This is a genomic window from Streptomyces sp. NPDC037100, assembly GCF_055606225.1.
Genome location: NZ_JBVJSX010000001.1, coordinates 282,916 through 367,155 on the forward strand (window position 1 = coordinate 282,916; position 84,240 = coordinate 367,155).

At 70.5% G+C, this 84,240-nt stretch carries 76 protein-coding genes and 1 tRNA gene (1 of these 77 only partly in view); 42 read left to right on the forward strand and 35 right to left on the reverse strand.

Annotated elements, in window-relative coordinates; translation table 11 throughout:
- Nucleotides 1-41 carry the 5' portion of a DUF305 domain-containing protein gene (locus tag ACZ7EG_RS01340; protein ID WP_471070535.1) on the reverse strand. 622 nt of this gene lie to the left of the window's left edge, so the window shows 41 of its 663 coding nt (coding positions 1-41); it begins with the start codon at nucleotides 39-41; the stop codon falls past the left edge of the window.
- 93 nt (nucleotides 42-134) lie between these two features.
- Nucleotides 135-671: a DUF6153 family protein gene (locus tag ACZ7EG_RS01345; RefSeq protein WP_471070537.1), complete on the reverse strand. Its 537-nt coding sequence runs from the start codon at nucleotides 669-671 to the stop codon at nucleotides 135-137.
- 84 nt (nucleotides 672-755) lie between these two features.
- Here ACZ7EG_RS01345 and ACZ7EG_RS01350 point away from each other — a divergent pair, with 84 nt between their 5' ends.
- Nucleotides 756-1,307, forward strand: coding sequence for a hypothetical protein (locus ACZ7EG_RS01350; protein WP_471070539.1), 552 nt, complete (start codon nucleotides 756-758; stop codon nucleotides 1,305-1,307).
- Between the two features lie 80 nt (nucleotides 1,308-1,387).
- Here ACZ7EG_RS01350 and ACZ7EG_RS01355 read toward each other — a convergent pair.
- Nucleotides 1,388-1,459 (reverse strand) — tRNA-Val (locus ACZ7EG_RS01355).
- A 138-nt stretch (nucleotides 1,460-1,597) separates the two neighbouring features.
- Between ACZ7EG_RS01355 and ACZ7EG_RS01360 the strand changes: the two genes are divergently transcribed.
- Nucleotides 1,598-1,837: a hypothetical protein gene (locus ACZ7EG_RS01360; protein WP_471070541.1), complete on the forward strand. Its 240-nt coding sequence runs from the start codon at nucleotides 1,598-1,600 to the stop codon at nucleotides 1,835-1,837.
- A gap of 110 nt (nucleotides 1,838-1,947) precedes the next feature.
- Nucleotides 1,948-3,315: a hypothetical protein gene (locus tag ACZ7EG_RS01365; protein ID WP_471072411.1), complete on the forward strand. Its 1,368-nt coding sequence runs from the start codon at nucleotides 1,948-1,950 to the stop codon at nucleotides 3,313-3,315.
- A gap of 19 nt (nucleotides 3,316-3,334) precedes the next feature.
- Here the strand turns inward: ACZ7EG_RS01365 and ACZ7EG_RS01370 are convergent, their stop codons facing one another.
- The 3 genes from ACZ7EG_RS01370 to ACZ7EG_RS01380 form a co-directional block, all read right to left on the reverse strand.
- The gene (locus ACZ7EG_RS01370) at nucleotides 3,335-4,507 is read right to left on the reverse strand and encodes an amidase domain-containing protein (RefSeq protein ID WP_471070543.1); all 1,173 of its coding nucleotides are present in this window, start codon (nucleotides 4,505-4,507) and stop codon (nucleotides 3,335-3,337) included.
- Nucleotides 4,508-4,611: 104 nt separating this feature from the next.
- Nucleotides 4,612-5,889 (reverse strand): polysaccharide deacetylase family protein, encoded by a 1,278-nt coding sequence (locus ACZ7EG_RS01375; RefSeq protein WP_471070545.1) that lies wholly within the window; start codon nucleotides 5,887-5,889, stop codon nucleotides 4,612-4,614.
- A 56-nt stretch (nucleotides 5,890-5,945) separates the two neighbouring features.
- The gene (locus tag ACZ7EG_RS01380) at nucleotides 5,946-8,144 is read right to left on the reverse strand and encodes a transglycosylase domain-containing protein (protein ID WP_471070547.1); all 2,199 of its coding nucleotides are present in this window, start codon (nucleotides 8,142-8,144) and stop codon (nucleotides 5,946-5,948) included.
- Between the two features lie 254 nt (nucleotides 8,145-8,398).
- Between ACZ7EG_RS01380 and ACZ7EG_RS01385 the strand changes: the two genes are divergently transcribed.
- Both ACZ7EG_RS01385 and ACZ7EG_RS01390 read left to right on the forward strand, forming a co-directional pair.
- Nucleotides 8,399-8,620, forward strand: a complete 222-nt coding sequence (locus ACZ7EG_RS01385; protein ID WP_471070549.1) for an FmdB family zinc ribbon protein — start codon at nucleotides 8,399-8,401, stop codon at nucleotides 8,618-8,620.
- Nucleotides 8,621-8,676: 56 nt separating this feature from the next.
- Entirely contained in the window at nucleotides 8,677-9,483 is an 807-nt protein-coding gene (locus tag ACZ7EG_RS01390) for a DedA family protein (protein WP_471070551.1), read from the forward strand.
- On the opposite strand, the gene ACZ7EG_RS01395 is transcribed toward ACZ7EG_RS01390, so the two are convergent.
- The 3 genes from ACZ7EG_RS01395 to ACZ7EG_RS01405 form a co-directional block, all read right to left on the reverse strand.
- Nucleotides 9,380-10,213, reverse strand: a complete 834-nt coding sequence (locus ACZ7EG_RS01395) for an HAD family hydrolase (protein ID WP_471070553.1) — start codon at nucleotides 10,211-10,213, stop codon at nucleotides 9,380-9,382. The genes ACZ7EG_RS01390 and ACZ7EG_RS01395 overlap by 104 nt on opposite strands.
- Nucleotides 10,213-12,840 (reverse strand): phosphoribosyltransferase, encoded by a 2,628-nt coding sequence (locus tag ACZ7EG_RS01400; protein WP_471070555.1) that lies wholly within the window; start codon nucleotides 12,838-12,840, stop codon nucleotides 10,213-10,215. The genes ACZ7EG_RS01395 and ACZ7EG_RS01400 overlap by 1 nt, the downstream gene beginning before the upstream one ends.
- Nucleotides 12,841-13,013: 173 nt before the next feature.
- Nucleotides 13,014-14,180, reverse strand: a complete 1,167-nt coding sequence (locus tag ACZ7EG_RS01405) for an HpcH/HpaI aldolase/citrate lyase family protein (protein ID WP_471070557.1) — start codon at nucleotides 14,178-14,180, stop codon at nucleotides 13,014-13,016.
- A 226-nt stretch (nucleotides 14,181-14,406) separates the two neighbouring features.
- Here ACZ7EG_RS01405 and ACZ7EG_RS01410 point away from each other — a divergent pair, with 226 nt between their 5' ends.
- Nucleotides 14,407-15,312 carry a TerD family protein gene (locus ACZ7EG_RS01410; protein ID WP_471070559.1) on the forward strand — a complete coding sequence of 302 codons (906 nt, stop codon included), beginning with the start codon at nucleotides 14,407-14,409 and terminating at the stop codon, nucleotides 15,310-15,312.
- Between the two features lie 38 nt (nucleotides 15,313-15,350).
- Here ACZ7EG_RS01410 and ACZ7EG_RS01415 read toward each other — a convergent pair whose 3' ends face one another.
- The 6 genes from ACZ7EG_RS01415 to ACZ7EG_RS01440 all read right to left on the reverse strand — a co-directional run bounded on the left by ACZ7EG_RS01415 (nucleotide 15,351) and on the right by ACZ7EG_RS01440 (nucleotide 19,926).
- The gene (locus ACZ7EG_RS01415; RefSeq protein ID WP_471072414.1) at nucleotides 15,351-16,085 is read right to left on the reverse strand and encodes a TerD family protein; all 735 of its coding nucleotides are present in this window, start codon (nucleotides 16,083-16,085) and stop codon (nucleotides 15,351-15,353) included.
- A 128-nt stretch (nucleotides 16,086-16,213) separates the two neighbouring features.
- The gene (locus tag ACZ7EG_RS01420) at nucleotides 16,214-17,359 is read right to left on the reverse strand and encodes a DUF475 domain-containing protein (RefSeq protein ID WP_471070561.1); all 1,146 of its coding nucleotides are present in this window, start codon (nucleotides 17,357-17,359) and stop codon (nucleotides 16,214-16,216) included.
- Between the two features lie 125 nt (nucleotides 17,360-17,484).
- Nucleotides 17,485-18,060, reverse strand: coding sequence for a TerD family protein (locus ACZ7EG_RS01425; RefSeq protein ID WP_471070563.1), 576 nt, complete (start codon nucleotides 18,058-18,060; stop codon nucleotides 17,485-17,487).
- Between the two features lie 139 nt (nucleotides 18,061-18,199).
- The gene (locus ACZ7EG_RS01430; protein WP_142164199.1) at nucleotides 18,200-18,775 is read right to left on the reverse strand and encodes a TerD family protein; all 576 of its coding nucleotides are present in this window, start codon (nucleotides 18,773-18,775) and stop codon (nucleotides 18,200-18,202) included.
- 147 nt (nucleotides 18,776-18,922) lie between these two features.
- Entirely contained in the window at nucleotides 18,923-19,381 is a 459-nt protein-coding gene (locus ACZ7EG_RS01435; protein WP_376642681.1) for a peroxiredoxin, read from the reverse strand.
- A 107-nt stretch (nucleotides 19,382-19,488) separates the two neighbouring features.
- On the reverse strand, nucleotides 19,489-19,926 hold the full coding sequence (locus tag ACZ7EG_RS01440; protein WP_062926619.1) for a DUF3052 domain-containing protein: 438 nt from the start codon (nucleotides 19,924-19,926) through the stop codon (nucleotides 19,489-19,491).
- Nucleotides 19,927-20,344: 418 nt separating this feature from the next.
- Between ACZ7EG_RS01440 and aceE the strand changes: the two genes are divergently transcribed.
- Together aceE and ACZ7EG_RS01450 are read left to right on the forward strand one after the other, a co-directional pair.
- Nucleotides 20,345-23,092, forward strand: coding sequence for a pyruvate dehydrogenase (acetyl-transferring), homodimeric type (aceE, locus tag ACZ7EG_RS01445; protein ID WP_471070567.1), 2,748 nt, complete (start codon nucleotides 20,345-20,347; stop codon nucleotides 23,090-23,092).
- 83 nt (nucleotides 23,093-23,175) lie between these two features.
- Nucleotides 23,176-23,913 (forward strand): potassium channel family protein, encoded by a 738-nt coding sequence (locus tag ACZ7EG_RS01450; protein ID WP_471070569.1) that lies wholly within the window; start codon nucleotides 23,176-23,178, stop codon nucleotides 23,911-23,913.
- A gap of 51 nt (nucleotides 23,914-23,964) precedes the next feature.
- On the opposite strand, the gene ACZ7EG_RS01455 is transcribed toward ACZ7EG_RS01450, so the two are convergent.
- On the reverse strand, nucleotides 23,965-24,273 hold the full coding sequence (locus tag ACZ7EG_RS01455; RefSeq protein ID WP_248500854.1) for a small hydrophobic protein: 309 nt from the start codon (nucleotides 24,271-24,273) through the stop codon (nucleotides 23,965-23,967).
- A gap of 235 nt (nucleotides 24,274-24,508) precedes the next feature.
- Nucleotides 24,509-26,134 carry an MFS transporter gene (locus ACZ7EG_RS01460; protein ID WP_471070571.1) on the reverse strand — a complete coding sequence of 542 codons (1,626 nt, stop codon included), beginning with the start codon at nucleotides 26,132-26,134 and terminating at the stop codon, nucleotides 24,509-24,511.
- A 115-nt stretch (nucleotides 26,135-26,249) separates the two neighbouring features.
- On the opposite strand from ACZ7EG_RS01460, the gene ACZ7EG_RS01465 reads away from it, so the two are divergent.
- The 3 genes from ACZ7EG_RS01465 to ACZ7EG_RS01475 all read left to right on the forward strand — a co-directional run bounded on the left by ACZ7EG_RS01465 (nucleotide 26,250) and on the right by ACZ7EG_RS01475 (nucleotide 29,088).
- A complete protein-coding gene (locus ACZ7EG_RS01465) occupies nucleotides 26,250-26,882 on the forward strand; it encodes a TetR family transcriptional regulator (protein ID WP_471070573.1) in 633 nt (210 codons plus the stop codon).
- 73 nt (nucleotides 26,883-26,955) lie between these two features.
- Nucleotides 26,956-28,164: an alpha/beta hydrolase gene (locus ACZ7EG_RS01470; protein ID WP_471070576.1), complete on the forward strand. Its 1,209-nt coding sequence runs from the start codon at nucleotides 26,956-26,958 to the stop codon at nucleotides 28,162-28,164.
- Nucleotides 28,165-28,230: 66 nt separating this feature from the next.
- A complete protein-coding gene (locus tag ACZ7EG_RS01475) occupies nucleotides 28,231-29,088 on the forward strand; it encodes a DUF4429 domain-containing protein (protein ID WP_471072417.1) in 858 nt (285 codons plus the stop codon).
- 87 nt (nucleotides 29,089-29,175) lie between these two features.
- Here the strand turns inward: ACZ7EG_RS01475 and ACZ7EG_RS01480 are convergent, their stop codons facing one another.
- Complete coding sequence (locus ACZ7EG_RS01480) at nucleotides 29,176-30,192, reverse strand: aldo/keto reductase (RefSeq protein WP_471070578.1); 1,017 nt, start codon at nucleotides 30,190-30,192, stop codon at nucleotides 29,176-29,178.
- Entirely contained in the window at nucleotides 30,189-30,653 is a 465-nt protein-coding gene (locus tag ACZ7EG_RS01485) for a MerR family transcriptional regulator (RefSeq protein ID WP_402704276.1), read from the reverse strand. The genes ACZ7EG_RS01480 and ACZ7EG_RS01485 overlap by 4 nt, the downstream gene beginning before the upstream one ends.
- A gap of 97 nt (nucleotides 30,654-30,750) precedes the next feature.
- On the opposite strand from ACZ7EG_RS01485, the gene ACZ7EG_RS01490 reads away from it, so the two are divergent.
- Both ACZ7EG_RS01490 and ACZ7EG_RS01495 read left to right on the forward strand, forming a co-directional pair.
- A complete protein-coding gene (locus ACZ7EG_RS01490; RefSeq protein ID WP_471070581.1) occupies nucleotides 30,751-31,221 on the forward strand; it encodes a GNAT family N-acetyltransferase in 471 nt (156 codons plus the stop codon).
- A gap of 18 nt (nucleotides 31,222-31,239) precedes the next feature.
- Nucleotides 31,240-32,055: a serine hydrolase domain-containing protein gene (locus ACZ7EG_RS01495; protein ID WP_471070583.1), complete on the forward strand. Its 816-nt coding sequence runs from the start codon at nucleotides 31,240-31,242 to the stop codon at nucleotides 32,053-32,055.
- Here ACZ7EG_RS01495 and ACZ7EG_RS01500 read toward each other — a convergent pair.
- Nucleotides 32,052-32,714: a pirin family protein gene (locus ACZ7EG_RS01500; RefSeq protein ID WP_471072420.1), complete on the reverse strand. Its 663-nt coding sequence runs from the start codon at nucleotides 32,712-32,714 to the stop codon at nucleotides 32,052-32,054. The genes ACZ7EG_RS01495 and ACZ7EG_RS01500 overlap by 4 nt on opposite strands.
- Before the next feature lie 63 nt (nucleotides 32,715-32,777).
- Here ACZ7EG_RS01500 and fasR point away from each other — a divergent pair, with 63 nt between their 5' ends.
- From fasR to fabF, 5 genes are all read left to right on the forward strand, one after another.
- Complete coding sequence (fasR, locus tag ACZ7EG_RS01505; protein WP_471070585.1) at nucleotides 32,778-33,983, forward strand: fatty acid biosynthesis transcriptional regulator FasR; 1,206 nt, start codon at nucleotides 32,778-32,780, stop codon at nucleotides 33,981-33,983.
- 89 nt (nucleotides 33,984-34,072) lie between these two features.
- Nucleotides 34,073-35,002, forward strand: coding sequence for an ACP S-malonyltransferase (locus ACZ7EG_RS01510; protein WP_471070587.1), 930 nt, complete (start codon nucleotides 34,073-34,075; stop codon nucleotides 35,000-35,002).
- 25 nt (nucleotides 35,003-35,027) lie between these two features.
- Nucleotides 35,028-36,029: a beta-ketoacyl-ACP synthase 3 gene (locus tag ACZ7EG_RS01515; RefSeq protein WP_471070589.1), complete on the forward strand. Its 1,002-nt coding sequence runs from the start codon at nucleotides 35,028-35,030 to the stop codon at nucleotides 36,027-36,029.
- An 80-nt stretch (nucleotides 36,030-36,109) separates the two neighbouring features.
- Complete coding sequence (locus tag ACZ7EG_RS01520) at nucleotides 36,110-36,358, forward strand: acyl carrier protein (protein ID WP_003989952.1); 249 nt, start codon at nucleotides 36,110-36,112, stop codon at nucleotides 36,356-36,358.
- Between the two features lie 87 nt (nucleotides 36,359-36,445).
- Nucleotides 36,446-37,717 (forward strand): beta-ketoacyl-ACP synthase II, encoded by a 1,272-nt coding sequence (fabF, locus tag ACZ7EG_RS01525; protein ID WP_471070591.1) that lies wholly within the window; start codon nucleotides 36,446-36,448, stop codon nucleotides 37,715-37,717.
- A 141-nt stretch (nucleotides 37,718-37,858) separates the two neighbouring features.
- On the opposite strand, the gene ACZ7EG_RS01530 is transcribed toward fabF, so the two are convergent.
- The gene (locus ACZ7EG_RS01530; protein WP_344457749.1) at nucleotides 37,859-38,353 is read right to left on the reverse strand and encodes a DUF3145 domain-containing protein; all 495 of its coding nucleotides are present in this window, start codon (nucleotides 38,351-38,353) and stop codon (nucleotides 37,859-37,861) included.
- A 259-nt stretch (nucleotides 38,354-38,612) separates the two neighbouring features.
- Here ACZ7EG_RS01530 and ACZ7EG_RS01535 point away from each other — a divergent pair, with 259 nt between their 5' ends.
- Complete coding sequence (locus tag ACZ7EG_RS01535) at nucleotides 38,613-39,500, forward strand: SGNH/GDSL hydrolase family protein (protein ID WP_471070594.1); 888 nt, start codon at nucleotides 38,613-38,615, stop codon at nucleotides 39,498-39,500.
- Nucleotides 39,501-39,527: 27 nt separating this feature from the next.
- On the forward strand, nucleotides 39,528-40,499 hold the full coding sequence (locus ACZ7EG_RS01540; protein ID WP_471070596.1) for an aldose epimerase family protein: 972 nt from the start codon (nucleotides 39,528-39,530) through the stop codon (nucleotides 40,497-40,499).
- Between the two features lie 83 nt (nucleotides 40,500-40,582).
- On the opposite strand, the gene ACZ7EG_RS01545 is transcribed toward ACZ7EG_RS01540, so the two are convergent.
- Both ACZ7EG_RS01545 and ACZ7EG_RS01550 read right to left on the reverse strand, forming a co-directional pair.
- Nucleotides 40,583-43,015: a glycoside hydrolase family 3 protein gene (locus ACZ7EG_RS01545; protein ID WP_471072423.1), complete on the reverse strand. Its 2,433-nt coding sequence runs from the start codon at nucleotides 43,013-43,015 to the stop codon at nucleotides 40,583-40,585.
- 370 nt (nucleotides 43,016-43,385) lie between these two features.
- Nucleotides 43,386-43,733, reverse strand: a complete 348-nt coding sequence (locus tag ACZ7EG_RS01550) for a RidA family protein (RefSeq protein ID WP_471070598.1) — start codon at nucleotides 43,731-43,733, stop codon at nucleotides 43,386-43,388.
- A 107-nt stretch (nucleotides 43,734-43,840) separates the two neighbouring features.
- On the opposite strand from ACZ7EG_RS01550, the gene ACZ7EG_RS01555 reads away from it, so the two are divergent.
- Entirely contained in the window at nucleotides 43,841-45,073 is a 1,233-nt protein-coding gene (locus ACZ7EG_RS01555) for a pyroglutamyl-peptidase I (protein ID WP_471070600.1), read from the forward strand.
- On the opposite strand, the gene ACZ7EG_RS01560 is transcribed toward ACZ7EG_RS01555, so the two are convergent.
- Entirely contained in the window at nucleotides 45,024-45,860 is an 837-nt protein-coding gene (locus ACZ7EG_RS01560) for an EI24 domain-containing protein (protein WP_471070603.1), read from the reverse strand. The two genes, ACZ7EG_RS01555 and ACZ7EG_RS01560, sit on opposite strands and share 50 nt — an antisense overlap.
- 198 nt (nucleotides 45,861-46,058) lie before the next feature.
- Between ACZ7EG_RS01560 and ACZ7EG_RS01565 the strand changes: the two genes are divergently transcribed.
- Both ACZ7EG_RS01565 and ACZ7EG_RS01570 read left to right on the forward strand, forming a co-directional pair.
- Entirely contained in the window at nucleotides 46,059-48,626 is a 2,568-nt protein-coding gene (locus ACZ7EG_RS01565) for a M14 family zinc carboxypeptidase (protein ID WP_471070605.1), read from the forward strand.
- Nucleotides 48,623-49,768 carry a serine hydrolase domain-containing protein gene (locus ACZ7EG_RS01570; protein WP_471070607.1) on the forward strand — a complete coding sequence of 382 codons (1,146 nt, stop codon included), beginning with the start codon at nucleotides 48,623-48,625 and terminating at the stop codon, nucleotides 49,766-49,768. The genes ACZ7EG_RS01565 and ACZ7EG_RS01570 overlap by 4 nt, the downstream gene beginning before the upstream one ends.
- A 149-nt stretch (nucleotides 49,769-49,917) precedes the next feature.
- Here the strand turns inward: ACZ7EG_RS01570 and ACZ7EG_RS01575 are convergent, their stop codons facing one another.
- On the reverse strand, nucleotides 49,918-50,940 hold the full coding sequence (locus ACZ7EG_RS01575; RefSeq protein ID WP_471070609.1) for an NADP-dependent oxidoreductase: 1,023 nt from the start codon (nucleotides 50,938-50,940) through the stop codon (nucleotides 49,918-49,920).
- Between the two features lie 96 nt (nucleotides 50,941-51,036).
- Between ACZ7EG_RS01575 and ACZ7EG_RS01580 the strand changes: the two genes are divergently transcribed.
- A complete protein-coding gene (locus ACZ7EG_RS01580) occupies nucleotides 51,037-51,486 on the forward strand; it encodes a MarR family winged helix-turn-helix transcriptional regulator (RefSeq protein WP_471070611.1) in 450 nt (149 codons plus the stop codon).
- A gap of 175 nt (nucleotides 51,487-51,661) precedes the next feature.
- Here ACZ7EG_RS01580 and ACZ7EG_RS01585 read toward each other — a convergent pair whose 3' ends face one another.
- Nucleotides 51,662-52,636: an SCO2400 family protein gene (locus ACZ7EG_RS01585; protein ID WP_471070613.1), complete on the reverse strand. Its 975-nt coding sequence runs from the start codon at nucleotides 52,634-52,636 to the stop codon at nucleotides 51,662-51,664.
- Nucleotides 52,637-52,904: 268 nt separating this feature from the next.
- Between ACZ7EG_RS01585 and ACZ7EG_RS01590 the strand changes: the two genes are divergently transcribed.
- The 8 genes from ACZ7EG_RS01590 to ACZ7EG_RS01625 all read left to right on the forward strand — a co-directional run bounded on the left by ACZ7EG_RS01590 (nucleotide 52,905) and on the right by ACZ7EG_RS01625 (nucleotide 63,470).
- Nucleotides 52,905-54,068, forward strand: a complete 1,164-nt coding sequence (locus ACZ7EG_RS01590) for a mandelate racemase/muconate lactonizing enzyme family protein (protein WP_471070615.1) — start codon at nucleotides 52,905-52,907, stop codon at nucleotides 54,066-54,068.
- Complete coding sequence (locus ACZ7EG_RS01595) at nucleotides 54,065-55,069, forward strand: zinc-dependent alcohol dehydrogenase (RefSeq protein ID WP_471070618.1); 1,005 nt, start codon at nucleotides 54,065-54,067, stop codon at nucleotides 55,067-55,069. Before ACZ7EG_RS01590 ends, ACZ7EG_RS01595 begins: the two co-directional genes overlap by 4 nt.
- A 110-nt stretch (nucleotides 55,070-55,179) precedes the next feature.
- Nucleotides 55,180-56,148, forward strand: coding sequence for a glycosyltransferase family protein (locus ACZ7EG_RS01600; protein WP_471070620.1), 969 nt, complete (start codon nucleotides 55,180-55,182; stop codon nucleotides 56,146-56,148).
- A gap of 139 nt (nucleotides 56,149-56,287) precedes the next feature.
- A complete protein-coding gene (gene chvE / locus ACZ7EG_RS01605; RefSeq protein WP_471070622.1) occupies nucleotides 56,288-57,400 on the forward strand; it encodes a multiple monosaccharide ABC transporter substrate-binding protein in 1,113 nt (370 codons plus the stop codon).
- 46 nt (nucleotides 57,401-57,446) lie between these two features.
- Nucleotides 57,447-58,997 (forward strand): multiple monosaccharide ABC transporter ATP-binding protein, encoded by a 1,551-nt coding sequence (gene mmsA / locus ACZ7EG_RS01610; RefSeq protein WP_471070624.1) that lies wholly within the window; start codon nucleotides 57,447-57,449, stop codon nucleotides 58,995-58,997.
- Entirely contained in the window at nucleotides 58,994-60,238 is a 1,245-nt protein-coding gene (gene mmsB / locus ACZ7EG_RS01615; RefSeq protein WP_471070626.1) for a multiple monosaccharide ABC transporter permease, read from the forward strand. Before mmsA ends, mmsB begins: the two co-directional genes overlap by 4 nt.
- 58 nt (nucleotides 60,239-60,296) lie before the next feature.
- Nucleotides 60,297-61,445 (forward strand): aldose epimerase family protein, encoded by a 1,149-nt coding sequence (locus tag ACZ7EG_RS01620; RefSeq protein WP_471070628.1) that lies wholly within the window; start codon nucleotides 60,297-60,299, stop codon nucleotides 61,443-61,445.
- A gap of 171 nt (nucleotides 61,446-61,616) precedes the next feature.
- Nucleotides 61,617-63,470: a pyridoxal phosphate-dependent aminotransferase gene (locus tag ACZ7EG_RS01625; protein WP_471070630.1), complete on the forward strand. Its 1,854-nt coding sequence runs from the start codon at nucleotides 61,617-61,619 to the stop codon at nucleotides 63,468-63,470.
- Between the two features lie 86 nt (nucleotides 63,471-63,556).
- On the opposite strand, the gene ACZ7EG_RS01630 is transcribed toward ACZ7EG_RS01625, so the two are convergent.
- Nucleotides 63,557-64,993 carry a family 43 glycosylhydrolase gene (locus ACZ7EG_RS01630; RefSeq protein ID WP_471070632.1) on the reverse strand — a complete coding sequence of 479 codons (1,437 nt, stop codon included), beginning with the start codon at nucleotides 64,991-64,993 and terminating at the stop codon, nucleotides 63,557-63,559.
- Nucleotides 64,975-65,970: an arabinan endo-1,5-alpha-L-arabinosidase gene (locus tag ACZ7EG_RS01635; RefSeq protein ID WP_471070634.1), complete on the reverse strand. Its 996-nt coding sequence runs from the start codon at nucleotides 65,968-65,970 to the stop codon at nucleotides 64,975-64,977. Before ACZ7EG_RS01635 ends, ACZ7EG_RS01630 begins: the two co-directional genes overlap by 19 nt.
- A gap of 174 nt (nucleotides 65,971-66,144) precedes the next feature.
- On the opposite strand from ACZ7EG_RS01635, the gene ACZ7EG_RS01640 reads away from it, so the two are divergent.
- The 3 genes from ACZ7EG_RS01640 (at nucleotide 66,145) to ACZ7EG_RS01650 (ending at nucleotide 68,415) form a co-directional block, all read left to right on the forward strand.
- Complete coding sequence (locus tag ACZ7EG_RS01640; protein WP_471072426.1) at nucleotides 66,145-67,002, forward strand: helix-turn-helix domain-containing protein; 858 nt, start codon at nucleotides 66,145-66,147, stop codon at nucleotides 67,000-67,002.
- Entirely contained in the window at nucleotides 66,999-67,181 is a 183-nt protein-coding gene (locus ACZ7EG_RS01645; protein WP_471070636.1) for a DUF397 domain-containing protein, read from the forward strand. The genes ACZ7EG_RS01640 and ACZ7EG_RS01645 overlap by 4 nt, the downstream gene beginning before the upstream one ends.
- A gap of 253 nt (nucleotides 67,182-67,434) precedes the next feature.
- Nucleotides 67,435-68,415 carry an alpha/beta hydrolase gene (locus tag ACZ7EG_RS01650; RefSeq protein WP_471070638.1) on the forward strand — a complete coding sequence of 327 codons (981 nt, stop codon included), beginning with the start codon at nucleotides 67,435-67,437 and terminating at the stop codon, nucleotides 68,413-68,415.
- Nucleotides 68,416-68,510: 95 nt separating this feature from the next.
- On the opposite strand, the gene ACZ7EG_RS01655 is transcribed toward ACZ7EG_RS01650, so the two are convergent.
- A complete protein-coding gene (locus ACZ7EG_RS01655; protein ID WP_471070641.1) occupies nucleotides 68,511-69,059 on the reverse strand; it encodes a YciI family protein in 549 nt (182 codons plus the stop codon).
- A 59-nt stretch (nucleotides 69,060-69,118) separates the two neighbouring features.
- Between ACZ7EG_RS01655 and ACZ7EG_RS01660 the strand changes: the two genes are divergently transcribed.
- Both ACZ7EG_RS01660 and ACZ7EG_RS01665 read left to right on the forward strand, forming a co-directional pair.
- Nucleotides 69,119-69,892, forward strand: coding sequence for an alpha/beta fold hydrolase (locus ACZ7EG_RS01660; protein WP_471070643.1), 774 nt, complete (start codon nucleotides 69,119-69,121; stop codon nucleotides 69,890-69,892).
- Nucleotides 69,893-69,925: 33 nt separating this feature from the next.
- Nucleotides 69,926-70,330, forward strand: coding sequence for a hypothetical protein (locus tag ACZ7EG_RS01665; protein ID WP_471070645.1), 405 nt, complete (start codon nucleotides 69,926-69,928; stop codon nucleotides 70,328-70,330).
- Nucleotides 70,331-70,368: 38 nt separating this feature from the next.
- On the opposite strand, the gene ACZ7EG_RS01670 is transcribed toward ACZ7EG_RS01665, so the two are convergent.
- Both ACZ7EG_RS01670 and ACZ7EG_RS01675 read right to left on the reverse strand, forming a co-directional pair.
- The gene (locus tag ACZ7EG_RS01670; protein WP_471070647.1) at nucleotides 70,369-71,025 is read right to left on the reverse strand and encodes a DUF4360 domain-containing protein; all 657 of its coding nucleotides are present in this window, start codon (nucleotides 71,023-71,025) and stop codon (nucleotides 70,369-70,371) included.
- 339 nt (nucleotides 71,026-71,364) lie between these two features.
- A complete protein-coding gene (locus ACZ7EG_RS01675) occupies nucleotides 71,365-71,823 on the reverse strand; it encodes an RrF2 family transcriptional regulator (RefSeq protein WP_397618099.1) in 459 nt (152 codons plus the stop codon).
- Nucleotides 71,824-71,954: 131 nt separating this feature from the next.
- On the opposite strand from ACZ7EG_RS01675, the gene ACZ7EG_RS01680 reads away from it, so the two are divergent.
- Together ACZ7EG_RS01680 and ACZ7EG_RS01685 are read left to right on the forward strand one after the other, a co-directional pair.
- Nucleotides 71,955-74,963: a glycoside hydrolase family 35 protein gene (locus ACZ7EG_RS01680; RefSeq protein WP_471070651.1), complete on the forward strand. Its 3,009-nt coding sequence runs from the start codon at nucleotides 71,955-71,957 to the stop codon at nucleotides 74,961-74,963.
- A 50-nt stretch (nucleotides 74,964-75,013) separates the two neighbouring features.
- Nucleotides 75,014-75,448, forward strand: coding sequence for a hypothetical protein (locus ACZ7EG_RS01685; protein ID WP_471070654.1), 435 nt, complete (start codon nucleotides 75,014-75,016; stop codon nucleotides 75,446-75,448).
- A 10-nt stretch (nucleotides 75,449-75,458) separates the two neighbouring features.
- Here the strand turns inward: ACZ7EG_RS01685 and arfA are convergent, their stop codons facing one another.
- The 4 genes from arfA to ACZ7EG_RS01705 all read right to left on the reverse strand — a co-directional run bounded on the left by arfA (nucleotide 75,459) and on the right by ACZ7EG_RS01705 (nucleotide 80,204).
- Complete coding sequence (gene arfA / locus ACZ7EG_RS01690) at nucleotides 75,459-76,973, reverse strand: arabinosylfuranosidase ArfA (protein ID WP_471070657.1); 1,515 nt, start codon at nucleotides 76,971-76,973, stop codon at nucleotides 75,459-75,461.
- 92 nt (nucleotides 76,974-77,065) lie between these two features.
- The gene (locus ACZ7EG_RS01695) at nucleotides 77,066-77,923 is read right to left on the reverse strand and encodes a carbohydrate ABC transporter permease (RefSeq protein WP_471070660.1); all 858 of its coding nucleotides are present in this window, start codon (nucleotides 77,921-77,923) and stop codon (nucleotides 77,066-77,068) included.
- Nucleotides 77,920-78,858 (reverse strand): carbohydrate ABC transporter permease, encoded by a 939-nt coding sequence (locus ACZ7EG_RS01700; RefSeq protein WP_471070663.1) that lies wholly within the window; start codon nucleotides 78,856-78,858, stop codon nucleotides 77,920-77,922. Before ACZ7EG_RS01700 ends, ACZ7EG_RS01695 begins: the two co-directional genes overlap by 4 nt.
- Nucleotides 78,855-80,204, reverse strand: coding sequence for an extracellular solute-binding protein (locus ACZ7EG_RS01705; protein ID WP_471070666.1), 1,350 nt, complete (start codon nucleotides 80,202-80,204; stop codon nucleotides 78,855-78,857). The genes ACZ7EG_RS01700 and ACZ7EG_RS01705 overlap by 4 nt, the downstream gene beginning before the upstream one ends.
- Nucleotides 80,205-80,451: 247 nt before the next feature.
- On the opposite strand from ACZ7EG_RS01705, the gene ACZ7EG_RS01710 reads away from it, so the two are divergent.
- The 3 genes from ACZ7EG_RS01710 (at nucleotide 80,452) to ACZ7EG_RS01720 (ending at nucleotide 84,028) form a co-directional block, all read left to right on the forward strand.
- Nucleotides 80,452-81,063 (forward strand): toxin-antitoxin system, toxin component family protein, encoded by a 612-nt coding sequence (locus ACZ7EG_RS01710; RefSeq protein ID WP_471070670.1) that lies wholly within the window; start codon nucleotides 80,452-80,454, stop codon nucleotides 81,061-81,063.
- A complete protein-coding gene (locus ACZ7EG_RS01715; RefSeq protein WP_471070673.1) occupies nucleotides 81,060-82,289 on the forward strand; it encodes an MAB_1171c family putative transporter in 1,230 nt (409 codons plus the stop codon). The genes ACZ7EG_RS01710 and ACZ7EG_RS01715 overlap by 4 nt, the downstream gene beginning before the upstream one ends.
- A 338-nt stretch (nucleotides 82,290-82,627) precedes the next feature.
- Complete coding sequence (locus ACZ7EG_RS01720; RefSeq protein ID WP_471070676.1) at nucleotides 82,628-84,028, forward strand: FAD-dependent monooxygenase; 1,401 nt, start codon at nucleotides 82,628-82,630, stop codon at nucleotides 84,026-84,028.
- Nucleotides 84,029-84,240: the final 212 nt, after the last annotated feature.

An 84,240-nucleotide genomic window follows, 5' to 3' on the forward strand; every position in this document is an offset into this window, starting at 1 on the left:
AGGGCGGCACGGCGCGCCGAAGTACGAATGCTGTTGCTCATGCGTGAACTCCTGCTTCTGCGAGGAACTGAGGATTGCGGACACGAGGCGTCACGCCACCACCGGCCGGTACCGGCCGACGTGACGCGTGGTGTCTAGATCCGCAGAAGCTGGAGCTCGGAGAGGGAAGGCGGGGCCCGAGCACCCTCCGTATCCACGACGGCATACGCCCGAACGGCGCTCTCCCCCTCACCCACGGGGACCGGGTCGGGAACGAGTGGCGGCACCACCGGCCCCCCACCCACCGCACCCGACGCACAGGTCGCATCGGCGTGCTGAACATGCCCGTCACCGCAGTGCCCGCAGGGCATGACGTGAGTCTGGGGCTCGTGGATCTGAGGCTCGTGGGTCTGGAACACATGGCTGGAGGGCACGGCCGCCTGCGAGGCGTGCGCCTGCTCCCCATGCCCCTGCCGGGGCAGACCGCCCCCGGGCGCCAGCCCGTGCATCCCCAGCAACCCCACCAACAGCCCCAGCACGCCCAGCACATGCCACCGCCACGGGGCGGGTCGGGGCATGCGCCGACGGGAGCTGTTCACCCGCTCATCGTAGAGAAGGGCCGCAGCCGCCACCGACCCGGGGTGAACGCGCGTACGGGTCGACTGTGGATGTGCGACCGCCCGTACCCCCATCAGGTGAAGTCGTTCAGCCTTCTACAACCGTGCGGCTCCCCCGGCATGTCGTACGCACGACACGAATGATCCCGAGGGGGACCCATGAGCCAGCAGTACCCGCAGCAGCCGACCCAGCCCTACCCGCCGCAGCCCGGTTACGGAGCCCCGGCGCCCCAGCCGCCCAGAAAGCGCGGCGTAGGCAAGATCGCAGGCCTCGGTTGCGCGGGCATCCTCACCCTCTTCGTCATCGCCGCCGTCGCCACGGGCGGCGGAGGTGACGACGGCGGCGACACCTCGGACAAGGACAAGGCCGTCGCCGCCGACGGCAAGCCCGGGGGCGACAGCCCCGCGAAGGCCGGGGCGGCTGCGGAGAAGCCCCAGGCCGAGCAGTTCAGGGACTGCGTCGCCGAGAACGGCACAGACACGGAGAAGGCCGCGGTCCGACACGTCACGAAGGTGACCGGCGCGGACAAGCGCAACGACATCCTCGACGCCGCGGAGGTCTTCACGGACTTCAGCGGCGGCCTGATGGGCCCCCACCAGGGCGAGGGCAAACTCATCGCCTCGGCGTTCACGTCCTGCTACGAGTCGAAGAACGGCCTCGTCACGGTGTACGACAAGGACGGCGAACTCCTCGCCAACGCGAACTACTGATCCCTGCCGCCGGGGCACGGCAACGGGAAAGGCCCCCCAGGGACATCCCTGGAGGGCCTCCGATCCACACCTTGGCACTGTGGGCGCGGACGGTTTCGAACCGCCGACATCCTGCTTGTAAGGCAGGCGCTCTACCCCTGAGCTACGCACCCGGATCCCGGGCCACACCCGGGGACGAGTCGACAGCCTACATTGCCCGGGGCACGGTCCCGCAAACCCGTTTCGCGGGACCGCGGCGGGGCCCGCGCCTGGGGTTGTCCCCACCCCCAGCGGACGTCTCCTCCCGTGACGTGCGCACCCACACCGGTGACGGCTCGGTCCGCCTCGAACTCGGCGTCGTACCGGACCGCGTGGAGTCCCGCAGCGGCGACGGCTCCGTGACCATCGCGGTACCCCGGGCCACCTGCCGCGTGACCACCGAGACCGGCGACGGCGGCGTGGACGTGTCCGTGCCCCGCGACGAGAGCAGCGCCCATGTGGTGTCCGCCCGGACCGGCGACGGCAAAGTGACGGTCCGAACAGCGAACTGACCGGCCCGTGTGTTCGTCCTTAACCGGTGGGAGAATGACACCGGGCAGGGCGGACCACAGCACGGGAGAGGGATGTGACGGCGACACCAGGAGAGCCGGACTCGCCGTCGATGCCGCGCGCACCCCGCCCGCGTCGCCCCGCTCCCCGTACGCCGGGCCGCCCGCTCCGGGATGCCCTCACCCTGATGACGTTGCCGCTGGTGGCCGCGCTGGCGCTGCCCGCCGCCTTCGCGGGCGGGGGCACCCGGCGCTGGTTCGGCGGCCGGGCCGAGAACCAGCGGGCCGAGGCCCAGGCGGCGAAGGACGCGGCCGCCGCCGCGTTCTACGAGCTCGACACCGCCCAGCGGGACCTGCGCATCTCGATCGAGACGATCACCGCCGTCGACGACTCTCCCGCAGCCCGCCGCGCCGTGGCCGACTTCGACGCCCTCGGCCACCGCATCGACGAGGTCAGCCACCGCTACATCAACGCGGTCGACGCCCACGACCTCGACCGCGACGACCTGGAGGCGTCCGCCGCCTCCCGCGCCCGGGCCGAGCTGACCGCCGCCAAGGAGGAACTCGACCGGGTCAAACAGGAGCTGGACCGCTTCACCGAAGGCCTCGGGCCCCTCCTCGGCAAGGCAGAGACCCAGCTGGCCCGTCTCGCCCCCGCGGTCGAACGCGCCCGCCAGGCCCTGCTCGCCGCCTCCGACGCCCTCGACTCCGTACGCGCCTCCGGGCTCAAGGCGGACGATCTCGCCGCCCGGCTCGCCGCCCTCTCGCCCGAGCTGACCAAGCTGAACCAGGGCGCCGGACAGCACGGCGTCCCGCAGACCCTGGAGCGTGCCGCGCGGGTCACGCGCGAGGCCGAGGCGGTCCGCGTGGAGGCCGAGCGGCTGCCGGACCGGGCGGCCGAGATCGACCACCGCCTCGTCTCCCTGCGCACCCGCGCCCAGGCCCTCACCACTCGCTCCGAGCAGGTCGAACCGACCCTGAGCGAACTGCGCCGCCGCTTCACCGCGGCCTGCTGGCAGGACCTGCAGCACGTCCCCGACGCCGCCGCCGAGAACGTCCGCCGGGCCGAGACCAAACTGGCCGAGGCACGCACCGCGCGGGGCGAACAGCGCTGGGCCGACGCGACGGCCCTGCTGTCGACCGTACGCGCCCTGCTGAACAGCACCGACGAGGCCGTCTCGGCCGCCGGCGACCGGCTGCACCGCCTGAACGCCGTGCAGAAGGACCCCCAGCAGGAGATCGACCGCACCCGTTTCGCCATCCGCGACGCCCAGCGCCTCGCCATGGCAGGCCGCAACACCCCCGACCCGCGCCACGCCCGCCCCCTGGACGACGCCGTGTCCCGCCTGGACCGTGCCGTCGCCGGTCTCGAGGGCCGCCACCCCGACTACTGGCACTTCCTGACGGAGACGGAGGCGGTCCGGCGGGCCGTGGCCCACGTGGTCTCCGAGATCCGCGAGGAACGAGGGGCCGGACACTGAGCCCGGCCCCCGCCCGTTCTCAGGTGCGGTAGGCGTAGTAGTACGCGTTCGGATACGACGCGACGAGGCTCGCCACCGACCTGCGGAGGGTGTTGTTGGAGTGGTAGGTCACGTACGGCACGCCGCCGCTCTTGTACGTGACGATCATCGTGTGCTCCTTGGACCCGTCCCGGTCGAAGTCCATCTGGAGGACGTCGCCGACCTCGAGCTGGAAGACGTTGGCGAGCGGCGTGGTCCGCTTGGAGTTCTGGGCGAACCAGGACCACTCGTTGACCCCGATGAACGAGTGCGACTGGATGTCGGCGTTGCCGAACCACTTGGTGTAGTCGTAGACGTAGCCGGGGGCGTGCTTCCAGCCGCCCGCCTTCAGGGACTGGCTGACGAAGTTGGTGCAGTCGCCGCCGGCGCCGTGCCCGTTGAAGTCCGGGTAGTCCTTGTTGTAGACGTTCCAGTACTTCTCCGCGTAGGCCGCCATGGCCTTGTAGTCGTACGTCGTGGCGGTCTTCGGGACGGCGGCCGGGTTGCGGGTGATCGCCGCGCGCGGGGCGTTCGGCGTCGTGTTGTCGGCGGCGGTGGTCGCCTTGACGGGGGCCGGCTTGGAGAGCGTGTTCACCGCAAGACCGCCCTGGTCGGTGTCGCGGATGCCGGTCAGCCGCCAGTCGCCCTGCCGGTCGGCCTTGAAGGTCAGCTCGTGCCGGGCCTGGAATCCGGTGGTCTTCGGCTGGTCGCCACGGGTCCCGGCGTAGGTCAGGGTCGTGGTCTCGGTGACGTCCGCCTTGGCCGTACGGCCCGTCACCCGCGTGGCGTTCAGGGTGACGGTGGTGCTGGCCTTGCCGTACGTCTCGCCGGCCTTCGCCAGCCTCTGCTTGCGCTGCCCCAGCGCGGACAGGGTGGCGTCCTCGGTGCGTGCCGTGCGCGAGGACAGCGCGACGTCGCCGGAGAAGCCGTCGGTCAGCGGCTTGTCGGCGCCGGCCCGCCCGCCGTCGACCAGGGCGTTGGTGCGGTCGGTGAAGACCGCGTCGGCCAGCCGCTGGAAGGTGGCCTTGGTCCGCGCGTCCACCGTCGGATCGTCGCTGACCGCCGCGCCCGCGCTCCAGTTGGGCAGTAGGGCGACGCCCGCGACGACCGAGGTCGCCGCGGCCCCGAGTATGGTGACGCGGCGTCGGGTCCCGGTCAGTCTTCTTGATTTCACTGGTGTTTCCCCTCTTGCCCCCGGCCAACGGCGGCCGGGGAAGCAGATCTTCGCATGGGGTGTGGGGCTGTTGTGAAGGGCGTTGTCTGTTACTTGTCAACCTGTTACTTCACGACCACCGACCAGTCGGGGGACTGCGCGGGGTCGAGGGTGCGCAGCGCCTGCAGCGTCTCGGGCTTCTGCGCGTCGAGCCAGTCGGCCAGTTCCCTGAAGGACACGCATTTGACGTCCTTCTTGGTGCACATGTCCTTGATGACCCGGTCGACGGCCCGCATGTAGATGCCGCCGTTCCAGTCCTCGAAGTGGTTGCCGATGAACAGCGGGGCCCGGCTGCCGTAGTACACGCGGTTGAAGCCGGACATGTAGGAGGCGACGGTCTCCTCTTCCCATTCCGGGTAGTTCGCCGGGTCGCCCTCGGTCTCGCCCTCGGACTGGTTGTAGAGGAAGTTGAAGTCCATCGACAGGCCCTGGTACTTGCCGCCCTCGTAAGGCAGCATCTGCAGCGGGAAATCCCATATGCCGTTCTTCTTGCGGGGCCATATCTGGAAGTCGCCCGCGGAGCTGGCGTCGTAGCGCCACTTGTAGTCCTGGGCGGCCTTCAGCAGGTTCTTCTGGCCCTCCAGGCAGGGCGCGCGGCCGCCGGTGACCTCCTTCCTGATGTCGAACGGCAGCGGGTCGACGTCCTGGAAGCCGGTGTTGGTCTTCCATTTCTCGGTGAACGCGTAGAACTGGTCGATCTCGCTCTTCCACTCCGCGACGCTCCAGTCGCCGCCGCCCTTCTTGCCGCAGAAGTGGCCGTTGAAGTGGGTGCCGATCTCGTTGCCGCCCTGCCACGCCTTGCCGAGTTGCTCCAGTGTGGTGCGGATGTGCTCATCGGTGGCGAAGCTGATCGCCGCCGAGCCCTCGGCGTGCTGGGGCGGGGAGTAGAGGTCCTTCTTGCTCTTGGGCAGGAGGTAGATGCCCGTGAGGAAGAAGGTCATGTGGGCGTCGTACTCCTCGGCCAGCTCCCGGTAGTGCGCGAAGAGCCCGTCGTCGCCCTGCAGCGCGCCGTCCCAGGAGAAGACCACGAACTGGGGCGGCTTCTCGCCGGGTTTGAGCGGCACCGGCTTCAACTGCCCCTTCTGCGGGCCGGTGTAGGAGGTGGAGCCATCCCCGAGGACCTTCGTTCTGCCGTCCCACCGGGGCTCCTGGTCCGGCTTCGCGGAGGCCCCCTTGCGGGCACCGGAGGAGGCGGTCGGGGCGGTGGTGTCCGAGCGGGTCATCACCATGTAGCCGGCCACCAGGGACGCGACGACGAGGAGGGCCGCCAGGGCCAGCACCCCGGAGGGCGTGGCGCGGCGGGGTGCGCGGGGTCGGCGGCGGCGGCCGGACGGTGATTTCATGCGCGGCTCATTCTGCGAGGAGGCGGTGGGGGGACGGAGCGGGGCCGGGCCCGGAGTCAGCCGATACCGCGGGCACCGGACCAGATGCGGTACGGGACGCTGTCGCCGGGAGAGCCCGCGATTCCGTCCAGCGGCAGGGGTTCGAGGCTCTTGGTGAGGTCGATGCGGTAGGCCACCACGGCCGTCGACACGGAGTTGGCCGTGCCGACGTACCAGGCGGCGGTGTCGTTCTGCGTGGTGCCTGCCTTCCCGGCCACCGTGGCGGTCGTGGCGGCCCCCGGGCGGGCGGTGCGGAAGGCGTCCGTGAGGGCGGACTGGACGGCCTCGGCCACGCTCGCCTTCACCGCACGGCGGACCGCGGGCTTTGTCATCGCGACATCGGAGCCGTTGCGGGTGATCCGGGCCACCGAGTACGGCTCGACGTGCTTGCCGGCGGCGGCGAACGTGGCGTATCCCTTCGCCATGCGGATCGCGCTGGGCGTGGCACTGCCCAGGGACATCGCGGGGACCTGCGGTCCGAAGCTGGAGGAGAGCAGGCCCGCCCGCTGGGCGGTGTCCCGCACCGTGTCCAGGCCGGTGTCCATGCCGAGCTGCATGAACGGCGTGTTCACCGACAGGGCCAGCGCCCGGCCCAGGCTGATCCGCCCGTAGGACTTCCCGCCGTCGTTGCGGGAGGTGACCTGTTTGCCGCCGCGGTCCCAGTAGGGGCCCTCGGGTGTCCTCACGGCGATGCCGTCGTCCCCGTCGTACAGCGTCTGCGGAGTCACCTCGGTCGCGGCGCCGTCCCGGGTCTTGTGCACGCCGTTCTCCAGGGCGGCGGCGTAGACGAACGGCAGGAAGGCCGAACCGGCGGGCACGGTGGTCGCGTTCGACTCGTTGTAGCCCTGCTCGCGGTGGTCGGGGCCGCCGTGGACGGCGAGGATGCGCCCGTCGGCGGCCACCGAGGAGGCGCCGAAGTGCAGGGCCTTCGCCTTGGCCGGGTCGTCCTTCCGCGCCCGCTTGCGGGCCTTGTCCACGGCGTCGGTGAGCGCGGTCTCCTGCTTGCGGTCGAAGGTCGTGTAGATCTGGTAGCCGCCCAGGTCGAACTCCCTGGCCGAGAGGTGAGCCGCCTTCTTGGCGTACTGCGCGGCCAGTTCCACCAGGTAGTCGCTCTGCTTGCCGGTGTCGTAACCGGGCGTCCGCTTCAGCGGCTCGGGGAACTCCTTGTACCGGGCGCGCTCGGACTTCGACAGCGCGCCGGTGTCGACCATGCGGTCGAGGATCCAGGACCAGCGTTCCACCGCCCGGGCGTGGTTGGCCTTGCTCAGGGCCGGGTCGTAGAGCGCGGCGCCCTTGAGGAGGGAGGCGAGGAAGGCGGCCTCGCCGGCGTCGAGTTCGCCCACGTCCTTGCCGTAGTAGGCCTGGGCGGCGCGCTGGATGCCGTAGGTGCCGCGGCCGAACCAGCTCGTGTTGAGGTATCCCTCGAGGATGTCGTCCTTGCTCATCTCGTTGTCGAGCTTGAGGGCGAGCATCGCCTCGGTGAACTTGCGGCCGACGGACCGGTCCTGGTTGAGGTAGACGTTCTTGACGTACTGCTGGGTGATGGTGGAGCCGCCCTGGGTGTCCCCCTCGCCGACGGTGCGCCACAGGGCGCGGCCGATGCCGCTGAAGGATATGCCGGGGTCGCTGTAGAAGCTCGCGTTCTCCGCCGCCAGCACCGCGCCGCGGACGTCCTCGGGTATGTCCTTCAGGGGCATCGCCTGCCGCCGCACCCAGCCGGTGCGGGCCATGGGCGTCCCGTCGGACCAGAAGTAGACGTTGTCCTGCTGGGTGGCGTACGAGTTGAGGTTGTCCGGGATGTCGGTGGCGGCGTAGGCGGAGCCCAGGAGAACGAACGTCAGGCCGGTGAACGTCAGCGCGGCACCGAGCCATTGCCGCCAGGAGGGCGCCCAGCGACGCCAGCCGGTGCGGTCGGCGTGCGGGTAACGGGGCCGCAGGCGGCGGGCTTCGGACGCGACGCGGGCGGCGAGTCGCGCCGGTCCCGGGGCCGCGGCGGAGAGACGGGACAGGGGGGAGGGCCGAGGGGCCCTGCGCCGGCGGCGCGACCGGCCGGGACCGCTCCCGTCCGCGGCCGTACCGGAGAGTGTGTCCGCCTTGTCGGTCGCGGCCACCTCGACGATGCGCAACAGCACGGTCTCGTCCGCGTTCATGGAAGCGGGGACCTTCAACTGCACGGTCTCGTCCGCGTTCATGGAAGCGGGGACCTTCAACTGCATGGTCTCATCCGATTCACGCCCAGCCTTGGACACGGCTGCGTCTCCCTCCCGCTCACGGTGGTGCTCGCGCGGAAGGACATGGCTGCCGTGGTCGACGGCAGCGAGCCCTTGCGTTCCCCCGCCTTTGCGGCTCCTCGCGCGATCGAAAGTTATCAGCGGCCTTTACAGGTCCTCCACACCGGTACGGGCACAGCGATCAGAAGGATTCCCGAAGGACGTCACTTCCGTCGGCGCGGATTAATTACTCTGTCCCCATGCCTCGCTACGAGTACCGCTGCCGGACCTGCGGCGACACGTTCGAACTCAGCCGTCCCATGGCCGAGTCGTCCGACCCCGCGACCTGCCCTTCCGGTCATGACGACACCGTGAAGCTCCTCTCCACGGTCGCGGTCGGCGGCTCAGCCTCCGCCCCCGCACCGGCGCCCCGCGCGGGCGGCGGTGGGGGCGGCTGCTGCGGAGGCGGCTGCTGCGGCTGACGCGGCTGCCGGGTTTCCTCAGGAGTCCTTCAGCTTCGGTTTCCTAGCGTGGTGGCATGACAGCCATCGCAGCGGACGCCGGGCCGCAGTGGGTCAACGACCTGATGGACGCGCTGGGCGCGCCGGGTGCCGGTCTCGCCATCGCCTTGGAGAACCTGTTTCCGCCGCTGCCCAGCGAGGTGATCCTGCCGCTGGCCGGGTTCGCCGCGAGCAGCGGCCGGATGAGCCTGCTCGCCGTCCTGCTGTGGACGACGGCCGGCTCGGTGATCGGCGCGCTCGCGCTGTACGGAGTCGGCGCACTGCTCGGCCGTGACCGGACGGTGGCGATCGCGGCCCGGCTGCCGCTGGTGAAGGTCGCGGACATCGAGAAGACCGAGGCGTGGTTCCTCAAGCACGGCACCAAGGCCGTGTTCTTCGGCCGGATGATCCCGATCTTCCGCAGCCTGATCTCGGTGCCGGCGGGTGTCGAGCGCATGCGTCTGCCGGTGTTCCTGGGTCTGACCACCCTGGGCAGCGCCATCTGGAACACGGCGTTCGTGCTCGCGGGCTACTTCCTCGGTGCGAACTGGCACCAGGTGTCGGACATCGTCTCCGCCTATTCCAAGGTGGTCCTCGCCGTGGCGGCCGTGGCGGTGGTGGCGTTCATCGGCATACGGCTCCTGCGACGCCCCAAAGGAACACGTCCTCAAGGGGCGCGGGATACCGCGCGAACGGGCACGACGGCGCCACACCCGCACGACGACCAGGACACCCGAGTTCTCAGGCGCCCGGCACAGCCCCAGTGGCAGCGCCCCTCACTGCCCCCAGAAACTCCCGCAGGATCCGCTCCCCGGCGAGAACGCCCCGCTCGGGAAGCACCCTGATCGAGGGAGCCGTGAAGCCGGTGTCGGCCAGCTCCCCGTGGCCGGGCCGCCAGCCCTGGTCCGCCGCGAGGAGCAGGTCGGTGTCGAGCAGGGAGTCACCCGCGGCGAGCGTGAGATCGGCCCCGGTCCGCCGGGCGACCTCGCGCATCGCCGCGCTCTTGGTGAGCGGCTTGGGAACGGCGTAGATCTTGCGGCCCTGGAGTGACACGGTCCAGCCGCGGTTCTCCGCCCACACCGCGAGTTCCTTCACCCAGTCCTCGTCGAGCAGCTCGCGCTCGACGACGAGGTAGGCGAAGAGGTCGTCGGCGACGCGGTGCTTGCGCACCCAGACCGGGTCGGCGGCCCTCAGCAGGTGCTCCTGCACCTCGGCGAGGGGCGCGCACCGGTCGGCCAGCCGGGCGGTGACCTGCGCGTGCCAGTCGGGGTCGGACACGCCGTCCACCAGCAGGTGGCCGCCGTTCGCGCAGATCGCGTAGGTGGGCGCGGGACCCGGCAGGTTGATGCGCAGGTACTGCTTGCGCGTCCGGGTGGTCGTCGGCACGAACACGGCCGCGTCGCCCAGGTCGGTGAGCAGCCGGGCGGCCGTCTCCGTCATGTACGACAGCGGCTTGCTCTCGTGCACCTCCACACACAGCAGCCGGGGCGCCCTCGCGTCCGGCATGGTCAGGGCCAGGGCCGCGGCGGAGTAGATCAGGGTGCGGTCGAGGTCGCTGGCGACGAGTGCGGGCATCAGAGGGTCACCGCCTTGCCGTCGGCGCCGGTCGCGCCCCGGGTGTACTTGGGGTGGATCAGGCCGACGCAGGTGTAGGGCAGTCCCTCGACCTCCTCGACGGGCACGCCGCGTTGCTCGGCCAGCAGGCGCACGTGGTCGAGGTCGCTGCCCGCCCCGGCGCGTGCCAGGACCTTCCAGGGCACGCGGCGCAGCATGACCCGGGTGGTCTCGCCGACGCCCGGCTTGACGAGGTTCACGTCGTGGATGCCGTACTCCTCGCTGATGCGCTCGACGGCGGCCCAGCCCTCCCAGGTGGGCGAGCGGTCGGCCGCGAGCAGTTCCTTGGCCTGGGCGCCGGCCGCGTCGGCGACCTCGGGGAAGCGGGCGGACACGGCGTCGAGGAAGGTCACCGAGACGTCGGTGGCGGCGAGTTCGCGGTAGAACTTCGCGCCGTGGAAGTCGTGCGGGCCGACCAGGTCCGCGCGCAGCACGGTCCGCGAGATCAGGCCGGAGACGGTGGAGTTGAGGCAGGCCGAGGGGATGAGGAAGTCCTCGCGGGTGCCGTAGGTGCTCACGCAGGAGCCCGGGTCGGCCAGGACCGCGATCTCGGAGTTGAAGCCGGTGACGCCATCGGACTTCTCGAACTCCTCCAGGGCTCGCGCGAGTTCGCGGGTGATGGCGCCCTTGCCGGTCCAGCCGTCGACGAAGACGACGTCCCGGGGGTCGTGGTGCCGGGCGAGCCAGCGCAGGGCGTTGGCGTCGATGCCCCGGCCGCGGACGATCGACACCGCGTAGTGCGGCAGGTCGAGGCCGTGCCGGTGCTGGGCCCAGCGGCGCATGAGGATGCCGACGGGGGTGCCGGCGCGGGCCAGGGAGACCAGCACGGGGCGCGGGGACCGCTCCGCGAGGACCGTCTCGGTGACGACACCGACGGCCTGGGCGATACGGGCCGCCGAGTCCTTCAGCGCGGCGTGGAACAGCTCCTGGTACCGCTCGCTGGGCTGGTACTCCACGGGCAGCGACTCCGCGTAGTGCGCGCCGCCGCTCTGGATCGCCTCCTCGCGCTCCTCGGTCGGCGCCTCCAGCGTCACGTCCGAGAGGTCCTGGAGCAGCCAGCCGACCTCCTCGGGCGCGTACGAGGAGAAGTCGGGGCCGCGGAGGGGCTCGGGCAGCATGCGGGGCCTTTCAGGGGCGTACGACGGTACGACGGCGAGGAGGACCTCGGGGGTGTGCGCGGCGAGCCGGGCCAGCAGGCCGTCGGGCGCGTGCAGGGCTGGGGTGTCCGCGGCCGAGTCGACCACCACCACGACGGCGTCGAATCCGGCACCGGCCACGTTGTAGGCGTACCGCTCGCCGGGGCCGTCGGCGGGGTCGTCGTGGGCGGGGAAGGCGATGCGGGTGCGTATCGCGTAGCCGGGGTCGTCGACGGCGAGGACGGGTGAGCGGGTGGTGGTCGAGTAACGGACCTCGATGTCCGTCACCCGTTCCAGCTCTCGGGCCAGCCTCAGCGGCGCGTACATCAGCTCCTCGAAGCCGAGGATGTGCACGCGGCGGGCGTTGTGAGGCAGAGCCTCGGCGATCCTGGCCGCCATCGCGGGCAGGGCGGCCTCCAGCCGGGCGCGGTGAGCGGGCGTGAACCCGTGCCGGGCGCCGTCCGGCAGGTCGGCGGGCCAGTGCAGGTCGATGCGGGTGGTGTGAGGGGCGGTGCCGTTGTCGTCCGGGTGCGGGTCGGTGGGGGCTGTTCGCGCGGTTCCCCGCGCCCCCAGGGGGTCGGCCTCCTGGTCGGCTGCGACGGCAACGCCGCTGTGCGGGGGCGCGGGGAACCGCGCGACCGGCCACGACGGCGCCGCACCCGCCGGTGAACGCTCCGCCGCGCTCTCGGACGCGTACCGCGCCACCAGCTCCTGCCCCTTCTCCAGCACCCCCTCGGGGAGCCGCACCGTGCCCGAAGCCGCTGCCACGAGATCTACCCGCGCACCGATCTCACGGGCGAACTCCTCCAGCCGGCCGGCGTCCGCCGCAGACCGCATGTCCACCAGCGCCACCACGACGTACCGCCGCCGCGGGAACCGCCCATGAAGATCACGGACGGTGTTGAGCACCGTGTTCCCCGTGGAGAACTCGTCGTCGACCAGGACCAGCGGCCCGTCGCCGGCGAGCAGCGCGGGATCCTCCGGCAGCAGCAGGTGCGAGGTCGCGTGGGAGTGGGACTCCTCGAAACCGCCGGCCGGGTCGAGGCCTGCGATCGGGCGGCGCGTGGAGTGCAGGTAGGGGGCGAGGCCCAGCCCGTCGGCCACGGAGTGGCCGAGGCCGGTCGCGGTCTCCGCGTAGCCGAGGACGACGGCCCTGCGGGCCTCGTCGTCGCCCAGCAGCTCACGCACCCGGCGGCCGAGCTCCCAGCCGTAGGCGTACACGACGGACGGCGACTGCGGTACGTGCTTGCCCAGCACGTTCGACACGAGCAGGTGGGCCCGCTTGGGGTTGCGGCGCAGCGCCAGCCCCAGCAGGCCGGTCAGCCCGTCGTCGCCGACGAGCTCGACGCCGAGCCGCTCGGCGACCCAGCTGCCGGACCAGACGCCGACGGCCCCGTCGGCCGGCCCGGCCGCCGCATCGGCGCGCACCTCGTGGTGCTCCCCCTCGTTCACTGCCTTCTCCGCCTTCTCCGTCTTCTCGGCCTTCTCGGCATTCTCGGCCGCCCTCTCGGCCCTCTCGGCCCTCTGGGCCTTTCTCAGCCTTCTCGGCCTTCTCGGCCTTCTCGGCCTTCTCGGCCGCCCTCTCGGCCTTCTCGGCCCTCTTCATGATCCCTTGCGTCGTGCCGTCAGCCCGGCAATCCCGCCGCAAGCAGTTCCACGAAGCCGATGTCCTGGTGCGCCACGCCGAAGACCTCCGCACGCAGCAGGGTCCGCTCGGCCCAGGCCCGGTGCGGCTTCACCTCGTTCATCTTGTTCGTGTACGCCGATCTCAGCACACCCCCGCCGCCGCGCTCGGGGCGCAGGATGTCCTGGGCGTCCGAGAACTCCTCGTGGCTGACGACCGACAGGGCGTGCACCGGCAGCACGTGCGAGGGGTGGATGCAGGTCTTGCCCAGCAGGCCGTTGGCGTGGTCCAGGGAGATCTCCCTCAGCAGGCCGTCCATGGCGTGCTCGATCAGCTTCTCGCGCAGTTCCGCTGCCTGCACCTCCAGGAAGGGGCTCTGCCGCAGCAGCGGCTTGAACATGCGCTCCTGGACCCGGAAGTACTCCCACACCGGCCCCGTGACGGTGAAGCCGGTGCCGTCGGCGCGGCCCAGCATGTTCACCACGTCGGCGATCACGGAGGCGACGATCTGCACGTCGTAGGCCGTCATGTCGGGGCCTCTGCGCAGCCCGTAGGAGGAGCAGAAGTCCGTCACCCCGAGGCGCAGGGCGAGGACGCGGTCGCGGTACTTGTCGACCGCGCGGGAGATGCCCTCCAGGGTCTCCACGCGCGATTCCCGGTAGAGCAGCTCAGGGGACTCCAGCACGGGCATGGCGAAAAGCCGACGGCCGCTCTCGCCCTCGGCGGTGGCCAGGGCCTCGAGAAAGGGGATGCCGCGTTCCTCGGTGAACTTGGGCAGCACGAATCCGGACAGCTGCCGGACGGCGGGGCCGAGGCGTCGTACCAGGTCGGGTATCTGCTCGGGGGCTCGGACCCGGATGAACAGCAGCGGCAGGTCGGCGTCCGGGAGGTCGTCGAGGGCCGTGAACTGGCGGACCAGGTTCTCCTCGCCGGGGCCGACGTCCGCGTCGTCGATCGAGTCCTCCAGGCACAGCACCATCGAGACCACACCGCGCCCGGCCTGCTTGAGGACGTCGTCGGCGAGGCGCGGTCTCGTGGCCGGGCTGTACAGCGTGGCGCCCAGTGCGGCCGCGAGCAGTCGGGCCGGGGAGTCATGGGTGAACACGCACGGCTCCCGGAAGAAGAGACGCTTCCGCACCTCAGGGGCGATGTGCCCGAAATGACGCATGGAACTCCCCCGTGGTGGTGGTGCGACCTGCGAATCGACGAAAGGTGGCCGGTAATAGTACGTAGAAGTCCATGTCAGAGGTTCCCATCAGGCATGAATTTCAGGTAACGCGGGCAAGCACAGCGAGGCCCGGCCATGTCGACGGTAGTCCGCCACGGCCGTCGGCGCCGCTCGTGACCGCGGCCCCGCGTTGTCGTGAGCAGGACCGAGAAGGCAGGATGACCGCATGACGCACGCGATGCTGAAGGGGTCGAACGTCCCTCTGGAAGCCACCACGGTACGGGCCGTGCTGCGCTGGACACCCGGGCAGGGGGTTCCGGACGTCGACGCCTCCGCGCTGCTCCTCGGCCCCGACGGTCGTGTGCGCTCCGACGAGGATTTCGTCTTCTACAACCAGCCCCGGCATCCGGCCGGAAAGGTGTGGCGGCTCGGCAAGAAGCGGGTCGCCGAGGGCCTGACCGACACGATCCAGACAGAGCTCACCGGTGTCGAGTCGGAGGTCAGCCGGATTCTGCTGGTCGCATCGGCGGACGGCGTGACGTTCGACCGCGTACAGGCGCTGCGCATTCTGCTGTACGACGCGGCGGGCAGCGGCGCCGAGGCGCTGGCGTACTTCGACGTCAAGCCGGAGACCGGCCAGGAGACCGCGCTGATCTGCGGCGAGCTGTACCGCCGCGGGGAGGGCTGGAAGTTCCGGGCGCTGGGCGAGGGCTACTCGAACGGGCTGAAGGGACTCGCGACCGACTTCGGCATCTCGGTGGACGAGTCGGAGGCCCTGGAGGAGCAGACCACGACGGTCCCGGCGCCTCCCACCACGAACACGCCCGCGCAGCCGACGACCGGCGGCCCCGCGCAGCAGACCCCCGAGGTCTCGCTGCCGCTGCCCCCGGAGCAGCCGAACGCGGTGCCCACACAGCCCGGCTACGGGTATCCGCAGCAGCCGCCGGCCACGCAGCCGGCCTACGGCTACCCGCAGCCCACGAGCCGCCCCGCGTACGGCTACCCCCAGGCGCAGGCCACGGCCGGCGCAGCGGGAGGACAGACGGGCTACGGCTACCCGCCGGCGGCCACCACGGCCCCCGACCCGGACTTCCGTCTGCCCCCGCAGGGCCCGCAGTTCATCGGCCGCTGAGCCGGACCCCTGCCCCGGCGCCCGCCGGGGCTCCCCGGTCAGCGGTCGACCTTCGTCTTGTAGCCCCGCCCCCACTGGAGTCCCCACCCGTACAGCCGGTCCAGCTCGGCCTGGAAGCCGTAGACGAACTTCGCCTCGCGGCGGACCACGATCTCGTCCTTCACCTTCTCGATCATGACGACGGCGCAGGAGCGGGCCTGCGGCTGGCGTTCGTCGAGGTGGATCTCGATCCGCGGGCCGCTGCTCGGATAGAGCGTGACGCTGGCGTGCGTGCGGTCGAAGGCGGGGGTCTGGTCGTAGATGTAGACGAAGACCAGCAGCCGCTTGATGTTGTCGCGGTGGTCCAGGTTGATGTACATCGTCTCGCCGGACCCTGAGCCGAACCGGTCGTCGCCGCTGAGCTTGACGTACGGCGGGGCGTTGACGTCGCCGTAGTAGCCGCCGAGGGGCTGGACGACGCCCTTGCTGCCGTCCTGGAGTTCGTAGAGGCAGCCGAGGTCGAGGTCGACGTTGACCATGCTCTGGCTGTGGCCGACGACCTCGGGGGGCTTGAGGGCCCGCAAGGGATGGCGCAGCAGGCTCTCGCGCTGGGAGCCGCCGATGTCGGACGTGCGCATCCGCCAGCTCAGGTTGACGCGCAGGTGGCCGGTGGCCGCGCCCTGCTTGGTGAGTGATATCTGCGCGCGCCGCTTGGTCAGCTCGATCGCGTTCGTCGCCGCGTGGCCCGAGTCGAACTGCACATCGCCACGCCGGAGTCCGTCGAACAGGCCCATTCCGCCCCCACGTTCATTCGGGGACCGCAGGTCACCGCCGTACCCACGGCCCATGAAGACCGACGGGGCGGCCGCCGAGGAGTCCTCGGTGGCCGCCCCGCACAGAGCGTTCCTCGCTCGGAGGGGTGTCACACCCCGGACGAGACCTCAGTCTTCTCGTCCGAGCCGGCTTCTCCCCCGGCCGCCGCGATCGCCTTGTTGCGGCGGACGGAGGACCAGAAGGAGGCGGCGATGAGGACGACACCGATGAGGCCGGTGACGATCTCGTTGATCTGGTACTGGATGGTGACCAGCAGGATCATGGCGAGCGCGCCGATGGCGTAGTGCGCGCCGTGCTCCAGGTAGACGTAGTCGTCGAGGGTGCCCTGGCGGACCAGGTAGACCGTCAGCGACCGGACGTACATGGCGCCGATGCCCAGACCGAGGGCCATCAGGACGATGTCGTTGGTGATGGCGAAGGCGCCGATCACACCGTCGAAGGAGAAGGACGCGTCCAGGACCTCGAGGTAGAGGAACATGAAGAACGCGGCCTTGCCGGCCAGCTGGACCGCCGAACGGGGCTTGCCGGTGCGCTCGGCCTCTTCCTCCGCCTCGTGCTCGCGCTCCTCCTCCTCTTCGAGCTTGTCCTCGAAGTAGCCGGAGAGCCCGCCGACGATCATGTAGGTGATCAGACCGGCGATGCCGGAGAGCAGGACCGTCTCCGCCTTGTCGACGTGGGTGCCGCCGTGCTGATGGGCGTGGGTCGCGAAGGTCAGCGCCGAGATGAGCAGGACGATCAGCGCGATGCAGACCGACAGCATGTCGACCTTGCCGAGCTTGGCCAGCGGCCGCTCCAGCCAGCCGAGCCACTTGATGTCCCGGTCCTCGAAGATGAAGTCCAGGAAGATCATCAGCAGGAACATGCCACCGAAGGCGGCGATCGACGGGTGGGCGTCCGTCACCAGCTGCTGGTACTGGTCCTTGTCGTTCAGGGCGAGGTTGACGGCCTCGATCGGGCCCAGCTGGGCGCTGATCGCGACGATCACGACGGGGAAGACCAGTCGCATGCCGAAGACGGCGATCAGAATGCCGATGGTGAGGAAGATCTTCTGCCAGAAGGCATTCATCTTCTTCAGGATCCCGGCGTTGACCACCGCGTTGTCGAAGGACAGCGAGATCTCGAGGACGGAGAGGATCGCGACGATGCCGAGCGCGGTCCACCCGCCGAACAGGACCGCCGCGACCAGGCCGAGCGCGGTGACCGCGAACGACCACCCGAAGGTTTTCAGAACCACTGGCTACCCAATCGTGTGTGTACGGGGCTCCCCCGCGCCGTACCCGGCTTTACGAACTTTTGAAGCCGAAGTCTAGTCGGACCCCCTCCGCACCCCTATGGGGCCCGGATTTTGCTCATAACGCGTTATGAGACGTTGACCCCGAAGTCCAGCGCGATGCCGCGCAGGCCCGACGCGTACCCCTGCCCGACGGCCCTGAACTTCCATTCGCCCTGATAGCGATAGAGCTCCCCGAAGATCATCGCGGTCTCCGTGGAGGCGTCCTCGCTCAGGTCGTAGCGGGCGAGCTCCTGGCCGTCGGCCTGGTTGGCCACCCGGATGAAGGCGTTGCTGACCTGGCCGAAGGTCTGGCCGCGCTCGTCGGCCATGTGGATGGAGACGGGGAACACGATCTTGTCGCACTGCGGCGGCACCTTGGAGAGGTCGATCAGGAGCGACTCGTCGTCGCCGTCGCCCTCGCCGGTGAGGTTGTCACCGGTGTGCTCGACCGAGCCGTCCGGGCTCTTGAGCTGGTTGTAGAAGACGAACCACTCGTCCCCGAGCACGCGTCCGCCGCCGCACACCAGGGCGCTGGCGTCCAGGTCGAAGGGCGCTCCGGTGGTGGAGCGCGCGTCCCAGCCGAGTCCGACCATCACCTGGGTGAGGTTCGGTGCGGCCTTGGACAGGGAGACGTTGCCCCCCTTGGCAAGCGTGACGCCCATGATGCTGTCCCTCCCCTTGGGGCCACCGGCCCGATGGCGTTACTGAGGTGGTCCTGCGCGTCCGGCGCCGCACGTAAACCGTGCGGCGCCGGACGAGAAGACCTTCGGGCCCGGTGTCAGGACCCTTCAGGTGGTCGGTTCAGACGTTCACGCCGAAGTCCTGCGCGATACCGCGCAGGCCCGAGGCGTAGCCCTGGCCGATGGCGCGGAACTTCCACTCCGCACCGTGCCGGTAGAGCTCACCGAAGACCATGGCGGTCTCGGTGGAGGCGTCCTCGCTCAGGTCGTAACGGGCGATCTCCGCCTCGCCCGCCTGGTTCACGACGCGGATGAACGCGTTGCGCACCTGGCCGAAGGACTGCTGGCGGGTCTCGGCGTCGTAGATGGAGACCGGGAAGACGATCTTCTCGACGTCGGCCGGGACGGCGGCGAGGTTGACCTTGATCTGCTCGTCGTCGCCCTCGCCCTCACCGGTGATGTTGTCACCGGTGTGCTCGACGGAGCCGTCCGGGCTCTTGAGGTTGTTGAAGAAGATGAAGTGCTGGTCGTTGCCGACCTTGCCGGAGTTGTTCAGCAGCAGCGCGCTGGCGTCCAGGTCGAAGTCCGTGCCGGTCGTGGTGCGGACGTCCCACCCCAGGCCGATGATGACCGCGGTCAGGCCCGGCGCCTCCTTGCTCAGCGATACGTTGCCGCCCTTGCTGAGGCTGACTCCCACGAGTCCTCCATTGGTGTCCAGGGGCGGGATGCCCCGTTGTGCTCGGATGTCGGATCAACGAGTCGATCCTAGTGACGGGTTCCCGCCGCTCGCAGGCCCTGAAGCCGAGAAAACAGCGGGTGTCGAGCGCATGCCGCCCGACCGGCGTCACAGGGAGTCGAGCGCCTTCACGTAGTCGTTCAGGTCGCGCGCGTCCGGCAGGCCGTTGACGACGGTCCACCGCACGACGCCCTCCTTGTCGATGACGAAGGTGCCGCGCACCGCGCAGCCCTTGTCCTCGTCGAAGACGCCGTAGGCGCGCGAGACGTTGCCGTGCGGCCAGAAGTCCGACAGCAGCGGGTACTCCAGGTTCTCCTGCTCGGCGAAGACGCGCAGGGTGTGGATGGAGTCGTTGGAGACGGCGAGCAGCTGCGTGTCGCGGTCGGAGAACTGCGGCAGGTTGTCGCGCAGGTCGCACAGCTCGCCGGTGCACACGCCGGTGAAGGCGAAGGGGTAGAAGAGCAGCACCACGTTCTTCCGGCCCCGGAAGTCGGACAGTCGCACGGCCGCGCCGTGGTTGTCCTTGAGTTCGAAGTCGGGGGCCTTCTCGCCGGCCTGGATCGCCATCGCTGTGGGTGTCCCTTCGTGGGGCTTTTCGGGTGAGACCACCCTACGCAGCCACCGGCGCAGGCCGATGGGCGGGCCGACAGACGCCGACCCGCCCAGTCGTACGACTAACGCTTGGACTTGGCGGCCTTGGGCGTCGCCAGCCGGCTGCCGCTCCAGTCCTTGCCGACGCTGACGCTCTTGGACGCCGTCAGACCCGCCGTGGTGGCGGCTTCCGAGATGTCGCTCGGCTCCACGTACCCCGAACGGCCGGTCTTCGGCGTCAGGAGCAGGATCGCGCCGCCCTCTTCGATGTACGTGGTGGCATCCACCAGCGCATCCGTCAGGTCGCCGTCGTCGTCACGGAACCACAGCACAACGGCATCGGCCACGTCGTCGTAGTCCTCGTCCACCAGGTCGGCCTCGATGATGCCCTCGATGGCCTTGCGGAGCTCCTGGTCCACGTCGTCGTCGTAGCCGATCTCCTGGACCACCTGCCCGGGCTGGAACCCCAGCCTGGCGGCAGGGTTCGTCCGCTCCTCCGCGTGGTCCGCGGTCGCGCTCACGGGTTGCCTCCTGATCATGTCTTGGGAATAACTCAGCCACGCGCGTGCGCGAAGCATTGGCCGTAGTCCACACGGGCGGGGCGGATCGCGCAAGTACCCGGCCGTTCAGACCGCCGAAACGGTGACGATCCTGGCCGTGTCACCGCATCTGCAAGCACACCGTCATGGTCCGGGGTGACACACACCACACCTTTCTGCCCTGTTTGGGCGTTTGGGAATCGTCTGTGGGTACGAGACTCGAAGATATTCGCCCCATACGTCACGGAGTCGATCTCACGTCTGGGTTACCGCTCGGTAGAGATGACGTTTCCCGGGCCTGAGGTGGACCATGGACAGCGGCGCGCCCCCCAGCGACGACGCCCCGGCGACGACAGCGAAACAGCGGCCCTCGCAGGCCCTCTGACAGGTAAGGAACAGCGTGGCTTCCGCATCCGATCGCAACCCGATCATCATTGGCGGCCTTCCGAGTCAGGTTCCTGACTTCGATCCCGAAGAGACGCAGGAGTGGCTCGACTCCCTCGACGCCGCCGTCGACGAGCGCGGCCGCGAGCGGGCGCGCTACCTGATGCTGCGGCTGATCGAGCGGGCCCGCGAGAAGCGCGTGGCCGTGCCGGAGATGCGCAGCACGGACTACGTCAACACCATCCCGACCAAGAGCGAGCCGTTCTTCCCGGGCAACGAGGAGATCGAGCGCAAGGTCCTCAACGCCACCCGCTGGAACGCGGCGGTGATGGTCTCCCGGGCCCAGCGCCCCGGCATCGGCGTCGGCGGCCACATCGCCACGTTCGCCTCCTCCGCCTCGCTCTACGACGTCGGCTTCAACCACTTCTTCCGCGGCAAGGACGACGGCCTCGCCGGCGACCAGGTCTTCTTCCAGGGGCACGCCTCACCGGGCATCTACGCCCGCGCGTTCCTGCTGGACCGGCTCAGCGAGCAGCACCTGGACGGCTTCCGCCAGGAGAAGTCCAAGGCCCCGTACGCGCTGTCGTCGTACCCGCACCCGCGGTCGATGCCGGACTTCTGGGAGTTCCCGACGGTGTCGATGGGCCTCGGCCCGATCGGCGCGATCTACCAGGCGCGCATGAACCGCTACATGGAGGCGCGCGGGATCGCCGACACCTCGAAGTCGCAGGTGTGGGCGTTCCTCGGCGACGGTGAGATGGACGAGCCGGAGTCGCTGGGCCAGCTGTCCATCGCCGCCCGCGAGGGCCTGGACAACCTCACGTTCGTCGTCAACTGCAACCTGCAGCGTCTCGACGGCCCGGTGCGCGGCAACGGCAAGATCATCCAGGAGCTGGAGTCGATCTTCCGCGGTGCAGGCTGGAACGTGATCAAGCTGGTCTGGGACCGCAGCTGGGACCCGCTGCTCGCCCAGGACCGCGACGGCGTGCTCGTCAACAAGATGAACACCACGCCGGACGGGCAGTTCCAGACGTACGCCACGGAGACCGGTGCGTACATCCGCGACCACTTCTTCGGTGACGACCACCGGCTGCGGGCGATGGTCGAGGGCATGTCCGACGACCAGATCCTGCACCTGGGGCGCGGCGGTCACGACCACAAGAAGATCTTCGCGGCGTACAAGGCGGCCGCGGAGCACAAGGGCCAGCCGACGGTGATCCTCGCCAAGACGATCAAGGGCTGGACCCTGGGCCCGAACTTCGAGGGCCGCAACGCCACGCACCAGATGAAGAAGCTGACGGTCGACGACCTCAAGCGCTTCCGCGACCGTCTGCACCTGCCGATCCCGGACAAGGAGCTGGAGTCCGGCGTGCCGCCGTACTACCACCCGGGCCGGGACTCGGAGGAGATCCAGTACATGCACGACCGCCGCAAGTCCCTCGGCGGTTACGTCCCCACGCGCGTGGTCCGCTCCAAGCCACTGGCGCTTCCCGAGGACAAGACGTACGCGACCGTGAAGAAGGGCTCGGGTCAGCAGTCCATCGCGACGACGATGGCGTTCGTCCGGCTCCTCAAGGACCTCATGCGGGACAAGGAGATCGGCAAGCGGTTCGTGCTGATCGCGCCCGACGAGTACCGCACGTTCGGTATGGACTCGTTCTTCCCGAGCGCGAAGATCTACAACCCGCTCGGCCAGCAGTACGAGTCGGTCGACCGCGACCTGCTCCTCGCCTACAAGGAGTCGCCGAACGGCCAGATGCTGCACGACGGCATCTCGGAGGCGGGCTGCACGGCGTCCCTGATCGCCGCCGGCTCGGCGTACGCGACCCACGGCGAGCCGCTCATCCCGGTCTACGTCTTCTACTCGATGTTCGGTTTCCAGCGCACCGGCGACCAGTTCTGGCAGATGGCCGACCAGCTGGCGCGCGGTTTCGTCCTGGGCGCGACCGCCGGCCGTACGACCCTGACCGGTGAGGGCCTGCAGCACGCGGACGGCCACTCCCAGCTGCTGGCCTCCACGAACCCGGGCTGCGTCGCCTACGACCCGGCCTTCGGCTTCGAGATCGCCCACATCGTGAAGGACGGCCTGCGCCGGATGTACGGCTCCTCCGAGGAGCACCCGCACGGCGAGGACGTCTTCTACTACCTGACCGTCTACAACGAGCCCATCCAGCACCCCGCCGAGCCTGCGAACGTGGACGTCGACGGCATCCTCAAGGGCCTCTACCGGTTCAGCGAGGGCACGGCCGGCTCGATCCCGGCGCAGATCCTGGCGTCCGGTGTCGCGCTCCCCTGGGCGATCGAGGCACAGAAGATCCTGGCCGAGGACTGGAACGTCAAGGCGGACGTCTGGTCGGCGACCTCCTGGAACGAGCTGCGGCGCGAGGCCGTGAGCTGCGAGGAGCACAACCTGCTGCACCCCGAGGAGGAGCAGCGGGTGCCGTACGTGACGCGCAAGCTCGCGGACGCCCAGGGGCCGGTCGTGGCCGTGTCCGACTGGATGCGGGCGGTTCCGGACCAGATCGCGCGCTGGGTGCCGCAGACGTACCAGTCGCTCGGCGCGGACGGCTTCGGCTTCGCCGACACGCGGGGCGCCGCCCGGCGGTTCTTCCACATCGACGCGCAGTCGATCGTGGTGGGCGTGCTGACCGAGCTGGCCCGTGAGGGCAAGGTCGACCGCTCGGTGCTCAAGCAGGCCATCGACCGGTACCAGCTGCTCGACGTGTCGGCCGCCGACCCGGGAGCCGCGGGCGGCGACGCGTAACACGTCAAGCCCTGTCAAGGGGTGGTGCGCATCACGGACACACCGTGGGCACACCACCCCTTCACTTTTCCTACGATGCGGCCATGCAACGACATTCGGCCCAGCTCCGTTGGGAGCAGCACACACAGCGGCCCCTCTTCGGCCTGGCCCTGGCCTTCGCCGTCGCCTACGCCGTGCCGATCGTCCGGCCGGACGCCGGCCCGGAGGTGGTCGAGCTGTGCACGGTGGTCGAGTGGGTGGTGTGGGCCGCGTTCGCCCTCGACTACGGCGTACGACTGGTGCTCGCGCCGCACCGGCGGGCGTTCATACGGACGCACTGGCTCGATCTGGGAGCGGTGCTGCTGCCGTTGCTCCAGCCGATGCGCTTGCTGCGGCTGGTGTCGACGCTGCTGCTGATCGGGCAGCGGGCACGGATGGCTTCCCAGATCCGGCTGACGACGTATGTCGTGGGTGCCGTGGTCGGGTTGCTGATGTTCGGGTCGCTGGCCGTGCTGTCGGTGGAGCGGGACTCGCCGGACGGGAACATCAAGACGCTGGGTGACGCGGTGTGGTGGTCGTTCACGACGATGACGACCGTGGGGTACGGCGACCATGCGCCGACCACCGGCCTGGGGCGGATGCTGGCGGTCGGGCTGATGCTGTCCGGGATCGCGCTGCTGGGTGTGGTGACGGCGAACATCGCCGCCTGGTTCATCGCCCGGTTCGAGAAGGACGACGCCGAGGAGCGGCGGCAGACCGAGGCGATTCGGGAGCTGACGGAGGAGGTGCGGGCGCTGCGGGGGGAGTTGGCGGAGCTCAAGGGGACCGCGGTGGAGCGATGAGAGAGCCCCCGGCCGAGCGGCCGGGGGTTCTTCCCACACTCTTCACCCGGGTCAGAACATGCCCATGCCCGGTGTGGCCGCTCCGGACAGCCAGATGATGGCCAAGAGCGTGTCGATGGCGCCCAGGACGAGGGCGATCACGGCCGCGGTGGGGCGGGAGCCCGACCACGCGCGGCCCATGGCGAGCCAGCCGCAGACCATCGCGGCGGGACCGAGAACGATCCCCAGCACGAAGAAGCCTGCAACGGCGCAGATGACTCCGATGAGTCCGAGCGTCGCGCGATCCGTCCCGGTCCGTGACCACGTCCGGCCACGTGAGCGGGGGTGCCTGCGCGTACCGTGTCCAAAGCTCGCCATCATCAACTCCCGTAAACCCTCGATCGGTTGGGGTTCTCTTCGGGTATGACATGACGGGTACCCCGTCGGTGCGCGTTAATCCCGCTGCCTGCGCGCCACCCCCCTCCGGCAGCGCGCCGCAGCGTCCGTCCTCCATGCCCTCCGGAAGACTTGACCCACTGTGACCTGCGGCGCGTGCCGGAGGGGAGGGTTCGGCGGCTGCGTTCACCCTGATGAGGGAACGAACCGCCGGGGACCGTCAGATGTGCGCCGCGCCCGCGCCGGCTTCGGCGTTCTCACCGCGCTTGGTGAGGAACGCGACCAGCACCGCCACCACGGCGACCCCGGCCGCGACGAGCGAGGCCGCGCTCATGCCCGAGATGAACGTGTCGTGCGCGACGCCCGTGATCTTCGCGGCGATCGCGTCCGGCGTGCCCGGCGCCACCGGCGGGACACCCACCTGGACCGCCTCGGAGGCCTGGTGCTCCTGCTCCGAAGTGAGCGGCGGGAGGCCCGCCTTCTCCCAGTTGCCCGCCAGGTCGCTGTTGACCTTGGACGCCATGACGGCACCGAGTACCGCCGTACCGAGGCTGCCGCCGATCTGCATGGCGGCCTGCTGGAGGCCGCCCGCGACACCCGACAGTTCCATCGGGGCGTTGCCGACGATGACTTCGGTCGCACCGACCATGACCGGCGCGAGGCCGAGACCCAGCAGGGCGAACCAGAGCGACATGATGCCGCTGCCGGTGTCCGTCTCCAGCGTCGACATCCCGTACATGGCGATCGCGGTGAGCGCCATGCCGCCCGCGAGCGGGACCCGGGGGCCCAGCTTGGTGATCATCGCGCCGGCCAGCGGCGAGCCGACGATCATCATGCCGGTGAGCGGCAGCAGGTGCAGGCCGGCGTCGATCGGGCTCATGCCGTGGACGTTCTGGAGGTAGAAGGTCACGAAGAACAGGCCGCCCATGAACGCGATGGCCATCAGCACCATCAGCACGACACCGGCGGACAGCGCCACGGAGCGGAACAACGCGAGCGGGATCAGCGGCTCCTTCACCTTCGTCTCCCAGAAGGCGAAGACCGCGAAGCACAGCACCGAAGCACCGAGGAACGACAGCGTCTTGACGTCGCCCCAGCCCCACTCGGACGGCGGGGCCTTGATGAGCGCCCACACCAGGCAGAACACGGCGGTCGACAGCAGGGCGATGCCCAGGAGGTCGAAGGAGCGCGGGGCGTTCTCGGCACGGTGGTCGAGCAGGATCAGCACGCCGAGGACGACGGCGAGGACACCGACCGGCACGTTGATGAAGAACACCGACTGCCAGTTGACGTGCTCGACGAGCACACCGCCGAGGATCGGGCCGCCCGCGGTGGACGCGCCGATGACCATGCCCCAGATGCCGATGGCCATGTTCAGCTTCTCGGCCGGGAACGTGGCCCGCAGCAGGCCGAGCGCGGCCGGCATCAGCAGCGCGCCGAACAGGCCCTGAAGGACGCGGAAGACGACGACGAACGCGATGCTGTCGGACAGGCCGATCGCGCCCGAGGCGGCGGCGAAGCCGACGACGCCGATGAGGAAGGTCTGCCGGTGACCGAAGCGGTCGCCGAGCTTGCCCGCGGTGATCAGGGAGACCGCGAGGGCGAGGAAGTACCCGTTGGTGATCCACTGGACCTCGGCGAACGTGGCGCCGAGGTCCTTCTGTATCGCCGGGTTGGCTATGGCCACGATGGTGCCGTCGAGGGCCACCATCATGACCCCCACAGCGACGGTGATGAGGGTGAGCCAGGGGTGCCCTCGCAGCCCCTTGCCCGGCGTCGCGTCCGACGGATCCGCCGGCGCCTTGCCCCCCGACCCCGTCGTGTCGATGGTGGTCTGACTAGTCATACCGGGAGGCTAGTGACAGCCACTGACAGTTGACAAACCAATTCACCGATCGGTAACTGACACGACATCCCCGTATAGCCTGAACTGGGCAAACACCAAGAACGAAAGGCATGTCTTGAACCTGCGCGAACGCAAGAAACGGCGCACCCGGGACGCACTGCTGCGGGCCGCGCTGGAACTGTTCGCCACGCGCGGGTACGAGGAGACGACCGTCGACGACATCGCCGCCGCCGTGGACGTCTCGCAGCGCACCTTCTTCCGCTATTTCGCCGGCAAGGAGGAGACGGCGTTCTTCGTGCCGCGCCTCGCGGAGACGCTCGTCGTCGACGCCCTGCGCACCCGCCCGCCGGACGAGGTGCCGCTGGAGGCGTTGCGCCGGTCCGTGCTGGAGAGCTGGGACGCGATCAACGAGGCCGTCGTGGAGCTCGTGCCGATCGAGCTCCACATGCGCGTCTACCGGGTGATCGAGTCGACGCCCGCACTGCTCGCCGCGCATCTGCGGCGGTCGGCGGAGCTGGAGGAGCAGCTCGCGTGCATCATCGCCGAGCGCGAGGGGCTCGACGTGGACCTGGACCCCCGGCCGAGGATCGTCGTCGCGATCTTCGGCGGGGTGATTCGTGTCACCGAACGCTTGTGGTCCGCGGGGGACGACATCACCCTCGACGGAATGCGCCAACTCACCACGACATACCTGGATCAGGTGGGCCCCGCACTGGCCGGGAACTGGCGCGCGGAGCAGTCCCCTTAACACATCCACCGAAACGTGATCCCGGTCACTTGGCTAACGCGAGACCCTCTCGTTCTCCTAGTGTGTCCTTTCAGTGACTTCCTTCGACACCTCCCCGCAACTGAACGTCTGGCGCGCACTGCTCGCCCTGGCCGTCGTGTTCGTGATGCTGGCGACCACCGGCTGGACGGCCCTGCGCAACCAGCGGGGCGCCACGCCGCTCCAAGCCTCGCTCTCCGCCTGGGAGCACGGCCGGATCGGCGGGCACCGGCTGCCGGACCCGCAGTCCGAGCCGGCGAAGCTGGCCCGCTTCTTCTCCTCGCTCACCGAGCAGGACCGTTCGGCCCTGGTCCGCAAGTACTCGCTCGCGGTGGGCAACATGAACGGCGCGCCGGTCGAGCTGCGCTACCGCGCCAATCACCTCGCGCTCGCCAAGGCGCGCAAGGTCGAGCGGGAACGCATGCACGACAAGCGCCTCACCGCGGCCGGGCAGCACGAGGCGGCCCGCAGGATGCACCGCTTCGAGGACCTCATGGAGCAGGGCCGGCGCATCCTGGCCTTCGACCCGGAGGGTTCGGGCCGGGTGGCGGAGGTCTTCGGCAACCTGCGCAGGGCGGAGCGGGTCTCGGTGGTCGTCCCCGGCGTCGACACCGACCTGCTCACCTTCCAGCGCACAAAGCGCAAGTACTCCGCGCCCGTCGGCATGGCCAAGTCCCTGTACGCGGCCGAGCGGCAGGTGAGCCCGTCGACCCGGACGGCCGTGATCGCCTGGGCCGACTACACGGCGCCGAGCGGACTCGGCATCGACTCGGCCACGGCGATGCGCGCCGAGGAGGGTGCCGTACGGCTCAACGCGCTGGTGCGGGCACTGCCGGGCGGTTCGCCGGTCTCGCTGTTCTGCCACAGCTACGGCTCCGTGGTGTGCGGCGTCGCCGCGCACTCGCTGCCGGGCCGGGTCTCCGACATCGCGGTGGCCGGCAGCCCCGGCATGCGCGTCGAGAAGGCCGCCCAGCTGCACACCACCGCCCGGGTGTGGGCGATGCGGGACTCCGACGACTGGATCCAGGACGTGCCCTACCTGAAGGTCGGCGGACTGGGCCACGGAGCCGATCCGGTGTCCACCGGGTTCGGCGCGCGGGTGCTGTCGGCGGCGGGCGCGAAGGGTCACGCGGGCTACTTCGAGCCCGGCACGGCAAGTCTGTTCAATTTCGCAGAGATCGGCGTCGGCGCATACCGCTCGGTGCACTGCGCGCACGAAGACGGCGTCTGCCGTACCGGTATGTCCGGCACGGCGACGGCCTGACGCGCGTAGAGGCGCAGGAATTGCGGTCTGCTCGGGAGGGGGACGGAGGAGCGCGTGCCGCATACGATGAGCCGCATGGGTGACGTACTGGCCGGATTGCATGCCGCCTGGGAGTTCGAGTCCGACTCCGTGCTCATCCGCTACGAACGGGGGATTCGCACACCCAAACTCTTCCAGGCCCTCGGGGAACGTCGCGTACCCCTGGAGGCGATCGCCGGGGTGACCCTGACCCGCGGGAAGCGCGGCACGGTCGTGCTGCGCGTCGAGCCGCGTCCCGGGGCGGACCCGTTGCTGGAGGCGGCCGCCGGGCAGCTGAAGGAGAACGTCGACCCCTACCGGCTGGTGCTGCCCGCCGAGCGCGAGGTCCTCGCGGAGTACTACGCCGACGAACTGCGGGGCCTGCTCACGGAGTCCGGGCCGGCCGATCGGTTCCTCGTGAAGGCACCCGAGGGGCCGCTGTCGTTCAAGGCGTACGACGGGAAGGCGACCTTCGACGGACGGACCGTGAACTTCCGGTGGTTCTGGACGGGGGCGTCGTCGGCGAAGTGGAAGGCCGGCGACCAGAGCTTCTCGGTCGGAGAGCTGAACGGGGTCGAGTGGCGGTCACCGGAGGTCTTCGAGGGGCATTTGCGGCTTTTGCGCCGGGATGCGGGGGCGCCTGAGGCCCAGGCCGATCAGGATCCCGCGGCGGTGGTGTTCGGGCTGGGGTACGGCCCTGTGCACGAGTCGCTGCCGTTCGCGGCGGCGGTGTTGGCGGCGGTGCGGACGTCCAGTCCGGTGCCGGCCGTGCCGGCCGGCGGGCCGCGTCGTGACCCTGCGGACATCGCCGAGCGCATTCGTCACCTGGGCGAGTTGCATCAGGCCGGTTTGGTGACGGACGAGGAGTTTTCGGTCAAAAAGGCCGAGTTGCTGGCAGAGCTCTAGCGTCTGCGGGGTACTGCGCGCCGACGGGTGCGGGTCGTGTGTGGCCGGTCGCGCAGTTCCCCGCGCCCCCTGAGGGGACGCGCTTCCCTACTCCCTGCCCGCCGACGTGAACGCCATGTCCGCATAGCGCGTGCCCGCCACCTGGGCCGCTATGCCCTCCAGGAGGTCCAGTTCCTCGTCCGTGAGGACGATCCCGGTCGCCGCCGTGTTCTCCTCCACCCTGCCGGGCTTGCGGGTGCCCGGGATCGGGATGACCGGGAGGTCGTGGACCGTCGCCTGCTGCTGGACCCAGGCCAGGGCGATCTGACCGAGGGTCGCGTCATGGGCCTTGGCCACCGAGCGGATCAGCTCCAGCAGCGTCGCGTTCGCCATGGCGTTGTCGCCCGTGAAGCGGGGCTGCTGGCGGCGGAAGTCACCGGCGGTCAGATCCTGGTCGGCATCGGTGAAGGAGCCGGTGAGGAAACCCCGGCCGAGAGGTGAGTACGCGACGAGGGCCACGCCCAGCTCGCGGGCCGCGGGGACGACGTGCGTCTCGATGTCCCGGCTGAACAGCGACCACTCCGACTGCACGGCGGCGATGGGGTGGACGGCGTGGGCGGCCCGCAGTTCACCGGCCGTGACCTCACTCAGGCCCAGATGCTTGACCTTGCCCTCGCGGACCAGGTCGGCCATGGTGCCGACGCTCTCCTCGATCGGCACGTTCACATCGCGCCGGTGCATGTAGTAGAGGTCGATGGCGTCGACGTCCAGGCGCTTCAGGCTCGCCTCGACGGCCTGGCGGATGTAGGGCGGGTCGTTGCGGATGACACGGCGCGTCGGGTCGTCCGGGGGGATCGACAGGGCGAACTTGGTGGCGATCACGACCTCGTCACGGTGGGCCTTGAAGAACGGCGCGAGGAACCGCTCGTTCTCGCCGGCGCCGTACGCGTCGGCCGTGTCGTAAAGGGTGACGCCCAGTTCGAGCGCCCGCTCCAGCGTGGCCCAGGACGCGTCCGCGTCCGCGGGGCCGTAGCCGAAGCTCATGCCCATGCAGCCCAGGCCCTGGACGCTCACCTCGGGACCGTGGTCGCCGAGCTTCGCCGTCGTGATCCTGCCGTCCGTCATCGGGACCTCTCCGACGCCAGGGCACGCCCGGCGTCCGCGTAGAAACTGATCTTCCGGTCGAGCACGGCGAGTGTGCCGCGGAGTTCGTCGATCCTGGCCAGGACGTCCTCGCGGGTCGTCTTCAGCAGCTCGAAGCGCTCGACATAGGTGTGGTCGCCCTCGCGCACCAGTTCCGCGTACCGGACCATGTCCGCGACCGGCATGCCCGTCAGGCGGAGCTTGCCGACCAGGTCGAGCCAGTCGAGGTCGCGGTTGGTGTACCGGCGCTGGCCGGTGTGGGACCGGTCGATGTGCGGCATCAGGCCGATGCGCTCGTACCAGCGCAGGGTGTGGGCCGTCAGGCCGGTGAAGGCGACGACCTCGCTGATCGTGTAGTGGTCGTCGCCGTCCGGGCGCCGGTTCTGCTGCGGCGGGCCGGCGCAGGTGTCGGTCCTGGTCCCCGTGGTCTCCATCACCGTCATGGCCCCACGCTAAAACCCTGGAGTGCACTCCAAGCAAGCGGCGACGGTAAGAAATCGGCAGGACGTTCCCGGATCCGGCTGGTTAGCGTACGGACTCATGAGTGTTGTACGTCGCGCCCTGCCCGCCGACGCCGAGGAAGTCCTGCGACTGCGCCAGGTCATGATCGACGCGGTGTTCGCCTCCGCCCCCTCCATCGCCTGGCACGGCGAGTCGCTCCCCACCCTGAGGGCCAGACTCGCTGAACCGGCAGGGGACTTCGTGGCGTTCGTCGTCGACCACCCGGAGCGGGAGGGGGCACTGGCGTCGCTGGTGGCCGGGACGATCGACTACCGCATCGGCAAGCCGGGCGACCCGCACGGCATGGTGGGCTTCGTGTTCAGCGTCGCCACCGACCCGGGCGCGCGGCGCCAGGGATACGCGCGCGCCTGCATGACCACCCTCCTGGCGTGGTTCCGCGAGCGCGGCGCCCGGCGCGTGCAGCTCACCGCATCTCCGGAGGCCGAGCCGCTGTACATCTCCCTCGGTTTCCGCCCCAAGCCCGACCCTTTGCTGGAACTCGCACTCTGAGCGCATAGGCTCGAACGCATGTCGCTGAAGAGCCTCGCGTTGATCGAGAACTGGCCGGTTCCCACCGCCGCGGCGGGTGCCGTACGAGCGGACGGCACCGTCCTCGGCACCCACGGACCGGCCGGGCAGCGGTTCCGGCTCGCGTCGGTGACCAAGCCGCTGGCCGCCTACGCGGTGCTCGTCGCGTACGAGGAGGGCGCCGTCGAGTTCGACGAGCCCGCGGGTCCCGCCGGGTCGACGGTCCGGCACCTGCTCGCGCACACCTCGGGCCTCGCCTTCGACGAGCACAAGGTCACGGCCCCGCCCGGGGAGCGGCGGCTGTACTCCAACGCCGGCTTCGAGCAGTTGGGCGACCACGTGGCGAAGGTCACCGACATCCCGTTCGGGGAGTACCTCCGGCAGGCCGTGCTGGAGCCGCTGGGCATGACCTCGACGACCCTGGAGGGCTCCCCGGCCAAGGACGGGGTGTCGACGGTGGAGGACCTGCTGCGGTTCGCGGCCGAGGTGCAGGCACCGCGGCTGCTGGATCCGCGCACGGTCGCCGAGGCGATGACCGTGCACTACCCGGGCACCAAGGGCGTCCTGCCGGGGTACGGCCACCAGAACCCCAACGACTGGGGGCTCGGGTTCGAGATCCGCGACTCCAAGTCGCCGCACTGGACGGGCTCCTCGTCCTCGCCGCGCACCTTCGGACATTTCGGACAGTCAGGTACGTTCCTGTGGATCGACCCGGACGCGGGAGCGGCCTGCGTGGCGCTGACGGACCGGGCATTCGGGCCGTGGGCGACCGAGGCGTGGCCCGCGTTCACCGACGCGGTCCTCGCGGAGCTCTAGAACGGGCCCGGGCCCATCTCCCAGATCAGCAGCTCCGCGTCGGTCACGCCCTCGGCCTCCAGGCCCTTGGCGTCCGTGATCCGTGCCGCGTCACCCGCCGCCAGTTGGGTGCCGTCCAGGCGTACGGCACCGCGTACGACGTGGACGTACGCGTACGCCCCGTCCGGCACCGCCGTCCGCTCCCCGGGCCCGAGGTGCCGCACGTGCAGCATCGCGCCGGCCTCCGGGACGGCGTAGGGCGTCGAGTCGGCGATGCCGTGGACGACCTCGTAGGACGGGTCGCCGCCGGGGCTGAGGGGGGCCAGCCACATCTGGATGAAGGTCAGGGGCTCCGGGCCGTCGTTGCGCTCCACATGCCGCACACCGCCGGCCGAGCTGAGCCGCTGCACGTCCCCGTGGCGGACGACCGACTCGTGCCCGGTGGAGTCCCGGTGGGTCAGCTCACCCTCCACCACCCAGGTCACGATCTCGGTGTGGCTGTGCGGATGCTCGTCGAAGCCCGCCCCGGGCGCCAGCCGCTCCTCGTTGCACGCGAGCACCGCGCCGAATCGGAGGTTGTCCGGGTCGTAGTGGGGCCCGAAGGAGAAGGCGTGCCACGTCTCGATCCCTGCGGTCGCGTCCCCTCCGGGGTAGCGCTCGCCCGCGCGCCGTACGTCCATCACGTGGTCCACCGTAGACCCCGGCGGCCCACCTTCCCGTCCGGATAAGGCAGTCTTGTCCCCGTGCCCGAACCCGAAACCAGCAAGAACGAAGCCGCAGCCCACGACGTCCATCCGCATGCCGCGACGCTGAAGCGGCTGGAGAAGTCGTCCGGATCGCTCGCCGCGCAGGCCATCGCGCGGATGGACGAGACGCTGCCGTGGTACCGGGCCATGCCCCCGGAGAACCGTTCCTGGATCGGTCTGGTGGCGCAGGCGGGTATCGCCGCGTTCACCGAGTGGTTCCGGCATCCGGACGCCCCACAGGCCATCTCCACCGACGTGTTCGGCACCGCGCCGCGCGAGCTGACCCGGGCGATCACCCTGCGCCAGACCGTGGAGATGGTGCGCACCACCATCGAGGTCATGGAGAGCGCGATCGACGAGGTCGCGGCCCCCGGCGACGAGCGGGTGCTGCGCGAGGCGCTGCTCGTCTACGCCCGGGAGATCGCCTTCGCCACCGCCCAGGTGTACGCCCAGGCCGCCGAGGCACGCGGCGCCTGGGACGCCCGGCTGGAGTCCCTGGTCGTGAACGCCGTGCTCAGCGGCGAGGCCGACGAGGGCGCGGTGTCCCGGGCGGCCGCGCTCGGATGGAACTCGCCCGACCACGTGTGCGTGGTGCTCGGCACGGCGCCCGACGGCGACTCCGAACTGACCGTGGAGGCGATCCGGCGGGCCGCCCGGCACGCCAAGCTCCAGGTGCTCACCGGGGTGCTCGGCGACCGGCTGGTCGTCATCGCCGGCGGCAGCGACAATCCGCTGGCCGTCGCCAAGTCGCTCATCGGCCCGTTCGCGGCCGGGCCGGTCGTGGCGGGCCCGGTCGTGCCGGACCTGCTGGCCGCGACCCGGTCCGCGCAGGCCGCCGCGGCCGGGCTGAAGGCGTGTTCCGCCTGGCAGGACGCTCCGCGCCCGGTCCTGGCGGACGATCTGCTCCCGGAGCGGGCGATGGCCGGGGACCCCTCGGCCCGGGAGCAACTGGTGGAGGAGATCTACAGACCGCTGGAGGAGGCCGGGGCCGCGCTCCTGGAGACCCTCAGCGTCTATCTCGAACAGGCGAGCAGTCTCGAGGGCGCCGCCCGGATGCTGTTCGTTCATCCCAACACCGTCCGCTACCGGCTTCGACGTGTGACTGACGTCACCGGCTGGTCACCCTCCGATGTACGCTCTGCGTTCACCCTGCGGATCGCGCTGATCCTGGGGCGTCTGGTCGATGGAGATCCTCAGGCCTAAGGTTTTGTCGAGGCTCGACAAAACGCCTCCGTGTTCTTCGTCCCTGTCCCCACGGGCGGTTGTGCCCGTCCTCAAGAGAGAGTGTGAGAGTGCTCGTACTCGTCGCTCCCGGCCAGGGCGCTCAGACGCCCGGCTTCCTGACCGAATGGCTCGACCTCCCCGGTGTTCGCGGTGCCCTCGAGGCATGGTCCGACGCCGCGGGACTCGACCTGATCCGTTACGGCACCGAGGCCGACGCGGAGGAGATCCGCGACACCGCGGTGGCGCAGCCGCTGCTGGTCGCGGCCGGACTGGCGTCCGCGAACCTGCTGTTCGACGACCCGGCCGAGCTGCCGCAGAAGGTCGGCGCGATCGCCGGTCACAGCGTCGGTGAGATCACCGCCGCCTCGCTCGCCGGAGTGCTCCCGCACGAGGAGGCGCTCCGCCTGGTCCGCACCCGCGGGCTCGGCATGGCCGAGGCCGCCGCCGTCACGGAGACCGGCATGGCGGCGCTGCTGGGCGGTGACCCCGCCGTGACGGTTCCGCACCTGGAGAAGCTGGGCCTGACCCCGGCGAACATCAACGGCGCGGGCCAGATCGTCGCGGCCGGTACCAATGAGCAGCTCGCCGCCCTGGAGGCCGACAAGCCCGAGGGCGTGCGCAAGGTCGTCGCGCTGAAGGTCGCCGGCGCGTTCCACACGCACCACATGGCCCCCGCGGTCGACACGCTGGCCAAGGCCGCCGAGGCCCTGACGCCCGGCGACCCGAAGGTCACCTACGTCTCCAACAAGGACGGCCGGACCGTCGCGGCCGGCAGCGAGGTGCTGGAACGCCTGGTCGGCCAGGTCGCCAACCCGGTCCGCTGGGACCTGTGCATGGAGACCTTCAAGGAGCTCGGTGTCACGGCCCTGATCGAGCTGTGCCCCGGTGGCACCCTCACCGGCCTCGCCAAGCGGGCACTGCCCGGGGTGAAGACGCTGGCCCTGAAGTCCCCCGCCGACCTCGACGCGGCTCGCGAGCTCATCGCCGAGCACGCCTGACCGCCGCCCCCAAGGAGCCGACCGCATGGCGAAGATCAAGCCCAGCAAGGGCGCCCCGTACGCGCGCATCCTCGGCGTCGGCGGCTACCGCCCGACCCGGGTCGTGCCGAACGAGGTGATCCTCGAGACGATCGACTCGTCCGACGAGTGGATCCGCTCGCGCTCCGGCATCGAGACGCGGCACTGGGCGAACGACGAGGAGACGGTCGCCGCGATGTCGATCGAGGCGTCCGGCAAGGCGATCGCCGACGCCGGGATCTCCGCCGAGCAGATCGGCGGCGTGATCGTCTCGACCGTCTCGCACTTCAAGCAGACCCCGGCCGTCGCCACCGAGATCGCCGACAAGCTGGGCACCGCCAAGGCCGCCGCCTTCGACATCTCGGCGGGCTGCGCGGGCTTCGGCTACGGTCTCACCCTCGCCAAGGGCATGATCGTCGAGGGCTCGGCCGAGTACGTCCTGGTGATCGGCGTGGAGCGGCTGAGCGATCTGACCGACCTGGAGGACCGGGCGACGGCCTTCCTGTTCGGCGACGGCGCGGGCGCGGTCGTCGTGGGCCCGGCCAAGGAGCCCGCCATCGGCCCCACCGTCTGGGGCTCCGAGGGCGACAAGTCCGAGACGATCAAGCAGACCGTGCCGTGGACGGACTACCGTTCCGGCGAGGTCGCCAAGTTCCCCGCCATCACGCAGGAGGGCCAGGCGGTGTTCCGCTGGGCCGTGTTCGAGATGGCGAAGGTCGCCAAGGAGGCGCTGGACGCCGCCGGCATCTCCGCGGAGGACCTGGACGTCTTCATTCCGCACCAGGCCAACGAGCGGATCATCGACTCGATGGTGAAGACACTCAAGCTGCCGGAGTCGGTCACGGTCGCACGTGACGTACGCACCACCGGCAACACCTCGGCCGCCTCGATTCCGCTCGCGATGGAGCGGCTCCTGGCGACCGGCGAGGCGAAGAGCGGCGACACCGCGCTCGTCATCGGCTTCGGGGCGGGTCTCGTCTACGCCGCGACTGTCGTTACCCTCCCCTAGGCACTCCGTGCCGGATCATGCGATCCGGCACGGGAGGAAATACCTGCCACACCCTCTGGAATCTACGAAGGAGCGCCAACATGGCCGCCACTCAGGAAGAGATCGTCGCCGGTCTCGCCGAGATCGTGAACGAGATCGCCGGCATCCCGGTTGAGGACGTCCAGCTGGACAAGTCCTTCACCGACGACCTGGACGTCGACTCGCTGTCCATGGTCGAGGTCGTCGTCGCCGCCGAAGAGCGCTTCGACGTCAAGATCCCCGACGAGGACGTCAAGAACCTCAAGACCGTCGGTGACGCGACCGACTACATCCTCAAGCACCAGGGCTGATCAGCCGATCTGGCCCTGTGGGCTGACTGCCCCGCCACCCGGCGGTGGCGCCGCTTAATCCTCGGATCCGTTGGAGAAAGAATTCCCGTGAGCTCGACCAATCGCACCGTGGTCGTCACCGGTATCGGCGCAACCACACCGCTGGGTGGCGACGCAGCCTCTACCTGGGAGGGCCTGATCGCCGGCAAGTCCGGCGTGAAGCCCCTGGAGCAGGACTGGGCGGCCGACCAGGCCGTCAAGATCGCGGCCCCGGTCGCCGTGGAGCCGACCGAGGTCATCCCGCGGCCGCAGGCCCGCCGACTGGACCGCTCGGCGCAGTTCGCGCTGGTCGCGGCCAAGGAGGCCTGGGCCGACGCCGGTTTCGAGGCGAAGGCCGGCGAGGACCCGAACATCGACCCCGACCGGCTCGGCGCGGTCATCGCCTCCGGTATCGGCGGCGTCACGACGCTGCTCGACCAGTACGACGTGCTGAAGGAGAAGGGCGTCCGCCGCGTCTCCCCGCACACCGTGCCCATGCTGATGCCCAACAGCCCGTCGGCCAACGTGGGTCTGGCCGTGGGCGCCCGGGCGGGCGTGCACACCCCGGTCTCCGCCTGCGCCTCGGGCGCCGAGGCCATCGGCTACGCCATCGAGATGATCCGCACCGGCCGCGCCGACGTCGTCGTCGCGGGTGGCACGGAGGCGGCGATCCACCCGCTGCCCATCGCCGCGTTCGGCAACATGATGGCGATGTCCAAGAACAACGACGACCCGCAGGGCGCGTCGCGCCCCTACGACACCGCCCGCGACGGCTTCGTGCTCGGTGAGGGCGCCGGTGTCGTGGTCCTGGAGTCCGCCGAGCACGCCGCGAAGCGCGGCGCCCGGGTGTACGCCGAGGCGGTCGGGCAGGGCATCTCCGCCGACGCGCACGACATCGTGCAGCCGGAGCCGGAGGGGCGGGGCATCTCGCACGCCCTGCAGAACCTGCTGGACCGCAACGACCTGGACCCGGCGGAGATCGTGCACGTCAACGCGCACGCGACGTCCACGCCGGCCGGGGACATCGCCGAGCTGAAGGCGCTGCGCAAGGTGTTCGGTGACGACGCCGACCACTTCGCGGTGTCCGCGACGAAGTCGATGACCGGACATCTGCTGGGTGGTGCGGGCGGTGTGGAGACGGTTGCGACCGTGCTCGCGCTGTATCACCGGGTGGCGCCGCCGACGATCAACGTGGACAACCTGGACCCCGAGGCCGAGGCGAACGCCGACGTCGTGCGGGGTGAGGCCCGGAAGCTGCCCGTGGAAGGCCGCATCGCCGCGCTGAACGACTCGTTCGGGTTCGGTGGGCACAACGTGGTGCTGGCGTTCCGGACGGTTTGATCTCTGAGCGTTTCAATGGCCCGGACCCTGAGTGGGGTTCGGGCCATTCGCCGTTTCTGTGACGTTGTGTGCCGGGTGCGGGTACGTGGGGGTTGTTCGCGCAGTCCCCCGCGCCCCCTGGGGCGCGTCCCTTGGGGGCGTTCACACCACCTGGTGGAGCCAGCGGACCGGGGCGCCTTCACCCGCGTAGCGGAAGGGCTCCAGTTCGTCGTCCCAGGGCTTGCCCAGGAGTTTGCCGATCTCGGCTTCCAGGTCGGTCTCGCCGCGTCGGCTGCGGTGCAGCGCCGCGCGCAGGCGGTCCTCGGGGATGAGGATGTCGCCGTGGATGCCGGTGACGGCGTGGTAGATGCCCAGGTCGGGGGTGCAGCTGTAGCGCTCGCCCTCGGCGGTGGGGCAGGGCTCCGCGGTGACCTCGAAGCGCAGGAGGTGCCAGCCGCGCAGCGCCGAGGCCAGCTTGGACGCCGTGCCCGCCTGGCCCTGCCAGGAGAACTCCGAGCGCCAGGTGCCGGGGGCGGCCGGCTGTCGGATCCAGTCCAGGCTGACGCGTGTGCCGAGCACCCCGGCGACGGCCCACTCGACGTGCGGGCACAGCGCGCGCGGCGCGGAGTGCACGTACAGAACTCCACGTGTCGTCACCGGAACCTCCGGGCAGAGCGGGACATGGTGCAAACGGGCGGAACGGCTGTGACCGGGCGGGTCACGTTGATGGCGAGGCTACCGTGCGGGGGCGCAAGGAGTGTGACGTACGGTCGGTCCAGGTGCCGGGAAACGCCCGCCATTCACCCAGGGGGACGCTTGTACGGGTGTGAGCCGTTGCACCTGATCGGTCGGGAACCCTCGTGCGTTGTTATGGGTTGGGGGGACAGGCACGGCGTGGCGAGGGGATGGACCAGGGATGCGGAAGCGAAGCCGTCGCACACGGGGCGTTCCGGCCGTGGTCGCGGCGGCCGTGCTGGTGCTCGCCGGGTGTGACGCCGTGGGGGGTGATTCCGCCGCCCCGTCCGAATCCGCGAGGCCGTCGCCGAAACCCACGCCCCTGTGGGACCGCAGCCCGGGTTCCGTCGCCGCCGTCGGGGACTCCATCACGCGCGGATTCGACGCGTGTGACGTGCTGTCGGACTGTCCGGAGGCGTCCTGGGCGACCGGTGCCAGCCCCGAGGTCGACTCGCTCGCGGTGCGGCTGCTGGGCAGGTCCGGGGCCGCCCGGCGGAGCTGGAACTACGCCGTGACCGGGGCGCGGATGGCCGATCTGCCCGGGCAGATGGCGCAGGCGGTGCGGCGCGAGCCGCAGCTGGTGACGGTGATGGTGGGCGCCAACGACGCCTGCCGGTCCACGCCCTCGGCGATGACTCCGGTCTCCGCCTTCCGTGCCGACTTCGAGGACTCGCTGCGCTCCCTGCGCAAGGCCCTGCCCAAGGCGCAGGTGTTCGTGGCGAGCGTGCCGAACCTGAAGCGGCTGTGGTCGCAGGGGCGTACCAGTCCGATGGGCAAGCAGGTGTGGAAGCTGGGCATCTGCCCGTCGATGCTGGGCGACGCGGACGCCCTGGACCCGGCGGCGACCCTGCGGCGGGACACGGTGCACAAGCGGGTGGAGGACTACAACAAGGTCCTGAGGGAGGTCTGCGCCGAGGACGAACGGTGCCGCTACGACGGGGGCGCGGTGCACGACTACCGCTTCGGCACGGCCCAGTTGAGCCGCTGGGACTACTTCCACCCCAGTGTGAACGGACAGGCCCGGTTGGCGGAGATCGCGTACCGCACCGTCACCGCGAAGAAGCCCTGACCCGGACTCTGACTTAGAGTTCCGCACATGAACGAACTCTTCGGAACACTTTCCGACGGGACCCCGGTGCACCGCTGGACCCTGGAGCGGGCGGGTGTACGGGTGCGGGTCCTGTCGTACGGCGGGATCGTGCAGTCCGTGGAGGTGCCGGACCGGGAAGGCAGGGCCGGGGACGTGGTGCTGGGGTTCCCGGATCTCGACGGGTATCTCGCCCATCCGGAGCCGTACCTCGGCGCCCTGGTCGGCCGGTACGCCAACCGGATCGCCGACGGCCGGTTCACCCTGGACGGTCGGACATACGCGCTGGAACCGAACAACGGGCCGAACTCGCTGCACGGTGGCGCGCACGGCTTCGACAAGCGGGTGTGGGAGGCGGAGCCGGTCGAGCACGGGGTGCGGCTGACCCGGATCAGCCCGCACGGCGAGGAGGGGTTCCCGGGGCGGCTGGAGGTCTCGGCGACGTACACGCTCGGCGGGAACGGCGCGCTGCGGATCGCGTACGAGGCGGTGACGGACGCGCCGACCGTCGTGAACCTGACGAACCACAGCTACTTCAACCTGGCCGGTTCCGGTGACGCGGGCGGCCACGAGCTGCGGCTGGCCGCCTCCCGGTACACGCCGGTCGACGCGGATCTGATCCCCGCCGGCAGCCCCGAGGAGGTGACCGGGACGCGGTTCGACTTCCGCGAGGCGCGCAAGACCGGCTCCGGCTACGACCACAACTTCGTACTCGACAAGGGCGTGACGGACACGGCGGTGGAGGTCGCCGAGCTGCACGACCCGGCGTCCGGGCGGGTGCTGACGGTGGGGACCACCGAGCCCGGCCTCCAGCTGTACACGGCCGACCACCTGGGCGGGCCCTTCGCGCCCGGCGACGGCATCGCGCTGGAGACCCAGCACTTCCCCGACTCGCCGAACCGGCCGGAGTTCCCGACGACCGTGCTGCGGCCGGGCGAGGTGTTCCGCTCGGAGACGGTGTACGGGTTCGGCGTCCGCTGAACGGCGGCCCGTGACCGTCCATGAGCCCCGGTCCGGAGGTCAGGGACCGGACCGGGGCTGCTCGGTGGGGAACTTGTCCCGGATCAGACGTTAATCGTCGCGGTGAGCCTGCGGTCCGCGATCGAGCGTCCGACCTCGATCTCGTACGAACCCTTCACAAGCGACCACGAGCCGGTCGCCTCGTCCCAGATCTCGAAGGCGCGGCGCGGCAGTTCCACGGTGGCCTCGGCGCTGTCACCGGGTGCGGCCTCGACGCTCGTGAAGCCGGCCAGCCAGCGTGCCGGGCGGGTGGGGCCGGGGTCGGCCGGGGCGAGGTAGAGCTGGACGACCTCGCGGCCGGGGCGGTCGCCGGTGTTGCGGAGGCGGACCTTCGCGGTGGTCGTCTCGGCGGTCTCCTCCACCTCGACGCAGTCGTAGGTCCAGTCGGTGTAGCCAAGGCCGTGGCCGAAGGGGTAGGCGGGGCTGCGGCCGTGCTTCTCCCAGGCGCGGTAGCCGATGAAGACGCCCTCCGCATAAGCCAGTTCGCCGTTCTCCGGGACGACCCGGGTGACCGGGGCGTCGGTGAGGGAGCCCCAGGTGGTGGGGAGGCGGCCGCCGGGTTCGTGGGCGCCGGTGAGAACGTCCGCGAGGGCCGCGCCGCCCTCCTGGCCGGGGAACCAGGACAGGAGCACGGCGGCGACGTCGTCGCGCCACGGCAGTTCCACCGGGGAGCCGGAGTTGACGACCACGACGGTGTCGGGGTTGGCGGCGGCGACGGCGCGGACCAGGTCGTCCTGGCGGCCGGGCAGGCGCAGGTCGGTGCGGTCGAAGCCCTCGGACTCGACGCGCTCGGTGGTGGCGACCACGACGACGGCCGTGTCGGCGGCCCGGGCGGCCTCGGCGGCCTCGGCGATCAGGTCGTCGGGGTCGCGCTGCGGGTCCTGGTGGGCGAGGGTGAAGCCGATGACCCGCATGGGGTGGTCGCCGAGCGGCGGAACGGTGTGGGTGAGGGAGACCTCGACCGGTTCACCCGCGGTGAGTGCGGGCCGGGCGCGGGGCACCGGGGCGCCGAAGAAGGCCGCGAAGGGGTCGCCGTCCTCGGCGGGGCGCTGGACGTCGTCGAAGTACGTCGTGCCTGCGACAGCGAGCTTGAAAGGGCCGAGGCCCTTGATGCCGAAGGTGTGCGTCCCGCTCTCGCGCGGGGTGAAGGTACCGGTCAGTTCGACGCTGTGCAGGTTTTCGTGAGTGACGCCCTCGGGGAGGTCCGCGCCCATCCACTGGATGTGGCCGCTGGGGGCCGAGCGCGTGCCGATGACCTGGCCGGCCGCGTCCCGGCAGACGGCGCGCAGCTCGAAATCCCGCTCTGCGACGGGGAGTTCGGTGTTCGGGTCGGCGCCGAGGGCGTAGCCGAGGCTGCCGTCGGGGAGGGCGGCGGTGAGGCCGTCGAGCGGCGAGACGACCCGGGCGGGGAAGACGGTGGCGGAGCCGCCGCCGAGGGCGCGGGCGTCGCGGGCGGCGCCGCCGATCAGGGCGATGCGGCCGGGCTTCAGCGGCAGCGCGCCGGTCTCGTTGCGGACGAGGACGAAGGAGCGGCGGGCGATCTCGCGGGCGAGCGCCTCGCCGTCGACGCTGTCGGGCAGATCGGTGACGGCCGGTTCGGCGCCCTCCAGGAGGCCGACCCGGGCGGCCAGACGCAGCACGCGGCGGACGGCCTCGTCGACCTGCGCCTCGTCGGCCTCGCCGTCCCGGACGGCCCGGGCGAGGGCCTCGCCGTAGACGGTGCCGGGGCCGGGCATGGCGATGTCGAGGCCGCCGGCGAGGGCGCCGGTGGTGGAGCGGGCGGCGGTCCAGTCGGAGACGTTGACGCCGTCGAAGCCCCACTCGCCGCGCAGGACCTCGTTGACCAAGTGGTGGTGCTCGGTCATGGTCGGGCCGTTGACCGAGTTGTAGGCGGTCATGATGCCCCAGGGGTGGGCGTTCTCGACGATCGCCTCGAAGGGGGCCAGGTACAGCTCGCGCAGGGCGCGTTCGCCGACCAGGTTGTTCACGGTGAGGCGGTCGGTCTCGGCGTCGTTGGCGACGAAGTGCTTGACGGTGGTGCCGACGCCGCCGGACTGGACGCCGCGGACGTACGCGGCGCCGATGCGTCCGGTGAGGTGCGGGTCCTCGCTGTAGGCCTCGAAGTGGCGGCCGCCGAGCGGGGAGCGGTGCAGGTTGACCGTGGGGGCGAGCAGGACGTGGACGCCCTTGCGGCGGGCCTCCTGGGCCAGCAGCACGCCGGCCCGGAGGGCGAGGCCGGGGTCCCAGGTCGCGGCCAGGGCGGTCGGGGAGGGCAGGGCGACGGACGGGTCGTCGGCGCTCCAGTGCACGCCGCGGACCCCGATCGGTCCGTCGGACATGACCAGCGAGGCCAGACCGGCCTCCGGTAGCGCGGGCAGACTCCATATGTCCTGGCCTGCCAGCAGCCGCGCCTTGGTGTCCAGGTCGAGTGCGCCGAGGGCGTCCTCGACGGCGACCTCGCGGGCCGCATCCCGCATCGCCTGTGCCGTCTCCGCCACGTCGGCCTCCTCGTCGAAGTCGATGTCGATGTCGATGTCGTCATCCTTCCTCGGCAGCATGCGAAGAACTCGCGACCGCAGCCAGTAGTTGGGCGACCCACGCGTCGAGCAACCACCTGCGCGGGAGCGGCGGCGGTTCAGCCGCAAAGGAGGGCACGGCGCGCGGACACCGTGCGGGCCGCTCCGGAGGTGATCGCCGAGCGCGACTACCGGGGGGCGAGCCCGGCCGCCGTCGCCGGACGCGTCGGGCTCACCCAGCAGCTGCTGGACCCGGAGTCGGTGGACATGGCGTCGGCGTTCCGGGACTTGCTGACCCTGCTCGGCGAGAGCGACGAGAACGACGGCTGGCCTAGCGAGCGGGCATGGCGGCGACGACCTCCACCTCGACGAGGGCCTCGGGGCGGAAGAGCCGGGCGGCCTCGAAGGTCATGCTGGTCGGCGGGGTGCCGGTGAGGAACTGCCGTCGTACGGCGCCGTATTCGTCCAGCCGGGAGATGTCGGTCAGGTAGGTGTCGCAGCCGGGCTGGGCGTGACCCTCGTACCGGCCCTCGCAGCCGCGTCCGTACGCCCCGGGCATCGCGCTGCTGCGGATCCTCGACGAGGGCGCCCCGGCCCGGGCGGTGTACGCGGCGGCCCCGCGCGGCCGGTCCCTGACGGCCGCGGCCTCGGCCTTCCTGGACGCGGTGCGGGAAGCCACGGCGAAGATCCCCGTCTGAGCCCACCCATGGCGTGGCCACACGCGCCACGCGATACTGCGGCCGTCCGGCACCGACCCCCCCACCGCGACGGAAGGCCTGAACACCCTTGAAGCTCATACGCGTTCGCCTCGGCGTCCTCGGCCTAGCCCTGCTGACCGGCTTCAGCGCCCCCACGGCGGCGGGCGCCGCCCCGGCCGCCCCCTCCCCCACCGTCGAGGAGCGGCGGCTCGACCGGGCCGCCCCTCAGGAGATCCTGCGCCGCTCCGGATTCGACACCCTGGCCCCGCGGTTGGCCCGGGCCCTCGACTCGGCCCGCTCCTACGGGCAGGCCCGCAGGGCGGTGACGCGCGAGGGTGCGGGGCTGTGGCAGCACGCGGTCGACCGGGCCCAGGGGCGCGGCCCGTCCGGCGGCGACCTCAGCCGCGACGACGACCGGCCCCTGTACTGGGCGCGGCTCGGCATGACGCGTGAAGTACGCACCTGGGAGCCCGCGTTCGGCCTCACGGACCGGCAGCGGGCCGCGCTGCTGGACGAACTGGAGCGCACCTCGCGCGGCCAGAACACCATCCGGTATCCGCACGGCAAGAGCCTGAAGCGGATCCTGCTCACCGGCTTCGACCCGTTCACCCTGGACCGGGACATCCGTATCTCCAACCCGTCCGGCGCCACCGCGCTGGCCCTCGACGGCACGGTGATCGAGACGGCGGACGGCCCGGCCCGGATCGAGACGGCCGTGTTCCCGGTGCGCTGGCAGGACTTCACCGAGGGCACGGTGGAGCGGACCCTGCGGCCGTACCTGCCGAAGGTCGACCTGTTCACGACGGTGAGCCAGGGCCGGGTCGGGCGGTTCGACATCGAGCGGACCAACGGGGCCTGGCGGGGCGGCTTCGCGGACAACGACACCGTCGGCCGCACCGAGACCGTGCCGGTCTCCGACCCGGCCTCGCAGCCGCAGTGGACGGCGACCACGCTGCCCCACGCGGCGATCGTCGCCGCGCAGACCGGCCGTTTCCCGGTGTACGACAACACGAGCGTCACCGAGATCCCGGCCGGCGGCTCCCAGCCCGTCGTACGCCCCGACGGGCCGACGCCCGGCTCCACCGCTCGCGCGGGCGGGGGCGGGGACTACCTCTCCAACGAGATCGCCTACCGGGCGACCCTGCTGCGCGACCGGCTCGGGCTGCACGACACGCTGCCGGGCGGGCATGTGCACACGCCGGTACTGCAGTTCGGCACCGGGAACACCACCGAGATCACCGACGCGGAGTTCGTGCGCAACCGGCTGGACATCATCGCCCAGGTGAGGACCATCCTGACGGTGGCTGCGGAAGCGTCGTAGCGGCCCCGTCGCCCTCCTCGCCGTCTTCGCCACCCTCACGGATGTCCTCGCCCAGCACATCGCGGGCCATGAGGGTGGCGCCCGCCACGGCGCCCGGCATCAGGAACACCGCGACGAACGGCACCAGGAACGCCACGGCGAGCGGCGTGCCGAAGCCCCAGACCAGGGTCTTGCGGGAGCGCAGCAGGGTGAGGCGGGTGCGCAGTTCCACACTGCGGCGCTGGAGGGCGACGGCCGTCAGTTCCTCGGTGAGGAAGAACCCGGTGACGAAGAACCCGATCACCGGGACGACCGTCTGCCCGACCACGGGAATGAAGCCGCACGCGAACAGCAGCACCCCCCACAGGGCGGCCCGCACCACGATCCGGAGGCTGTCCCGGGCGGAGATCCACAGTTCGCGCCAGAGCGGCAGCCCCGACTCGGGGGCGTGCCCGTCCGGGGACACGTCCCGGTCGACCTTCTCTGAGAGGTTCTCGTAGAAGGGCTGCCCGATCAGCAGGGTCACCGCCGTGAAGGTCACGACGGAGAGGAGCAGGCCGAGGGCGAACAGCACGGCGGTCAGGAAGCCGCGGAAGAGTCCGAGCCACGGGCTGGACCAGTCGTCGGCGAACGGCGTGGCCCAGCCCACGAGGTCCTCGCCCCACAGGGCCAGCGCGACGAGCGCCGCCGCGTAGAGAACGAGGGTGATCAGCCCCGGGAGCAGCCCGAAGCCGTACTGCCTGCCGTGCCGGGCCACCCATCGCTGGCCCTTCAGGAGATACCGGAAACCCGCCCCTAGATCGCGCATGGGGAAACCCTATCCGGGCCCGTGTCGCGCTCTTGACGCGCTCCGGTCACACCGCTGTCACGGGTCGCCCAGGTCAGGCCGGACGCGCCGGTGGGAGCCATCCGGGTCACGGGTGACACCAACGCGCTCTTGTTGCCGTTGAGTCGAACCGGTACACCTCGCCGTACCGATCTCAGGAAGCCCCAGGAGGAGGTACGCGTGCGCACCAAGAGAAGCGTTCCTGCGAGACCTGCACTGATCGCCGCCCTGGCCCTCGCCGCGGCGGGTTCGCTCCTGCTCGCCCCCGGTGCGGCCGGCGCCGACCCGTTACCCGTCACCCGTGAGGGCTCCGCCGTGGACGACCGGGCGGCACAGGCTCCCGCGAGCGCGGCGCGACGCGCGTTGACCGCGGACGCCTCCACCGCCGCCCCCACCCGCTCCTACCCCCGCCGCCTGGCCCTCTCCCCCGAACCGGAGAACCCCGGCGACAAGTCCCTGAAGCTGGGACTCACGCCGTACCACGCGATCGCGCCGAAGCTGAACGCCCTGCAGCGCCTCGGCGACCGGGTGAGCGTGGAGGTGACGGGCCGCTCGGCCGGCGGCCACCGCCTCTACCTCGTCACCGTCACCGCCCCGGAGACCGCCCGGCAGGCCCGCGCCCAGGAACGCATGCGCGAGCTGATCGAGAACGCGCCCGCCACAGCGGCCGAGTCCCGTGAGATCACCCGCGATTACAAAGCGCCGGTCTTCGTCAACAGCAACATCCACGGCAACGAGTGGGAGGGCACGGACGCCTCCCTGAAGGTCATCGAGCAGCTCGCCACGGCGAAGGACGCCAGGACCAGGGACCTCCTCGCGCACAGCCGCCTGTACTTCAACATCACGGCGAACCCGGACGGCCGTATCGCCGGTACCCGCGCCAACGCGAACGGCTTCGACCTCAACCGCGACTTCGTCACCGCCTCCCAGCCCGAGACCCGGGCGATGCGGCAGATCGAGCTCGGCACGCAGCCGGCCGTCCTGCTCGACCTGCACGGCTACGTCAACGGCACCCTCATCGAGCCCACCACTCCCCCGCACGGCGAGAACTACGAGTACGACCTCTTCCTGAAGAACACCTACGCGAACGCCGTCGGCATGGAGTCCGCGGTCAACGCCCTCGGCTACACACCCGCCGAGGACGGCGTGGAGGCGGCTCAGATCCCCTTCCGCGACCAGGAGGAGGGCTGGGACGACTGGCCGCCGATCTTCACCCCGCAGTACGCGGCCTTCCACGGCACGGTGGCCGCCCACACGGTGGAGATCCCGCTGGCGGTGAACAACGAGGAGTACGACGAGCTGCCCGTCCCCGAGCTGCGCCGCCGCTCGGCGATCAACACGGCCGTGGCGGGCGCGGCGATCCGCGCGACGCTGAACCACGTCCGCGAGCACCGTGGCACCCTGATCACCGACCAGATCGAGGTGTTCCGGCGCGGCGCGGCGGGCGCCGCGCAGGTGCCGGTGTCCCCGGAGACGGTCCCCGGCGTTCCCGGCATCGGCCCTGAGGACGTCTACACGACCACCTTCCCGCGCGCCTACGTCATCCCGCCGGGCGACGCCCGCGACCGGCGTCCGGGACCCGCCGCCGCCCGCCTGGTCGATCACCTCCTGGCCAACGACGTCCGCGTCAGCCGCGCGACCCGCGCCTTCCGGCTGGCCGGCCGGACGCACCCCCGGGGCTCGTACGTCGTCGACCTGCACCAGCCCAAGCGCGGCATGGCGAACGCGTTGCTGGCCGACGGCCGGGACATCAGTGGCAAGGTCTCGGTGATGTACGACATCTCCGGCTGGAGCCTGGGCAGTCTGTGGGGCGCCACGGTCGAGCGGGTGCCGTCGGGAAGCCTGCGGGGCGCGCCCCTGCGCCCGGTCGGCGAGGCGGCACCGGTCGCGCACGTGCCCGCGCACGGCGACCTGCGGCTGCGCCTGACCGATCCGCGCGAGATCGCCGCCCTCAACTCCCTGCTCCGGCAGGGCGTTCCGGTCCGGTGGGCGACGGACGGCAGCGCCGTGGTCCCGGCGTCGGCCCGCCGCGAGGCGCGCACGGCCGCCCGCACCCACGACGTCTCCTTCACGGCCACACGGCGGTCCGGCACGGCAGCGCTCCACCGCCTGCGCGTCGCCGCCGCCGTCACGCCGGGTGAGCTGTTCGCCCTGCGGGAGATGGGCTTCGACGTCACGCCGGTCTCGACGGCCGTGCTGAACGCGGGCTTCGACTGGTCGGGCGCGGACGTGCTGTTCGTGTCCGCCGGCCTGGACCGCGCGGACCTCACCGAACCCGCCCGGCGGGCCCTGGACGCCTTCCTGGACGGGCACGGCCTGGTCGGCCGGGGCGCCGCGGGAGCGGCCCTGAACGCGGCGGCGGGGCGGCTGGCGGTCAAGCCGGTGGAGGGCAACGCGGACGCGAACGGCGTGGTGCGATTGCGCAATTCCGGCGGCATCACACGTGACGCACCGGCCCGCGGCTTCGTCTACGCCCCGCTCTGGTTCACCGACCCGGGCCCCGGTGTCCGCGTGGAGCAGTCCTACGCGACCGGGAACCCGCTGGTCTCCGGGCACTGGCGGCCGCTGCGGGACGGCTCCGGCGGTCCCGCAGCCGCCGCCGGGCAGGCCTCGATCGTGAGCGGGGGCCACACGGTCCTGTTCGGCACCGAGCCACTCTTCCGGGACCACCCCAAGGGGGAGTTCCCGCAGGTGGCAAGGGCATTGTTCACAGTGGCACACAGCGCTTCAGTCAAGGAGAGCGGATGACGCAGGAGATCCACGGCAGCGTGGCGGACGGCTTCGAGGCGGTGCGCGAGGAGTTCACCGCGTTCGTCGCCGGGGAGCGGGCCGACTACGAGGGGCAGCTGTGCGCCTACGTCCGCGGCCGGAAGGTCGTCGACCTGTGGGCGGGGACCGACGCCGACGCCCTTTACGGTGTGTTCTCGTCCACCAAGGGCGCCGCCTACCTGGTCGTGGCCCTGCTCGTCCAGGACGGCACGCTCGAACTGGACCGCAAGGTGACGTACTACTGGCCGGAGTTCGCGGCCGAGGGCAAGGGCACCCTGACGTTGCGGGATCTGCTGGCGCACCGGGCGGGCGTGGTCGGTACGGACACCGGCTTCACGCTCGCGGAGCTGGCCGACGACCGCCAGCTCGCGGAACGCCTCGCCGACCAGCGGCCGTTCTGGCGCCCCGGCACTGCGTTCGGTTATCACGCCCTGGTCGCCGGCGCCCTGGCCGGCGAGGTCGTACGCCGCGCGACCGGCCGCACCCTCCAGGAGGTCTACCAGGAACGGATCAGGATCCCGTACGGGCTGGATCTCCACCTGGGACTGCCCGCGCCCGAGGAACCGCGCTTTCGCACCACCCAGCCGATGGACCCGACCCCCGAGCAGCAGGCCGTGCTGGACGCCACGCCCACGGGCCCGCACACGCTGGCCTCGATCGCGTTCAACGGCAACGCGGCGGAGCCGACCGACCTCGTCTCGCTTCCCAACATGCCGCTGATCCGGGCGAAGGGCCCGGCGTCGGTGGGCGGGGTGGCCTCCGCGCGGGGCCTCGCGGGGCTGTACGCGGCGGCGATCAGCGGGGTGGGCGAACAGCCGGCGCTGCTGAAGCCGGACACCGTGGCGGAGTTCGGGCAGTCCCACTCGGCCGGCTACGACCTGGTGGCCCGGGCCCACAAGTCGTACGGGCTCGGCTTCCAGATGACGGCTGACACGTGGCACCCGTTCCTCGGTGCCGGGACGATCGGGCACAGCGGCGCGGGCGGCTCCCAGGCCTTCGCGGACCCGTGGAGCGGCCTCGCCTACGGCTACACGCGCCGCCGGTTCGCCTTCCCCGGCGGGGCGGCCCCGGAGAACGGCCGGCTGGCACGGGCGGTCCACACGGCGGCCCTCGCCCTCTGAGCCCGGGCACGGGCGGAGGCCGCACCCCACGTCCAAGGGTGCGGCCTCCGCGTGTGCAACGACTGTCGTCCGACCGGCGTCACGGTGATGGTGTCGCGGGTCGCCTTCGAGTGCGGGCAGACCTCGTGGGCCTTCCCGATCAGTGGGCGTCAGAGCTTGACGATCATCTTCCCGGTGTTGTCGCCGCGCAGAACACCCAGGAAGGCCTCCAGGTTGTTCTCGATGCCCTCGACGACGGTCTCGCGGTACTTCAGTTCGCCGGAGGCGACCCAGGGCGCGACCTCCTGCACGAACTGCGGCTGCAGGTCGTAGTGGTCCCCGACCAGGAAGCCCTCGATACGGCCGCGGGTGGCGATCAGGCGGGCGAGGTTCTTCGGGCCCGGGGCGGGCTCGGTGTTGTTGTAGACGGAGATCATGCCGCAGACGGCGATCCGGCCGCCCTGGTTGAGGGAGCCGATGGCCGCCTCCAGGTGGTCACCGCCGACGTTGTCGAAGTAGACGTCGATCCCGTCGGGGGCGGCGGCGCGCAGCTGCTCCGCGACGGGCCCGTCCTTGTAGTTGAAGGCGGCGTCGAAGCCGTACTCCTCCGTGAGGAGCTTGACCTTCTCGTCCGACCCGGCGGAGCCGATGACCCGCGAGGCACCCTTCAGCTTGGCGATCTGTCCGACCTGGCCGCCCACTGCGCCGGCGGCGCCGGACACGAACACGGTGTCGCCCTCCTTGAAGGCGGCGGTGCGCAGCAGGCCCGCGTAGGCGGTGAGGCCGGTCATGCCCAGCACACCGAGGTACGTCGACAGCGGCGCGGCGTCCGGATCCACCTTGACGGCGTTCTTCGCGCCGACGACCGCGTACTCGCGCCACCCGAAGAAGTGCAGCACGTGATCGCCCACGGACAGCCCCTCGGCGTTCGACGCCACGACCTCGCCGACGGCACCGCCCTGCATGACCTTGCCCAGCTCGAAGGGGGCGACGTAGGACTTCGCGTCGCTCATACGGCCACGCATGTACGGGTCCACGGAGAGGTACTTGTTCCGGACGAGGACCTGCCCCTCACCCGGCTGCGGTACGTCCACCTCGACGAAGGCGAAGTCCTCGGGCTTCGGCCAGCCGACGGGACGGCTCGCCAGGTGCCACTCGCGGCTGACGGCGGGGAGGGCGGGGGTGTCGGTCATGGTGCGCCTTACCTCACTGGCTCGATGCTTCAGTACGTGAAACAACCATGCTCCTGAAAATTTCAGGTTGTCAAATAACGGGGTACCCTCGATGGCATGGCTTCCACCACACCGACGCCCGAAATGACGGGCACCCGCCCGGATCAGCTGACTCTCGACGTCGTCGAGCTGATCGGGGAGGTCGTGGCGCGTTTCCACGAGGACTACGAGTCGGCGGCGGCGGAGCACGCCCTCACCGGCGCGCAGGCGCGGCTGCTCAGCCTGCTGTGTCTCGAGCCGCTGCCGATGCGGAGGCTGGCGCAGCAGCTGAAGTGCGAGCCGTCGAACGTCACGGGGATCGTGGACCGGCTGGAGGCGCGGGGGCTGGTCGAGCGGCAGCCGAACCCCGCCGACCGCCGGGTGAAGGTGGCGGCGGCGACGGCGGAGGGGCGCCGGGTGGCCCGGAGCCTGCGGGAGTCACTGCGGTTCGCCCGGGAGCCCCTGGCCGGGCTCTCCGAGCAGGAGCGGGTGGCGTTGCGGGACACGCTGCGGCGAATGCTGGGCTGAGGGGTCCTTTCACCCTGAGCGCCCGGACCTGAGCGGGCAAGTGACAGACCCCCTGAGGCCGGGGCGCCGCCGTCATGGGAGGGTGCGGCTCAGGGTCGCGTACGGCGGCGTGTTCGAGGAACATGGCCGACGCGCTCACGCCGGTGACCCCTCGGCGTAACCGGCCCGGCGGACGCTACGTGCACCACCAGAGGAACCGTTTGCACGGCTCGGAGGCGGACGGCTCCGGTTCCGGGGGCCGGGTGGTCGGATCCGAAGTCGGGGCGGGGCCCGGGCCCGAGGTCGGCGGGGCGGCCGTAGGAGCGGACGCCGGGCCGCTGGGGGCACCTCCGGCCGCCGACTCGGGGTCCTTCGACGGTTCGCCGCCCTTCGGGGACTTTGAGCTCTCGTCCTTCGGGGATGCCGAAGCGGACGGCGTGTCAGACGGCTTCGGTGAGGCGGAGCCTGTCGAGTCGTCGGTCCGGGCTCTCTTGCCGCCCGGAACGCTGCCCGGCTCCCCCGCCTCGGGTGAGGCGTCCCCGTCGGCCGACTCGCCACCGGCCGCGGCCGGTTTCGGTTTCGAGCCGGGGGCGTCCATGCCGAGTTCGGCGAGACTCAGGCCGCCGGCCGCCAGCACGAACCCGGCGGCCACGAACAGGGTGCGGCGGCGTCGGCGGCGGTGTGCCGCGGCCTTGCGGTCCCGTCGGCTCGACCCTCCCGGACCGTCGGGGGCCGGGCCGCGCCCGCGTCCGCGCCGTCGCGCCGCGCGCCCCGCACGCTCGCCGTCGTCATCGCCGTACGTGTCGCTGTCGTCATCGCCGTACGTGTCGCCGTCGTCATCGCTGTACGTGTCGCCGTACGTGTCGCTGTCGTCATCGCCGTACGCGCCGCCGTACGCGCCGCCGTCGTCATCGCCGTACGCGCCGCCGTACGCGCCGCCGTCGTCATCGCCGTACGCGCCGCCGTACGTGTCGTCGTGTCCGTCGTCGGGGGCGTGCGACTCGTGCGATCCCCGCGATCCCTCCGGCAGGTCGCCGACGTGCCCCGACGCGGTGGCGTCGTATCCGCCGTACACGGGGTCGCGCCGACGCAGTGTGTCGGCCGAGGTGCCGCACCCGGGGCAGGCGAGGGCGCCGTTGAGGTGCCGTCGGCACGGGTCGCAGTAGTCCATGACGCGGGAAGATTAAGTTCCGCGCCGGTCAGGTTCCTAGAGCCGGCTGTGAAGGTTCTGTAGGGACACGCTCGCTCCCGGGTTTCGAAACTGTCGAAACCGTTATGCGCGCGACCCATTGACACCCCCACCGCTCGATCCTTACTGTCACGCCAGCATTTCGAACGTGTGACGAAATCTCGAACAAGCCGAGCTGCCGGAACGCGAACGGGACGCTGACGGAACAAACTGACAGAACGAGCCGACGAAGCTGCGAGGGACAACCGCCGTGCGCATCACCGGAATCAGCACACACGTGGTCGGGACGCCGTGGCGCAACCTGACCTACGTCCAGGTGCACACCGACGAGGGGATCACCGGAGTCGGCGAGACCCGGATGCTGGGACACACCGACGCCCTTCTCGGCTACCTGAGGGAGGCCGAGGCCAATCACATCCTCGGCTCCGACCCCTTCGCCGTCGAGGACCTCGTCAAGCGCATGAAGTACGGCGACTACGGCCGTGCGGGCGAGATCGTCATGTCCGGCATCGCCGTGATCGAGATGGCCTGCTGGGACATCAAGGGCAAGGCCCTCGGCGTCCCCGTCTGGCAGCTGCTGGGCGGCAAGGTCACCGACAAGGTCAAGGCGTACGCCAACGGCTGGTACACCACCGAGCGCACCCCGGAGGCCTACCACAAGGCCGCCCAGGGCGTGATGGAGCGCGGCTACCGGGCGCTGAAGATCGACCCCTTCGGCACCGGCCACTTCGAGCTGGACCACCAGCAGACCCTGTACGCGGTCTCCCTGATCGAGGCCGTCCGCGACGCCATCGGCCCCGAGGCCGAGCTGATGCTGGAGATGCACGGCCGCTTCTCCCCCGCCACCGCCGTGCGCCTGGCCAAGGAGCTGGCGCCGTTCAAGCCGGCGTGGCTGGAGGAGCCGGTCCCGCCGGAGAACCTCAAGGCGCTGGAGAAGGTCGCCGCCAAGGTCGACATGCCGGTCGCCACCGGTGAGCGCATCCACGACCGGATCGAGTTCCGGGAGCTGTTCGAGAGCCAGGCCGTCGACGTCATCCAGCCGGACGTCGGCCACATCGGCGGAATCTGGGAGACCCGGAAGCTCGCGGCGACCGCCGAGACGCACTACATGCTGGTCGCTCCGCACAACGTGGGCGGTTCGGTGCTGACCGCCGCGTCCCTCCAGGTCGGCTTCACCTCCCCGAACTTCAAGATCCTTGAGCACTTCAACGACTTCGCCGACGCGGAGATCAAGAAGGTGGTCAAGGGCGCTCCGCAGGTGAACCCGGAGGACGGCTGCTTCCACCTCTCCGACGCCCCGGGCCTGGGTGTGGAGCTGGACGTCGACGCCGCTGCCGAGTTCCCGCAGCAGCAGGCCCGGTTCGACCTCTGGGCGGAGGGCTGGGAACAGCGCAAGCCGAAGGGCTCCCAGTGAGCACCGCGGTCGTCGTCGACGCCCCGGGCGAGCACCGCCTCGTCCCGCACGAGCCCCGGCGGCCGGAGGCCGGCGAGGCCCTGGTCCGGGTGCACGCCGCCGGAATCTGCGGCAGCGACCGCGAGGTCTACCAGGGCAATCGTCCCGAGGGCTATGTGCGCTACCCGCTGACCCCGGGCCACGAGTGGTCCGGGACGGTGGAGGCCGTGGGCGCCGGTGTCCCGGCCTCGCTCGTGGGCCGCAAGGTCGTCGGCGAGGGCTTTCGAAACTGTCAGGTCTGCGACCGCTGCCACGCGGGCGACACGACCCTGTGCAGTGCCGGGTACGAGGAGACCGGGTTCACCCAGCCCGGCGCGATGGCGGCCACGCTGACCCTCCCGGCCCGCCTCCTGCACGCCCTCCCGGACGACTGCGACCTCACGGCCGCGGCCCTCCTGGAACCCGCCGCCTGTATCGCGGCCGCCGCGCTGAAGGGCAACGCGCAGCCCGGTGAGCGCGTCGCCGTGGTCGGCACCGGCACCCTCGGCATGTTCGCCGTGCAGTTCCTGAAGGCCAACTCGCCGGCCGAGCTGCTGGTGGTCGGCACCCGCCGGGACCGTGAGACGCTGTCGCGTCAGTACGGCGCGACGGACTTCCGGACCAAGGACCAGGAACTCCCGGACGACATCGACGTGGTGATCGAGACGGCCGGGTCCGCCGACGCCGCCCGGATCTCCGCCGGTCTGCTCAGGCGCGGCGGGCGGCTGGTCCTGACCGGCATCCCGGCGCCGGGCGCCGAGGGCCTCGACCCGACCGACCTCGTCGTGAAGCAGCTGGAGGTGCACACCGTCTTCGGTGCGCCGCCGGACGCCTGGGCGCACACGGTGCGGGTGTTCGCCGCCGGTCTGCTCGATCCGCTGCCGCTGGTGACGCACGAGCTGCCGCTCACCGAGTTCTCGCAGGCCATCGAGCTGGTCGGGGCCGGCGATCCGAAGGTGGGCAAGGTCCTGCTCCGCCCCTAGACGTACGCCGGTACGGGAGCAACCTGACGGCTCCCGTACCGGCGTACCCCAGCCTTGCCCTACCCAGAGCCGCGAACTTCGTCCGAAATATCGAACCGAAGGACATTCCTGTGACCGACGCTTCCGCCCCGGCCGCCCGCAGGCCCGGTGAGCCGGCGCTCACCGCGCTGGGTCTGAGCGCACCCGCCCCCGACCCCGCCGACACCTCCGCGCACTCCTTCCCCGGCGGCGGCCGCTGGCGCACCGAGATCCCCTCCTGCGAGGGCCCCGAGGCACTGGCGGTGGTCCTGAAGGAGGCCTCGCGACTGGACGTGCCGATCCACCGCATCAGCCAGGGCAGCGGCGTGTGGATGCTGACCGACTCGGAGATCACCGAGATGGTCGAGTCGACCGGTGAACGCGACATCGAGCTCTGCCTGTTCACCGGCCCGCGCGGCACCTGGGACATCGGCGGGTCCACGCGCACCGACTCGCGGGGGGCCGGACTGCGCGCCCGCGGCCACGACGCCGTCGCCGGTTGTGTCGAAGACGCCGTCCGGGCAACCGAGTTGGGCGTCAAGTGCCTGCTCGTCGCCGACGAGGGCGTGCTGTGGACGCTGCACCGGGCACGGGCCGCGGGGATCATCCCGGCCGACACGACGCTCAAGGTCTCCGCGCTCATCGGACCGGTCAACCCGGCCGCGTACGCGGTCTACGAGCGCCTCGGCGCGGACTCGGTCAACGTACCCAGCGACCTGACGCTCGATCATCTCACGGAGATCCGGCGGGTGTCGGGCGCTCCGATGGACATGTACATCGAGGCCCCCGACGACCTCGGCGGCTACGTGCGGATGTACGAGGTCGCCGAACTCATCCGTCGCGGCGCTCCGTTGTACCTGAAGTTCGGCCTGTCCAAGGCGCCCGGGATCTACCCCTACGGGCACCACATGCGGGAGCTGACCCTGGCCACCGCCAAGGAGCGCGTGCGGCGCGGCCGGCTCGTCCTGGACCTCCTGGCCCGCCATGGAGCGGACGGGGACATGGCACCGCTCGGCTCGCGACTGCCGGGCGATCTCCAGCGTTTCGAAATCTCGTCATAACGTTCCGGAAACTCGCCTTACAAAAGACGACACAGCCGCGCACAATCCCACACATCTCCTCGGTCTTTCCGGCACGACCACCCGGAGCGACTTCGCGCCCTCCAGACCGAGCCCTGCACACAGATCAAGGATGATCATCATGCGTAACCGCAGAGCCGCTCTCGCCGCCATAGCCGGAGCCGCGTCCCTCGCCCTGACCCTGTCCGCCTGCGGCCAGAACAGCGAGGGTGGCGCCAAGGAGACCGAAGGGGACTCCAAGGGCGCCACCATCGGCATCGCGATGCCGACCAAGTCCTCCGAGCGCTGGATCGCCGACGGCAAGAACGTCGTCACGGAACTGGAGTCCAAGGGCTACAAGACCAAGCTGGTCTACGGCGAGGACGACCCGGACCAGCAGGTCTCACAGGTCGAGAACCTGATCACGCAGGGCGTCAAGGCGCTGATCATCGCCGCCATCGACAACAAGTCGATGAACAACGTGCTCCAGCAGGCCAAGGACGCGAACATCCCGGTCATCTCCTACGACCGCCTGATCCTCGGCACGCAGAACGTCGACTACTACGCGTCGTTCGACAACGAGAAGGTCGGCGAGCTCCAGGGCACCTACATCGTCGAGAAGCTCGGCCTGAAGGACGGCTCCAAGAAGGGCCCCTTCAACATCGAGCTGTTCGCCGGCTCCAACGACGACAACAACACCCGCTACTTCTTCGGCGGCGCGATGAAGGTCCTGCAGCCTTACATCGACAAGAAGCAGCTCGTCGTCCGCTCCAAGCAGACCAAGCTCAACCAGGTCACCACCCTGCGCTGGGACGGCGGCACCGCCCAGAAGCGCATGGACGACATCCTGACCTCGGCCTACAAGAGCGAGCGCGTCGACGCGGTCCTCTCCCCGTACGACGGCATCTCCATCGGCATCCTGTCGGCGCTGAAGTCGGACGACTACGGCTCCAAGGCCAAGCCGCTGCCGGTCGTGACGGGCCAGGACGCCGAGGTCGCCTCGGTGAAGTCGATCATCGCCGACCAGCAGTCGATGACTGTCTACAAGGACCTCCGAAAGCTCGCCAAGGTGTCCTCGAACATGGTCGACGCGCTGCTGACGGACAAGAAGCCCGAGGTCAACGACACCAAGACCTACGACAACGGCACGAAGGTCGTCCCGGCCTACCTGCTGGAGCCGGTCGCCGTCGACAAGAGCAACTACCAGAAGGAGCTCGTCGACTCCGGCTACCTCAAGGAGAGCGACCTCAAGTAGTCCCCGCCATCGACCGACGTTCCACCACTGATTGGAAGGCACGACCATGGCGGGACCCGTCCTGGAAATGCGCTCGATCGTCAAGACCTTTCCCGGCGTCAAGGCGCTGTCGGACGTCACACTGACCGTCCGCCAGGGCGAGGTCCACGCCATCTGCGGGGAGAACGGCGCCGGCAAGTCGACCTTGATGAAGGTCCTCTCCGGCGTCCACCCGCACGGCACGTACGAGGGCGACATCCTCTTCGAGGGAGAGGTCTGCCAGTTCAAGGACATCCGGGCCAGCGAAGAACGCGGCATCGTGATCATCCACCAGGAACTGGCCCTGGTGCCCTACCTCTCCCTCGCCGAGAACATCTTCCTCGGCAACGAGCACGCCACCCGCGGGATCATCAGCTGGACCGAGACCCTGCGGCACGCCACCGAACTGCTGCGCCGGGTGGGTCTCGCCGACCACCCCGACACCCGCGTCGCCGACATCGGCGTGGGCAAGCAGCAGCTCGTGGAGATCGCCAAGGCCCTGTCGAAGAAGGTGAAGCTGCTCATCCTGGATGAGCCGACCGCCGCCCTGAACGACGAGGACAGCGGCAAACTCCTGGACCTGATACTGGAGTTGAAGAAGCAGGGCATCACCTCGATCATCATCTCCCACAAGCTCAACGAGATCCGCAAGGTCGCCGACTCGGTGACGATCCTCCGTGACGGCCAGACCATCGAGACCCTCGACGTGAAGGCCGCGGAGACCACCGAGGACCGGATCATCAGCGGGATGGTCGGCCGCGACCTGGAGAACCGCTTCCCGGAGCGGTCGCCGCACGAGCCCGAGGAGGGCGCGGCGCCGGCCCTGGAGATCCGTGGCTGGACCGTGCACCATCCGATCGACCAGCAGCGCAAGGTGTGCGACGACGTCTCGCTCCACGTGCGGCGCGGGGAGATCGTCGGCATCGCGGGCCTGATGGGCGCCGGCCGCACCGAACTCGCGATGAGCGTCTTCGGGCGGACCTACGGCCGGTACGCGGACGGCATGGTCCTCAAGGACGGCAAGGAGATCCGCACGAAGACCGTCCCGGAGGCGGTCAAGCACGGCATCGCCTACGTGACCGAGGACCGCAAGCACTACGGCCTCAACCTCATCGACACCATCAACCGGAACATCTCGTTGAGCGCCCTGGGCAAGGTCGCGAGGCGCGGTGTGGTCGACGAGCACGAGGAGCGGCAGGTCGCCGAGGGCTTCCGCAAGTCCATGAACATCAAGGCGCCGACGGTGTTCGAGCCGGTGGGCAAGCTGTCCGGCGGCAACCAGCAGAAGGTCGTCCTCAGCAAGTGGATCTTCTCGGGTCCGGACGTGCTGATCCTGGACGAGCCGACGCGCGGTATCGACGTCGGTGCCAAGTACGAGATCTACACGGTCATCGACCAGCTGGCGGCCCAGGGCAAGGCGGTCGTCTTCATCTCCTCCGAGCTGCCCGAGCTGCTCGGCATGTGCGACCGCATCTACACGATGGCCGCGGGACGGCTGACGGGTGAGTTCTCGCGGGCCGAGGCCTCCCAGGAATCGCTGATGCGTCAGATGACGAAGGACAAAGAGGTAACCCGATGAGCACGGACGTGACCGCCAAGAGCCCGGCCCCCGCGCCGCCGGGCAAGAGCGGCGGGGCCGGGGGCGACGGCCTGCTGCAGCTGGTGATGGACGGCATGCGCCGCAACATGCGGCAGTACGGCATGCTGATCGCCCTGGGCCTGATCGTGGTCCTGTTCGCCGTCTGGACCGACGGCGACCTGCTGCTGCCGCGCAACGTCTCCAACCTGGTGCTGCAGAACAGCTACATCCTGATCCTCGCGATCGGCATGATGCTGGTCATCATCGCCGGTCACATCGACCTGTCGGTCGGATCGCTGACGGCGTTCGTCGGGTCGATGGCCGCGGTGTTCATGGTCAAACAGGACCTGCCCTGGCCCCTCGCGGTGGTGCTGTGCCTGGCCGTGGGCGCGGTCGCGGGCGCCGTACAGGGGTTCTTCATCGCATACGGCGGCATACCGTCGTTCATCGTGACCCTGGCGGGCATGCTGATCTTCCGCGGTCTGACGGAGATCTTCCTGGAGGGCCAGACCCTCGGCCCGTTCCCCGACGGGCTGCAGAAGGTCGCCAACGGGTTCCTGCCCGAGGTCGGCCCCAACACGAACTACCACAACCTCACCCTGCTGCTCGGCTTCGCGATGATCGCCTTCGTGATCTTCCAGGAGGTCCGGGACCGCAAGCGGCAGCAGGAGTTCAACCTGGACGTCCCGCCCGCCAAGCTGTTCCTGCTGAAGCTGGTCGCGATCGGCGCCGCGGTGCTGACGCTCACCATGCTGCTGGCCAGCTACAAGGGCGCCCCGATCGTGCTGCTCATCCTGGGCGTGCTGCTCGTCGGCTTCGGCTACGTCATGCGCAACGCGATCATCGGCCGCCACATCTACGCGATCGGCGGCAACCTCCCGGCGGCCAAGCTGTCGGGTGTGAAGGACAAGAAGGTCACCTTCCTGGTCTTCCTGAACATGGGCATGCTCGCGGCCCTGGCGGGTCTGGTCTTCGCCGCCCGCTTCAACGCGGCCTCTCCCAAGGCCGGCCTCAACTTCGAGCTGGAGGCGATCGCGGCCTCGTTCATCGGCGGTGCGTCGATGAGCGGCGGTGTCGGCACCGTCCTCGGCGCGATCATCGGCGGCCTGGTCCTGGGCGTGCTGAACAACGGTATGAACCTCGTCGGCATCGGCACCGACTGGCAGCAGGTCATCAAGGGCATGGTGCTGCTGGCGGCGGTCGGGTTCGACGTGTGGAACAAGCGCAAGGTCGGTTCGTAAGTCAGATCGGGGCCCCGCCGGCAGGCGGGGCCCTCTCCTTCATACGGGAGCCGCACGCATGGAACTGAACAGACGCACGGTCATCGCCGGAGCAGCGGCGGCGGGCATAGCCGCCACCACGCTCGGCGGCACGGCGCACGCCACGGGAGGCAGGAAGCCGGTGAAGACGCTCTTCGGCAAGCTGGCCGACGGCACGAAGGTCTACAGCTGGTCGCTGGAGAACGGCGGTACCCGCCTGAAGGTCCTCTCCTGGGGCGGTGTCGTCCAGTCCCTGGAGATCCCCGACCGTCGCGGCCGCTACGCCAACGTCTCCGCGGGCTTCGACAACCTCGAGGACTACGTCGCGAAGACCCCCTACTTCGGCGCCCTGATCGGCCGGTACGGCAACCGCATCGGCAAGGGCAAGTTCACCCTCGACGGCAAGAACTACCAGCTGTCCGTCAACGACGGCGAGCAGAGCCTGCACGGCGGCGCCCAGGGCTTCGACAAGCGCGTGTGGGACGTCGAGCCGTTCGTGAAGGGCTCCGACGTCGGCCTGCACCTGTACTACACGTCCGTCGACGGCGAGATGGGCTACCCGGGCACGCTCAAGACGAAGGTGACGTACACGCTCACCCGGCACGGCGACTGGCGCATCGACTACGAGGCCACCACGGACAAGGCCACCGTCGTCAACCTCACCAGCCACGTCTACTTCAACCTGGCCGGCGAGGGCAGCGGCACGATCGAGGACCACGAGCTCCAGATCGCGGCCTCCCGCTACACGCCCACCGACGCGGGCCTGATCCCCACGGGCGAGCTGGCCAAGGTCGCGGGCACGCCGTTCGACTTCCGCAAGGCCAAGCCGATCGGCCGGGACATCCGCGTCTCGCACCCGCAGCTGGTGACCGCCAAGGGCTTCGACCACAACTGGGTCCTCGACAAGGGCATCACCGCCAGGCCGGAGCACGTCGCGACCCTGCGCGACCCGGCTTCCGGCCGCAGCATGAAGATCGCCACGAACGAGCCGGGCCTGCAGTTCTACTCCGGCAACTTCCTCGACGGCACGCTGACCGGCCCGTCCGGCCGCACCTACCGGCAGGGCGACGCGCTGTGCCTGGAGACGCAGCACTTCCCGGACTCGCCGAACAAGCCGAAGTTCCCCTCGACGGTGCTGCGACCGGGGCAGACGTACCGGACGACCACGATCCACACGTTCGGCTGCTGAGGCCACTGACAGGCCTTCACAGGATGGGCACATGTTCCGACCGTTCTCCCGACGGTTGAACGGTGTCCCTGTGGCCTCCGTATCAAAGGGCGGCCCGCGCTCCCCCGCGCGGGCCGCCCTTAAACGTCGGGTCCGTCCGTCCCCAACGGACCCGCCCCATACGGAGGTTCCATGGCCGACAACGTCACGTCGCTGTTCCGCAGTACCGCGGCCCACAGCCCGTCGATGGCGGCTCTGACACGTGAGGGCGGCGAGGGAGCCGGCCCCGTGGACTTCTGTATCCCCTGCAACCCGTACTTCCCGACCCCGGCCATGTTCGAGGACATGGCGGGCCGGCTGCGCGACATCATCACGTACTACCCGAGCAGCGCCGACACCATCACGGCCGAGCTGTGCAGCCTGCTCCAGCTGCCGCCGCAGTGCGTGGCCATGGGCAACGGCTCGACCGAGCTCATCACCTGGATCGACCACCTGCTGGTGCGCGAGTCCCTCGCCGTGCCCGTCCCCACCTTCGGCCGCTGGACCGACCAGCCCATGGAGACCGGCAAGCGGGTCGACATGTTCCCGCTCCAGGAGTCCAGCGGCTTCGCCCTCGACCTCGCCCAGTACGCCGAGTTCATCCGGGCCCGCGGCACCCGCGTCGCGGTGATCTGCAACCCGAACAACCCCGACGGCGGCTTCCTGCACAAGCACGCGATCGTGCAGTTCATGGACGCCATGGCCGACCTCGACCTGGTCGTCATCGACGAGTCGTTCCTGGAGTTCGCGGACGCCGAGGCCGAACCGTCCGTCGTCCAGGAGGCGATGCTGCGGCCCAACGTGGTCGTGCTGCGCAGCCTCGGCAAGAACTTCGGCCTGCACGGCATCCGCTTCGGCTACCTCGTCGCCAACCCGGCGCTCGCGGGCCGGATCCGCTCGATGCTGCCGAAGTGGAACCTCAACTCCTTCGCCGAGCACGTCGTCTTCATGCTCAAGGAGCACGGCGCCGAGTACATGCAGAGCCTCCAGCAGGTGCGCCGCGACCGCCTCGACATGGCCGGCCAGCTGTCCTCCCTGCCCGGGCTGACGGTCTACCCGTCGCAGGGCAATTTCCTCTTCGTGCGCCTCCCCGTGGGCGCCGAGGGCACGGTGGTCCGGGACCGGATGCTCACCGAGCACCGGATCCTGGTCCGCGAGTGCGGCAACAAGATCGGTTCGTCCAGTCGCTTCCTGCGTCTCGTGGTGCGCCCCCAGGTGGACGTGCGTCGCCTGGTGTCCGGCCTGGAACAGGTGCTCTACGGGACGTCCAGGAGGGGAGCCGCCGTACCCGAGCTGGGCAATGGGACCAGCTACAGCTCGGGTACGGCGGCCGTGGACCGGCTGGTGAGCGAGACGAACGGGTCGGGCGTGCGGGGGCTCGCGGCGCAGGCGATGGGCACGGCCCCGGCAGCGGCGCCGGCCGCCGCGGCGGGGGCCGGGGGGCCGGGGCTCGTCGCGGCTCCGGCTGCCGCGAGCACCGGGACGGGCGGCCAGGGGTTCTCCCCCGCGCCGGCGCCCGCACCCGCTGCCGCGAGTACCGGTGTCGGCGGTGGGCCGGGACTGGCCCCCGCCCCGGCTCCCACTCCGGCCACCGGCATCGGCATGCCGCTCCCCGCCGCCGCGTCCGCCGTACCGGCGGGTGCGGGCGGCGGGATGCCGATGCCGGCTGCGGCGCAGATGCCGCAGCCGCAGATACCGCAGCCGCAGTTCACCCAGCCGGGGGCGCAGCCCGCTCCCCAGCCGATGGCCGCCCCGGCACCGCCCCTGGCGCCCGCCGCCCAGGTCCCGCCGCCGGTCCCTGCTCCGGCGCCGGTCCCGGCCGCCGCGCCCGCGCCGACACCGATGGCCGCCCCGTTCACCGGGCCCACGCCGCCCGGTGTCCCGGCCCGTGGCGGCCTGACGGCCGCGCAGGTGCGGGGTACGAACGGGCTGACACCGGCGCCGGCCACGGGGTGGCCCGCCGCGCAGAACTGGCCCAACGCGGCGGGGATGGGGCAGGCGGGGTAGCGCCCTCTCGCCGTAGGTGGTTCGTGCAACTGTGCGGGTGCCGGTCCTTCGTGGTTGTCCGCGCAGTTCCCCGCGCCCCCAGGGCGTCAGACCGCTGTCAGTTTCCACTGCTGGCAGTGGTTGCCGAGCCACGTCCACTGGCGTACGTCGGCACCGTCCGCCGTTGAGCAACCAGCGACGTCCGCCACCTTCCCCGTCGCCTGGTTGGCGATGCGGACGTAGCCGCTGTCCCTGGCCACGAAACGGAACCGCTGGCAGGTGTTGTTCAGCCAGGACCACTGGCGCAGGTCGGCACCGTCGGCGGCCGAGCAGTCGGCGGTGTCGAGGACCTTGCCGGTGGCGACGTTCACCAGGCGGTGGGTGTCGTCGCCGAGGTCCTCCAGGCGCCAGCGCTGGTTGGCGTTGCCGTTGCAGGTGTACTGCTGGACATTGGCTCCCTCTGCCCCCGAACCACCCGCCACGTCCAGGCACTTGCCGCTGTTGCGGTTCGTGACGGTGTAGGCCGTCGAGGCGGAGGCCGGTTCGCCGGAGGGCCCGGGGAGCGAGGCGCCCAGCCGCACCGGGGTACCGAGGTTCGGCGTGCCGTCGGAGTTCCAGGTGAACTTCTGCGCCCGGGTCGTGCGGCCGTTGTCGCAGCCTTCGGAGGCGGAATCGTTGGCGTGGTAGACGATCCAGTTCTCGCGGCCGTCGGGCGAGGTGAAGAATCCGTTGTGGCCGGGGCCGTACACCCCGTTCGCGTCACTGCGCTGGAAGACGGGCGTCGACTTCTTGGTCCAGGAGGAGGCGGACAGCGGGTCGGAGCCGGTCAGCTCCAGTTGCCCGAGTTTGTAGTCGGGCGTCCAGCAGCCGCTCGCCGAGTAGATCAGGAAGGTCCGGCCGTTTCGCTGAAGCACCTCCGCGCCCTCGTTGACCGTGCCGCCCTGCCGCTCCCAGGAGTGGGTCGGCGTCGAGATCGTCGAGTAGGAGCCGCTGACGGTGTACGGGTTGGACATCGGGGCGATGACGAGGTTCTGCGTGCCGCCGGTGATCGCGCTGCCCAGCATGTACAGCCGGCCGCCCACGTTCAGCACGCTCGGGTCGAGCATCCAGGCGTTGCTGAGCTGCCCCTTGTAGGTGTACGGCCCCATGGGGTCGGACCCGGCGCTCTCCAGCACGTGGCTGCGCTGGGTGGGGTTGTAGTCGGACACGTTCTGCCCGGCGACGTAGTACAGGTACCAGCGGCCGTCGAGGAAGTGCAGCTCCGGCGCCCAGATGTTGCAGCAGCGGGAGGCGGCGTCGCCCTTCCACACCTGGACGCTGGGCGCGGTGGAGAGCCCGGCGAGGGTGGCGGATCTGCGGATGGTGATGACGTCGGTCCAACTGGTCGTCACCAGGTGGTAGTTGCCGTCGTGGTACGAGATCCAGGGGTCGGCGCCCTTGACGGACTTGACCGGGTTGGAGAAGGAGGCGGCACTCGCGGAGGGCCGGCCGATGCTCAGCGCGAGCAGCAGGGCCGCCAGCAGGGTCAGTAGGCGACGGGCCATCCGCTGCTCCAGTTCAGGAGGTTGATGCCGAGCTTGGGCGTGCCGCCGGCGTTGCCGTCGTAGTAGTGGTAGACGATCAGGTCGCCGTCGGAGTCCTTCAGGATCGACTGGCCGCCGGGGCCGATGACACTGCCGTGCGACTCCAGGACGGGCGTACCGCCGTTGTTCATGAGGTCGACGCCGTTCTTGTCGCGGTACGGCCCGGTGATGCTGGAGGCCCGCCCGACCTTGACCTTGTATGTCGAGCTCGTCCCGTTGCAGCAGGTGTCGTACGAGGCGAAGAGGTAGTAGTAGCCGCCTCGCTTGACGATGAAAGGCGCCTCGACGGCCTTGGTCCCGGTGGGGCGGGAGGCGAGCGAGTACCGCGCGGTGTTGGAGCTGAGCTGCTTCCCGGTGGACGGGTTGATCTGGATCATCTTGATCCCGGTCCACCAACTGCCGAACGACAGCCACCACTTGCCGTCGTCGTTCACGAAGAGGTTGGGGTCGATGGCGTTGAAGTCGCTGCCGGAGTTCGAGGTGTAGACGGTGCCCTGGTCGGTCCAGCTGCCCGGCCGGCCGGTGCTGGAGGTGGCGAGGCCGATGGCGGAGGTGTTCGAGCCGAACTTCGAGACCGAGTAGTACATCAGGTACTTGCCACCGTGGTACGAGATGTCCGGCGCCCAGGCCTCCGGGACGGAGGAGTAGTTCCGCCACCAGCCCGGCCGGCTGGAGAAGGCGTCGGCTCCGTTCCTGAAGGCGGTGCGGTCACCGCTGGTCTTGTTGGCAATGCCGCCGCCGGTGGCGTAGAGCAGGTACTGGCCGGACGAGGTGCGGATCATCGACGGGTCGTGGGTGACGACGTCACCGGTGACCCGGCCCGGGTTGGGGTACGCGGACGCCGTACTCGGGATCAGTGCCAGGAGGGCGGCGGCGGGCAGGGCGACCAGGGCGCTTCGCCTGCGCAGGGTTCGGGGGCTGCGGGGACGGCGGCTCATGCGGGTCCTCTCTTGCGGTGGGGGTAAGAGCTGCTCGATATATCGGACAGCGATCGCAAGTTCGAACGGACCGTAGAATCGAACCCCTTGCGCGTCAATGGTCCGCGCAGCAACGGCTGCGCGGACCACCGACCGAGCGCAGCCGCATCGACGCCGTCCGGGGCGAAGCAGCCGATCGACAGCCGGTCGCCGCACGTCAGGTCGAAGAGGGCGGGCACGGGCGGCGAGCCGGAGTCGTCGGACAGTCTGCGGACGTTCGGGGCGGTGGTCCAGGGCTTGCGCGAGCACGCGGGGCTGAGCCGGGAGGAGTTCGGGGAGCTGGTGCGGTTCTCCAAGCACACAGTGGCTTCCGTGGAGTTGGGGAGGCGGATGCCGGATCCGGTTTTCGTGGAGCGGGCGGAGGAGGTGTTCGGGAGGACGGGGGCGTTGCAGAAGGCGGCGGGGTGCCTGGAGCGACAGCCGGGGTTGGCGGCTTGGTTTCGGCGGTGGGCGCGACTGGAGGCCATAGCGATCACTCTGTACACGTACGAATGCCGCATGATTCCCGGCCTGTTGCAGACAGAGGCGTATGCGCGAGCACTCTTCGCCAATCAGCTGCCGCCGCTGGACGACGGCCAGATCGAGGAACGGTGGGGCGCTCGGGCTGAGCGGCAGAGGCTGCTGAGGGAGCGACCGAACACCGCGTTCAGCTTCATCCTGGAGGAGCACCTGTTTCTGCGATGCCTGGGTGGGAGTGGAGTCACCCGTGAGCTCATCGATCACCTGCGGGAGATTGCGGAGCTGCGGAACGTAGAAGTCCAGATCATGCCGACGATGCAAGGCGCACACGCGGGGTTGGCGGGTCCCATGCAGCTGCTGGAAACACCCGAGAACCGTTGGCTCGCCTACAACGAAGGCCAGCGCGGAGGTCAGTTCATCTCCGACCCGAAAGAGATCAGCGTGCTTCACCGACGGTATGCCAGGATGCGTTCGCAGGCTCTCTCCCTCGAAGACTCCTTGAGGCTGTTGCAGCGGATGCGAGGAAACCTATGACCACCGTCGAACTGGCCTGGTTCAAGTCCAGCTACAGCAGCAGTGGCGACGGCGACTGCGTCGAGATGGCCACCTGCCCCGAAGCCATCCACATCCGCGACTCCAAGAACCAGCAGGGCCCCCAGCTCACCCTCTCCCCCGGCACTTGGGCGGCCTTCCTCACCCACGCCGCCAAGTGACAACGGTCGGGGCCGCCCGCTTCTTTGCAGTGTCGCGCTTTTGCGGCCCGCATCAGCGCGCTTCGCCTCGCCTTCGGCGATCGGCCTGCGGCCGACCCGGTTTGCTGGACCGGCAACGGGATTCGCGCACGGTGTGCTGTCCGCTGAATCATCACTGATGGTGCCCTCGGCCGAGCGCGACAGCAGTGGGGCCGGTCCGTTCACCGGCACCGGCACCGGCACCCGGCCATCCGTACAGTGCCCAGGAGGATCCATGCCACAGACGACCGCCGACCTCACTCACCGTCTGGTGCCCTCACCTGCCGGCCGGATCCACCTGGTGGAGCAGGGCAGCGGGCCGCTGGTAGTACTCGTGCACGGATTCCCGGAGTCCTGGTACTCATGGCGTCACCAGCTGCCCGCACTGGCCGCGGCCGGCTACCGCGCGGTGGCCATCGACGTTCGCGGTTATGGCCGCTCCTCCCGGCCCGAGGCGGTGGACGCCTACCGGATGCTCGACCTGGTGGAGGACAACGCCGCGGTGGTGTACGCCCTGGGCGAGCAGACCGCGGTGATCGTCGGGCACGACTGGGGAGCGACCATAGCCGCGAACTCCGCGCTGGTCCGGCCCGATGTCTTCCGCGCGGTCGGGCTGCTCAGTGTGCCTTACCTCCCGCCCGGCGGACCGAGGCCCAGTGAGGCTTTCGCGCAGATGGGCGGAGAAGAGGAGTTCTACGTCTCCTACTTTCAGCAGCCGGGACGCGCCGAGGCGGAGATCGAGCCCGACGTACGCGGCTGGCTGGCGGGCTTTTACCGCGCCCTGTCCGCCGACACCATGCCCGCGCCGGGTGCGCCGGATCCCCACTTCGTCAGCCGCGGCGGGAGACTGCGTGACCGGTTCCCGGCCGGCAGGCTGCCGTCCTGGCTGGGCGAGCACGACCTCGACGTCTACGCCGGGGAGTTCGAACGGACCGGCATGACGGGGGCGCTGGCTCGCTATCGGAACATGGACCGGGACTGGGAGGACCTGGCCGGTCACCACGGCGCCCCCATCGCTCAGCCGTCGCTGTTCGTGGGCGGAGCCCTGGATGCCTCCACCACCTGGCTGGCCGACGCGATCAAGGCATACCCCACCACTCTGCCCGGCCTGGTCGCTTCGCACATCCTCGACGGCTGCGGTCACTGGATCCAGCAGGAACGCCCCGAGGAGATCAACCGGCTCCTGACCGACTGGATCACCTCCCTGCCCGCCTGACGCATGCACGCCGACCCTGGGCGTGGAACAGGGCTGACGCCGGGCACACCCGGCGCGTACCGCGGGGCCGCTCACACACCGAGCGGCCCCCTCCCTCACCGGCGTCCGCCGAACTCCCAGTCGTGCACCTCGACAGCCGCATACCTCTCCCGTGTCAGCACGGCGCGCGCCGCCTCCGCGTCCGGCGCCCGCACCAGCGCCGCCGTGCCTAGCCACACGGCACCGTCGTCGGACAGCAGCGGCCCGTACGCGATCAGTTCGTCGCGGCCGGGCGGTACGTCGAGGTCGGCGGCCGGACCCGAGCCGAGACCCAGGACGAGGTGGCGGTCACCGCCTGTACGGCCGCCGGGGAAGTCCCACATGGTGCGGCCCAGCAGGTTGCGCCACCGCCGCAGCAGCACGTCCCGGTACACCCCGGCCTGGTAATTGGGCTCGTCGAAGGCGAACGCGCGGGCGGCTGCGGGGTCCGGCAGGTCGACGATGTGAACGCTGCCGCTCGGCGTCTCCCCATCGGCGGCGAAGGTCGGCCCACGGGCGATCAACTCCGCCTCGTACCGGTCCATGTAGGCCCAGTGCGCTTCCCCCAGCTCCTCGCGCAGCGGCAGGGAGCCGGGCCGGTCGCGGTGGTAGCAGAAGAACTCCATGCCGCAGACTACTCTTGACCGTCCACCGACACCGACGCCACACCCGGGGGACACACACCGTGCGCAGCGCCGCCGTAACGCCCGAGGGCGACCGAATCCGCTGGGTCGAACTGCCGGGGCAGGAGCCCGCGCGCGTCTACGTGCACGGGCTGGGCGCCACCTCGCCCGCCTACTTCACCGAAGTCGCGGTCGATCCGCGCCTGGCCGGACGCCGTTCGCTGCTGATCGACCTGCTGGGCCACGGCATCAGCGACCGCCCGGCGGACTTCGACTACACGCTGGAATCACACGCCGACGCGCTCGCCGACGCCCTGACGGCGGCGGGCGTCTCGGCCGCCGAAGTGATCGCCCACAGCATGGGCGGCTCGGTGGCGATCGTCCTGGCGGCCCGCCATCCCCGTCTGGTCTCCCGCCTGGTGCTCGTCGACGCCAACCTCGACCCCGTCCCGCGCGCGCCCGGCTCCTCGGGCAGCAGCGGCATCGCCGCGTACTCCGAGGAGGAGTTCGTGACGGGCGGCTGGGAGGAGGTCCGCGACCGGGTCGGCCCGCACTGGTGGTCCACGATGCGCCTGGCCGGCCGCGAGGCCCTGCACCGCAGCGCGTTCCACCTCACCCGCGGCACGACCCCCACGATGCGGGAGCTGTTGCTCGACCTGAGGATGCCGCGCGCCTTCCTGCTTCCCGAGTCCGACGGGCCGCTTCCCGGGGCCGACGCCCTCACCGAGGCCGGAGTGTCCGTCGTCGCGATCCCCGACTGCGGCCACAACATCATGCTGGACAACCGGGAAGCCTTCGTCGAGGCCACAGCGGCGGCGCTCGCGCCCGAGGACTGACCGGCTTCCAACCGAAGGACGAGGCTCCCCGCCATGCGGTACGTACGGTTCGTCAAAGGTGCCGTCAGCGTCACCGCCGCCACCGCCGTCTGCCACGCCCTCATGAGCGTCGGCTACGCCTGGGCCCGCGGCAAAGCGGCGACAGGCGAGGCGACGGTGTTCGCCGGCGCCTTCGAGTGGACGGTGACCACGGCCGGTTCCTGGGCTCTCATGCCGTTCCTGCTGGGGGCCGGGATGCGCGCCATGCGGGAGCACGGCAACACCACGCTGATGGTCGGCGGCGCACTGCTCTGGGCGCTGCTCTCGCTGTCCTTCGTCGACGAGATCGACCGCCCGGGCGGGTTCATGCCGCTGCACGCCCTCGCCGTCTACGTACTGGCCGGGGCGGGACTGGCCGGGGCGGGCCCGGCCGGGGCCGGTACGGGACGACGCCGCTGAGGGGCGGCCCGCCGGTCGGCGGGCCGCCCCTCACCCCGTCACGACTTCTTCGGGGGGCACTCCTTCCACGCCAGGTGGTACACCGTGCTGATGTCCCCGTCGGTGGAGTCCATCGTCATGAAGCTGACCTTGTTGGCCGACTGGGTGCCGGCGTTGACGCGGAGTTCGGTGTTGATGTTGAAGTTGCGCTGCACTCCGCAGGGCGCGTAGACCAGCTGGGCCCAGTCCGTCTCGTCGGTGGCCTGCCAGTTGTCGTTGTAGGGGCCGCTGAAGGGGTGGTTCTTGTACACCGTGCTGGGCGAGCCCTGGAAGTAGTACGAGGCCCGCTGGGAAGCGGTCGCGCCGGGCTGGAGGGCGGCGAAGCCCCGGTAGTCCGCGCTCGCGATGGCGTAGGTGAAGCCGCCGGGGACGTGGACGATCAGGCTGAGCTGGCAGTTCCTGCGGAACGCGGTCGGGTCGGAGTTCCCGCCGGCCTGGGCAAGGTAGTCGCTGTAGGTCACCGTGAACGCCGTGTTGTCCTCGGAGACGGCGACCGCTGCCGTGCCCTGCGGGCAGCCGGAGCCGTTCACCGTGGCGACCTTGATGACGATCTTGTCCGGGGGCGGGTCATCGAACCCGGAAGACGGGGCTTGCGCGGGAAGTGCGCTGGTGAGCAGCGCGGCGATCGCGCCACTCAGGAGCAGGCCACCGGCCATGGTTCTCCCATTCCGTTCGTGGGGGGTGGATCAGACGACGGGCATGATGTATCGACATGAGCATGTCAAAATGACAGCTCATGCACCCCCGGTCTGTGTCCGTTCCATGAAGGAGCTGTGAAGGCCGGGAGCGGTCGCATCGTACGCAGGGCGGCAGGGACGGGCCAGGTAGCTCTCCGGCCATTCACAATGGCGGGAATTCACCCGGGATGCCGGTGGGCGCATAGGGTGCGTTGCACCAGTGCGTCAGACCGAGGACATCCCGAGGACGGAATGAGGATCACGCACAGCGCCGCGCCCGGCCGCCGGCCCTCAGGGGTTCTCCCAGGCCGCCGGCCCTCAGGGGTTCTCCCAGGCCGCCGGCTCCGCCGCCAGCCGCTCCACCGGCTCGGGCAGCGCCCCGGCCGCGAGGTCGGCGACCGTCACACCCTCCAGGATCCTGCGCACGTTGGCCCGCAGGGCGATCCACAGCGGCAGCAGCGGCTCGGCGGTGCCGGAGTAGGCGAGTCCGGTCGGCCGTTCGCCGCGCACCGAGACGATCGGCCCGTCCACCGCGCGGATCACGTCCGCGACCGTGATCTCCGCGGCCTCCCGGGCCAGCCGGTAGCCGCCGCCCCCACCGCGCCGGCTGTCGACGACACCGCCCCGGCGCAGATCGCCGAGGATCCCCTCCAGGAACTTGTGGGGGATGTCCTGCGCGGTGGCGACGGCCTCCGCCTTGACCGGCCCCTCCCCCTGCCGGACGGCCAGTTCGACGACCGCTCGTACCGCGTAGTCCGCACGTGCCGAGATCCTCATAGGACCATTGTCGCCGTCACCCTGTAGACATTGAGCACACGCACCTCGCACCACATCGAGCACACACACCCCGTACGACAAGCACACGCACCTCGCACCACGTATCGCAAAGCACAACAGGAGGCGCTCCCTTGGAGCTCAGCAGGCGTACCTTCCACGCTCTGGCCGGCACGGCGGCGCTCGGCTTCGCGCTGACCGGCAGCGGGTCGCCGACCTCCGCCAACCCGGCACGCACCGCGCCCACCGGCCCGCCGCCCCCGGTGCCGAGCGCGGACGGCCGGCCGCACGAGATCGGCTTCGACCCCTACTCGCTGATCGTCGACGGCCGTCGCCTGGTGCTCTGGTCGGGCGAGATGCACCCCTTCCGGCTGCCGAGCCCGTCGCTGTGGCGGGACGTGCTGGAGAAGATGCGTGCGCACGGCTACAACGCCGTCAGCGTGTACGTCGCCTGGAACCACCACTCCCCCGCACCCGGCCGCTACGACTTCACCGGCGTGCGCGACCTGGACCTGTTCCTGCGGACGGCCGCCGAGACGGGGATGTACGTCATCCTGCGGCCCGGGCCGTACATCAACGCGGAGGTCGACGCCGGCGGCTTCCCCGGCTGGCTGACCGCTACCGCGGGCCGGGCCCGGACCTCCGACCCGACCTATCTGCGCTACGTCGACGAGTGGCTGACCGCGGTCAACGCCATCGCCGCCAAGCGCCTGTTCACCCGGGGCACGGGCACGGTGCTGCTCTACCAGATCGAGAACGAGTACGACGCGCACGTCGACGAGCCGTCCGGGCGCGCCTACATGTCGTACCTGTACGAGAAAGTCCGCGCCGACGGCATCGACGTGCCGCTGTTCCACAACGACAAGGGACGCAACGGCGCGTGGACACCGGGGTCGTTCGGCACCGGCGGGGAGAAGGGGCGCTGGCTGTACGGGTTCGACGGGTACCCGGAGCCGGGCCGAGTGCCGCCGGACTGGGGGGCGTTCGGGACCGGCGGCAAGAAGGGCGGGGCGACGGCCAGTCCGCGCACACCCGGGTTCGTGCCCGAGTTCGGCGGCGGCTGGTTCGACCCGTGGGGCGGGTCCTGGTTCGACGGCAAGGGGTACGCCGAGGCGCGCCGGACCCGGGACGCGGCGTACGAGCGGCGCTTCTACCTCACCAACCTCGCCAACGGCATCACGCTGCACAACGTCTACATGACGTACGGCGGCACCTCCTGGGGCTGGCTGCCCGCGCCGGCCGTCTACACCTCCTACGACTACGGCGCCGCGTTCGACGAGGCCCGCAACGCCACCCCGAAACTCGCCCCGATGCATCAGATCGGACAGTTGCTGCGGTCCGTGCCCGACCTCGCCAAGCTGCACCGGGCGAAGACGGTGCGGGCGACCGACGAGCGGATGAAGGTCTACCACCTGACCAACCCCGACACCGGGGCCCACGTCTACGTCCTGCGCAACGACACCGGCGAGGCTCTCTCCGCGACGCTGCCGGACGCCGGGATCGACGTGCCGGTCACGGTCCCGGCCCGGGACGCCAAGCTGATCGCCGCCGGTCTGAAGCTCGGGAAGCGGACGCTGGTGCACTCCACCGTGCAGCCCATGGTGAGCCTGACCGCCGGACGGCAGGACATCGCCGTGTTCGCGGGCCGCCGGGGCGAGATGGCCCAGGTCGTCCTGGAGTGCGCGGACGAGCCGACGCCCATGCGGCTGGACGCGGAGCCCGCCTGGGCCTACAACCTGGGCAAGCTGAACATCACGGCCCCGCTCGGCGCCGGCGGGCTGAGCCGGGTGCGGGTCGAGGGCGACGGTATGGACACGCCGATGCTGGTGCTGTTCGCCGACGACGCCACCGCCCTGCGGCTGTGGCCCTACGAGACCCCGTCCGGCCCGCTCCTCGTCTACGGCCCCGCCCTGCTGCGGTCGGCCGAGCTGCGCGGTTCGACGGTCCACCTCACCGGCGACACCATCGGGCAGACCGGCCTGGAGGTGTGGGGGCCGCGCGGCATCACCCACGTCACCTGGAACGGGCGCCCGGTCGCCACCCGGATCAGTGCCTCCGGCAGCCTGCTGGCGCTGCGGCCGCTGCCCGGCGTGGCCCGGCCGGCGCTGCCCGCCCTGGAGGGCTGGCGACGGCGGGCCGGGAACCCGGAGTCCGAGCCGGACTTCGACGACTCGGACTGGACGACGGCCGACAAGGAGACGACCTTCAGCAGCACGCCCGTGCCCGACGGGCAGCCCGTCCTGTTCGCCGACGACTACGGATTCCACTACGGCGACGTCTGGTACCGCGGGGAGTGGAGCGGCGACGATGACATCGCGTCCGTGTCCCTCGCCTACAGCACGGGTACGCAGGGCCTGCTGATGGCCTGGCTGGACGGCGAGCCGCTGGGCACGCACCGGATGCCGGTGCCGGACAGGGACCGGGCACGGCAGGGGACGTGGACCGCGAGGGCCCGCTTCGAGCTGCCGAGGAAGCTGCGGGAGAGGCTGCGGGAGAACTTCCGTGAGGAGGGCCGGGAGGAGACCGGGGAGGAGAGCCGGAAGCAGCGGCACGTGCTGTCCGTGCTCGTGCGGCGGATGCAGCACGACATGGACGGTGAGGCGCTCGACACGCACAAGGCCGCGCGCGGTCTGACCGCCGTCACCTTCGAGGGCGATTCACCCGAGGTGAAGTGGCGTATCCAGGGCGCCGCCACGCCGGATCCCGTGCGCGGTCCGATGAACAACGGCGGGCTGCACGGGGAGCGTGAGGGCTGGCATCTGCCCGAGTACGACGACGGGGACTGGAAGGACGCCGAGCTTCCCCGGTCGGAGCGGCGGCAGGGCGTCACCTGGTACCGGACGGACTTCCGGCTGGACGTCGACCCCGGCGTCGACGCCTCGGTCGGGCTCGTCCTCGACGACGACCCGGGCCGGGCCTACCGCGTCCAGATCTTCCTGAACGGCTGGAACATGGGCCAGTACATCAACGACGTAGGCCCGCAGCACACCTTCGTGCTGCCGAACGGGATCCTGCGCACACGGGGTGCCAACACACTGGCGTTGGCGGTGTTGTCCGACGGGACCACACCGTCCGGCCCCGGGGACGTACGCCTGACGCTGCTGGGCGCGGCGGCCGGAGGGGTGCCCGTCGAACCGGTGTGACCGGATCGAGCCGTCCTCGCGCATTGCCTTCTGCGGCACGCTGGTTCACCGTGTTGCCCCTTCAAGGCATCCGCGCGACCATCACGGGGCTGCTGCCCGTCGCCGACGACGACCTGTGGCTGTTCGGCTACGACCACGGAGTGGGCGGCCCGACCGGCAAGCCCCCCGGCGTGCTGCTCCTGCACGGTGACGGGAGCACCTGGCAGGGCGTCACCGAACCGTTCGGCGTCGGCATGCTGGACGGGATCGTCGCCGACGCGCAGGGCCGGCCCGACCGGATCGCCGGCTGGGACTTCCGGGACCAGACCCGGGCCCACTACCTGCGCTGGGACGGCACGGCCCGGGTGAGCGAACGGGGGCCGGTGGCTTCGACCCCCGTCGTCATGAACGCCCTGGCGAAGGTGCCGGGTTCGGAGGGCTACCGGGCGGTGGGGGCGGCCTCGTCCTCGCCGTCCTCGACCGCCCTGCCCCGCGTCGAACGCTGACCGGGGCCGGTCACGCCAGCCGGATCACGTTCCAGGACAGCGGCTCCAGGACGGCGCCGAGCGTGCCGTCCCGGAGGGCCGTGCCGTCGACCGGATGCGGGGCGACCCGCTCGGGGTCGTCGAGGGTGTTGCGGGCGTCGGGGTCGGCGTCCGCGAGGGCGCTGTGCTCGACGACGCGCGACAGGTCCAGGCCGTTCAGGGCGACTTCGAGCGGCAGGGCGTCGGTGCGGCTGCGGTTGACGGCGAAGACGGTGACGGTGCCGTCCTCGGCGCGCACGGCGGTGGCGTGCAGCAGGTCGGTCTCGCCGTACTTCTTCGTCTCGTACGTCGGCGAGTCCACGCGGACGTCCAGGACCTGGCCGCGACCGTACCGGGCGGCCTGCGCGAACGGGAAGAACGTGGTCTGCCGCCAGGCCGGGCCGCCGGGCTCGGTCATGATCGGCGCGATGACGTTGACGAGCTGGGCGAGGCAGGCGACCGTGACGCGGTCGGCGTGCCGGAGCAGGGCGATGAGCAGCGAGCCGAAGACGACCGCGTCCATCACGCTGTAGTTGTCCTCCAGCAGGCGCGGGGCCTCGGGCCAGTCGTCCTGCTCGAAGGTCTTGGCGCGGGCCTCCCACTCGGACAGGTACCAGACGTTCCACTCGTCGAAGGAGAGGTTGATCTTCTTCTTCGACTTCAGCCGGGCGCCCACGTGGTCGGCGGTCGCGACGACGTTGTCGATGAAGGACTCCATGTCGACGGCGGAGGCGAGGAAGGAGTCGAGGTCGCCGTTCTCGGGCCAGTAGTAGGCGTGCAGCGAGATGTAGTCGACGAGGTCGTACGTCTCCTTCAGGACCGTCGCCTCCCACTCGGCGAAGGTGGGCATGGACTGGCTGGAGGAGCCGCAGGCGACGAGTTCGACGCCGGGGTCCATCTGGCGCATGGCCCGGGCCGTCTCGGCGGCGAGGCGGCCGTACTCCTCGGCCGTCTTGTGGCCGGTCTGCCAGGGGCCGTCCATCTCGTTGCCGAGGCACCACAGCCGGATGCCGAAGGGGTCCTTGTCGCCGTGGCTCGCACGGAGGTCGGACAGGGCGGTGCCCGCGGTGTGGTTGGCGTACTCCTGGAGTTCGAGGGCCTCGGCGACACCGCGCGTGCCGAGGTTGACGGCCATCATCGGCTCCGCCTGGGGGCCGATCTTGCGCAGGAAGTCGATGTACTCGGAGAGGCCGAAGCGGTTGGACTCCGTCGAGTGCCAGGCGAGGTCGAGGCGGCGGGGGCGGTCCTCGGCGGGGCCGACGGAGTCCTCCCACTTGTAGCCGGAGACGAAGTTGCCGCCGGGGTAGCGGACGGCGGTGACGCCGAGTTCCCTGACGAGGGCGAGGACGTCCTGGCGCAGGCCCTTGTCGTCGGCGGTGGGGTGGGCCGGTTCGAAGACGCCGGTGTAGACGCAGCGGCCGAGGTGCTCCACGAAGCTGCCGAAGAGGCGAGGGTTGACCTCGCCGACTGTGAAGGCTGGGTCGAGGGTGAAGCGCGCGGTGTGCATGTTCGCCTTTCGGGGTGGGTGGTTCTGTTTCGGTGGCGGCTGCGGGTCCGTGGGGTTGATCGCGCGGTTCCCCGCGCCCCTGGGTCGGTCTGCTACTGGCCTGCCAAGCCCGTGTGGGCCACGCCCGCCACTATCTGCCTCTGGAAGAACACGAAGACGATGATCAGCGGCAGGCCCGCCATGAGGCCGCCGGCCATCAGCTGGGCCCACTGGATGCCGTAGGAGTTCATGACGGTCGCGATGCCGTTCGGCATGGTCATCAGGTCCGGGTTGTTGGTCACCATGTACGGCCAGAGGAAGTTGTTCCACGAGGCGATGAAGGTGAAGATGCCGACCGCGGCCAGGGAAGGGCGCGAGAGCGGCAGGACGATGGTGAAGAAGACCCGCCAGCGGCCGGCTCCGTCGATGAACGCGGCCTCCTCCAGCTCCCGCGGGATGCCCTGGAAGAACTTGTAGAGGATGTAGACCATCGCGGCCGGCGCGCACTGCGGCAGGATCATGCCCCAGTAGGTGTCGACCATCCCCATCTGCTGGACGGTGGTGAAGAGCGGCACACCGAGGACGGCGGGCGAGATCATCAGGCCCGCCATGACCACGCCCATCAGGACGTTCTTGCCGCGGAACTCGGTGCGGGCGAAGCCGTAGCCGGCCAGGGCGCTCACCAGCAGCACCACGGACGTCACGCAGACCGAGACGACCAGTGAGTTCACGAACCAGTTGGTGATGTTGCCGGACTCGAACAGGGCCTTCCAGGCCTGGCCCGTCCAGTCCTTGGGGAGCCAGTGCGGCGGGATCTCGGCCGCCTCGCGCTCGGACTTGAGCGAGGTGAGCAGGGCGGCGGCGATCGGCGCCATGAAGACGGCGGAGACGGCGACGCCGAGCACGGTCAGGACGATCTGGCCGGGCGTCCAGGAACCGCGGGGCTCGAGCCGTGTCCGAGTGCTGCTCATCGGGTGCCCTCCGCTCGGTCGCGCAGCAGCCACATCCGGGCCAGGGCGACGACTGCGATGATCACGAAGAAGATGACGGACATCGCGGAGGCATAACCCACGCGGTAGCTGGTGAAGCCCTGTTCGAGGGTGTACTGGACGAAGGAGCGCGTGCTGAGCTCCGGTCCGGGGCCGAAGTCCATCATCACGACGGCCTGGTCGAACAGCTGGAGCGAGGCGAGGATCTGGAGCGCGATCACCAGGCCGGTGATGTTGCGCAGCATCGGCAGGGTGATGTGGACCATGCGGTGCCAGGCGTTGGCGCCGTCCAGCTTCGCGGCCTCGTACAGGTGGGCGGGGATGCCCTGGAGGGCGGCGAGGTAGAGCAGGAAGCTGAAGCCGACCGTCCACCACAGGGTGGTGATGACGATGGCGAGCATGGCGTACGACTTGTCGGTGAGCCAGGGCGTGTCGAGCCCGAAGGTCTCGTTGAACAGGCCGATGCCCTGGGTGAACAGCCACTGCCACATGTTGGCCGCGACCGTCGACGGGAGCAGGAACGGCGTGAAGAAGCACAGCCGCCACAGCCACTTCCCGCGCTCGATGGTGTGGGCGAGCATCGCGAGCAGGAAGGCGAGCAGGGTGATGCAGGGGACGACGAGGAGGGTGAAGTACGCGCTGTGGCCGAGCGCGTCCCACATCGCCGAGTCCTTCAGGGCCTCGCGGTAGTTGTCGAGGCCTACGAAGCTCGCTCCCTCGCCCGTGATGTTGGCGTCCGTGAAGCTGAGGTAGAGGCCGCGCAGCAGCGGCCAGATCACGAACAGCGCGAAGAGCACCAGGAACGGGGCGACGAACCACCCCCCGTGCTGGAACCCCTGCCTGCGGCGGACGGTCGCGGCGACGGTGACGGTCCTCGTCCGGGCCGGTGCGACGACGGTCTGAGCGCTGGTCGTCATGCGACCGCACCTCCCTGCGCGGCGGTCCTGCCGTCCATCGGGTTCTTCGAGGCGAGGAGCCTGGTGAGCCGGCTCCTCATCCGCTGCGCGACCGCGGCCGGCTTGGCGGAGCCCATGGTCGAGGAGACGACGACCGGCCCGAGGTCCTGGGCGAGGACGCCGGTGGAGCCCGCGAACCACACCTTCGGCTCGGTGGCCTGGTGGTCCATGGCGCTCACATACTCGTTCTGCGGGGTGAGCTTGTTGTACGCGTTCGTGGAGAGCGTCGGCGTGTACGCGGGGATGTGGCCGCCGGCCGCCCACTGGAGGGCGTGCTTGACGACGTAGGCGGCGAGTTCGTGCGCGCCCTCGTTGGTGGCGCCGCCGCGCCCGGACTGGTGGGGCAGGACGAAGGCGTGCGACTCGGCGTGAGTGGCCTGTGTGCCGAAGACCGGCGGCAGCGGGGTGGCTCCGTAGTCGAGTTTCGCGCCGGAGAAGACCGGCACCGACCAGTTGCCCTCCCAGGTGAAGGGGGCGCCGTTGACGAACTGCTCGCCGGTGGGGGCGCCGGGGATGACATAGCCGTCGGTGACGTGCCGGCGGAGGAACTCCAGGACCTGGGTGGCCTTGTCGGTGTCGAAGGTGACCTCGGTGTTGGCGTCGTTGAACCAGGTGCCGCCGAGCTGGGTGTAGAAGGCGACGAAGAACCACCACTGGAAGTTCTGGTCGTTGGTCCACAGGCCGATGGTCTGGAGGCCCTTCTTCTGAACCCGTTGGGCCTTCTTCAGGACGTCGAACCACTCGGTGGTGGAGGTGACCGGGATCATCCGGCCGTCGTCGCCGAGCAGCCCGGCCTTCCTCAGCACGTCCTTGCGGTAGAAGCAGAGCTGGACGTGGATGTCGAGCGGGAGGGCGTAGAGCTTGCCGTCGATGACGCCGCGCTTCCACAGGGTGGGGTTGTAGTCCTGCTCCCGCACGCCGTACTCGGCGAGCAGGCCGACGTCCCAGGGGTCGAGGAGGCGGCCGGGCGAGAACCCGGTGACCCGGCCCAGGTGCATGACACCCAGGTCGGGGGCGCGGTTGCCCGCGGCCGCCATGGCGAGTTTGGTGTAGAAGGGGTTGCCCCACTGGAGGGTGGAGTCCTTCACGGCGATGTCGGGATTGGCCTGCCGGAAGGCGTCCAGCATCGCGACCATGTTGGAACCGTCGCCGCCGCTGAAGAGGTTCCAGTACCGCACGCGCGTGTCCGCGTCGGCGGCGAGTGCGTCGGCTCCGGTGCCGAGCGCGGCGAAGCCGAAGCCGCCTGCGACGAAGAGCCCGCCGAGCCCGCCGAGAAGCTGCCTGCGATTCAGGTCAGGTCGTCCCATGCCCTGCCCTTACGATCGATGACCAGTACCGTTCGGTATTTCGGATGGCGCTCGTTACTTCGAACGGGACCGTAGGTTCGAAGCGCTTGCGCGTCAATGGTCCGGCCGGACTTCGGCCAGGACATCCCGGTCAGGAACGGTCGTTCTCCGTTGAACGTCGGACGTCGGATCGCATGACGCGCACACTTTCGGGCGCGTAGTCTCGGACGCGCCGGCAGGCCTCGGCCGGCGCCGAGGAGGGGGAGCGATGGACATCGCGGGCGCGCGGGTCAGGGCCGCCCGAGTCACCGCCGCGCTCAGGCGCTCACGCAGTGGCTCAGCCATGCGCGGCCTGGCCGCCGAGCTCGCCACCGCGGTCCGGAAGAGACCCCAGCGCCCCACCGACGTACGGGCGCTGTGCCGGGCGCTGTGCGAGGAGATGAGCGCGCGGCGTGGCGGACGGCCCGTGGAGCTGCGGTTCGAGCGGTTTCCCGACGAGATAGAAGTGACCGGCCTGTGGGTGGAGTTCCAGGACTTCGACCTCGTCATCGTCGAGGAACGGGCCGAGGCCGTGCAGCAGCTGGTCATCCTCGGGCACGAGCTGTGGCATCTGCACGCGGGGCACGGGCATCACCACGGGGCGGGCGCGGCGGCGGCCCACGCGTTCGCCGACCGGCCGGGATGGGAGGACGTCGCGCTGGCCGTGGCCGCCCGCAACGGCTCCCGCGAACGGGACGAGGCCGATGCCGATGCTTTCGGGTACCGGCTGGCGGCGGGGTGCCGGGCGCTGCTGCCGGGTGGGCGCGAGCCGGAGGGACCCCTCGAACCGGTGCAGCGGTCGCTGTACTACCGGGGGCCGCGAGAAGGTGGGGCACCGTGACGACGGTGGCGCTGACCCCGGCCGAGTTCGTGAACCAGTTCTATCCGAACTTCTGGTGGATCCCCGCGGGGGTCCTGGCCGCCGCCCTGGCCATCAAGCTGCCGAGCATCATCCGGCTCTGGAAGGATCCGATGCTGCGCGCGGTCGGCGGGCTGCTGCTGCTCGCCTGCGCGGTGTTCGTCTTCGTGGCGCCGTCGACGATCGCCCGGGTCAACCGGCTCACCGGGGTGGCGAACTTCTCCGGCCCCTGGGTCTACTCGCTGCTCACCGCGTTCTGCGCCTTCTGCCTGCTGCTGATCATCTCCTGGCGCAACGGCCTGTCCGACCGCTCGGAGCGAACCCGGCGTGCGATGCGCGGGGTCGTGGCGGTGTATTCGGGTGTGATCGTCGCGATGTGGGTGCTGTTCGCTCTCGCGGACGTGCCGGTGGAGCGGCTGCGGGATCTCGACACGTACTACGCGAACACCCCGTACATGCGCGAAATGATCGTGCTGTACCTGCTCGCGCACACCGTGGCCGCCCTGGTCACCAACGGGCTGATCTGGAACTGGGTCCGCACGGACGGACTCGACTCGCTGCTGCGCTGGGGGCTGAAGTTCCTCGGCGTGGGCTACGCGGCGCAGTTGCTCTTCGACGCCGCCAAGATCAGCGCCGTGGCGGCCCGTTGGTCCGGGCGGGACGTGGACTGGCTGAGCACGGCCGTCGCCCCTCCGCTGGCCTGCCTGTCCGCCGTGCTCATCGCGGTCGGCTTCATCCTCCCGCACGCCGGGCAGTACCTGCACGGCCGCTGGCACGTCCGGCTCGCGCACCACGAACTGCGGCCGCTGTACCTGCTGATGAGGACGGTCAACGGCGAAGGAGTCCCGTTCCTGCTGCGCGCGACGCCGGAGCTGCGCCTGGTCCGCCGGGAGACGTTCATCCGCGACGTGCTGCTGCCGCTCGCCCGGCACATCGACGAGGACCGGCGCGAACGGTTCCACGACGCCGCCCTCGCCCTCGGCCACCCGCCCGACCTGGCGAAGGCACTCGCCGCCACCGCCGCGATCCTGGAGGCGGCCGACGCCAGGAACCGGACACGGGAGGACGACGGCACCGGTGCCCGTGACACCACGGACCTGCTGCGCGAGATCGGCGCCGTGTCCCGGGCCCTGCGCCGCACGGAGGACCTCCGGGCGATCCGCGCCATGGCGCGTGACCACACGGACGGCAGGTCGCTCACCGGCTGACCACGGCCCGGGGCGGCCCCCGGCGGTCACGGTGGCGTCAGGCCGCGGCCGGTGCCCGTGCACGGACGAGGGCACGGCCGAGGCAAGGGCGAGACCCGGCGCGAACGGCCGCGGGCACGTACGAGACCCGGCACGAAAGGCCGCGGGCACGTACGAGACCCGGCACGAAAGGCCGCGGGCACGGAACGTGAAGGTACGGTGAGAGTCGTCCGGAACGAGGCCGGTATGGCTCGAAACCGGTGTCGGCGGACGGGTGTTGTGCGCCGCACGGCTGTGGCCGGACGTCGGGGAATGCCCTCAGGGCAAAGGAGCCGTCATGGCTGAGTGCGAGGAGTCGCATGTCGCGTAGAGCTGTCGTCATCGGTGCGGGTCTGGCCGGCATGCTGGCCGCGGCGGCCCTGTCCGCCGTCGCGGACGAGGTGGTCGTGCTCGACCGCGACGATCTGCCCGAGGGGCCGGAGCACCGCAAGGGCCTGCCGCAGGGACGTCACGCGCATCTCCTCATGGCCGGTGGTCTGGCCCCCATGGAGGACCTGGTGTCGGGCGTGAGCATGCGCAAGCACCTGCTCGCCGCCGGTGCGCACGAGATTCCGCTCGGCTCGGGCATGGTCGCCCTCACACCCGAGGGGTGGCTCCGGCGCTGGCGTCACCCGGGCCCCAGCATGCTGACCTGTACCCGGGCCCTGCTCGACTGGGCGGTGCGGGGCGCCGTGCTGGACAGCACCGGGGTGGTGATCCGCAAGGCGCGGGTGCTGGAGCTGACGGGGTCGCGGCAGTGTGTGACCGGGGTTCGCCTCTCGACCGCCGCCGGGGAGGAGGACCTCGCCGCCGACTTCGTGGTGGACGCGAGCGGACGTGGCTCACGGATCGTGACCTGGCTGGCGGGGCTGGGCATCGACGACGTGCGCGAGAAGACGGTGGACGCCGGCCTGGTGAACGCCACCCGTCTCTACCGCACGCCCGAGGGAGCCGGACGTTTCCCGCTGACCATGGTGCAGGCCGATCCGTATCAGGGGCGGCCCGGCCGCAGTGGCATGGTGCTGCCGATCGAGGGCGACCGCTGGATGGTCAGCCTCGCCGGCACGCGGGGCGGCGGCGAACCGCCGTCCGACCCGGACGCGTTCCTCCGGTACACCCTGGACCTGCCCGACCCCATCGTGGGCCGGCTGATCTCCGGTGCGGAGCCGCTCACCGATGTCCATGTCAGCCGCAGCACCAGCAATCACCGCCGGTACCTGGAGAAGGTCCGCTCCTGGCCCGACCGCCTCGTCGTCCTCGGTGACGCGCTGGCCACGTTCAATCCCGCCTACGGGCAGGGCATGTCGGTGGCCGCGCTGGGCGCCCGGGAGCTGGACCGGGAGCTGCGGCGGTCCGGCCTCGGCGAGCCCGGGCTCGCCCGGCGGGTGCAGCGGCGGGCGGCCAGGCCGGTGGAGGCCGCGTGGACGATGGCGGTGAGCCAGGACGTCTGGTACCCCGGGACGCGTGGGGGCTCGCCCGGGATCGCCGACCGTCTGGTCACCGCCTACACCCGTCGCATGATCCGCACGGCGACCGGTTCCTACACGGCGGCGTCCGCGCTCTGGGACGTGATGAGCATGACGACGGGGCCGACGCGGCTGCTACGGCCCTCGACGGTACTGGCGACGCTGAGCGGGCCGCCGTTGCCGTCGGCGGTGGGGGCGCCGCTGACGGAGGACGAGCGGACGGTCCTGCGGCGGCTTGACCGGACGCGAGGCTGAGGGCGGTGACGCCCCGCCGCCGCAGGAGCGGACGGCGCGCACCACAGGCCCCTCGACGGCCTCCACGACCTCAACGGCCGTCCGCAACCGCATGCCCCGTCGTGCGGTGACGCCCCACCGCCGCAGGAGCGGACGGCGCGCACCACAGGCCCCTCGACGGCCTCCACGACCTCAACGGCCGTCCGCAACCGCATGCCCCGTCGTGCGGTGAC

Coding starts and splice junctions, on each gene's coding strand:
- ACZ7EG_RS01345 (WP_471070537.1), bottom strand. CDS start 671: ATGGGGGTACGGGCGGTCGCACATCCACAGTCGACCCGTACGCGCGTT.
- ACZ7EG_RS01350 (WP_471070539.1), top strand. CDS start 756: ATGAGCCAGCAGTACCCGCAGCAGCCGACCCAGCCCTACCCGCCGCAG.
- ACZ7EG_RS01365 (WP_471072411.1), top strand. CDS start 1,948: ATGCCGCGCGCACCCCGCCCGCGTCGCCCCGCTCCCCGTACGCCGGGC.
- ACZ7EG_RS01375 (WP_471070545.1), bottom strand. CDS start 5,889: ATGAAATCACCGTCCGGCCGCCGCCGCCGACCCCGCGCACCCCGCCGC.
- ACZ7EG_RS01380 (WP_471070547.1), bottom strand. CDS start 8,144: ATGCAGTTGAAGGTCCCCGCTTCCATGAACGCGGACGAGACCGTGCAG.
- ACZ7EG_RS01385 (WP_471070549.1), top strand. CDS start 8,399: ATGCCTCGCTACGAGTACCGCTGCCGGACCTGCGGCGACACGTTCGAA.
- ACZ7EG_RS01390 (WP_471070551.1), top strand. CDS start 8,677: ATGACAGCCATCGCAGCGGACGCCGGGCCGCAGTGGGTCAACGACCTG.
- ACZ7EG_RS01395 (WP_471070553.1), bottom strand. CDS start 10,213: ATGCCCGCACTCGTCGCCAGCGACCTCGACCGCACCCTGATCTACTCC.
- ACZ7EG_RS01405 (WP_471070557.1), bottom strand. CDS start 14,180: ATGCGTCATTTCGGGCACATCGCCCCTGAGGTGCGGAAGCGTCTCTTC.
- ACZ7EG_RS01410 (WP_471070559.1), top strand. CDS start 14,407: ATGACGCACGCGATGCTGAAGGGGTCGAACGTCCCTCTGGAAGCCACC.
- ACZ7EG_RS01415 (WP_471072414.1), bottom strand. CDS start 16,085: ATGGGCCTGTTCGACGGACTCCGGCGTGGCGATGTGCAGTTCGACTCG.
- ACZ7EG_RS01425 (WP_471070563.1), bottom strand. CDS start 18,060: ATGGGCGTCACGCTTGCCAAGGGGGGCAACGTCTCCCTGTCCAAGGCC.
- ACZ7EG_RS01435 (WP_376642681.1), bottom strand. CDS start 19,381: ATGGCGATCCAGGCCGGCGAGAAGGCCCCCGACTTCGAACTCAAGGAC.
- ACZ7EG_RS01450 (WP_471070569.1), top strand. CDS start 23,176: ATGCAACGACATTCGGCCCAGCTCCGTTGGGAGCAGCACACACAGCGG.
- ACZ7EG_RS01455 (WP_248500854.1), bottom strand. CDS start 24,273: ATGATGGCGAGCTTTGGACACGGTACGCGCAGGCACCCCCGCTCACGT.
- ACZ7EG_RS01460 (WP_471070571.1), bottom strand. CDS start 26,134: ATGACTAGTCAGACCACCATCGACACGACGGGGTCGGGGGGCAAGGCG.
- ACZ7EG_RS01475 (WP_471072417.1), top strand. CDS start 28,231: ATGAGCCGCATGGGTGACGTACTGGCCGGATTGCATGCCGCCTGGGAG.
- ACZ7EG_RS01480 (WP_471070578.1), bottom strand. CDS start 30,192: ATGACGGACGGCAGGATCACGACGGCGAAGCTCGGCGACCACGGTCCC.
- ACZ7EG_RS01485 (WP_402704276.1), bottom strand. CDS start 30,653: ATGACGGTGATGGAGACCACGGGGACCAGGACCGACACCTGCGCCGGC.
- ACZ7EG_RS01490 (WP_471070581.1), top strand. CDS start 30,751: ATGAGTGTTGTACGTCGCGCCCTGCCCGCCGACGCCGAGGAAGTCCTG.
- ACZ7EG_RS01495 (WP_471070583.1), top strand. CDS start 31,240: ATGTCGCTGAAGAGCCTCGCGTTGATCGAGAACTGGCCGGTTCCCACC.
- ACZ7EG_RS01500 (WP_471072420.1), bottom strand. CDS start 32,714: ATGGACGTACGGCGCGCGGGCGAGCGCTACCCCGGAGGGGACGCGACC.
- ACZ7EG_RS01515 (WP_471070589.1), top strand. CDS start 35,028: ATGGCGAAGATCAAGCCCAGCAAGGGCGCCCCGTACGCGCGCATCCTC.
- ACZ7EG_RS01520 (WP_003989952.1), top strand. CDS start 36,110: ATGGCCGCCACTCAGGAAGAGATCGTCGCCGGTCTCGCCGAGATCGTG.
- ACZ7EG_RS01535 (WP_471070594.1), top strand. CDS start 38,613: ATGCGGAAGCGAAGCCGTCGCACACGGGGCGTTCCGGCCGTGGTCGCG.
- ACZ7EG_RS01540 (WP_471070596.1), top strand. CDS start 39,528: ATGAACGAACTCTTCGGAACACTTTCCGACGGGACCCCGGTGCACCGC.
- ACZ7EG_RS01545 (WP_471072423.1), bottom strand. CDS start 43,015: ATGCGGGATGCGGCCCGCGAGGTCGCCGTCGAGGACGCCCTCGGCGCA.
- ACZ7EG_RS01560 (WP_471070603.1), bottom strand. CDS start 45,860: ATGCGCGATCTAGGGGCGGGTTTCCGGTATCTCCTGAAGGGCCAGCGA.
- ACZ7EG_RS01570 (WP_471070607.1), top strand. CDS start 48,623: ATGACGCAGGAGATCCACGGCAGCGTGGCGGACGGCTTCGAGGCGGTG.
- ACZ7EG_RS01575 (WP_471070609.1), bottom strand. CDS start 50,940: ATGACCGACACCCCCGCCCTCCCCGCCGTCAGCCGCGAGTGGCACCTG.
- ACZ7EG_RS01580 (WP_471070611.1), top strand. CDS start 51,037: ATGGCTTCCACCACACCGACGCCCGAAATGACGGGCACCCGCCCGGAT.
- ACZ7EG_RS01585 (WP_471070613.1), bottom strand. CDS start 52,636: ATGGACTACTGCGACCCGTGCCGACGGCACCTCAACGGCGCCCTCGCC.
- chvE (WP_471070622.1), top strand. CDS start 56,288: ATGCGTAACCGCAGAGCCGCTCTCGCCGCCATAGCCGGAGCCGCGTCC.
- mmsA (WP_471070624.1), top strand. CDS start 57,447: ATGGCGGGACCCGTCCTGGAAATGCGCTCGATCGTCAAGACCTTTCCC.
- mmsB (WP_471070626.1), top strand. CDS start 58,994: ATGAGCACGGACGTGACCGCCAAGAGCCCGGCCCCCGCGCCGCCGGGC.
- ACZ7EG_RS01620 (WP_471070628.1), top strand. CDS start 60,297: ATGGAACTGAACAGACGCACGGTCATCGCCGGAGCAGCGGCGGCGGGC.
- ACZ7EG_RS01625 (WP_471070630.1), top strand. CDS start 61,617: ATGGCCGACAACGTCACGTCGCTGTTCCGCAGTACCGCGGCCCACAGC.
- ACZ7EG_RS01630 (WP_471070632.1), bottom strand. CDS start 64,993: ATGGCCCGTCGCCTACTGACCCTGCTGGCGGCCCTGCTGCTCGCGCTG.
- ACZ7EG_RS01635 (WP_471070634.1), bottom strand. CDS start 65,970: ATGAGCCGCCGTCCCCGCAGCCCCCGAACCCTGCGCAGGCGAAGCGCC.
- ACZ7EG_RS01645 (WP_471070636.1), top strand. CDS start 66,999: ATGACCACCGTCGAACTGGCCTGGTTCAAGTCCAGCTACAGCAGCAGT.
- ACZ7EG_RS01650 (WP_471070638.1), top strand. CDS start 67,435: ATGCCACAGACGACCGCCGACCTCACTCACCGTCTGGTGCCCTCACCT.
- ACZ7EG_RS01655 (WP_471070641.1), bottom strand. CDS start 69,059: ATGGAGTTCTTCTGCTACCACCGCGACCGGCCCGGCTCCCTGCCGCTG.
- ACZ7EG_RS01665 (WP_471070645.1), top strand. CDS start 69,926: ATGCGGTACGTACGGTTCGTCAAAGGTGCCGTCAGCGTCACCGCCGCC.
- ACZ7EG_RS01670 (WP_471070647.1), bottom strand. CDS start 71,025: ATGGCCGGTGGCCTGCTCCTGAGTGGCGCGATCGCCGCGCTGCTCACC.
- ACZ7EG_RS01675 (WP_397618099.1), bottom strand. CDS start 71,823: ATGAGGATCTCGGCACGTGCGGACTACGCGGTACGAGCGGTCGTCGAA.
- arfA (WP_471070657.1), bottom strand. CDS start 76,973: ATGCACACCGCGCGCTTCACCCTCGACCCAGCCTTCACAGTCGGCGAG.
- ACZ7EG_RS01695 (WP_471070660.1), bottom strand. CDS start 77,923: ATGAGCAGCACTCGGACACGGCTCGAGCCCCGCGGTTCCTGGACGCCC.
- ACZ7EG_RS01700 (WP_471070663.1), bottom strand. CDS start 78,858: ATGACGACCAGCGCTCAGACCGTCGTCGCACCGGCCCGGACGAGGACC.
- ACZ7EG_RS01705 (WP_471070666.1), bottom strand. CDS start 80,204: ATGGGACGACCTGACCTGAATCGCAGGCAGCTTCTCGGCGGGCTCGGC.
- ACZ7EG_RS01710 (WP_471070670.1), top strand. CDS start 80,452: ATGGACATCGCGGGCGCGCGGGTCAGGGCCGCCCGAGTCACCGCCGCG.
- ACZ7EG_RS01720 (WP_471070676.1), top strand. CDS start 82,628: ATGTCGCGTAGAGCTGTCGTCATCGGTGCGGGTCTGGCCGGCATGCTG.